This is a genomic window from Mesorhizobium sp. B2-4-2 (genome assembly GCF_006442845.1).
In the GTDB taxonomy this organism is placed as follows: Bacteria; Pseudomonadota; Alphaproteobacteria; order Rhizobiales; family Rhizobiaceae; genus Mesorhizobium.
In genome coordinates, this window is sequence record NZ_VFVM01000017.1 from 1 (window position 1) to 102,766 (window position 102,766).

General features: G+C 63.1%; 89 protein-coding genes. 42 read left to right on the plus strand and 47 right to left on the minus strand.

The genetic code is table 11. The annotated features are described in order from the left end of the window. Both FJ942_RS28720 and FJ942_RS26355 read left to right on the plus strand, forming a co-directional pair. The coding region (locus FJ942_RS28720) for a hypothetical protein (protein ID WP_210243351.1) at positions 1–306 on the plus strand (306 nt) is incomplete at its 5' end. Between the two features lie 212 nt (positions 307–518). Further along, a complete protein-coding gene (locus tag FJ942_RS26355; RefSeq protein WP_140899429.1) occupies positions 519–743 on the plus strand; it encodes a helix-turn-helix transcriptional regulator in 225 nt (74 codons plus the stop codon). Positions 744–796: 53 nt separating this feature from the next. Here the strand turns inward: FJ942_RS26355 and FJ942_RS26360 are convergent, their stop codons facing one another. From FJ942_RS26360 to FJ942_RS26385, 6 genes are all read right to left on the minus strand, one after another. Next, positions 797–1,651: a hypothetical protein gene (locus FJ942_RS26360; RefSeq protein ID WP_140899431.1), complete on the minus strand. Its 855-nt coding sequence runs from the start codon at positions 1,649–1,651 to the stop codon at positions 797–799. A gap of 156 nt (positions 1,652–1,807) precedes the next feature. Continuing rightward, the gene (locus FJ942_RS26365; protein ID WP_140899433.1) at positions 1,808–2,632 is read right to left on the minus strand and encodes a hypothetical protein; all 825 of its coding nucleotides are present in this window, start codon (positions 2,630–2,632) and stop codon (positions 1,808–1,810) included. Between the two features lie 246 nt (positions 2,633–2,878). Further along, entirely contained in the window at positions 2,879–4,090 is a 1,212-nt protein-coding gene (locus tag FJ942_RS26370; protein ID WP_140899435.1) for a GIY-YIG nuclease family protein, read from the minus strand. Between the two features lie 2 nt (positions 4,091–4,092). After that, positions 4,093–6,069 carry a DEAD/DEAH box helicase gene (locus FJ942_RS26375; RefSeq protein WP_140899437.1) on the minus strand — a complete coding sequence of 659 codons (1,977 nt, stop codon included), beginning with the start codon at positions 6,067–6,069 and terminating at the stop codon, positions 4,093–4,095. After that, positions 6,070–8,778, minus strand: a complete 2,709-nt coding sequence (locus FJ942_RS26380; RefSeq protein WP_140899438.1) for a DNA methyltransferase — start codon at positions 8,776–8,778, stop codon at positions 6,070–6,072. A 360-nt stretch (positions 8,779–9,138) separates the two neighbouring features. Further along, positions 9,139–10,344 carry an integrase arm-type DNA-binding domain-containing protein gene (locus tag FJ942_RS26385; protein ID WP_140899440.1) on the minus strand — a complete coding sequence of 402 codons (1,206 nt, stop codon included), beginning with the start codon at positions 10,342–10,344 and terminating at the stop codon, positions 9,139–9,141. 537 nt (positions 10,345–10,881) lie between these two features. On the opposite strand from FJ942_RS26385, the gene FJ942_RS26390 reads away from it, so the two are divergent. Beyond that, positions 10,882–11,262, plus strand: a complete 381-nt coding sequence (locus tag FJ942_RS26390; RefSeq protein ID WP_140899442.1) for a hypothetical protein — start codon at positions 10,882–10,884, stop codon at positions 11,260–11,262. Then, positions 11,259–14,057, plus strand: a complete 2,799-nt coding sequence (locus FJ942_RS26395) for an AAA family ATPase (protein ID WP_181170045.1) — start codon at positions 11,259–11,261, stop codon at positions 14,055–14,057. Before FJ942_RS26390 ends, FJ942_RS26395 begins: the two co-directional genes overlap by 4 nt. Before the next feature lie 177 nt (positions 14,058–14,234). Here the strand turns inward: FJ942_RS26395 and recQ are convergent, their stop codons facing one another. Next, a complete protein-coding gene (recQ, locus tag FJ942_RS26400) occupies positions 14,235–16,085 on the minus strand; it encodes a DNA helicase RecQ (RefSeq protein ID WP_140899446.1) in 1,851 nt (616 codons plus the stop codon). A 190-nt stretch (positions 16,086–16,275) separates the two neighbouring features. Here recQ and FJ942_RS26405 point away from each other — a divergent pair, with 190 nt between their 5' ends. Next, positions 16,276–17,697: a coniferyl aldehyde dehydrogenase gene (locus FJ942_RS26405; RefSeq protein WP_140670694.1), complete on the plus strand. Its 1,422-nt coding sequence runs from the start codon at positions 16,276–16,278 to the stop codon at positions 17,695–17,697. 215 nt (positions 17,698–17,912) lie between these two features. On the opposite strand, the gene FJ942_RS26410 is transcribed toward FJ942_RS26405, so the two are convergent. From FJ942_RS26410 to FJ942_RS26440, 7 genes are all read right to left on the minus strand, one after another. Then, positions 17,913–18,251 (minus strand): cupin domain-containing protein, encoded by a 339-nt coding sequence (locus FJ942_RS26410; RefSeq protein WP_140525007.1) that lies wholly within the window; start codon positions 18,249–18,251, stop codon positions 17,913–17,915. A 10-nt stretch (positions 18,252–18,261) separates the two neighbouring features. Further along, a complete protein-coding gene (gene kduD, locus FJ942_RS26415) occupies positions 18,262–19,026 on the minus strand; it encodes a 2-dehydro-3-deoxy-D-gluconate 5-dehydrogenase KduD (protein WP_140525006.1) in 765 nt (254 codons plus the stop codon). Beyond that, the gene (gene kduI / locus FJ942_RS26420) at positions 19,023–19,874 is read right to left on the minus strand and encodes a 5-dehydro-4-deoxy-D-glucuronate isomerase (RefSeq protein WP_140899448.1); all 852 of its coding nucleotides are present in this window, start codon (positions 19,872–19,874) and stop codon (positions 19,023–19,025) included. The genes kduD and kduI overlap by 4 nt, the downstream gene beginning before the upstream one ends. A 22-nt stretch (positions 19,875–19,896) precedes the next feature. After that, complete coding sequence (locus tag FJ942_RS26425) at positions 19,897–20,673, minus strand: FadR/GntR family transcriptional regulator (protein ID WP_140899450.1); 777 nt, start codon at positions 20,671–20,673, stop codon at positions 19,897–19,899. Between the two features lie 8 nt (positions 20,674–20,681). Next, entirely contained in the window at positions 20,682–21,962 is a 1,281-nt protein-coding gene (locus FJ942_RS26430; RefSeq protein WP_140560745.1) for a TRAP transporter large permease, read from the minus strand. Further along, positions 21,963–22,514: a TRAP transporter small permease gene (locus FJ942_RS26435; protein ID WP_140493500.1), complete on the minus strand. Its 552-nt coding sequence runs from the start codon at positions 22,512–22,514 to the stop codon at positions 21,963–21,965. 79 nt (positions 22,515–22,593) lie between these two features. Beyond that, positions 22,594–23,571 (minus strand): TRAP transporter substrate-binding protein, encoded by a 978-nt coding sequence (locus tag FJ942_RS26440; protein ID WP_140492983.1) that lies wholly within the window; start codon positions 23,569–23,571, stop codon positions 22,594–22,596. Between the two features lie 307 nt (positions 23,572–23,878). Here FJ942_RS26440 and FJ942_RS26445 point away from each other — a divergent pair, with 307 nt between their 5' ends. Next, positions 23,879–25,369, plus strand: a complete 1,491-nt coding sequence (locus tag FJ942_RS26445; protein WP_140899452.1) for a mannitol dehydrogenase family protein — start codon at positions 23,879–23,881, stop codon at positions 25,367–25,369. Positions 25,370–25,422: 53 nt separating this feature from the next. Here the strand turns inward: FJ942_RS26445 and FJ942_RS26450 are convergent, their stop codons facing one another. The 8 genes from FJ942_RS26450 to FJ942_RS26495 all read right to left on the minus strand — a co-directional run bounded on the left by FJ942_RS26450 (position 25,423) and on the right by FJ942_RS26495 (position 34,496). Then, positions 25,423–25,830 (minus strand): F0F1 ATP synthase subunit epsilon, encoded by a 408-nt coding sequence (locus FJ942_RS26450; RefSeq protein WP_140492977.1) that lies wholly within the window; start codon positions 25,828–25,830, stop codon positions 25,423–25,425. A 112-nt stretch (positions 25,831–25,942) separates the two neighbouring features. Then, a complete protein-coding gene (gene atpD, locus FJ942_RS26455; RefSeq protein WP_181165201.1) occupies positions 25,943–27,529 on the minus strand; it encodes a F0F1 ATP synthase subunit beta in 1,587 nt (528 codons plus the stop codon). 70 nt (positions 27,530–27,599) lie between these two features. Continuing rightward, positions 27,600–28,484 (minus strand): F0F1 ATP synthase subunit gamma, encoded by an 885-nt coding sequence (locus FJ942_RS26465; RefSeq protein ID WP_140492974.1) that lies wholly within the window; start codon positions 28,482–28,484, stop codon positions 27,600–27,602. Positions 28,485–28,530: 46 nt separating this feature from the next. After that, positions 28,531–30,060 (minus strand): F0F1 ATP synthase subunit alpha, encoded by a 1,530-nt coding sequence (gene atpA / locus FJ942_RS26470; protein WP_140899454.1) that lies wholly within the window; start codon positions 30,058–30,060, stop codon positions 28,531–28,533. Beyond that, a complete protein-coding gene (locus FJ942_RS26475; RefSeq protein ID WP_140492968.1) occupies positions 30,060–30,620 on the minus strand; it encodes a F0F1 ATP synthase subunit delta in 561 nt (186 codons plus the stop codon). Before FJ942_RS26475 ends, atpA begins: the two co-directional genes overlap by 1 nt. Positions 30,621–30,855: 235 nt before the next feature. Next, entirely contained in the window at positions 30,856–31,251 is a 396-nt protein-coding gene (locus tag FJ942_RS26480) for a DUF4345 family protein (protein WP_140880332.1), read from the minus strand. A gap of 95 nt (positions 31,252–31,346) precedes the next feature. Further along, a complete protein-coding gene (locus FJ942_RS26485) occupies positions 31,347–32,042 on the minus strand; it encodes an aspartate/glutamate racemase family protein (protein WP_140628116.1) in 696 nt (231 codons plus the stop codon). 270 nt (positions 32,043–32,312) lie between these two features. Next, positions 32,313–34,496 carry a primosomal protein N' gene (locus tag FJ942_RS26495; protein WP_140899456.1) on the minus strand — a complete coding sequence of 728 codons (2,184 nt, stop codon included), beginning with the start codon at positions 34,494–34,496 and terminating at the stop codon, positions 32,313–32,315. A gap of 90 nt (positions 34,497–34,586) precedes the next feature. Between FJ942_RS26495 and fsa the strand changes: the two genes are divergently transcribed. Further along, positions 34,587–35,243: a fructose-6-phosphate aldolase gene (gene fsa, locus FJ942_RS26500; protein WP_140518241.1), complete on the plus strand. Its 657-nt coding sequence runs from the start codon at positions 34,587–34,589 to the stop codon at positions 35,241–35,243. Positions 35,244–35,316: 73 nt separating this feature from the next. Here fsa and FJ942_RS26505 read toward each other — a convergent pair whose 3' ends face one another. The 3 genes from FJ942_RS26505 to leuS form a co-directional block, all read right to left on the minus strand. Continuing rightward, positions 35,317–37,878, minus strand: a complete 2,562-nt coding sequence (locus FJ942_RS26505; RefSeq protein WP_140899457.1) for a DNA translocase FtsK — start codon at positions 37,876–37,878, stop codon at positions 35,317–35,319. Between the two features lie 263 nt (positions 37,879–38,141). After that, on the minus strand, positions 38,142–38,720 hold the full coding sequence (gene lptE, locus FJ942_RS26510; protein ID WP_140518239.1) for an LPS assembly lipoprotein LptE: 579 nt from the start codon (positions 38,718–38,720) through the stop codon (positions 38,142–38,144). Continuing rightward, the gene (leuS, locus tag FJ942_RS26515) at positions 38,707–41,331 is read right to left on the minus strand and encodes a leucine--tRNA ligase (protein ID WP_140899458.1); all 2,625 of its coding nucleotides are present in this window, start codon (positions 41,329–41,331) and stop codon (positions 38,707–38,709) included. Before leuS ends, lptE begins: the two co-directional genes overlap by 14 nt. A 153-nt stretch (positions 41,332–41,484) precedes the next feature. Here leuS and FJ942_RS26520 point away from each other — a divergent pair, with 153 nt between their 5' ends. The 3 genes from FJ942_RS26520 to FJ942_RS26530 all read left to right on the plus strand — a co-directional run bounded on the left by FJ942_RS26520 (position 41,485) and on the right by FJ942_RS26530 (position 43,669). Next, the gene (locus tag FJ942_RS26520; protein ID WP_140524995.1) at positions 41,485–42,147 is read left to right on the plus strand and encodes a YggS family pyridoxal phosphate-dependent enzyme; all 663 of its coding nucleotides are present in this window, start codon (positions 41,485–41,487) and stop codon (positions 42,145–42,147) included. 100 nt (positions 42,148–42,247) lie between these two features. After that, positions 42,248–42,502 carry a type II toxin-antitoxin system Phd/YefM family antitoxin gene (locus FJ942_RS26525; protein ID WP_140492937.1) on the plus strand — a complete coding sequence of 85 codons (255 nt, stop codon included), beginning with the start codon at positions 42,248–42,250 and terminating at the stop codon, positions 42,500–42,502. A gap of 117 nt (positions 42,503–42,619) precedes the next feature. Next, positions 42,620–43,669, plus strand: a complete 1,050-nt coding sequence (locus tag FJ942_RS26530; protein WP_140492934.1) for an aldo/keto reductase — start codon at positions 42,620–42,622, stop codon at positions 43,667–43,669. A gap of 154 nt (positions 43,670–43,823) precedes the next feature. Here the strand turns inward: FJ942_RS26530 and FJ942_RS26535 are convergent, their stop codons facing one another. Then, positions 43,824–44,729 carry a LysR family transcriptional regulator gene (locus FJ942_RS26535; RefSeq protein WP_140899460.1) on the minus strand — a complete coding sequence of 302 codons (906 nt, stop codon included), beginning with the start codon at positions 44,727–44,729 and terminating at the stop codon, positions 43,824–43,826. A gap of 124 nt (positions 44,730–44,853) precedes the next feature. On the opposite strand from FJ942_RS26535, the gene FJ942_RS26540 reads away from it, so the two are divergent. Further along, positions 44,854–46,035, plus strand: a complete 1,182-nt coding sequence (locus FJ942_RS26540; RefSeq protein ID WP_140899462.1) for an MFS transporter — start codon at positions 44,854–44,856, stop codon at positions 46,033–46,035. A gap of 58 nt (positions 46,036–46,093) precedes the next feature. Further along, a complete protein-coding gene (locus FJ942_RS26545; protein ID WP_140816326.1) occupies positions 46,094–47,128 on the plus strand; it encodes an aldo/keto reductase in 1,035 nt (344 codons plus the stop codon). A 230-nt stretch (positions 47,129–47,358) separates the two neighbouring features. Here the strand turns inward: FJ942_RS26545 and FJ942_RS26550 are convergent, their stop codons facing one another. Next, entirely contained in the window at positions 47,359–47,631 is a 273-nt protein-coding gene (locus FJ942_RS26550; protein ID WP_140492921.1) for an usg protein, read from the minus strand. Between the two features lie 304 nt (positions 47,632–47,935). Here FJ942_RS26550 and acs point away from each other — a divergent pair, with 304 nt between their 5' ends. Together acs and FJ942_RS26560 are read left to right on the plus strand one after the other, a co-directional pair. Next, entirely contained in the window at positions 47,936–49,891 is a 1,956-nt protein-coding gene (gene acs / locus FJ942_RS26555; protein WP_140899464.1) for an acetate--CoA ligase, read from the plus strand. Positions 49,892–49,899: 8 nt separating this feature from the next. Then, complete coding sequence (locus tag FJ942_RS26560; protein ID WP_140899466.1) at positions 49,900–50,640, plus strand: MOSC domain-containing protein; 741 nt, start codon at positions 49,900–49,902, stop codon at positions 50,638–50,640. Here the strand turns inward: FJ942_RS26560 and FJ942_RS26565 are convergent, their stop codons facing one another. From FJ942_RS26565 to FJ942_RS26575, 3 genes are all read right to left on the minus strand, one after another. Then, complete coding sequence (locus FJ942_RS26565; RefSeq protein ID WP_140899468.1) at positions 50,641–51,903, minus strand: cyclopropane-fatty-acyl-phospholipid synthase family protein; 1,263 nt, start codon at positions 51,901–51,903, stop codon at positions 50,641–50,643. A gap of 366 nt (positions 51,904–52,269) precedes the next feature. Beyond that, the gene (locus tag FJ942_RS26570) at positions 52,270–53,748 is read right to left on the minus strand and encodes a TadE/TadG family type IV pilus assembly protein (protein WP_140580150.1); all 1,479 of its coding nucleotides are present in this window, start codon (positions 53,746–53,748) and stop codon (positions 52,270–52,272) included. A gap of 287 nt (positions 53,749–54,035) precedes the next feature. After that, a complete protein-coding gene (locus tag FJ942_RS26575; protein WP_140524987.1) occupies positions 54,036–54,905 on the minus strand; it encodes a transglutaminase family protein in 870 nt (289 codons plus the stop codon). A 181-nt stretch (positions 54,906–55,086) separates the two neighbouring features. Here FJ942_RS26575 and FJ942_RS26580 point away from each other — a divergent pair, with 181 nt between their 5' ends. Then, entirely contained in the window at positions 55,087–55,761 is a 675-nt protein-coding gene (locus tag FJ942_RS26580) for an HAD-IA family hydrolase (RefSeq protein WP_140662791.1), read from the plus strand. Between the two features lie 60 nt (positions 55,762–55,821). Here the strand turns inward: FJ942_RS26580 and FJ942_RS26585 are convergent, their stop codons facing one another. Then, the gene (locus FJ942_RS26585) at positions 55,822–56,040 is read right to left on the minus strand and encodes a DUF1674 domain-containing protein (protein ID WP_140518225.1); all 219 of its coding nucleotides are present in this window, start codon (positions 56,038–56,040) and stop codon (positions 55,822–55,824) included. A 118-nt stretch (positions 56,041–56,158) separates the two neighbouring features. On the opposite strand from FJ942_RS26585, the gene htpX reads away from it, so the two are divergent. The 4 genes from htpX (at position 56,159) to purH (ending at position 62,232) form a co-directional block, all read left to right on the plus strand. Further along, on the plus strand, positions 56,159–57,172 hold the full coding sequence (gene htpX / locus FJ942_RS26590) for a zinc metalloprotease HtpX (RefSeq protein ID WP_140739087.1): 1,014 nt from the start codon (positions 56,159–56,161) through the stop codon (positions 57,170–57,172). Then, complete coding sequence (locus FJ942_RS26595; protein WP_224704319.1) at positions 57,169–58,551, plus strand: RsmB/NOP family class I SAM-dependent RNA methyltransferase; 1,383 nt, start codon at positions 57,169–57,171, stop codon at positions 58,549–58,551. Before htpX ends, FJ942_RS26595 begins: the two co-directional genes overlap by 4 nt. Positions 58,552–58,800: 249 nt before the next feature. Then, positions 58,801–60,525: a heparinase II/III family protein gene (locus FJ942_RS26600; RefSeq protein WP_140518222.1), complete on the plus strand. Its 1,725-nt coding sequence runs from the start codon at positions 58,801–58,803 to the stop codon at positions 60,523–60,525. Positions 60,526–60,615: 90 nt separating this feature from the next. Then, entirely contained in the window at positions 60,616–62,232 is a 1,617-nt protein-coding gene (gene purH, locus FJ942_RS26605) for a bifunctional phosphoribosylaminoimidazolecarboxamide formyltransferase/IMP cyclohydrolase (protein ID WP_140518060.1), read from the plus strand. A 140-nt stretch (positions 62,233–62,372) separates the two neighbouring features. Here purH and FJ942_RS26610 read toward each other — a convergent pair whose 3' ends face one another. Both FJ942_RS26610 and FJ942_RS26615 read right to left on the minus strand, forming a co-directional pair. Beyond that, positions 62,373–63,749 (minus strand): MFS transporter, encoded by a 1,377-nt coding sequence (locus FJ942_RS26610; RefSeq protein WP_140899470.1) that lies wholly within the window; start codon positions 63,747–63,749, stop codon positions 62,373–62,375. A 280-nt stretch (positions 63,750–64,029) separates the two neighbouring features. Then, positions 64,030–68,862: an NAD-glutamate dehydrogenase gene (locus tag FJ942_RS26615; RefSeq protein WP_140899472.1), complete on the minus strand. Its 4,833-nt coding sequence runs from the start codon at positions 68,860–68,862 to the stop codon at positions 64,030–64,032. A gap of 135 nt (positions 68,863–68,997) precedes the next feature. Here FJ942_RS26615 and FJ942_RS26620 point away from each other — a divergent pair, with 135 nt between their 5' ends. Together FJ942_RS26620 and FJ942_RS26625 are read left to right on the plus strand one after the other, a co-directional pair. Then, on the plus strand, positions 68,998–69,561 hold the full coding sequence (locus FJ942_RS26620) for a peroxidase-related enzyme (protein ID WP_140899474.1): 564 nt from the start codon (positions 68,998–69,000) through the stop codon (positions 69,559–69,561). Positions 69,562–69,690: 129 nt separating this feature from the next. Next, positions 69,691–70,014: a YciI family protein gene (locus FJ942_RS26625; protein ID WP_140662781.1), complete on the plus strand. Its 324-nt coding sequence runs from the start codon at positions 69,691–69,693 to the stop codon at positions 70,012–70,014. A 3-nt stretch (positions 70,015–70,017) separates the two neighbouring features. On the opposite strand, the gene FJ942_RS26630 is transcribed toward FJ942_RS26625, so the two are convergent. After that, positions 70,018–70,629 carry a LysE family translocator gene (locus FJ942_RS26630; protein WP_140899498.1) on the minus strand — a complete coding sequence of 204 codons (612 nt, stop codon included), beginning with the start codon at positions 70,627–70,629 and terminating at the stop codon, positions 70,018–70,020. Between the two features lie 398 nt (positions 70,630–71,027). Between FJ942_RS26630 and FJ942_RS26635 the strand changes: the two genes are divergently transcribed. Next, positions 71,028–71,654, plus strand: coding sequence for a DUF1062 domain-containing protein (locus FJ942_RS26635; RefSeq protein WP_140899476.1), 627 nt, complete (start codon positions 71,028–71,030; stop codon positions 71,652–71,654). A 61-nt stretch (positions 71,655–71,715) separates the two neighbouring features. Here the strand turns inward: FJ942_RS26635 and typA are convergent, their stop codons facing one another. Next, entirely contained in the window at positions 71,716–73,545 is a 1,830-nt protein-coding gene (gene typA / locus FJ942_RS26640; protein ID WP_140492867.1) for a translational GTPase TypA, read from the minus strand. A 253-nt stretch (positions 73,546–73,798) separates the two neighbouring features. Between typA and FJ942_RS26645 the strand changes: the two genes are divergently transcribed. Then, entirely contained in the window at positions 73,799–74,026 is a 228-nt protein-coding gene (locus FJ942_RS26645) for a hypothetical protein (RefSeq protein WP_224681103.1), read from the plus strand. Positions 74,027–74,097: 71 nt separating this feature from the next. Here FJ942_RS26645 and FJ942_RS26650 read toward each other — a convergent pair whose 3' ends face one another. Continuing rightward, positions 74,098–75,381: an MFS transporter gene (locus FJ942_RS26650; RefSeq protein WP_140880322.1), complete on the minus strand. Its 1,284-nt coding sequence runs from the start codon at positions 75,379–75,381 to the stop codon at positions 74,098–74,100. Between the two features lie 73 nt (positions 75,382–75,454). On the opposite strand from FJ942_RS26650, the gene FJ942_RS26655 reads away from it, so the two are divergent. Together FJ942_RS26655 and FJ942_RS26660 are read left to right on the plus strand one after the other, a co-directional pair. After that, a complete protein-coding gene (locus FJ942_RS26655) occupies positions 75,455–76,072 on the plus strand; it encodes a TetR/AcrR family transcriptional regulator (protein WP_140670614.1) in 618 nt (205 codons plus the stop codon). Between the two features lie 44 nt (positions 76,073–76,116). After that, complete coding sequence (locus FJ942_RS26660) at positions 76,117–76,710, plus strand: hypothetical protein (protein WP_140554860.1); 594 nt, start codon at positions 76,117–76,119, stop codon at positions 76,708–76,710. Between the two features lie 115 nt (positions 76,711–76,825). On the opposite strand, the gene FJ942_RS26665 is transcribed toward FJ942_RS26660, so the two are convergent. Next, positions 76,826–76,993, minus strand: coding sequence for a hypothetical protein (locus FJ942_RS26665; RefSeq protein ID WP_140492852.1), 168 nt, complete (start codon positions 76,991–76,993; stop codon positions 76,826–76,828). Positions 76,994–77,301: 308 nt separating this feature from the next. Between FJ942_RS26665 and FJ942_RS26670 the strand changes: the two genes are divergently transcribed. Together FJ942_RS26670 and FJ942_RS26675 are read left to right on the plus strand one after the other, a co-directional pair. Beyond that, the gene (locus tag FJ942_RS26670) at positions 77,302–78,219 is read left to right on the plus strand and encodes an SMP-30/gluconolactonase/LRE family protein (RefSeq protein ID WP_140518068.1); all 918 of its coding nucleotides are present in this window, start codon (positions 77,302–77,304) and stop codon (positions 78,217–78,219) included. A 23-nt stretch (positions 78,220–78,242) separates the two neighbouring features. Continuing rightward, on the plus strand, positions 78,243–78,449 hold the full coding sequence (locus FJ942_RS26675; RefSeq protein WP_013892236.1) for a 4-oxalocrotonate tautomerase family protein: 207 nt from the start codon (positions 78,243–78,245) through the stop codon (positions 78,447–78,449). Between the two features lie 3 nt (positions 78,450–78,452). On the opposite strand, the gene FJ942_RS26680 is transcribed toward FJ942_RS26675, so the two are convergent. From FJ942_RS26680 to FJ942_RS26715, 8 genes are all read right to left on the minus strand, one after another. Then, positions 78,453–78,983, minus strand: a complete 531-nt coding sequence (locus tag FJ942_RS26680; RefSeq protein ID WP_140899478.1) for an NADPH-dependent FMN reductase — start codon at positions 78,981–78,983, stop codon at positions 78,453–78,455. Positions 78,984–79,013: 30 nt separating this feature from the next. Beyond that, positions 79,014–79,634, minus strand: a complete 621-nt coding sequence (locus FJ942_RS26685) for a pyridoxamine 5'-phosphate oxidase family protein (RefSeq protein ID WP_140899480.1) — start codon at positions 79,632–79,634, stop codon at positions 79,014–79,016. A gap of 24 nt (positions 79,635–79,658) precedes the next feature. Beyond that, positions 79,659–80,333, minus strand: a complete 675-nt coding sequence (locus tag FJ942_RS26690) for a septation protein A (protein ID WP_140492839.1) — start codon at positions 80,331–80,333, stop codon at positions 79,659–79,661. A 51-nt stretch (positions 80,334–80,384) separates the two neighbouring features. Then, positions 80,385–82,217 (minus strand): signal recognition particle-docking protein FtsY, encoded by a 1,833-nt coding sequence (ftsY, locus tag FJ942_RS26695; RefSeq protein ID WP_140899482.1) that lies wholly within the window; start codon positions 82,215–82,217, stop codon positions 80,385–80,387. A 12-nt stretch (positions 82,218–82,229) separates the two neighbouring features. Further along, complete coding sequence (gene mtaB, locus FJ942_RS26700) at positions 82,230–83,555, minus strand: tRNA (N(6)-L-threonylcarbamoyladenosine(37)-C(2))-methylthiotransferase MtaB (protein WP_140899484.1); 1,326 nt, start codon at positions 83,553–83,555, stop codon at positions 82,230–82,232. Continuing rightward, the gene (dapF, locus tag FJ942_RS26705) at positions 83,555–84,439 is read right to left on the minus strand and encodes a diaminopimelate epimerase (protein WP_140670620.1); all 885 of its coding nucleotides are present in this window, start codon (positions 84,437–84,439) and stop codon (positions 83,555–83,557) included. Before dapF ends, mtaB begins: the two co-directional genes overlap by 1 nt. 72 nt (positions 84,440–84,511) lie before the next feature. Then, entirely contained in the window at positions 84,512–84,673 is a 162-nt protein-coding gene (locus FJ942_RS26710) for a DUF1328 family protein (protein ID WP_140518074.1), read from the minus strand. Between the two features lie 89 nt (positions 84,674–84,762). After that, a complete protein-coding gene (locus FJ942_RS26715) occupies positions 84,763–85,782 on the minus strand; it encodes an MBL fold metallo-hydrolase (protein WP_140518075.1) in 1,020 nt (339 codons plus the stop codon). Between the two features lie 129 nt (positions 85,783–85,911). Between FJ942_RS26715 and FJ942_RS26720 the strand changes: the two genes are divergently transcribed. From FJ942_RS26720 to zapE, 3 genes are all read left to right on the plus strand, one after another. Further along, entirely contained in the window at positions 85,912–86,355 is a 444-nt protein-coding gene (locus FJ942_RS26720; protein WP_140492821.1) for a hypothetical protein, read from the plus strand. A 136-nt stretch (positions 86,356–86,491) separates the two neighbouring features. Then, positions 86,492–87,031, plus strand: a complete 540-nt coding sequence (locus FJ942_RS26725) for a protease inhibitor Inh/omp19 family protein (RefSeq protein WP_140492818.1) — start codon at positions 86,492–86,494, stop codon at positions 87,029–87,031. A gap of 27 nt (positions 87,032–87,058) precedes the next feature. Then, a complete protein-coding gene (gene zapE, locus FJ942_RS26730; RefSeq protein ID WP_140554855.1) occupies positions 87,059–88,258 on the plus strand; it encodes a cell division protein ZapE in 1,200 nt (399 codons plus the stop codon). Positions 88,259–88,315: 57 nt separating this feature from the next. Here the strand turns inward: zapE and FJ942_RS26735 are convergent, their stop codons facing one another. Next, positions 88,316–88,744, minus strand: a complete 429-nt coding sequence (locus FJ942_RS26735; RefSeq protein WP_140899486.1) for a GNAT family N-acetyltransferase — start codon at positions 88,742–88,744, stop codon at positions 88,316–88,318. 235 nt (positions 88,745–88,979) lie between these two features. On the opposite strand from FJ942_RS26735, the gene mdh reads away from it, so the two are divergent. The 12 genes from mdh to lpdA all read left to right on the plus strand — a co-directional run bounded on the left by mdh (position 88,980) and on the right by lpdA (position 100,895). After that, the gene (gene mdh, locus FJ942_RS26740) at positions 88,980–89,948 is read left to right on the plus strand and encodes a malate dehydrogenase (RefSeq protein WP_140492808.1); all 969 of its coding nucleotides are present in this window, start codon (positions 88,980–88,982) and stop codon (positions 89,946–89,948) included. Positions 89,949–89,978: 30 nt separating this feature from the next. Beyond that, entirely contained in the window at positions 89,979–91,172 is a 1,194-nt protein-coding gene (gene sucC / locus FJ942_RS26745; RefSeq protein WP_140492804.1) for an ADP-forming succinate--CoA ligase subunit beta, read from the plus strand. A gap of 4 nt (positions 91,173–91,176) precedes the next feature. Then, the gene (locus FJ942_RS26750) at positions 91,177–91,548 is read left to right on the plus strand and encodes a cupin domain-containing protein (protein WP_140518078.1); all 372 of its coding nucleotides are present in this window, start codon (positions 91,177–91,179) and stop codon (positions 91,546–91,548) included. Between the two features lie 4 nt (positions 91,549–91,552). Then, a complete protein-coding gene (locus tag FJ942_RS26755) occupies positions 91,553–92,050 on the plus strand; it encodes a DUF1579 family protein (RefSeq protein ID WP_140899488.1) in 498 nt (165 codons plus the stop codon). Positions 92,051–92,133: 83 nt separating this feature from the next. Continuing rightward, complete coding sequence (locus FJ942_RS26760; protein ID WP_140492797.1) at positions 92,134–92,439, plus strand: hypothetical protein; 306 nt, start codon at positions 92,134–92,136, stop codon at positions 92,437–92,439. Then, positions 92,366–92,782 (plus strand): PIN domain-containing protein, encoded by a 417-nt coding sequence (locus FJ942_RS26765; protein WP_140899490.1) that lies wholly within the window; start codon positions 92,366–92,368, stop codon positions 92,780–92,782. The genes FJ942_RS26760 and FJ942_RS26765 overlap by 74 nt, the downstream gene beginning before the upstream one ends. A 26-nt stretch (positions 92,783–92,808) precedes the next feature. Then, positions 92,809–93,711, plus strand: coding sequence for a succinate--CoA ligase subunit alpha (gene sucD, locus FJ942_RS26770; protein ID WP_140518080.1), 903 nt, complete (start codon positions 92,809–92,811; stop codon positions 93,709–93,711). A 138-nt stretch (positions 93,712–93,849) separates the two neighbouring features. After that, a complete protein-coding gene (locus FJ942_RS26775; RefSeq protein WP_140899492.1) occupies positions 93,850–96,834 on the plus strand; it encodes a 2-oxoglutarate dehydrogenase E1 component in 2,985 nt (994 codons plus the stop codon). 47 nt (positions 96,835–96,881) lie between these two features. Further along, entirely contained in the window at positions 96,882–98,168 is a 1,287-nt protein-coding gene (odhB, locus tag FJ942_RS26780) for a 2-oxoglutarate dehydrogenase complex dihydrolipoyllysine-residue succinyltransferase (protein ID WP_140899494.1), read from the plus strand. An 86-nt stretch (positions 98,169–98,254) separates the two neighbouring features. Further along, on the plus strand, positions 98,255–98,713 hold the full coding sequence (locus FJ942_RS26785) for a hypothetical protein (RefSeq protein ID WP_181167375.1): 459 nt from the start codon (positions 98,255–98,257) through the stop codon (positions 98,711–98,713). Further along, on the plus strand, positions 98,710–99,465 hold the full coding sequence (locus FJ942_RS26790; protein ID WP_140554849.1) for an SDR family oxidoreductase: 756 nt from the start codon (positions 98,710–98,712) through the stop codon (positions 99,463–99,465). The genes FJ942_RS26785 and FJ942_RS26790 overlap by 4 nt, the downstream gene beginning before the upstream one ends. A 26-nt stretch (positions 99,466–99,491) precedes the next feature. Continuing rightward, the gene (lpdA, locus tag FJ942_RS26795) at positions 99,492–100,895 is read left to right on the plus strand and encodes a dihydrolipoyl dehydrogenase (RefSeq protein WP_140899496.1); all 1,404 of its coding nucleotides are present in this window, start codon (positions 99,492–99,494) and stop codon (positions 100,893–100,895) included. A gap of 562 nt (positions 100,896–101,457) precedes the next feature. Here lpdA and FJ942_RS26805 read toward each other — a convergent pair. Next, entirely contained in the window at positions 101,458–102,525 is a 1,068-nt protein-coding gene (locus tag FJ942_RS26805; protein ID WP_140559275.1) for a TraB/GumN family protein, read from the minus strand. Between the last annotated feature and the right edge of the window lie 241 nt (positions 102,526–102,766).

Here is a 102,766-nt window from a genome sequence, read left to right on the forward strand (position 1 = left end):
AATCCTGCAATTCCAAAGCCACAATCGGCCCGGATCAAAAAGCCAAATCAATGGCTTGCGGATAGTTCACGGCCGACTTGCTATGGGACTGATATTCAGAGCAGCGAAAGCAATTTGTATGCGCTGCTCGGAATAGCCAGCCTGCTTCATTTCATTTTTAAGCTCGTCGATCGGCTGCTCTTTCGTAGAAGCCGGCTTGCTGCCGGGACCGCATTCCGAGTTCTTGAAAGCAGTCCAACGCCGGCCATTGAGCGTACCATCGGTTTTGGCGGCATTGAATTTATCAAGACATTCCGCAGCTGTTAGCGCATGGGCTTGCACCGAAACAGCTAGCAGAGCCAATCCCGCTAACGTCGCTAGTCGCGCGATGAACATAATAGCCCCCCAAAAATGGCGCACGGTCCGTCTACGCCGTGACGATGATGATATTGCCAGGCAATGGCGCACCTGCTCCCGCTGCGCCATTTACATACTATAGTTGATAAACTTGACCAGCAAATTCCGCAACGCAGTCCTTTATGGATATGCGCGTATTGATCGGGGAGAATTTTGCTCGCCTTCGGCGGGAAAAGGGCCTCACTCAGGAGGAGGTCGAGGCCCGGTCAGGCTTCAGCCAGCAGTATTTAAGCGGGCTAGAACGGGGAAAGCGAAACCCGACAGTGATTACGCTCTTCGAACTTGCAGAAGCGATCGGGGTCAGTCACCTTGATTTGCTGACACCTCATGACGCTTGCAAGGACTGATGCCTGCACCATGACTCCCGGCGCGCTGCAGCAGATGATGTCGTTGTCTGCGTCTAATTCGGCGGCGTCTGCCCGCCACACGACGACGCGATGTCATCAGCGGTTCTTTGGATGTGCGATCGCATCTCCGCTAGAATGACGGTCAACCGCGTCCCCAGTATCACCTTTTGTTCGGCATGCGCCTCGATAAAGAGAGCAGCAAGTTTTGGATCGAAGTCAGCGGTAAGAGTGTCTGGCGAAATTCGACCCATGTCGACGATGGCTCCGCCGCTACATCCACGAACGGCGATTGCGCTTACCTTTGCGCCCAGTTCATCTCGGGCATGCCTCGCGTTGTAGTCGACCAATATATGGTGGTTCTCCTTGGCAATCGCAGGAAGACAAGAGGCAGACCTTCCTACGCTTGTGTACGGGAGAAGGGATGGAATGACCCTTGTCCCATTGACTCTATTGATCTTGTTTTTCGAATTCGGGTAGCCGAGGCATGTGTATATCCTACCTTCACTTGACGCCACTGAAGCGCTTATTTCCGCTTCCGTAACGAACGTCGCACCTATGAGCTTCGGCACCAAGTCAGCGTTCAGTGGGGCTATTGAGAAATCCGCGTGATCTTTGCGCCGGTCTCCGCTCGGTGGCGTCGTGACAAGGGCCTCAAATTGCAGTGGTGCGAAGTGGTCTGCCCCAAGAAAGAGCGTAGTTGACTTGCTCCAATCGATGACATGGGCGGCAGTCAGCAAATAGTGTCCTTCGGGTAAATCGAGGAGCAAAGCCGATCCGATGTGAAATGGGTCGCCCCCATCAGACACGCCGTAGATTGGCTTCACGGCATTCCGGAAGCGCTTGCGGGCAGCATCCGAAGCTTCGTTCATTCGTTCGCGCGCTATTTCCTCAAGAGTCTTAACAACCATTTTTTTCTGCTCCGGCGCCGAGAGGCACATAGGAAAGTTTTGGAAGAACGCGCGTCCCAGGGGTAGGAATTTAGAACGCTCATTAATTCTGAGTATCGCACCATTTATCGGAACCGGAGCAGAGGGAGCCTCTTTCGGGCCGACGTTAGAGGGTTTCTATCGTGGCTGCGCAATCAATAGGTCGATCCCCATGTCGACCCGGGCAATCTCTCTGGCGACGGCAATATCGACGTTAGCCAGCTCCTCCTCTGGAGAACGGGGAGTGCCATCGGCAGTCGGGCGACGCCTGGCCCTCACTCGCTCCGCAACTAGCTCGTGTGCGTCACGCATAGCTGGGGATACGAGGTCAAGGATGTTTTCTCTCACTTCCCGCGCGGCGAATTGCAATTCACCGAATCGTTTCTCCTCAAACTTAGCACTCAGGGTGGTGGAAAGCTGATCGAATGAGAGGGCTTTGATCGGCTTCGGCTTAGAACAAAAATACCCGGTTGCCAGTCCACGCCGGTACGCGATGGTATGAATTTTGTCGTCGGGTAGTGGTCCAATTTCCGTAGGCGAAAAGAAGACAGATCGCCGAGCGACTGCTGCAGCGTTGTAAGCGCTATCAAAGGCTCGAACGTTTTCGAGCGTCGGGGCGGCATAAAATACGTTCGCGGGATAGCGTGACTCCAGCTCTATCAGCAGTTCATGCTGACGGGAGATATCCCTTCTCATCACTGCGATTCGAAAAAAGGGAACTCTAAGACCTGGACAGTTCCAATTTGCGATCTCAAAAGCAGTTCCGCGCCGCATCAGTTCAGGGAGTTTGTACTGTAAAAAAAGAGGTGTGGCTGGGAAGTTAATCCGGATATCGAACCCCCACGACCCCTCCTGAATCAGATTCGGGAAGACTGGCGCTCCCACTGGCGCAATGGGAGACGAGCGTATTAGGTTTTCGGTAAATGCGTATCCAAATGAAAATTCTGTATAGCCCACTTTCACAATTCGCCCCCTGCATTTCCTCTTTTTACGAGGCAGGATACTGAGTTGTCGACAACAAGCCTGCATAGTCGGTTAGTCCAAGCCGCCGCATCAGCCTCCACACATCGGACATCAGCTCAGCGGGAAACAACATTCCGCGCCGTGCGCGGACTCGATCAGCTCTGCGCGCACAGTTTCCTGCCATGCTGCTAAACCCTAGCTGGCTTCGGCTGAGGCCCTTTGGGTAAATTGTCGGCAGAGTCGCCGCTACGAGGCTTTCACCGGCAGGATGACACCCGCCTTCGAGTCATATCGGTAGTGGAGGATGCTCCCATCAAGCAGCATAGGAATCGCCTGCTCGATGACGGACAACGGAAGCAGAAACCATTCTTTCGGCTTAAAGGGCCTTCCGAACCGATCCATGATCTCTATGTTCAGCCGCACTTCCCCGAAGAAGCGATGCAGCAAGTTCTCGAACTTGTTCGCATTGAGATCGATCGCGTCATAGGTGCGGACGGGATGTACCGGTGCAAGCAGGAAAGTTGGATCGTCCTTCGCCATTCTGATCCGCTCTTCGAAAGGGCCCGTCGTAAACCCAATCTTGAACAAATGGCCGTCTAGTTTCACGATCTCAGGCGCAGCCGAAAGACTTCTCACAACGTAGATGCATCCGGTTACACGACCCTTCGGTGCTGCAACGCTTTCGGTCGCCGGCTCCGTCCCGAACAGCGGCCCCGCTTCGGGACTGGAAATGCGCCGTCCACTCGGATCTTTGTAGAGTTCGGTTGCCAATGACCGTAGAAGGTTTTCACCCTCCGTGCCGTTCTCGAAAATGAGACGCAAGCGCGCGTTCCGCTTTCCATTGCGGAAATGCGGATCGTTCACTTCCGCCACATAAACCATGATGCCGTTCAAGATGAAGAATTCGCCGGCATTGATTTCCTGTTCGTTCGCAAACTTTATGCTCTTGCGCTTGCCGGAAACAAGGTCGGCAACGCAGGCGTCGAACAGCGGCTTGAATATCTGAAAGTCCTTTGCCGGCTTTCTCTCCGATACCTTATCCGGGCGCGCGGCCCTCGGGCGCGCATGTCTGAGATGGAAAATATCCTCGCTGGCCGTGTTCAGCAGCTCGTCGTCCAGACCGAGTATTTCCTCAACGCTAGCGGGTTCGTACGCGGTTGCCGTTTCGTCGGCCAGGAGCCCATGACGGTCATGAGCCGTGAGCTGGGCGGCGATGTGTCGATTGTCCCGGTAGCCTTTGAGGCGCATCGACAACACGCGCTCCTTGACAGACGGCTTTCGATCGCTCGGCCCCTCGCCCGGGACATAACCGTACTGATCGATAAAGCGGTTCAGTTCCTCGAAATCGTGCGTAATGCGTGATGCATCCGAGCTCGCGGCCGATGTTGCGGGCTTCACGTCGAGCAAACCGTCATGGTCCTCCGAAGACAGTATCTGCTCAAGGGTCAGGCGCGTCATGGCTAACTCTCAGCACTGACTATCTTTGCCCGTTCGCGCTTCTTGGCTTGTAACCACGCGAGGGCCTCGGCCAGCCGCCGCTCGATCGGATTGGGACTGACTAGGCTCGGGGCAACGCCCTTTTCTTTCCTGAACGCCTGGATACGTGGCCAGCTCGACACCGCCTCCTGTTCCGTCATGGAAATCCTCGTCGATGCCACAGCGGCGTGGATTGTGCGCAGGACGTCTTCCGTCACCGACTTCGACAGAATTTCGTAGGCTTTCTGGAAGGGATTTATCGAATCGATCAGGTCCATGTCGAGCTGATCGATGTTGATGAGACGTTCCGCCATGCGGACGAATTTCGTGTCGCCGTGCTGCTCGATCTGAACGGAGGGGCTCTTGAAGACGCCGTTGGCGACAACTGCTTGACGGACTTCTTCCACCTCGTCCGGCGTGAGATCGGGATATTTGTGCTCGATCACCTTCGGGATGATAACTTGGTTGACGATTTCTGGCGAATAGTCCGGATTCATCCCCGCCCGTAAAACGTCGGTATCCTGGATGATCGCAGCGGTCAGGTCGTTGAGGTCGCTTTCGAGAATCTGGCGCGTGCGCTCCGAACTCGGCTCGGCGAAGCCCTTGATTGCGATAATGTTGTCATCTTGCGTATAGACGATATCAGTCTCCTTTCGCGAGCCGTCCAGCTCGTCGGCGTCGGCCTTGGTCCTGAACTTGAAATTGGGCGCCAGTACCTGCTCCATAAGCAGAGAACAGGCAATCGCCTTGAGCATGTTATTGACGGCATCGGTCACCCGCTCTTCGCTCGCGTCTGGTTCGGCGATGAGATTGGTAAATTGCGCGTGGGTCTTTCCAGGAGCGTCGCGCGTCGCGCGTCCGATGATCTGGATGACTTCGGTAAGCGAGCCGCGATATCCGACAGTCAGGGCGTGCTCGCACCAAATCCAATCGAAACCTTCCTTCGCCATCCCGAGCGCGATGATAATGTCAACGTCGTCGCGGCCCTCGATCTTGCGCAACGTCCGCATGACCCGCTCGCGTTCCGGCCCGTCATCGACGAGGTCGGCGATTTTCAGAATACGCCCGTCCGCCCGCTGCACGCTGTAAAGGCCCGTCTCGTTGTCCTTCTCCAGCACCGTCCCGAGATGATCGTGGATGCGGTCCACCTCGTCGTATTTGTCCGATGTGGATTCTGCGGACCGGACATGGGGTATATGAACGATCGTCTTCAGGTCCGAATTCAGGACCTGATTGATGGCCTCGATGTAACGACCGCGATAGAAATGATAACCGATCCCAAGCGTCTTGAGATACTGGTAGCCGTTTAGCTGTTCATAATAGGTGTATGTGACCCGGTTAAAGCGCCCCTCATCTTCGGGCTGCAAAACCGGCGCGGTGTCGCCCCGGAAATAAGACCCGGTCATTGCAACGATATGGGCCTTGTCATCCTGCATAAGCGCACGAACGACCTCGCCCAGTCGATTGTTCTCGTCGGCTGACACATGATGAAATTCATCTATGGCAAGCACGCTGTCAGCGAACGCGGGCGCGCCGAGCTGATCGAATGCAAATCGCAGGGTTGCATGCGTGCAGACAAGAATCTCGTCGTCCGATGCCATAAAGGCTTTGAAGGCGGCGACCTTCCCGGCGGCGCCTGCGGAATCGGTGAGATTCCATTTCGAATCGACGATCCAGTCCCGGAAAAATCCCATCTCTGTCAGCTTCGTCGACTTGAAGGAGGTGCCTATCGAACGCTCTGGTACGGCGACGATGACTTTGGACAGGCCCTGATTTTCGAGCTTATCCAGTCCAATAAACATCAGCGCGCGAGACTTGCCGGACGCTGGCGGCGCTTTCACCAACAGATACTGCGAATTGCGGGCGTCGAAGGCGCGCGCCTGCATGGCACGCATGCCGAGCGCATTGACCGATTGGCTCGCTCCGGTCTGGCCGTAGGTAACGGTAACGAAATCGGCCATTTATGGCGCTCCCGGCGCGAGTTCCTGCCGGCCGAGCCGCTTGATCGGCTGTGCCCTTTTCAATCCCGCCGCGTAGCGGTCGAACAAGGTCTCCAGCCGTTCACTGTCGGTTCGAAAAGGCCGGCCGATATATATGGTCTCGATCGTATCATCTAATGCGTTGTGAGCCTCCGATAGTTTGGACGGCATCGTCTCTCCGTCGTAAAGCCAGGCCAGTGTTTTGCCCGGATGGGCCTCGCGGGCAGCAAGAATTTCGATGGCGTGATCTTCCAGCGTAGACTTCTGAGCCTCAGACAAATCCGGAATTGGAAACGTGTTGTAGACGAGCGTATTCGAGTACCGTAGCCGGGTTTCATGCTGCCCGCCGACCGCCATGGCCCAAACTATATGAAGTCGGGACGAAAGCACGGACATCAAATATTCAGGTCCATCATATATCGCAAAAAGTAGGTCGGTAACGATTGCCTCAGAAGGCAGCATTGCTACAGGCAGGTATCGACGGCGCTCGGAAGAGACCTTTGGAATTGCGAGAAGATGATCGGATGCAACGTTTCTGTCACGAAACTGATGCGGTCGTCCGGCAAGCGCTTTCGTCCCCGCGTCGATGCTTTTCAGCCGCATTGCCTTTGATTGCGCAATTCGTGTTGCAACCGACGGTATCGACTCGGCTAGCGCCAAATTACCGTCGTCAATCCACAAGCACCACCGCTCCAGCCCTTTGATCAACTCATTGGAGCCGTAAGCTCGCCGCAGAAGAACGGCCGCTGCGGGGGATTGCTCTACGAGAGTCTCCTTCTCGGTGGGCGACATCAAGAGATGCCCCCCGTCCGCAGGCATATTCCCGAATTTCATTATGACCCGGTTTGACTTGGCATTGCTTATCGAACGGACAATTAGATTGTCGCGATCGAGGAGATATGGGCTGATATTTTTTACAACCCTGGAGATGTCTTCAGAATAGAGGGTCTTTCTCTCGGTGCTACGTTGTCTGATTCCAACGATAATGCACGTCACGCCGGCATTCTTTGCAGCGCTGTTTCTCCATTTGAACGATTGGTGGGCAAAACCAATCTCAAGGTCCAATTTCAGCACGAGGGGCCAGAGGAGGCCTACCTGCTCCCCCTGACAGATGGAATTTGTTGTAACAAGAGCACACTTCGCCGAAGTCTGAGAGCAATAGAATGCGCCCTTCGCAGTCCAGCAAGCGACATAGTCGAGCCGCTTATAAGACTTGATATGCGCAGAAAATATGTCCGCAATTTCGGACTTTTGCTCCGCAGTTTGCTTAGCGCGGCCGAGGTACGGTGGATTTCCAACGATATATGTCTCAGCATTCGGGAACGGCGGGCATACTTGCATCCAGTCCACGCGAGTTGCGTTCCCGTGAACTATGTTGCCGCTATCGCGCAACGGCAGCGCAGGCGGAGCCTTTCCGAATGTCGCCTTGAAAAGCTCGTTCATCTGGTATTCCGCAATCCAGAGTGAGAGCTTGGCGGTTTCCGAGGCAAAGTCGGTCAATTCAATACCGAAGAATTGCGCGAGCTTTACCTCCGTTATCGGCAGCGACCATTGCCGGGCAATTTCCTTTTGCCGCTCGAACACGCGCATTTCGAGTTTGCGCAATTCCTTGTAGGCGATGATGAGGAAATTGCCCGATCCGCATGCCGGGTCGAAAACGCGGATGTTATAAATGCGCTGGAGAAGCCTTTTGAGCTTCGCCTCACTGTCCTTCGCCGCTTCGAACTCCTCTTCCAATGAGCGCAGAAATAGTGGCTCCAACACCTTCATGATGTTGGGAACCGACGTGTAGTGCAGACCCATGTCCTCGCGTAGGCCGGGCTGCGCCACGGCCTGAATCATAGACCCGAAAATGTCGGGGTTGATCTCTTTCCAATAGAGCTCGCCGCACTCTTTGAGAAGTCGTCGCGCCCGCTTGGAGAACTTCGGCACCTGGGTCTTGTCGCGAAAAAGTCCGCCGTTCACATATGGAAAGAGCCTCGCATATTCCGGCAGGTGCTGGCGTTCCTCAGGTTTCGTATTCATCGCCTCGAACACCGCCCCAAGGACTGCGGTGGTGTCGGAGCCGTCTTCCTGGGTCAGGCTCATGACGGTGGACGTAAAAATGTCCTTTTCGAAAATCGAGGTGTCTTCAGCAAAGAAGCAGAACAGCAGGCGCGTCATGAACTGATTGAGATCATGAGTGTAATCGCGCTCGATCCAATCGCCGTTGGCGTCCAGGATCGCGTCATACAGCTTTGCTACCCGACCGGTCGCCTTGATGTCGGCAGGATTTTCGGCGGGCGCTTCGTACCGTTCGATATTCGCCAGCGGCAGAAAAAATAGGAACTGGTCGTTCAGTTTGCCAAAGCCGACATCGACATTTTGATCCGCTTTCAGATCGCGGCAATACACATCTTCCCCGTCCGTGGCCATCACAAAGCGGGGATGGTGTTTCTTGACCAGAGGATCTGTGAGCATCGCATCGACGGTTTTCGAAACTTGCCCCTTCGCGGCGACTCGGAAGAAAAGCCTGCTTTTCCAAAGCACATCGCCGGGCTGGCTGGCGTGGTTGCCGGAACCCTGCCTAAGCTTGGTTATGGTCGCCTTCGGAGCGTCGTAAATCTCGAGGAAGCGAAAGGCGAATTCCGCAGGGTCAAACGGCTGATCAACAAGGTCCTGAAGTTCGGATTCTATTTCAACGATGTTCATCGGCGCACGCTCAACTGTTGCAAGAGCTGTCGCTTTTTAGCGAGCGAAGGGGAGCTAGCTCCTTTTTTTCATCGTCGGCGAACACAGCGAGAGGCGGGCCATATTTTCTAATTAAGCCCGGCGCAACACGGCAAATGGCCATGAGCAATCCGAAGCCGTCCTCCGCATCTCGGGCCGAAATGTCGCGCATGATTCGCTTTCCAATGACGACCTATTCTAGCCAACATGGACGCTGATAACGCAAGGCCGGGCTGTGGCGAAGTTCGGATAATAGAGGAGAACGATTGAGCGGGCGATTTCACCCCTGGCGCCAGCCAGCATTCGCGCAACGTGCCTGCCTCTTCCAGCGTCCGGCCGATACTACGCCTTGTGGCTTTTCTGCAACCTCACGACGTTCGCCACCTTCGGCCCCGCGAGATAGTCAGACCAAGCCTGCATCAGCTTGCGGCGCTTCTCGATGGCGTCCGCCCGGCGATAAGCTCGCTCCACGGCATTGCCCACCTCATGGGCAAGAGCTGCCTCCGCCACCTCACGGGGAAACATCGTCCTATCGCCTGCCCAATCCCTGAAAGACGAGCGAAAGCCATGAACTGTTACGTCTACGTCCAATCGCCGGAGCAGCATTTCCATTGCGGATGTCGACAGTGGCTGGTCCTTTTTCTGCCCAGGGAAGACGTAGTCGGACACCCTCAGATCATGAAGAAGCTTGACGAGGTTCAACGCGCGGCTGGATAGCGGCACGCGGTGTTCCTTGCTGGCTTTCATCCGTTCGGCAGGAATCACCCAAAGGCCAACATTCAGATCAAGCTCGTCCCATTTTGCGCCGTAAACCTCCCCAGAGCGCGCAGCGGTCAGGACAAGGAACTCCAAAGCTCGCGCTGCCATTGCTTCTGCGGACCTCAGTCGCACGACGAATGCTGGAACCTCATGAAAGGGCATCGCGGCATGATGACCTCGGGTCAGCTTCCTCCTTGCCGGCAGCACATTCTTTAGATGACCGCGCCACAGGGCGGGATTTTCCCCTTCCCGCCAGCCCTTGGTCTTTGCGAAATCCAAGACACGCTCGATGCGCCCCCGGAGCCGAGAAGCTGTCTCCGGCTTAGTCGTCCAGATCGGCTTCAGCACCTGCAAGACCTCCTCGGTGCCAATCGTCGAGACCCTCTTTGCGCGGATAGGCTTACAGTACTCCTCAAGCGTCATTTTCCACTGCGCGCGATGCTTCTCATTCCGCCAAGAGGCCTCCATCGACGCCAAGAATTTATCCGCGCAGTCCCCGAAGGTCGGTTCGGCTTCCTTGGCTCGTTCGGCGATAGGGTCCCGCCCTTCCGCAACAGCTACGCGGCATTCGGCGGCTTTCGCTCTCGCTTTCGCCAATGACACCGCTGGGTAGGCGCCTAAGCCCATTTCCCGTCGCTTGCCGCCGGCAGGCGTCCACATGAAGAGCCACGACTTGGTGCCGACGGCAGACACGTTGAGATACAGACCGCCCCCGTCGCTATGCCGGCCGGGGTTCCACTTATCCGACTTAACCTTCACGTCCGTAAGTTTCTGAAGTGAGCGAGCCATTTCCCCACTTTCTTCCCCATTTCAAATCAGGGATAATAGCGAACGATGGTGAACGATGAAAGACGCATCGCCCGCTAAACCGTTGAAGAATCAAGGTCGGGTGAGACGCCTGCGAGCCATGGCGAACAATAGTACGGCGGACTCCCTCTCCGCCATTCCTATGCCACAACACACAAAAATATAGCTTGGCACAGAAAAGCCGATGCGCGCTAGGGCTGCAGTCGCTTGAGAAACGGGTCAAGAGACTCCGCTTGCTACCGAAGCGCGGCAGCCGGCTCTTCAACGTTGCCCAGGATGATCTATCGCATTCAATGCACAACTGATGTCCCGTCTTCGTCGATTGGGCCGTACGATGGAGCATCAATAACGGCCGATGACCGGATGCTTGAGCCAGCGCTCTATTTGAAGCTGCATTTTACTGGAAGGCACTTGCCGTGCTCTTGGCACATGGTTAAGCAAGCGTCATCCTGCCTTGTAATGTACGGAGCGTGGGGGAAGATTCTGCTCGATTTTGCCTATAAAGCGCTCAGACGTCGAATGAACGAACTCGCCGTCGCAGCTCGTAAAGATGTCGACGCCGCCTCTAAAGGTATACTGCTTTTCTATGCTGCTGAGTGCGGCTTGAAGGCAATATATATGTCCCGAAACAGCCTTCGTATGGCCAGTGACAAAAATTCTGCTGCCAAGAAGTCGGCAAGCGAATTTGGGCATAAGCTGGACGATCTCATTCGTGAGCTAAAGATCCGCCCGGATAGGCTTTCGCATACACCTGGCAGTATAACAATGAATACCGGTGAACCTCTTTCCGTGAATGAGGTTCACCAAGCATGGCGATACGGGGGAGTTATCTCCGAGCATGAGGCTGTGCTTGAATGGTTGGGACGGGCTATAGCTTACGTGACGGAGGAATTCAAATGACGGCGGACAACGATCCCATGCAGGTAGGCCCGCCGATTACTTGGATCGACGTGGCGCGCGCCTTATCAAGGCTCGATCCTACAAGCGATAGTTGGCTGTCTAAGCCGAAAGGGTTGTACAGAGTTCATGTCGATTGGGCCGGAGCCAACTTTGGAATCGACGCCAATCCCTCAACCCCAGAAGAGGTCAAAACCTGGTTGAAAGACGTTGTGCCAGGCCTCCTACTTAGTGACCATGGCAATGCCTTTCGCTTGGATGGACCTGAGGGACTTGAGAAACTCCCGATAGAATATGAAATCGGCGAAGGCCCGCTCGCGACTGTGCGAGTGAGCCTCGGCGCCATTGACGGAGACGTGGCTTTTGGCGCGCCATCGAGAAATGCTGCCACCGCGCCGCGCCCCGTCCCGGTGATAGCTTGCCACAGCGTTAAAGGGGGCACGGGACGCACAACGTCAGCCATCGCAATAGCATCAATCTGGCAGAGGCGCGCGGGGAAACCTATCCTTGTGGTCGACGCCGATATCGAAGCCCCTGGGTTGAGTTATCTTTTCGCCGAAACCAGAACCGAGGCGCGCGTATCGTTCGAAGATCTGATCACGCTTGCACACGCTTCGCCCGATCAAGATAAAACCTCGATCGCAAAATGGGTGGCAAATCGACTTCAGTCTCAACGGCTAGGTCAACTCGTTGTTCTTCCACTCCGCCGGGCGCTGGATGAACTAGCGAGTTCGACAGTTCGTGCCGAGCATTTAGCTTCGCCAGATAACCCGTATGCCTTGGCTGACATCATAGCTATTACCGCTAATGCTGCAGGATGTGCCGGAGCAGTGGTGGATTTGCGCGCGGGGCTGGTGCCAGTCTCACTCCAGCTGATGCTTGATCCAGATGTTCCACGGGTTTTGTGCACTTCGCTCTCAAGCCAATCCATCAATGCGACAGGCGCCCTTTTTTCGTTTATTTCCCGAGAGCTACGAAAGCTTGTCGTCAAGCAGACTCCACCGCTTCTGATAGTGAATCGAATTCCTACCATCTTCCGCGAGTATGGAACAGACGACAAAATATTGGACCCGATACTACGGCGGATTGAAACGAGTTTAATACCTGACGACGGAAAGGAAACCCCAGCAAATGTGCCGATCCTCAACGACGAAATTGCACTAACGCCTTTTATAATAACGAAAATCGGAGACATTCCTGACCTCCATGTACCGAGATCGCGCTGGGACGACTTCGCGGTTCAGCTTGAAACCTCCGGATTTGTTCGTCAGATGCAGTCGGCGGTTGACGAGTGGCTCGATCGTGCATTGCCGGCTAGCCAAGCAGAGGCTGATGCCAGCACAGAAGCCCCGCGGCCGCTCGCGATTGAAACACCTGAACAACGACGCGGAATGCTAAATCGATTTTCTAACGCAATGGAGTTCGCCGAATCCAAAAATGCAATAAGTGAGACACCATTGGTCACTGGCCCTTTGAGGGCTTTCGGACAGGAGGGGCAAACTCCGATTGTCGTAAGCGAAGGTGCTAAGGGCACAGGAAAGACCCTCACCGCTCGCTATTTTGTTGGCAAGGGGACATGGCGAAAAGCGATGGAGCAACTCGTGCAGGCGCCAACCCCATTTGATGCTCAACTCTTACCGGTTGTTAGTTCGACTGTAGGTGGTAGCGATTACCTACTTGAGGTTGACGGGCGGCGACGCGCTGCGAGCGCTGCTCTAGGCCTTGGAGAACCGCAAAAGTCCACCGACACTAAGGACGAGATTGCATCCGCAGTTGCTACTTCCCGTACGCAGCCAGAATGGACGAAGTTGTGGCTCGACATTATTGCGTGGGCTGCGGGCTTTGAGGTTCGCCAATTGGGAGCAGGAGAGCGCTTCCTATCGAAACTCCGAGAAACGAAAACGTCTGTCGTTGCGATTGTCGAAGGCATTGAGGAGATACGAGCCACCACGGCTGATAATAGTTTTGTTGCTATGTTGGGATCACTATTAGTCGATTTGCCAGCGCGCCTAAGGACTGAGCAGGGCCGGCCTCTAGGGTTGATAGTTTTCGCAAGACGCGACACGGTTGAAATTGGCGTACCGCAAAACGTAGGCCAATTCCGCCAACAATATAAGGATTTTGCGCTCACGTGGGACGAACCCGATGTGTTAGAGCTAGCCGCTTGGCTCGCCACAAAGTCGGGAGCGCTGAGCATCTGGGATGCATCGTTCAAGTCCCGCAGCCGGGTAGACCAAGAACAACTCCTAGAACGCCTTTGGGGTCGAAAACTTGGCCCTGATGATAGAGATGGAAAACGCACGCAAGAAGCATATACCGCAAACTGGGTGCTGGCTGTCCTGTCAGATTTGCAGGGTCGCCTTACAGCTCGTGATCTAGTTCGCTTTGTGAAAGAAGCGTCTTCGGTTCCGGTGACTCAACAAGAAGAGACACAGTACTCAGGGCGGCTTCTTTCGCCGTCGGCGTTACGGCGAGCAGTTGGCCCGACAAGCGACGCGAAGGTTTCCGAGATTCAGGAAGAAGTTCCCGAACTGAAAACTATATTTGCAAAAATAAGACAGCACACGAATGCCGTTAAAGCGCCTATAAGCCAAGAAAATATGCAACAAATGGATATAAGCCTTGATGAATTGATGCTTTTAAAGACGCATGGCGTTATATTGGATGAGTCTCCGCCCTATGAGGTTCCCGAACTATTTCGTATCGGCCTTGGGCTTACACACGGAGGCGCAAGGCGGAACGTCATTGGAATAATGCGCCGCGCTAAGGAGAGGACCAGCCTCAGGAATAATTTGTAAGATGGGCCGTAGTGGCCGGACTGGAGGCGTCGCGACGGATGACCGTCCGACGATCATCCTACTTCGGAGCATCATCCCAAAGACCCGCATACAGGCAAGGCCGTCGAATCGTCGTGCCCACCCGCCTATCGTGGAGACGAACCGCAGGCACGAACACCCATGCCCAATTTGGCGGTCTCAGGTTGAGCCATCGGTTTTGTGCGCCGCGATTGCGCCCAGAAAAATTTCCCCGAATTCCCTAAGCTTCGCCGCTCCCACGCCATTCACCTCGGCGAACGCGTCGAGGTCGCGCGGGCGGCGTTCGGCCATGTCGATCAGCGTGCGGTCGGAGAACACGACATAGGCCGGGACCTGCCGCTCCTTGGCCAGCCGCAGCCGCAGCGCCTTGAGCGCGCCCAGCAGCGATCCATCCACGCCCTCGGCGCTGGCGGCGGAGCCTTCCCCGGAACGCTTCCTGCCGCGCGCGAGAGGGTCCCGCGTCTCGACGCGATAATGGAACGCAACCTCGCCGCGCCCGAGGGCGCGGCCGCTTTCGGAAATGGCGAGGCCGCCATGGCCGTCCGGATCCGGCACAAGGAACCCGCCGGCGACCAGTTGCCGGATAAGCGACAGCCAGACCGTTTTCCTATGCGCCGCGCCGGCCCGGAAACTGGTCAGCGTTTGATGGCCTCTCGCCAGTACTTTCTCCGTCTCGTGGCCGAGCAGGATGTCGATGACATGGGCGGCGCCGAAGCGCTCGCCGGTCTGCGCGACGGCCGTCAGGATGATCCGCGCTTCCGTTCCGCCATCGGCGCGCGGCGCCTGGTCGAGGCAATTGTCGCAATTGCCGCAGGGCGCTGCCTGTTCGCCGAAATAGCCGAGCAGGATCTGGCGGCGGCACTGTACCGCCTCGCAATAGCCGATCAACGTATCGAGCCGGCGATGCCCGCGCCTCTTGTGTTCAGGTGATGATTCTTCGTCGTCGATGAACAGGCGCCGCATGCGGATGTCGCCGAGCCCGTAAAGCATATGCGCCTCGGCCGCCCGCCCGTCGCGGCCCGCGCGACCGATCTCCTGATAATAGGCTTCGAGGCTGCCCGGCAGGTCGGTGTGGAAGACATAGGCGACGTCGGGCTTGTCGATGCCCATGCCGAAGGCGATGGTCGCCACCATGACGACGCCGGAGAGCGTCATGAAGGCGTTCTGATTCGCCTCACGCGTCTCCTTGCTCATCCCGGCGTGATAGGCGAGCGCGGTGACGCCGTTCTTCTCGAGGAAGGCCGCCATCTCCTCGGTCTTCTTGCGTGACAGGCAGTAGACGATGCCGCTTTTGCCCGCGTGACGCTCGACGAAGCGCAGCAACTGGCGCTTGCTGTCCTGCTTGGCCTCGAGGGCAAGCTTGATGTTCGGCCGGTCGAAACCCAGCACCACGGTTTCGGCGCGCCCGGCAAACAGACGCGCTTCGATATCGGTGCGGGTAGCCTCGTCCGCCGTCGCCGTCAGCGCGATGATCGGCACTTGCGGGAAAATGGAGCGCAGCCGCGACAGATCCTCATATTCGCGCCGGAACGCCGGACCCCATTGCGAGATGCAATGCGCCTCGTCGATGGCGATCAGGCTGACGTCGAGCTTGGCCAGCGCCTCGAGCATCCGCTCGGTCATCAGCCGCTCCGGCGCGAGGTAGAGCAGGCGCGTCTGGCCAGAGGCGACACGGCGCCATGCCGCCACATTGGCCTCGCGCTCGATCGAGGAGTTGATCGTATCGGCTGACACGCCGGCAAGGCGCAACGCCGCGACCTGATCCTGCATCAGCGCCACCAGCGGCGAGACGACGATGGCAAGGCCGCCCAGGACCAGCGCCGGAACCTGGTAGCAGAGCGATTTCCCCGCACCCGTCGGCATGACGGCCAGCACATGGCGTCCGCCCAGCAGCGCGTCCATGATTTCGGCCTGGCCGGGACGAAAATCGTCGAAGCCGAACACGTCCTTCAACACGCGTTGCTTGGGGTCTGGTACATCCGGCGGAACGCTCGCCGTCGATATTGCCATCTCGCAATGGTCCCCTGGTTTGGCTGAGGCAACGTTCTTAAAGCGAAGATCGCCGGAACGCTATCCGCGATGCGCGGGGTGGCATGTCCACCGGCTCCAATTCGCGCCTTCCCCTGCGACATCAGCACCCCTGCTGGATTCGCTCACGCGCTGCGATGTAAGCTTGCCCGGCGCGATCAGGGAGGGAGCGATGCTGCAGACCAGACAGGACGCTCTCGGCGAGCGCTTCAAGCAGCAGCGCGCCGCATTCGAGGCGCAGCCCTTTCCGGGCCTCGATGTCCGCAAGGATCGCCTCGTCCGGCTGCTGGCGCTCACGGAAAAGCATGAGGCCGACATCTGCGCGGCAATCGACACCGACTTCGGCGGCCGCTCGGCTCATGAGACCCGCCTTGCCGAGCTGTTCGTGGTGCGGGCCGGCATCCGCCACGCGCTGTCTCACCTGAAAGGCTGGATGCGGGAACGCCGCGTCGCCACCACCTTGCCGTTTCTGCCGGGCAGGAACCGCCTCGTCCCGCAGCCGCTCGGTGTCGTCGGCATCGTATCGCCCTGGAATTACCCTTTCCAGCTCGCCGTCGCGCCGGTCACCGCGGCGCTCGCCGCCGGCAATCGCGTGCTGGTCAAACCCTCCGAATTGACGCCCGCCTTTTCAGCGCTGCTGGCGCGCCTGGCCGCCGAGCATTTCGCACCGGACGAACTCGGCATCATCACCGGCGACGCGGAGGTCGGCAAGGCTTTCGTGTCGATGCCTTTCGATCACCTGCTGTTCACCGGTTCGACGGCCGTCGGCCGCGAGGTCGCATTGGCCGCCGCGGCCAACCTCACTCCAGTCACGTTGGAACTCGGCGGCAAGTCGCCGGCAATCTTCGACCCCTCATGCGACCTCGATGCGGCGGCGGCCAGCGTCGCCTATGGCAAGCTCCTCAATGCCGGGCAGACCTGCATCGCGCCGGACTACCTGCTGGTGCCCAAGGGACAGTCAGGCATCGTGGCAGAGAAACTCGCGGCGGCTATGGCGAAGCTCTACCCCAGCCTGCGCGACAATCCGGACTATACCGCCATCGTCAGCGACCGGCATTATCAGCGCCTGCGGGCCATGATCGCGGAGGCCCGAGACGCCGGCGCCGATGTCATCGAAATCAACCCGGCCGGCGAGGCGTTCGGCGCCGCAGGCCGCAAATTGCCGCCGACCCTGGTCAGGAACGCCGATCCCGACCTGCGGCTGATGCGCGAAGAGATTTTCGGGCCGGTGCTGCCGATCCTCGAATATGCCGGGATCGACGACGCCATCGCCCATGTCAACCGGGCCGACCGGCCGCTGGCGCTCTACTGGTTCGGGCGAGACGGCGGCAACCGGCAACGCATCCTGCACGAGACCATCGCCGGCGGCGTCACCATCAACGATTGCATGCTGCATCTGGTGCAGGAGAACCAACCCTTCGGCGGCGTCGGCGCCAGCGGCATGGGCGCCTATCACGGGGAATGGGGCTTTCGCACCTTCAGCAAGGTGAAGCCGGTTTTCCTGCAGTCGCGCTTGAGCGCGGGGAGCCTTCTGCGTCCGCCCTATGGCAGGACCTTCGAACGGCTTTTCGGCCTGCTCAGGCACATCACTTGAACGCCGTGCACCGCCCGCCGGTGCTATTATATGGCGGTCCGCGTTAAGCCTATCTTCACCATGATTCGGCAGGCTCCATCTCCTGCGGCCACGTTTCGAGTACCGCGGCGCGCAAGCGCCCAGGCAACAGACCCGCGCCTCTCCGGAGGCGCGGGTTTTTCATTTGGAAACAGCGCGCCGAAACGAGCGTCCATCGCTCATCGCATGGCCGCCCCTCAGGCAAGGAAATCGGCCCGGTGCGGCGTAAAGCTGTCGACGAGCCGGCCCGCCTCGAGCGCCTTGACACCGTGCACCAGGCCGGACGGCACGATGAAGCTGCCGCCCGTCTCGAGGATTTCGGTCCGGCCGTCGATGGTCACTTCGAAGCGGCCCTCGGCGACGTAGCTTGCCTGTACATGCGGATGCGAATGCAGGGCGCCGACGCCGCCCTTGTCGAAGGCGAACTCGACCATCATCAGTTCATCCGTGTGCAGGAGAACGCGCCGCCTGTTGCCGTCCGGCGTCGCCGTCCAGGCGCCCGCGCCGGCCTGGGAGAAGATTTTCGTTTCGCTCATCGCAATATCCTCATCGCGCCAGCCAGCCGCCATCCACCGGCACCACTGCGCCATGCATATAGTCCGACGCCGGCGCCAGCAGGAAGGCCACCGCATCGCCAACATCTTCCGGCCGGCCCCAGCGGCCGGCCGGGATGCGCGCCAGGATCGAGGCGCTGCGGTCGGGATCGGCGCGCAGCGCCTGCGTATTGTTGGTTTCGATATAGCCCGGCGCGATGCCGTTGACGTTGATGCCTTTCGCTGCCCATTCGCAGGCGAGCAGCCGGGTGATGCCGAGCACGCCGTGCTTCGAGGCGGTGTAGGACGCGACGCGAATGCCGCCCTGGAAACTCAGCACCGAGGCGATGTTGACGATCTTGCCTTTGCGTCCGCCGGCAAGGACGCGCCTGGCAAAGCCTTGGCAGAGCAGAAAAGCCGTCTTCAGGTTGAGGTCGAGCACCTCGTCCCAATCGGCCTCAGAAAGGTCGATTGCATCGGCGCGCCGGATGATGCCGGCATTATTGACCAGCCCGTCGAGCGGCCCGCTTTCGTCCCACACGCGCTCCAGCATCGGACCTGCGGCAGATGTGTCGGCAAGGTCGGCCGCGACCGCCTCGAACCGCCCGCCCGCCGCGGCGATCCTTGCGGCCGTCTCATCCATCGAGGAACGGCCGACACCGACGACCGTGCCGCCGGCGCGCGCGATCGAGACGGCAATGCCCTGGCCGATGCCGGTGTTGGCGCCGGTGACGAGGATGCGCCGGCCGGTCAGGCTGAAGGCGGAAAGATCGCTCACCGCAGGTCTTCCATCGCAACCGGATCGACATCGGTGTAGTCGACGTTGTCGCCAGCCATCGCCCAGACAAAGGCATAGTTGGAGGTGCCGGCGCCTGAATGGATCGACCAGCCGGGCGACAGCACGGCCTCCTCGTTGCGTATGACGATGTGTCGGGTCTCGTCCGGCTCGCCCATGAAATGGAAGACGCGCGCCGCCTCCGGCAGGTCGAAATAGAGATAGGCCTCCATGCGCCGGTCGTGCACATGGCACGGCATGGTGTTCCAGATGGAGCCCGGCGCAAGTTGCGTCATCCCGACCACGAGCTGGCAGGTCCTGGCCCCGTCGGCATGGATGAACTGGAAGATGGAGCGTTCGTTGCAGGCCTCCTTGCTGCCGAGATCGAGACGCCTGGCATCACCGATGCGAATCAGCCGGCTGGGAAAGGTTTGATGCGCCGGCGCGCTGAGCAGATAGAACTTCGCGGGCGTCGCCTTGTCGACTGAGGCGAACGACACGTCCTGCGTGCCCATGCCGAGATAGAGCATGTCTCGCGCCTGCAGCTCATGGAGCTGGCCGCCGGCTTCGATCGTGCCGGCCCCGCCGATATTGACGGCGATCAACTCGCGGCGATCGAGAAAGCCGTTCGTTCCGGTCGGCTTGATTGCCTCCAGCCGAAGCGCCGCGCCGGCCGGCATCGCGCCGCCCACGATCATGCGGTCGTAATGTGTGTAGGTCAGGCTGACGCGGTCGGGCTGGAACAGGTCTTCGATGTGGAAATTGTGGCGCAACTCGTCGGTCCCCATGGCCGCAGCGGCGGCGGGGTCGATGGCGAAGCGCGATGTATAGTCGGTATGGTTCTGGCTCATTGCTGTCCTGACTTGAGATGGATCATTCGCCGCCGGCCGCCTTGACCGAGTCGGAATAATAGACCTGCCGCGCATGCAGGCGCTCGCGATAGCGCTGCTGGCTGGCCGAGAGATGCGTGCGCATCGCCTCGCGCGCCGCTTCGGCATCGCCGGATGTGATCGCGTTCAGGATCACCAGATGCTCGCGCTGCAGCCCACGCTGATAGCTGTCGGACTGCACAATCTCGGTCGACCAGGGCGAGGTCACGTCGCACGGAATGGCGCGCCGGCCGAGCACGTCGAGCATCTCGACATAGAACGGGTTGTTGGTGGCGCTGGCGATTGCGCGATGGAAGGCGAGGTCGGCCGGACCGGTCGGCTCGCTGGCGAGCAGCAGCCGTTCGAAGTCGAAGAAGGCTTCCTGGATCGCCGCTTCCTGGGCCGCGTTGCGGCGGATCGCGGCGAGCCCGGCCGATTCGATCTCGATGGCGAGCCGCACTTCGAGCACGTTGAGTGCGATCGAATCCTTGCTGCCCATATCGGCCGCGAGCGCGCCGAACATCGTCGAGATGTGCTCGGTGACGAAGACGCCGGCACCCTGCCGCGGCTCGACCAGGCCGTCGGCGGCGAGCTTGGCCAGGGCTTCGCGGATGACGGTGCGGCTGACGCCGAAGGTTTCGGTCAACTGGCCCTCGGTCGGCAGTTTGTGGCCGGGCAGGATCTCGCCTGCCTGAAGCTGCCTGCGAATTGCCGCGACGACGGTTTCCGACAGTTTGGGTTTTCTCTCGACCCTGAGGTCGGTTGCGCTATCCAATGCCATGTCGTCCTCTATTTGAACACGCTCGGCAACCAGAGCGAGATGGCCGGAATATACGTCACCAGCCCGAGAACCACGATACCGGCGCCATAGAACGGCCAGATCGAGCGCATCGCTTCCCAGACGGTGATCTTGCCGACGGCGCAGGCGACGAACTGCACCGTGCCGACCGGCGGCGTGTTCAGCCCGATGCCGAGATTGAGGATGGTGATGACGCCGAAATGCACGGGATCCACGCCATAATGCGTGACCAGCGGCAGGAAGATCGGCGTGCAGATGATGATCATCGGTCCCATGTCCATGAAGGTGCCGAGCACCAGCATCAGGACATTGAGCAGCAGCAGCACGACGAGCGGATCGGTGGAGATCGCATTCATGCCGGCGATCAGCAGCACCGGCACTTTGAGATAGGCCATCAGCCAGCTGAAAGAAGCCGCCGTACCGATGATCAACAGCACCATCGAAGTGGTGCGCACGGCGCCCTTGGTGGCGTGGACGAAATCGCTCCAGCCCATCGAACGGTAAACGAGGACGGTAACAAGCAAGGCGTAGAGAATGGCGATGCACGAACTCTCCGTCGCTGTGAAGATTCCGGAGCGGACGCCGCCGAAGATGATGCCGATCAGGAGCAGTCCCGGAATAGCGATGAGCGCCAGCTGCCCGACACGCGAAAAACCGGGGAAGGCCTCGACCGGGTAGCCGCGGCTGCGGGCGACGAAATAGGCGGTGACCATCAGCGAGGCGGCGAACAAAAGGCCCGGTAGTATGCCGGCGGTGAACAGGTCGGCGATCGAAATCTTGCCGCCCCCTGCGATCGAATAGATGATCATGTTCTGCGATGGCGGCAAAAGCAGCGCGATCAGCGCCGCCATCGAGGTGACGTTGACGGCATAGTCGGCGCCGTAGCCGCGTGCCTTCATCTGCGGGATCATCAGCCCGCCGACGGCCGCGGCCTCGGCCACGGCCGAGCCGGAAATGCCGCCGAACAGCGTGCCGGCGATGATGTTGACCTGACCGAGGCCGCCCCGGACATGGCCGACCAGGGAGCCGGCAAAGGAAACGATGCGCTGCGCGATGCCGCCGCGCACCATCAGATCGCCGGCATAGATGAAGAACGGGATCGCCATCAGGGAGAACGCGCTCATGCCCGATTTCATCTGCTGGAACACGACCAGGGGCGGCAGGCCGAGATAGAGCACGGTGGCAAAGGATGCCGCACCGAGGCAGAACGCGATCGGCGTGCCGCCGAACATCAGCAGCGTGAAGACGCCGAACAGGATCCAGAGCTCCATCTAGGCCTCCTGCACCGCCGGCATCTCCGGCACGTCCTCGAGATTGATGTCCTTGTCGATATCGACGCCCGACCAGCGCAGCGCGATGCGCTCGGCCGAGAACAGGCAGATCAGCACCCCGCCGGCGACCAGCGGCAGATAGTCGAAGCCACCCGGCAGCTCGAGCGCCGGGATGATGGTGTGCCAGGTCAGGCCGACAAGCTTGCAGCCGTACCAGACCATGCCGAATCCGAAGCCGAGCACGATCAGGTCGGACAGCGTGCGCAACGCTCCCTTGCTGCCTTTCGGCAGGACATAAAGCAGCACGTCGAACCCCATATGGTAGTTCTCCCGCACGCCGACGGCGGCGCCGAGGAAGATGAACCAGTTCATCAGCATGATGGCGCTGGTTTCGGTCCAGCTCGGCGACGAATTGAGCACGAAGCGGAAGAAGACCTGATAGGCGACGAGCGCGGTCATGGCGACCAAGCCGATGCCGGCCAGGTAGAGTGCCCCGTCGCAGATCCTCGAAAGCACGACGCTAAACCGTGGCGGCGCCGCGCTGCTTGTCATTGTCGCCATCTGATCCTCCCGATCGCCGGCCGGTCACGAAGGCGCGGGACGGCGTGCATTGCCCGCCCCGCGGCCGACTTCACTTGGTTGCCTGGACGCGGGCGGCGAGGTCCTTCAGCGCCGGCGTCGACAGGTATTTGTCGTAGACCGGCTTCATCGCGTCGATCAGCGGCTGCTTGTCGATCTCGCTGACCTTGACGCCTGCCTTTTCGACGATGTCGCGGGATTTCTTCTCCTGCGCGTCCCACAGTTCGCGCATCTTGACGACGCTGTCCTTGGCCGCCTGGCGCACGATCGCCTGGTCTTCCGGCGAGAGCTTGTCCCAGCTCGCCTTCGCCATCACCAGCACCTCCGGAACGATCTGGTGCTGGTCGAGCGTGTAGTGCTTGGCGACCTCATAGTGCTTGGCGGATTCGAAGCTCGGCCAGTTGTTTTCCGCGCCGTCGATGACGCCGGTCTCAAGTGCCGAATAGACTTCGCCATAAGCCATTGGCGTGGCGTTGGCGCCCAGTGCGTTGACCATGTCGACGAACACGTCCGACTGGATGACGCGGAATTTCATGCCCTTCAGATCGGCGATCGAGGCGATGTCCTTCTTGGTGTTGTAGAAGGAGCGCGCGCCGGAATCGTAGAAGGCCAGACCGACCAGGTCATGTGCCTCGAAAGCTTTCAGGATGTCGTCGCCGATCGGCCCGTCCATGACATGGCGCATATGTTCGACCGAGCGGAATATGTAGGGCAGCGACGGCACCGCGGTTTCCGGCACGATGCCGTTGAACGGCCCCATCGAGACACGGTTGAGGTCGATGACGCCGGTCTGGGTCTGCTCGATCGTGTCCTTCTCCTCGCCGAGCTGCGCCGAATGATAGACCTCGACCGAATAGCGGCCATCGGTGCGCTGCTTGATCAGCTCGCCCATGTATTTCACCGCCTCGACCGTCGGATAGCCGTCGGGGTGCGTGTCGGCCGACCGCAGCACGGTTTGCGCGTTGGCGATGCCGATCAGCAGCGAGCCGAACGCGAATGTAGCCGCCGTCAATTTCGAAAAATGCAACATGACTTCCTCCCTTTTCAAAAATCAAGGCGCCGGCTCAGAGCCGGTGCGGGCGAGCGAGCGTGGACGCACGTCGGCGCGAAACAGCAAATCCGCATCGGTCAGTGCCACGGTGATCCTCCCAAGAGGCGCTATCGGTAGGGTCGCAAGGAAATAATGTCAACATACAAAAAATGGATTGTTGTATGATGACTTTGGATCGGCAACCGGCCATTGTGTGGGACGGCAGTGGATGTTACGCCGCTGCCGTTTCTCCTTCGCCGACCTTACGGGGCGGCTCCCAAAGGCCAATCGGGGACTTCGCACAGCAATGAACAGGCGTCTTTCGAAGGATACGATCGCGACGTTGCCGGCCAGGATCGCCGTGCCGCGTTTTGATCGCGCATCGGTCACGCAAGGCATCGTGCATCTGGGGGTCGGCGCCTTTCATCGCGCCCACCAGGCAGCCTATGTCGACGATTGCCTGGCTGCCGGAGAGACGGATTGGGGCATCGTCGGCGTGTCGCTGCGCAGTGCCGAGACGCGCGATGCGCTGGCGCCGCAGGACGGGCTCTACACGCTGGCGATCCGCAGCGGGGGCGAGGAAAGTCTTCATGTCATCGGCTCCATCGGCGCGATGCTGGTGGCGCCGGAAGATCCCGCCGCCGTGCTGGCCGCGCTGACCGATCCGCGCACCCGCATCGTGACGCTGACCATCACCGAGAAAGCCTATCTGCGGGCCGCCGGCGGCGGGCTCGACGCAGCCCACCCTGATATCGCCCACGATCTGGCGAACCCGCATCTGCCGAAGACCGCGCACGGTTTTCTGGCCGAGGCGCTTGCACGCCGTCGCGCGGCCGGCGTGCAGCCCTTCACCGTGCTCTGCTGCGACAACCTGCCTGCCAACGGGGCGACCTTGCACAGGCTGCTGGTGGAATTCGCCACGCTGCGCGATGCCAGCCTCGGTGAGAAGGGCGCTACCAGGCTTGCCGGCCATATCGCCGACAAGGTCGCGTTTCCCTCGAGCATGGTCGATCGCATCGTGCCGGCCACGACCGATGCCGACCGGGCGCGGATCGCTCTCGAGCTCGGCGTCGACGACGCCTGGCCGGTCATGACCGAGCCGTTCCGCCAGTGGGTGGTCGAGGACAATTTTCCGGCAGGCCGCCCGGCCTGGGAAAAGTTCGGCGTCACCATGGTCGGGGATGTCAGGCCCTTCGAGGACATGAAGCTGAGACTGCTCAACGGTGCGCATTCGGCCATTGCCTATCTCGGCCTGCTCAGCGGACACGCCACCGTCGACCGCGCCTTCGCCGATCCGGCGATCAGGCGCTTTGTCGATGCGCTGTGGGCCGAGGCAATCCCGACGCTGCCCACCGATGCCGGCCTGGACACCGCGAGCTATACGGCAGAGCTTGCCCAGCGTTTCTCCAACACAGCACTTGCCCACCGCACCGCACAGATCGCCAATGACGGCAGCCAGAAACTGCCGCAGCGCATCATTGCCTCCGCGATCGAGCGCCTCCATTCAGGCGCCGCGCCCGGACATCTCATGCTGGCGGTTGCCGCCTGGATCGCCGCCTGCGAAGCACGCGGCAAATCCCTGCCCGACGGCCATTTCACCGATCCGCTCGACATGCCGATGACGGCGATCATTGACCGGAATCTGCCCGCTGCCGAAACCGTCGCGGCAGTGTTCGATCTCGCCGGCTTCGCGACGGGGGCGCCTGAGCGGCCAGGATTGATGGACCTTGCGGCCGTCCATCTCGAGCAGTTGCGCCGTGGCGGACCGGCTCAGGCCTTCGCGGCATTGGGCATTTAAAAACAAAAAAGCGAGGCAAGGCCCCGCTTTTCAGTCGAGTACTGGTGCCAGCCTCAAGCCGGCAGGATGGCGCCTTCCAGCGTGGTGAGCTGGCTGAGGAATTGTTCGGCCTTCGTGCGCGACCGGTCGTCCTTGGCGTCGGCGGCGTCTTCCCTGGCTTCCTGGATGCGGCGCGCGAGATCGGCGCGGTCGACATCCTTCACCGCGACAGCCGATTCCGCCAGCAGCGTGCAGCCGGCCGGAACGATGTCGGCGAACCCACCGAACACCACATAACGCTCTTCACCGCCCGAGGCGGCCTTCACCGTCACGACGCCTGGCTTGATGGTGGTCATGACCGGTGCGTGATGCGCCATGACGGTCATCTCGCCCTCGGCACCCGGAATGACGACGGCCTCGACCTCTGCGGAAACCAGCAGGCGCTCCGGCGAGACCAGTTCGAACTTGAAAGCTTCTGCCATGTCGATTTAGCGAGTAGGGAATAGTGAGTAGGGAAGTAGGGGAAAGGGCAATTGCGCCCGGTCACCTGCCTGCCATTCACTACCGACTACTGACTACTCCCTATTCCCTTGATTAAGCCGCTTCAGCCGCGAGACGCTGTGCCTTCTCGACCGCTTCCTCGATGCCGCCGACCATGTAGAAGGCGGCTTCCGGCAGGTGGTCGTAGTCGCCGTTGCAGAGGCCCTTGAAGCCCTTGATGGTGTCGGCGAGGTCGACCAGCTTGCCCGGCGCGCCGGTGAACACTTCGGCGACGAAGAAGGGCTGCGACAGGAAGCGCTCGATCTTGCGGGCGCGGGCCACCGTCTGCTTGTCCTCTTCCGACAGCTCGTCCATGCCCAGGATGGCGATGATGTCCTGCAGCGACTTGTAGCGTTGGAGGATCGACTGCACCTGGCGCGCGACGGCATAATGCTCTTCGCCGACCACCAGCGGGTCGAGCATGCGCGAGGTCGAGTCCAGCGGATCGACGGCCGGATAGATGCCCTTTTCGGCGATCGAGCGGTTGAGCGTCGTCGTCGCGTCGAGGTGGGCGAACGAGGTCGCCGGCGCCGGGTCGGTCAAGTCGTCGGCCGGCACGTAGATGGCCTGCACCGAGGTGATCGAGCCCTTGGTGGTGGTGGTGATGCGTTCCTGCAGGGCGCCCATGTCCGTGGCGAGCGTGGGCTGGTAGCCCACGGCCGACGGGATACGGCCGAGCAGCGCCGACACTTCCGAACCAGCCTGCGTGAAGCGGAAGATGTTGTCGACGAAGAACAGCACGTCCTGGCCCTGGTCGCGGAAATATTCGGCGACCGTCAGGCCGGTCAGGCCGACGCGGGCACGCGCGCCCGGCGGCTCGTTCATCTGGCCATAGACCAACGCCGCCTTGGAGCCTTCGCCGCCGCCCTTCTTGTTGACGCCGGATTCGATGAACTCGTGATAGAGGTCATTGCCCTCGCGGGTGCGCTCGCCGACGCCGGCGAACACCGAATAGCCGCCATGCGCCTTGGCGATGTTGTTGATCAGTTCCTGGATCAGCACCGTCTTGCCGACGCCGGCGCCGCCGAACAGGCCGATCTTGCCGCCCTTGGCGTAGGGCGCGAGCAGGTCGAGCACCTTGATGCCGGTGATCAGGATCTGTGCTTCCGTCGACTGTTCGATATAGGCCGGGGCCGGCTGGTGGATCGAGCGCAACTCGACCGCGTCGACCGGGCCTGCTTCGTCGACCGGCTCGCCGATGACGTTGATGATGCGGCCGAGCATGCCCGGACCGACCGGCACGGCGATCGGGCCGCCGGTGTCGCGTACTTCCTGGCCGCGCACCAGGCCTTCGGTGGAATCCATGGCGATGCAGCGCACGGTGTTTTCACCCAGATGCTGGGCAACTTCGAGAACCAGGCGGTTGCCGACATTGGTGGTCTCGAGCGCATTCAGGATCGGCGGCAGGTGATCGCCGAACTGCACGTCGACCACGGCGCCGATGACCTGCCGGACCTTGCCGACGATGCCGGTGGCCTTGCTGGCCACGGCCGGGGTTTTTACCGCGGCGGCCCTGGTCGGCGCTGCCGCTTTCTTGGCCGGAGCCGCCTTCGCTGCTGCGGCCGGAGCCTTTGCCGGTGCCGCCTTGGCCGGGGCTGCCGCCTTGGGAGCCGCCGTCTTGGGGGTCGCTGCTTTCGCCATCGTCTTTACCCTTTTCGTCCTTTGTTTCTCGCGCGGTCGGATCGAGGTCGTTGACCCCGGGAAACCGCGCCTAGAGCGCCTCGGCGCCCGAAATGATTTCGATCAGTTCCTTGGTGATCTGCGCCTGGCGCTGGCGGTTGTAGGTGATCGACAGCTTGTTGATCATCTCGCCGGCGTTGCGCGTGGCGTTGTCCATCGCACTCATCTTGGCGCCCATTTCGCCAGCCGCGTTTTCGAGCAGCGCGCGGAAAATCTGCACCGCGATGTTGCGCGGAATGAGCTCGGACAGGATTTCACCCGGCTCGGGTTCGTATTCGTAGACGGCGCTGGCGCCGTCAGCAGCCTCGGCCGGAGCGGACGAAGCAGCGGCCGGAATGATCTGCTGCGCGGTCGGAACCTGGCTGATCACCGACTTGAACTGCGAATAGAACAGCGTGCAGATGTCGAAGCCGCCCTCATTGAACAGGTGAATGACCTTGCGGGCGATCGTGTCGGCATTGACGAAGCCGAGCGTCTTGACCTCGCGCAGGTCGATCCGGTCGAGGATCATCGATGCATAGTCGCGGCGCAGGATATCGAAACCCTTCTTGCCGACGCAGATGATCTTGACCTGCTTGCCGTCGGCCAGGAGCCTGCGGATGTGGTCGCGGGCAAGACGGGCGATCTGAGAATTGAAGCCGCCGCACAGGCCGCGCTCGGCCGTGCAGACAACGAGCAGGTGCACGTCGTCCTTTCCGGTGCCGGTCATCAGCGCCGGGGCATCGCCACCGCCGCCGATCGCCTGGGTGATGTTGGCCAGCACGGAACCCATGCGCTCCGAATAGGGGCGCGCCGCTTCCGCGGCCTCCTGTGCACGGCGCAGCTTCGCCGCGGCGACCATCTGCATCGCCTTGGTGATCTTCTGCGTCGCCTTGACCGAGGCGATACGGTTACGAAGGTCTTTTAATGAAGGCATGCTTCAAACCTGATCCCGTCTTGTCTCATCCGGACTGGCGCTTCGCTCAGGCGAAGGTCTTGGCGAAAGCGTCGATCTCGGCCTTCAGCTTGCCGCGCAGATCGTCCGACAGCGCCTTTTCCTTGCGGATGGCGTCGAGGACGTCCTTGCCAGCCGAACGCATGTGGCTGAGCAGACCATGCTCGAACTTGCCGACCTGGTTGACCGGCAGCTTGTCGAGATAGCCGTTGACGCCGGCGAAGATCACCGCGACCTGCTCTTCCGTCTTCAGCGGCGAGAACTGCGGCTGCTTCAGGAGCTCGGTCAGGCGCGAACCGCGGTTGAGCAGGCGCTGCGTGGCGGCATCGAGATCCGAGCCGAACTGCGCGAAGGCCGCCATTTCGCGGTACTGCGCGAGCTCGCCCTTGATCGAGCCGGCGACCTGCTTCATCGCCTTGATCTGCGCCGAGGAGCCGACGCGCGACACCGACAGGCCGACATTGACGGCTGGACGGATGCCCTGGAAGAACAGGTTGGTTTCGAGGAAGATCTGGCCGTCGGTGATCGAGATCACGTTGGTCGGGATATAGGCCGACACGTCGTTGGCCTGGGTTTCGATGACCGGCAGCGCCGTCAGCGAACCGTTGCCCATGTCGTCATTGAGCTTGGCGGCGCGCTCGAGCAGGCGCGAGTGCAGGTAGAAGACGTCGCCCGGATAGGCTTCGCGGCCCGGCGGGCGGCGCAAGAGCAGCGACATCTGGCGATAGGCGACGGCCTGCTTCGACAGATCGTCGTAGCTGATCAGCGCATGCATGCCGTTGTCGCGGAAATACTCGCCCATGGTGCAGCCGGCGAACGGCGCCAGGAACTGCATCGGCGCCGGATCGGAAGCGGTGGCGGCGACGATGATCGAATATTCGAGCGCGCCGCGCTCTTCCAGCACCTTGACGAACTGCGCCACGGTCGAGCGCTTCTGGCCGACGGCGACGTAGACGCAGTAGAGCTTTTCCTTCTCGGGGCCGTTGTCGTGCACCGACTTCTGGTTGAGCATCGTGTCGAGGATGATGGCGGTCTTGCCGGTCTGGCGATCGCCGATGACCAGCTCGCGCTGGCCGCGGCCGACCGGGATCAGCGCGTCGATGGCCTTGAGGCCCGTCGACATCGGCTCATGCACCGACTTGCGCGGAATGATGCCGGGCGCCTTGACGTCGACGCGCTTGCGTTCGATCGCCTTGATCGGGCCCTTGCCGTCGATCGGGTTGCCGAGCGCGTCGACGACGCGGCCGAGCAGGCCCGGACCGACCGGAACGTCGACGATCGCGCCGGTGCGCTTGACGGTGTCGCCTTCCTTGATGTCGCGGTCGGCGCCGAAGATGACGACGCCGACATTGTCGGCTTCGAGATTGAGCGCCATGCCGCGGATGCCGCCGGGGAATTCGACCATCTCGCCGGCCTGGACATTGTCGAGGCCGTAGACGCGGGCGATACCGTCACCGACGGACAGCACCTGTCCGACTTCGGAGACCTCGGCCTCCTTGCCGAAATTCTTGATCTGGTCTTTCAGAATTGCGGAAATTTCCGCGGCGCGGATGTCCATCAGCCGACCTCTTTCAGTGCAAGCTTGAGCGAATTGAGTTTGGTTTTGAGCGACGTATCGATCTGGCGCGAGCCCATCCTGACCACCAGCCCGCCGAGCAGCGACGGATCGACGGTGACGGAGATGGAAACGTCCTTGCCGGCAACGCTCTTCAGCGCCGCCTTGAGTTCAGTCTGCTGGGCAGCGCTCAATTGGTGAGCCGATGTTACCTCGGCGGTCGTCTCGCCACGATGCTCGGCGGCGATCTGGCGGAATGCCCTGATCATGCCGGGCACGGCGAACAGCCGGCGGTTCTTGGCGACGACGCGCAGGAAATTGCCGGTCAGGCCGGTGATCCCGGCCTTGTCGGCGATCGCCGCGATGGCCTTGGCCTGGTCCTCGCTGGAGAACACCGGGCTGTTGATCAGCCGGGTCAAGTCGGCGCTGCCCGCGAGCATCGCCTCGAAACTGTTGAGGTCGGCTTCGACCTTGGCGACGGAATTCGCCTGCGATGCCAGTTCGAACAGCGAACCCGCATAGCGTTCTGCGACACCTGAGATTGGCGATGACGATTGGGCCACGGACCGTCTTTTCTCTTGTCTGACAGGCCGCAGATTGTTGGCGCGAGCGAAAACTCTGGCTAAATCTTTGACCTTACTGCATTTTTTCAAGCACGGAGGCGCGGCTTCCGCTATCCCCGGCCGAAAGTCGATTGCCGTCTAGCACAGGCCTTTTAAGACCGCAATGCGTCGTTCCGCATGGTTTTCAGGCACTATTGTCGCATCCGGGGACGAAGTCCCTGGATTGCCTGCGGATTCAGGGCAGGAAGCCGAAGGCAAAGGCGAGCGGCAACGCCGCCAGCGCCAGTTCCACGACGATGGAAACCCAGTTGAAGGGCGTGTTGGCGCCATCCGACATCATCGACAGCAACCGGCCGAAGGCGGTGAACAGCCAGGAGAAGCCGAGCGCCATGTAGATCAGCGGCTGCGCCAGCAGGATGCAGCACAGGCCGACGCCGAGGTAGAAGCCCGACATGCGGCCGCGCCCTTCGGCGATCGCCGCCGCCTTCTCCGGCTTGACCTGCAAGCGCAGAATGCGGAAGGCAAGCCCCGGCGCCAGGAAAAGCACCAGGCCGAGCAGCACCGTGACGACGGCGCTCGACCAGGCCAGCCATTCGCCCTGGCTCACCGGCCATGGAAACGTAAAATCCATAATGTCCCCTCGTAAATGCCGCTCTGAAATCGCGGGCATTCTAGCGGAGGAAAAGCCGCGCGCCAGATGGCGGCCGGCACTTTAGGCCAAACGCATCAGGAGAGCGCGAAGGCGACCGCCGCTTCAGCATGGATGCGCGTCGTGTCGAAGACCGGAATGTCGAAATCCTGCTGGCCGATCAACATCGTGATTTCGGTGCAGCCCATGATCACGCTGTCGACATTTTCATCGCGCCGCAGGCGGTTGATCTCGGCGATATAGGCGGTTTTCGATGGCTCGGTGACGATGCCCTGGCAGAGCTCGTCATAGATGATGCGATGGACCATGTCGCGTCCTGCCTGGTCCGGCACGATCGGCTGCAATCCATATGTGTCGGCAAGCCGGCGCTTGTAGAAATCCTGCTCCATGGTGAACCGCGTTGCGAGCAGCGCCGGGCGCCGCATGCCGGCCGCCTTGACAGCGGCTGCGGTGGCGTCGGCGATGTGGGTCAGCGGGACCGATACCGAGGCCTGCACCTGGTCGGCGAGCTTGTGCATGGTGTTGGTACACAAAAGCAGGCCTTCCGCGCCAGCTGACTCGAGCTTGCGCGCGGCATCGACCAGAAGCGCGCCGGCGCCGTCCCAGTCCCCGTGATGCTGCAGCTCGGCGATCTCGGCGAAGTCGAAGGACCACAGCAGCAATTTCGCCGAATGCAGCCCGCCGAGACGCTGCCTCACGAGATCGTTGAGCAGGCGATAATAGATCGCCGTCGATTCCCAGCTCATGCCGCCCAGAAGGCCAAGGGTTTTCAAAACGGTTTCCTTTCCTTGCAGCGACTTATGATACAGTCCAAGGCGATGTTGAGGGCTACTCGATGAAAACAAAATCCAGCAGCAAAGCACGCAGCGAACTGTGCGCCGTGGTCGCTGAAGCCAGCAAAGGCAGCCCGACAACAATCACCAAGCGGGGACGCCCCGTGGCCATAGTGATATCGATCGAGGACGCCCGTCGACTCTATCCTGAAGAGTTTAGGCAACGAACTGAAGGACACGACCAGCAATCCGCGCGAAAGCTGAGCGACCTTACAAAAAGCTCTGCGGATCAATGTCGACCTGCACCCGGACCGAGCCGCGCTGCTTCGGCCCGTTGGCGAGCATGGTCCGGATAAACCCTTGCATGTCGGCGCGGCGCTCGCCCTGGATCAGCAGGCGGAAACGGTGACGGCCGCCGAGCAGCGACAGCGGCGCTTCGGCCGGCCCGAGCACGAACAGGTCGGATGCCTCGGGCGCGGCACGGCGCAGGCCGCGTGCATGGCCCTCGGCTTCCGCCCGCGTCACCGCGCTGACGATGACGCCGGCGAGCCGGCCGAAGGGTGGCAGAGCCGCCCGCTCGCGCTCGGAAATCTCGCGCTCGTAGAACGCATCGGCATCGCCGGAGACGATCGCCCGCATCACCGGATGGTCGGGCTGGAAGGTCTGCAGCAGGCCGAGACTCTTCTTGCCGGTGCGCCCGGCGCGGCCGGTCACCTGGCTGAGCAGCTGGAAGGTGCGTTCGGCGGCGCGCGGATCGCCATTGGCAAGGCCGAGATCGGCATCGACGACACCAACCAAGGTCATGTTCGGGAAATTGTGACCCTTGGCGACGAGTTGCGTGCCGATGACGATGTCGGCCTCGCCATTGGCGATGGCTTCCAGCTCCAGCCGCAGCCGCCGCACGCCGCCCATCAGATCCGACGACAAAACGATGGTGCGCGCATCCGGGAAATGGGTGACGACTTCCTCGGCGATGCGCTCGACGCCCGGCCCGCAGGCGACCAGATGATCGAGCGTGCCGCATTCCGGACAGGCTTCCGGACGGCGCTCATTGTGCCCGCAATGGTGGCAGACGAGCTGGCCGCGAAAGCGGTGCTCGACCAGCCAGGCCGAGCAGACCGGGCAACCGAAGCGGTGACCGCAGACGCGGCACAGCGTCAGCGGCGCATAGCCGCGCCGGTTGAGGAACAAAAGCGATTGTTCCTGCCTCTCCAGCGTCCGTCGCATATGGTCGAGCAGCACCGGCGACAGGAAGCCGCCGCGCGCCGGCGGCGCGCGCCGCATGTCGATCGCTTTCAGGTCGGGAAGTGCCGCCTCTGCGAAGCGGGCGGACAGCACCGCCCTGGCGTAGCGGCCCTGGCTGGCATTGACGCGGCTCTCGACCGATGGCGTCGCCGATGCCAGCACCACCGGGAATCCGCCTATATGGCCGCGCACGACAGCCATGTCGCGGGCATTGTAGAAGACGCGGTCTTCCTGCTTGTAGGCGGGGTCGTGCTCCTCGTCGACGACGATCAGGCCAAGCTCCTTGAACGGCAGGAACAGCGCCGAGCGTGCGCCGGCCACGACCCGCACGCCGCCTTCCGCCACCTGCCGCCAGACGCGTTCGCGCATCCTCGGCGGCAGGTCGGAGTGCCATTCGGCGGGCTTGGCGCCAAAACGCTGCTGGAACCGTTCGAGGAAAGCATGGGTCAATGCGATTTCGGGCAGCAGGATCAGCACCTGCTTGCCCCGGTCGAGTGCCGCCGCCACCGCCTCGAAATAAACCTCCGTCTTGCCCGAACCGGTGACGCCGTCGAGCAGTGCGACGTTGAAGCCGCCGCCCGCGACATTGGCGCGCAGCAGCCGTGCGGCGTCGTTCTGGTCGGGCATCAATTCCGGCGCGGCGTAGGCTGGGTCAGGCTTCGCCACCACGGGCCGCGGCGGGATCATCACCGTTTCGAACACGCCTTGCGCCTTCAGCCCCTCGATTACCGTCGACGACACGCCGGCCGCATGGGCAAGGCCGGATCGCGTCCAGGCCAGTCCGCCGTCGGCCGTCTCCAGCACGCGGGCCCGCGCATCCGTCATCCGGTCCGGAACGGCCGCGGTTCGCTGCAATCCCTCGATCCACGGTTCCGGATCGAAAGCCTCCGGCGCCCTCAGCAGCATGCGCGCCACCATGCCCGGCGCAGAGAGCGTGTATTGCGCCACCCAGTCGACGAAACGACGCATCGCCCGGTCGATCGGCGGGCAGTCGAAGACCTGTTCGATCGCGCGCAGCTTTTTCGCGTCGACCGTTTCGACCGCGCCGTCCCAGACGATGCCGGCGACTTGGCGAGGCCCGAGCGGCACGCGCACGATCGAGCCCGGCACCACCCGCATGCCGGCTGGCACGGCATAGGTGTAGGGGCGTTCGGCCGGCATCGGCACCAGCACCGGTGCGGCTGCGACAAAGGGCGAATCTTCGATCATGAGGCGTGACCTTGCCCCGACTTTGCTCTAGATCAAAGGGCAACGCTGAACGTGCCTTCCCAAGCACGACGAAATCGTCAGGAGACCGCCATGAAATTTTTTGCCGACACAGCCGACATCAAGGAAATCCGCGAACTGATCGATCTGGGGCTGCTCGATGGCGTCACCACCAACCCGTCGCTGATTCTCAAATCAGGCGGCAAGATCTCCGAGGTCACCAAGCAGATCTGCGACATCGTCGAAGGCCCGGTTTCGGCCGAGGTCGTGGCCACCGAATACAAGCAGATGATGGCGGAGGCCGAGGTGCTGGCCAAGATCGCGCCGAATGTCGCCATCAAGGTGCCGTTGACGCTGGATGGATTGAAGGCCTGCAAGACGATCCGCACCCAGATGAACCGCATGGTCAATGTCACGCTCTGCTTCTCGGCCAACCAGGCGCTGCTCGCCGCCAAGGCAGGCGCCTCCTTCATCTCGCCCTTCGTCGGCCGGATCGACGATACCGGCTCGGACGGCATGGAAGTGATCCAGGAGATCCGTCAGATCTACGACAATTACGATTTCCAGACCGAGATTCTGACGGCTTCCGTGCGCACCGTGAACCACGTCAAGCAGGCGGCGCTCATCGGCGCCGATATCGTCACCGCGCCGCCCGCGACACTGAAGGCGCTGGTCAACCACCCGCTGACTGACAAGGGTCTTGCCGCCTTCCTCGCCGACTGGGCCAAGACCGGCCAGAAAATCGGCTGAGCGAGCTTATATCCGACACGAAAAAAGGCCGGGCAACCGGCCTTTTTTCGTGCGCTGCGGATCAAGAGGCCGGTCAGTCCGTGCCGTCATCCTCAGCTGCGGTTACCGGCGGGCGCCGGCCCATGATGATCTCGCGCTTGCCGACATGGTTTGGTGCACCGACCAGACCCTCCTTCTCCATGCGCTCGACCAGGGACGCGGCGCGGTTGTAGCCGATGCCGAGGCGACGCTGAATGTAGGACGTCGAACACTTCTTGTCGCGCAACACCACCTTGACCGCCTCGTCATAGCTGGTATCGCCGTCCTCCGCCGCAACGGCGCCCTTGTCGAAGACCGCGCCCTCATCGCCTTCGTCTTCTTCTTCATCCTCGTCGGCCGTCACGGTTTCCAGGTATTCGGGGCGACCCTGCGCCTTCAGATGCGCCACGACATGCTCGACCTCCACGTCGGAGACGAAGGGGCCGTGCACGCGGGCGATGCGCCCGCCGCCCATCATGTGCAGCATGTCGCCCTGGCCGAGCAGCTGCTCGGCGCCCTGCTCGCCAAGGATGGTGCGGCTGTCGATCTTGGAGGTGACCTGGAAAGAAATCCGGGTCGGGAAGTTGGCCTTGATCGTGCCCGTGATGACATCGACCGAGGGGCGCTGCGTCGCCATGATCAGGTGGATGCCGGCCGCGCGCGCCATCTGCGCCAGGCGCTGGATGGCGCCTTCGATCTCCTTGCCGGCGACCATCATCAGGTCGGCCATCTCGTCGACGATGACGACGATGTAGGGCATTGGCGCGAGGTCGATTTCCTGCTGCTCGAAGAGCGGCTCGCCGGTGCCTTTTTCGAAGCCCGCCTGCACTGTCATGACGACCGTCTCGCCGTTCTCGCGGGCAGCGGCGGCGCGTTGATTGTAGCCGTCGATATTGCGCACGCCGAGCCGCGCCATCTTGCGATACCGGTCCTCCATCTCCCGCACCGCCCATTTGAGCGCGGTGACGGCCTTTTTTGGATCGGTGACGACCGGGGTCAGAAGATGCGGGATGCCGTCATAGACGGAGAGTTCGAGCATCTTGGGATCGACCATGATCAGCCGGCATTCCTCCGGCTTCAGCCGGTAGAGCAGCGACAGGATCATCGTGTTGATGGCAACCGACTTGCCGGAACCGGTGGTGCCGGCAACGAGCAAGTGGGGCATCTTTGCCAGTTCGGCGATGACAGGCTCACCGCCGATCGTCTTGCCGAGGCAGAGCGCCAGCTTGCAGCCGGTCTTGCGGAAGCCCTCCGATTCGATCAGCTCGCGGAAATAGACGGTTTCGCGCGCCTCGTTCGGAAGCTCGATGCCGATGACGTTGCGGCCCGGCACGACGGCGACGCGCGCCGAGATCGCCGACATGGAGCGGGCGATGTCGTCGGCGAGACCGATGACGCGGGAGGATTTCACGCCCGGCGCCGGCTCGAATTCATAGAGGGTGACGACCGGACCGGGGCGAACATGGATGATCTCGCCGCGCACGCCGAAATCCTCGAGCACGCTTTCCAGAAGATCGGCATTCTGCTCGAGCCGCTCCTGCGACATGTAGAAGCCTTGTCCCTCCGGCGGCTGCTGCAACAGTTCTTCCGAGGGGAGTTCGTACGTCTCGCCGGTCGCGGTCGGCACGATCCTGCCGACCAGTGGTGCTCGCGACGATGCGCGCGCGGCCGGAGCCGGTACGGCTTGCTCCAAACTTTGCGTGACCAGTGCCGGAACGGCATTGCTTGCGACGGCGGGAATTGCGGCCGGAGCCCGGGCTTGCTGCGGCACGCGGTTCGCCACCGGCTGAACCGCGGCCTGGTTGGAGTTGGCCGGACGGACATCCGGCGCGGCGGACGGAGCTGGCGACCCGGGAAGGCATTCGATGACACGGAACAACGCGGTCGGATCGGCCGTTGGCGCGGGGCGGTTGTCGGTCCGCTCGGTGATCACAGGCGCGGTCGTGCGTGCAACCGAAACGGCCCGAGGCGCGGGTGACGGGCCTTCGACCAAATAGGGCGCCATGACCTCGAAAAAGACGTGATCCGACAGATAGGGCCAGCGCACATTTTCGCGCGCCGTCGTCTTGACCGGGGCTGTCGCTGCTTGGGCGGACGCTGCCGGTGCGGACGCCCGCGCCGCCGCAGTCATCCTGTGGCCCGCAGGCGTAGCGGCGGCCCGCGCCTTTTCGCCGGCATGCCCTGACGGAACGGGGGCCGGGGCCGGTTGCACCACCGCTCTGTTGCCGACGGGCGGCCTGGCGGCGCCCGAAGAAAGGTTTCGGCTTGGTATCGGCGCCGATGAAGACGTCCCAGCCGCGGTGGATTGGCCAGGTGCCTGCGGTGCTGGTGATTCGCTTTGCTCGACGGCAATCGCCTCGTCCCGCGGACGGCGCGTGCTGGCTTCATAGTCCGGCGTGCGCGTAAACCGCACATTGGGCGCCAGGAAGAAATAGTCTTGCCAGGCAGGGCTTTCGTTGCCGCCGAGATCGACAGGGGATGGGGAAGGGCCGGCTCCTGCTGCTCTTGCCCGCTGGCTGTCCGCCTTGTTGTCCACACCCGTGAAACGCTTCACCCCGGGGTCATCGGGCGACGCTGCCTTCAATGAACTGACCCGAGGAAAACGCTTGGATTCCATGCTCAAGACTCACGCTGAAATGTCTGCTGAGCAATAGAGAGCGAGTGGTTAACAGTTGCTTCCCGTCGGCCCCCCAAGAGCGGCGAAGCGTGACTTTCACAGCGGTGTCGGACGATCGGATCCGTGCGGCCGATCGTCATCCCACGATCGTCAACACACCCGCGCGCTTCGGCTAAAGGCGAACGGAGAACCGGCTCCGGAGCCGTGGCAAAGGCGGCCTTCAGGCACCAGATTGTTATGCCACCATGAAACGGAGAGCGGCGCTAACCGGCCGTCTTGCCGTGCCGTGCGAGATCCTGGGCGATGGACAGTTGCAGCGCGTTGGCAAGCTCGCGCGCGGCGCGGTTCTCGGCATCGATCTGTGCCCGGTACGCGGCGAATTCCTGGCGCGGCCTGTCGAAGGACGAAGTGATCGCCCGCTTGCCGGTCGCGATCACCGCCCCGGTTTTGGCATCGGTCAGCCTGTAGCCGGCGGTCAGCGTCACCGAACCGGCGGTCGGCTCGTCCTGGTCGGTTCCGACCTGCACGAGCGCCGAGGATTCAACGGCTTCGGTCACGCCGAGGTCGAGCGAGTAGGCCGGCGATGCCGGTTCGCCGGCGCCGCGCCCAAATCCGAAGATCAAATTGTTGCGCACCTGCTGGCCGTAACGCGTCCTGACCGGTTTGATGGCGATCGACGCCAGTTCGGCATTGGCGCTCGAGCCGGTCGACAGCGGCGCGCTCGAGTAGAGCGGCCGCACCTGGCAGGCCGAAACGAGCGCAAGCGAGCCGACAAGGCCGGCAAGCGCGGCACGGCGCAGCAAACGGCTCAGCTCTGTCTTTTCCCGATCAGGCAACGACATTGACGATCCTCTGCGGCACGATGATCACCTTGCGCGGAGCCGTGCCTTCGAGCGCCTTCTGCACGAAGTCGAGAGCGAGCACGGCTTTTTCGACCGCACCTTGGTCCGCGTCGCGGGCAATTGTCAAATCCCCGCGCTTCTTGCCGTTGACCTGGACCGGGTAGGTGACCTCATTGTCGACGACCAGCGCCGGGTCGAAGATCGGCCACGGCCGTTCTGCGACCAGATCGGCACCGCCGAGCGCCTCCCAGCATTCCTCGGCCAGATGCGGCATGATCGGCGCGATCAGGTGCACGAGCACCTCCACGGCCTCCCGGCAGGCGCCTTTGAGCGCGGTATCGGCCTTGCCTTCGGCCACCTCATTGAGCGGCGTGGTCAGCACGTTGGCGAGTTCGTAGATGCGGGCGATGGCGCGGTTGAATGCGAGTTTCTCGATGTCTTCGCCGACCGCTTTCAGGATCTTGTGCGTGGCCTTGGAAACCGCCCCGGCTTCACCGCCACCGCCCGCTATGGGTGCGATGCCGGCCAGCGATTCGGCCGCGGTCGAGACCAGGCGCCAGATGCGCTGCATGAAGCGATGCGCGCCGGCGGCGCCATCGTCGGTCCATTCGACGTCGCGTTCGGGCGGCGAATCCGACAGCATGAACCAGCGCGCGGTGTCGGCGCCGTAGCCGTCGGTGATGTCTTCCGGGCTGACCGTGTTCTTCTTCGACTTCGACATCTTTTCCAGGGAGCCGATCTCCGCCGTCTCGCCCGTGGCGATCTCGACGGCGCGGCGCTTGCCGTCGACGTCCTCCAGCCGCACCTCGGTCGGCGCCAGCCAGCGCCCGTTCGATGCCGATCCCACGCGATAGGTCTCGTGCACCACCATGCCTTGCGTGAACAGGCCCTTGAACGGCTCGGCCAGGTCGAGATGGCCGGTCTCGCGCATGGCCCGGGTGAAGAAGCGCGAATAGAGCAGATGCAGGATCGCGTGCTCGATGCCGCCGATATACTGGTCGACGGCCAGCCACTCGTTCGCCGCCTTCGGGTCGGTCGGCTCATTCGCCCAGGGCGCGGTGAAGCGGGCGAAATACCAGGACGAATCGACGAACGTGTCCATCGTGTCGGTTTCGCGCCGCGCATCCTTGCCGCATTGCGGGCATTTGACATGCCGCCAGGTCGGGTGGCGGTCCAGCGGGTTGCCTGGGCGGTCGAACTCGACATCGTCGGGCAGCTTCACCGGCAGGTCTGCCTTCGGCACCGGCACCACGCCGCAATCCTCGCAATGGATCATCGGGATCGGACAGCCCCAGTAGCGCTGGCGCGAAATGCCCCAGTCGCGCAGGCGGAAGTTGACCTTGCGCTCGGCCATCGGCCGGTTGCCGATCGTCTTCTGCTCCAGCAGCTTCGCCACCTCGTCGAACGCCCGCTCTGGCTTCATGCCATCGAGGAAGCGCGAATTGATCATCACGCCGTCGTCGACATAGGCTTCGTCGATGACCTGGAAGGTCTTGGGATCAGCACCTTCCGGCATCACCACCGGGATCACCGGCAGGCCGTATTTGTTGGCGAAATCGAGGTCGCGCTGGTCGCCGGACGGGCAGCCGAAGATGGCGCCGGTGCCGTAGTCCATCAGCACGAAATTGGCGACGTAGACCGGCAGCGTCCAGTTCTCGTCGAACGGATGCACGACGCGGATGCCGGTGTCGAAGCCCTTCTTCTCGGCCGTCTCCAGCGCCGCCACCGAAGTGCCCATATGGCGGACTTCGTCAATAAAGCTCGCCAGCGCCGGATTGGTCTCGGCGGCCTTCCGGGCCAGCGGATGGTCGGCGGCGACCGCCATGAAGGAGGCGCCGAAGATGGTGTCGGGCCTCGTCGTATAAACTTCCAGCTCCTGCTCGCCGGCGACGGGAGCCGCCAGCGGCCAGCGGATCAGCAGGCCTTCCGAACGGCCGATCCAATTGTGCTGCATCAGCTTGACCTTCTCGGGCCATTCGTCGAGGCGATCGAGCGAATCCAGGAGATCCTGCGCAAAGTCGGTTATCCTGAAGAACCATTGCGTCAGCTCGCGCTGTTCGACCAGCGCGCCCGAGCGCCAGCCGCGCCCGTCGATGACCTGCTCGTTGGCGAGCACCGTCATGTCCTCCGGATCCCAATTGACCTTCGAGGATTTGCGCGTCACCAGGCCCTTCTCGACAAAGTCGAGGAACAGCATCTGCTGGCGGTGGTAGTAGTCGACATCGCAAGTCGCGAATTCGCGCGCCCAGTCCAGCGACAGGCCCATGACCTTGAGCTGTTCGCGCATGGTGGCGATGTTCTGGTAGGTCCATTCCTTGGGATGGACCTTGTTCTGCATCGCCGCGTTCTCGGCCGGCATGCCGAAGGCGTCCCAGCCCATCGGATGCAGCACGTTGAAACCCTTGGCCCGCTTGTAGCGCGCCACCACATCGCCCATCGTATAGTTGCGCGTATGCCCGATATGGATGCGTCCCGATGGATAGGGGAACATCTCCAGCACGTAGTATTTCGGGCGCGGATCATCGTTGTGCGCCTCGAACAGCTTCCTGTCGGCCCAGGCCTTCTGCCATTTGGGCTCTGACGCGCGCGGATTGTATCGTTCGGTTGCCATGGGACGTTTTTCACTTAAAAAGCATGCGGACTGCGGGCGACAGCTCGGCAGTCCATTGGATGTGGTCCGGGTGTTCACCATGGTTTGGCAAACCCGTCAACCATATGGGTATCGCGTCTGGAAAAAACGCGGTCAAAACAGCGGGATTTGGACATGGACGATGCCGTTCAGCAGTTTTTCGCGGTCAAGGCGCAGATCGCCGCCGCCGAGCGCGAAGCCCGGCGCGACGCTGGCGCGGTGACGCTGGTCGCCGTTTCCAAGACCTTTGACGCCGCCGACATCAGGCCCGTCATCGAGGCAGGCCAGCGCGTCTTCGGCGAGAACCGGGTGCAGGAAGCGCAGGGCAAGTGGCCGGCGCTGAAAGAGGCTTTCCCCGATGTCGAACTGCATCTGATCGGACCGCTGCAATCGAACAAGGCCAGGGAAGCCGTGGCGCTGTTCGACGTCATCGAGACGGTCGATCGCGAGAAGATCGCCGCCGAACTCGCCAAGGAGATCGCCCGGCAAGGCCGGGCGCCAAAGCTCTACGTCCAGGTCAACACCGGCTCCGAGCCGCAGAAGGCCGGCATCGAGCCGCGCGACGCCGTGACCTTCGTCGCCCGCTGCCGCGATGTCCACGGCCTCGCCATCGAAGGCCTGATGTGCATTCCGCCGGCGGACGAGAACCCCGGCCCGCATTTCGCCCTGCTGGAAAAATTGGCGCGGGAGGCAGGCGTCGCCAAACTGTCGATGGGCATGTCCGGCGATTACGAGACGGCCATCGCCTTCGGCGCCACCAGTGTCAGGGTCGGTTCGGCGATCTTCGGCAGTCGATAAAACCGTCCGCCCTGGGTTGGCCCTGTCGTCTGTGAGTTCTAAGCCTGTGATACACAGACGGACTGAACACATCTTGCGAGTCAAGCGAGGAGTAGTCTTCTTGAGCTGGCAGCTGCGGGACGCAAGAAACAACCTCTCGAAGCTGGTAAGACAGTCGCGCGAAAAAGGGCCGCAAACCATTACGGTGCGAGGGCAGCCATCTGCCGTGGTGCTAGCGGTTGAGGACTACGAACGGTGGGTTGGCGCAAAGCCCTCCCTTGCGCAATATCTTCTCTCCGTCCTCGTCTGGGATGACGAATTTGTCGAGGAGGTCAATCGCCGCCCGAACACAATGATCCGAGCGGTCCATCTCTGACAAGTTTCTGTCACCGGCAAGATGGTCCAGTTCTACCGGCTGATTACGCCAGCGCTGGAAACGAAACGTACCGTTCCTATTTGATCTGTGTCATCACAAATCTCTGGAGCTTTCGCCATGCATTACAACCAGCTTGGAAATACGGGGATGTTCGTCTCCGAACTCTGCCTCGGCACCATGACCTTCGGTGCAGCCGGCCAGAATGCCCAATGGGGCCTGATCGCCAGTCTCGACCAGAAAGGCGTCAACGAGATCGTCGGCCGCTCGCTCGCCGCCGGGGTCAATTTCTTCGACACGGCCGATGTCTATTCCTTCGGCGAATCCGAGCGCCTGCTCGGCCAGTCGCTCAGGGATCTCGGCGTTGACAGGTCGAGCGTGGTCGTCGCCACCAAGGTTCACGGCGCCATGGGCGAGGGCCCGAACCAGCGCGGCTCCTCGCGCGGCCACATCATGGACTCGGTCGATGCCAGCCTGGAACGGCTGCAGCTCGATCACATCGATCTCTATCAGTTGCACGGAACCGACGCGGTGACGCCGATCGATGAGACGCTCAGGGCACTGGACGATCTCGTCGCCAGCGGCAAGGTCCGCTATGTCGGCGTATCCAACTGGCAGGCCTGGCGCATCGCCAAGGCGCTTGGCATAGCCGACCGCAAGGGCTTTGCCCGCTTCGAGACCATCCAGTCCTATTACTCGATCGCCGGTCGTGATCTCGAGCGCGAGATCGTGCCGCTGATCAACGAGGAGAAGCTCGGTCTTATGGTCTGGTCGCCGATGGCCGGCGGACTGCTGTCCGGCAAATACGGCCCTGGTGCGCCCGGCAATGGCGAGGGCCGCCGCGCCTCCTTCAACTTCCCACCGGTCAACGAGGACCGCGCCTGGGCGGCGGTCGCGGTCATGCGCGAGATCGCCAAAAAGCATGACGTCAGCGTCGCTACCGTGGCACTAGGCTATGTCCTGGCCAAGCCCTTCGTGATGAGCGTGATCATCGGCGCCAGCCGCATGGATCAGCTCGAACAGAACCTTGCCGCCACGAACCTCAAACTTGATACCGATGATCTCGCCAGACTGGACGAGGTGAGCGCGCTGCCGGCCGAATATCCCGGCTGGATGCTGGAGCGGCAGGCGGCCGGCCGGCGGCCGGCGCCGTTCGTGCCGAAGGCCTGATCGCTTTTCGAGCTTGCTTCGAAGCCGCGTGCCTTAGGTACGCGGCTTCTCAGTTAGAGCAATTCCAAGAAAAGTGTGTGCGGTTTTCTGTCCAGAATTGCGTCAAAACAAAGAGTTAGAGCGGTTCGCCGTTTCCACGAAACGGTGAACTGCTCTAGAGGCGAACGGCCTCCGAGAGAAAATCGAGAAAAGCCCGCACCCGCGCAGGCAGATGCTTGCCCTGGCCGACATAGACGGCATGGGTGGCCTCCTCGTCGCCTGGGTTGAATTCCTCCAGCAACGGGACGAATGCCCCGGCGTCGATGTCCGGCTGGACATGCCAGCGCGCCAGCCTAGCGATTCCGCCTCCCGCCAGCGCGATCCGCCGCATCGCCTCGCCGTCGGTCAGCGTTGCGTTTCCGACAACCGGGACGATGACCGGCGCACCTGCCGCATCGACAAAAGGCCAGCCGTCTATATGCCGCGCAAAGCCGAAGGCCAGCATATTGTGACGCCCGAGATCGGCCAGCGTGCGCGGCGTCCCACGCGCTTCGACATAGGAGGGTGCCGCGACCAGCACCATCCGGCTCTGCCCCAGTTTGCGCGCTACCAGCCGTGACTCGCGCAAGGGCCCGGCGCGTATCGCCACATCGGCGCGCTCCTCCAGAAGGTCGATCACGCTGTCTGTCAGCACGGCGTCGACGGAAATCTCGGGATAACGCTCCAGAAACCGAGGCAGCAGCGACATCAGCCGGTGGTGGCCGAACGGCACGTAGCTGTTGACCCTCAACCGGCCGCGCGGCGCCGCCCCGGCGGCCGCCTCGCGCTCGGCCGCGTCCATGTCGGCGAGGATGCGCATGCCGCTGTCGTAGAAAGCAGTGCCTTCCGGCGTCAGTTGCAGCTTGCGCGTCGAGCGGGTGACCAGCCGCGCGCCGAGCCTGGTCTCCAGCCGCGCGATCAATTTGCTCACCGCGGACGGGGTCATGCGCAAGGCACGTGCCGCCGCCGAAAAGCTGCCCGCCTCGACGACGCGCACAAACACTTCGATCTCGCCGGAACGATTGATGTCGGATCTCGCCATCTGTGAATCTATTTCACAGAAAGTATGCCTGGAGCAAGTCTGGTTCACATCGCATGGCCACACGATCTTCCCGGTCGGGGCGCGGCCTGGACAGGGCGCCCGTCACCGCCGAAGTGGAAACATCATGCCTCTCGCTCTCTATGCTCTCGCCGCCGGCGCCTTCGGCATCGGCGTCACCGAATTCGTCATCATGGGCCTGCTCATCGACGTCAGCAAAGATCTCGGCGTCTCGATCTCGGCCGCCGGCCAACTGATTTCCGGCTATGCGCTGGGCGTCGTCATCGGAGCACCTCTGCTGACGATCGCCACCGGCAACTGGCCGCGCAAGACGGTGCTTCTGGCGCTGATGGCGATCTTCACCATTGGCAACCTGGCCTGTGCGCTGGCGCCTGATTATTGGACATTGATGGGCGCGCGCGTCATCACCGCCTTTGCCCATGGCACCTTCTTCGGCGTCGGCTCGGTGGTCGCCACCGGACTCGTCGCTCCCAACAAGAAGGCGTCGGCGATCGCGCTCATGTTCACCGGCCTGACCATCGCCAACATTCTCGGCGTTCCCTTCGGCACCTGGCTGGGCCAGGCTTTCGGCTGGCGCGCCACCTTCTGGGCGGTGACCGCGGTCGGTCTCGCGGCCTTTGCCGTCATCCTGGCATTGGTGCCGCGCAATCGGACAGCTCCCGAGAAGAGCGACCTGCGCGCCGATCTCGCCGTGCTGCGCCGTACGCCCGTCCTGCTCGGCTTCGCCATCACCGTGCTCGGCTATGCCGGCGTCTTCGCCGTCTTCACCTACATCGCCCCGTTGCTGACAGAGATCAGCGGCTTCCAGGAAGCGGCCGTTTCGCCGATCCTGCTCGTCTTCGGCGGCGGCCTCATCGCCGGCAATATCGCCGGCGGCAAGATCGCCGACCGCTGGCTGGTGCCGGCGGTGCTCGGCAGCCTCGTGGTGCTCGCCCTGGTTCTGGCGACCATGAGCTTTGCTATCCACAGCCAGGTGTTGGCCGTGATCTATGTCGGCCTGCTGGGCGCCGCCGCCTTCGCCACCGTGGCGCCTTTGCAGATGTGGGTGCTGGAAAAGGCCCAAGGTGCTGGCCAGAGCCTCGCCTCGTCCTTCAACATCGCCGCCTTCAACCTCGGCAACGCCGCCGGCGCCTGGCTCGGCGGCGCGGTCATTGCCCAAGGTCTTGGCTTGGGTTCGCTCACCTGGATCGCCGCCCTGCTGCCGGTCGCGGCACTCGCCGTGGCGGGACTGGCCCTGCGTCTCGACCGCGGCACCGCGCTCGGCGCGCCCGTCTGCGTCCGGTCGTGAAGCTCGCCGGCAAAGCCGGATCGATTCGACTTCTTTCAAAATCACAAGGAGCAAGAAAATGGACTATCGAAATCTTGGCGCATCGGGCCTGAAGGTGCCGGTGCTCTCGTTCGGAGCGGGAACCTTCGGCGGTTCCGGCCCGCTGTTCGGCGCATGGGGCAACAGCGACGCCAGGGAAGCGCGGAGCCTGATCGACATCTGCCTCGAGGCCGGCGTCAATCTGTTCGACACCGCCGATGTCTATTCGAACGGCGCCTCGGAAGAGGTGCTCGGCGAGGCGATCAAGGGCCGGCGCGATGCCGTGCTGATCTCGACCAAGACCTCGCTGCCGATGGGCGACGGGCCGGCCGACTATGGTTCCTCGCGTTCGCGGCTGATCAAGGCCGTCGACGCCGCGCTGAAGCGGCTCGGCACCGATTACATCGACCTGTTGCAACTGCACGCCTTCGATGCCGGCACGCCGATCGAGGAAGTGCTATCGACGCTGGACGGCCTCGTGCGCGCCGGCAAATTGCGCTATGTCGGGGTCTCCAATTTCTCCGGCTGGCAGGTGATGAAATCGCTCGGGCTGGCCGACAGGCACGGCTATCCGCGCTATGTCGCGCATCAGGTCTACTATTCGCTGGTCGGCCGCGACTATGAATGGGAGCTGATGCCGCTCGGCCTCGACCAGGGCGTCGGCGCGCTGGTCTGGAGCCCGCTCGGCTGGGGCCGCCTGACCGGCAAGATCCGTCGCGGCCAGCCATTGCCCGACAAAAGCCGGCTGCACGACACCGCGAGCTTCGGACCGCCGGTCGAGGACGAGCATCTCTACCGGGTCATGGAGGCCCTCGATGCGGTGGCGCAGGAGACAGGCAGGACCGTGCCGCAGATCGCCATCAACTGGCTGTTGCAGCGCCCGACCGTGTCGTCCGTCATCATCGGCGCCCGCAACGAGGAGCAGTTGCGCCAGAATCTCGGCGCCGTCGGCTGGACGTTGACGCCGGAGCAGATCGGGAAGCTCGATGCGGCAAGCGAGGTCACCGCGCCCTACCCTTATTTTCCCTACCGCCGCCAGGAGGCCTTCGCCCGGCTGAGCCCGCCGGCGGTTTGAGCGTGTCCGACCGCTAGAGCCGAAGATTAGCGGGGCGGCGCCCGCCTCTGTCCTGCCGGACATCTCCCCCACGGGGGGAGATTGGATGTCACCTCGGCTTTCGCCAATTTCCAACGTGAAGGGATGGCGCTGTTAGCAAAGCTGCCGATCTCCCCCCACGTGGGGGAGATGTCCGGCAGGACAGAGGGGGCGCCGTAGAGTGCCGACCTTACGGCCTCGGACAGCGGCCCCTAATGCAGCACGAACTCGCCGTCGACCTTGCGCCACTCGTTGGGCGCGATGAGCTTCTGGTGCGTGTAGCTGACCGAATGCAGCGGCCCCTCGAGCTTGGTCTTCCAGAACTCGATGAAGCGGATCAGCACCGGAAACTTCGGCGCGATGTCGTAGTCCTGCCATATGAAGCTCTGCAACAGATGCGGATGGTCTGGGAAATGATAAAGGATATTGGCCGTAGTCAGGCCATAGCCCCGCAGCATCAGGTCCATTTCAAGCTGGTCGCGCATTTTTGCTCCCCGGGTTGATTCTCCTTCCTCCCAACAATGGATTGTGCGCGCGGTTGCTTAACCGTCTATTGATTTTTTCTTGATCGAAACCGGCTTTAGCACGCGAAAACATGAAGTTAGCAGCGGTCCGGTGCAAGTGCTGACAGCAGCCGCGGACCCATGTGCGGCATCCCGCCGCGCAAACCCAACGTCTAATGTTGCCGTCATCGCGGAACTGTTAATAATGCGCGCGAATTCGCGGCCGCGTCGCCGCGATCCCGCTGGCGGTTCAAGCCGGCGTTAGTTTCGGGAGGAAAAGCAGGAAATGTCCGAGGTTCATGTCCACCGCGTTCAGCCGGCCTGGAAGAAGAATGCGCTGATCGACAACGACACCTATCTCAAATGGTACGCCGACAGCGTGAAGAATCCGGACAGGTTCTGGAGCAAGCACGGCAAGCGCATCGACTGGTTCAAACCCTTCTCCAAGGTCAGGAACGCCTCCTTCGACGGCAAGGTCTCCATCAAATGGTTCGAGGACGGCCAGACCAATGTTTCCTACAACTGCATCGACCGCCACCTGAAGAAGCGCGGCGACCAGACCGCCATCATCTGGGAAGGCGACAACCCCTACGACGACCGCAAGATCACCTACAATGAGCTCTATGCGCATGTCTGCCGCTTCGCCAACGTGCTGAAGAAGCACGGCGTCAAGAAGGGCGACCGCGTCACCCTCTATATGCCCATGATCCCGGAAGCGGCCTATGCGATGCTCGCCTGCACGCGTATCGGCGCCATCCACTCGGTCGTCTTCGGCGGCTTTTCGCCCGACGCGCTCGCCGGCCGCATCGACGATTGCAAGTCGACCATTGTCATCACCGCTGACGAGGGCCTGCGCGGCGGCAAGCCGATCCCGTTGAAGGAGAACACCGACAAGGCAATCGAGATCGCGGCAAAAGCCGGTGCCAGGGTCGAAAAGGTAGTGGTGGTCCGCCGCACCGGCGGCAAGATCGGCTGGGCGCCGGGCCGCGACGTCTGGTACCACGAAGAGGCCGCGACCGTTAAGGCTGAGTGCAAGCCGGAGAAGATGAAGGCGGAGGATCCGCTGTTCATCCTCTATACATCGGGTTCGACCGGCAAGCCGAAAGGCGTGCTGCACACCACGGCGGGTTATCTCGTCTACGTCTCGATGACGCACCAATATGTCTTCGACTATCATGATGGCGACATCTACTGGTGCACCGCCGATGTCGGCTGGGTCACCGGCCACAGCTACATCGTCTACGGGCCGCTCGCCAACGGCGCCACCACGCTGATGTTCGAGGGCGTGCCCAACTACCCCTCGCAGTCGCGCTTCTGGGAAGTCATCGACAAGCATCAGGTCAACATCTTCTACACCGCGCCGACGGCGCTGCGCGCCCTGATGGGCGCCGGCGACAATCATGTGAAAAAGGCGTCGCGCAAATCGCTGCGCGTGCTGGGCTCGGTCGGCGAACCGATCAATCCGGAGGCCTGGGAGTGGTATTTCAACGTCGTCGGCAACGCCAAGGTGCCGATCGTCGACACCTGGTGGCAGACCGAGACCGGCGGCATCATGATCACGCCGTTGCCGGGCGCCACCGACCTCAAGGCCGGCTCGGCCACGCGGCCCTTCTTCGGTGTCAAGCCGCAACTGGTCGACGGCGAGGGCAAGGTGCTTGAAGGAGCCGCCGACGGCAATCTGTGCATCACCGAGTCCTGGCCCGGCCAGATGCGCACCGTCTATGGCGATCACGACCGCTTCGTGCAGACCTATTTTTCGACTTACAAGGGCAAGTACTTCACCGGCGACGGCTGCCGCCGCGATGCCGACGGCTATTACTGGATCACCGGCCGCGTCGACGACGTCATCAACGTCTCCGGCCACCGCATGGGCACGGCCGAGGTCGAATCCGCATTGGTCAGCCACGACAAGGTTTCGGAAGCCGCCGTCGTCGGTTATCCCCACGACATCAAAGGCCAGGGCATCTACTGCTACGTCACGCTGATGGCCGGCGAGACGCCGAGCGAGGACTTGCGCAAGGAGCTCCTCGCCCATGTCCGCAAGGAGATCGGCGCCATTGCCACGCCCGACAAGATCCAGTTCGCACCCGGCCTGCCCAAGACCCGCTCGGGCAAGATCATGCGGCGCATCCTGCGCAAGATTGCCGAGGACGATTTCGGCGCCCTTGGCGATACCTCGACGCTCGCCGATCCGGCCGTCGTCGACGACCTCGTCGCCAACCGCCAGAACAAGAAAGGCTGACACCGGCCATGGCCGCGATAGGCAGGGTTGCCGAACTCTGGCGCTATCCGGCGAGTTCGCTCGCCGGCGAACGCCTGGAGACGATCGCGGTCGGCACCGAGAGCATCGAGGGCGACCGCATGTTCGGCCTGGTCGATGCCTCCGACAATGAGATCGCCCGTCCCGATCGCGAGCCGAAGTGGCACAAGGTGCCGCGCATCCGCACCCGGCTGACTGGCGACCGCAGGCTCGAGATCGCGATTCCCGGCGCAGATTGGCTGGCGGCGCCCGGCGCCGAAAGCGACCGTGCCGTTTCCGACTATCTAGGCTTTCCGGCCTCGATCCGTCCGTTCGGCCTGGAGAACGCTCCGCCGGCCTATTCCGGCCCGTTGACCGAGGCGCGCTACCGCAAGGCGCCGATCCATCTGTTGACCACCGCCTCCCTGGCGCGCCTGAAGGCGCTGCATCCGCAAGGCACTCCCGACCCGCGCCGCTTCCGTCCCAACATCGTCATCGACATGGCGGCGGTCGAAGGCTCTTTCCCCGAAACCGAATGGATCGGCAGGAAGCTCGCCGTCGGCGACCTGCTGTTGACCATTTCCGAGCCGTGCCGCCGCTGCGGCTTCACCATCATCGCCCAGGACGGTTTCGACGACGACCCGGCGATCCTGCGCAATCTGGTGCGTCATAACGCGCACAATCTCGGCGTCTACTGCACCGTCGACCGCGCGGCCAGCGTCAAGGTCGGCGACGGGATGCGATTCGCCTGACTACCTGTAAAGATCCGCCCGCGTCGGCGGCAAACCGCTCGGGCCCCGCGTCCGCTTGGTGGCGACCGTCTGGAAAATCTGCGCCGAGGCACGATCGAAGGCGATCGAACAGCCGGTCAGGTAAAGCAGCCACAGCCGCGCCTTGGCTTCTCCCACTTCGGCGATGGCCTCGTCGAAGCGCGCATGCAGGCGCTCTGCCCACAGCCGGCAGGTGCGGGCGTAGTGCTCGCGCAGATTCTCGACGTCGTGGACGAGGAAGCCATGTGCTTCCAGATTGCCGCACGTCATGCCGATCGTGTCGATCTCGCCACCCGGGAAGATGTATTTGATCAGCGCCTTGTATTCCGAGCCCTTGCGCAAGGTCTTCTTCATGCTGCCCTTGCTGCGCCTGGTGATGGCATGATGCAGATAGATGCCGCCCGGCTTGAGCAGGCGATGGACGGTCGAGAAGTAGGCGGCGTGGTTGGCCAGCCCCAGATGCTCGAACATGCCGATCGAGGATATCTTGTCGAAACTTCCGGTGAGCTCGGCATAGGATTTTATCTCGATTGTGATCCGGTCCTCCAGCCCCTCGGCCCGAATGCGTTCGCGGGCGAGTCCGGTCTGGGCCTCCGACAACGAGACGCCATGGCCGACGACGCCATGATGCTTCGCCGCATGGATCAGCATCGCGCCCCAGCCGCAGCCGATATCGAGCAGGCGGTCGCCGGGCTTCAGCCGGAGCTTGCGGCAGATATGCTCGAGCTTGTCGGCCTGGGCCTGGTCGATGTCATTGGCGAAATCCTTGAAATACCCGCAGCTGTAGACCATGCGCTCGTCGAGGAAGAGCCGGTAGAAGACGTTCGATATGTCGTAATGATGCTGGATCGCCTGCTTGTTGGAGCCGCTGACAAAGGGATTTTGCCCGGCGAGGTCGGCGCGTTGCGTCATCTGCCTTCGCGAGAACAGCACGGCCGGCAGGTCGCGCATGATCGCGAGCTTCGGCAGCGCCTTGAACCGCAGCTTGCCTTGTGAAGGCAGCGCATAGAGGTCAAACAGCGACCCCTCCTCCACATCGACCGCCTTGGAAATCCACATCTCGACCAGCGTCGAGAAATTTGGCCGGCGGGCCAGTTGCCAGACGATGTCCTGGTCGTTGATGGCAAGCACCGGGCCGCCGGCCGGACCGATGCGCTCGCCGGTCCAAAGCCTGACGGCAAAGCCCGGCTTCAACGCCTGGACGACCGTGCGAACGATGCGTGCTGCTCTTTCGGTAGCGTCCATGCCGTCCCCCACTGCATTCGGTAGGCCGATCTTGTCCGCTTGAACCCCTGGCCGCAACCCGATTGCACGAAAGGACGCGGCCAAGCCGGAAAAACGACTTTTTCCATCCGGCGTCTTGTCTTTTGCTGCAACGCACCCCATCATCAGTGCGTGTTCAACAAACTGAAAGGAGGTGATCCGATGTCGAGTGATTTCGTTTTCCAGAACGTGGCCTCAGCGGATTGCACTTTCGGGAAGCAGTCTTCCCGTTAAGGCGCGAGATGCGCGGCGGGCGACCCCTCGGGTTGCCGCCAGGAGCCGCGCCATGGACGGAAACACGGAAGGCCGCCGGCTTCGAAAGAAGCGGCGGCCTTTTCCTTGTGCGGCCTACTGCGTCAGCGCGACCTTTTCGGTGTTGCGGATGATTTCCTGAAAGGCGGCGTCGAGTTCCACCCCGGTCGACACCTCGAAATAATGTTTTTGAGCGGCGGAGGCATCTTTCGACGAACAGTCCTTCAGCACCGCCTTTGCCTGATCCCGCTCGGTTGCCGACATGTCCTTGTTGTTCAGGTCGAAGCCGATGGTGAAAATCTCGATGCCGTCATTTTTCATGTTGCCGCACAGCGTTTCGGCGTTGCCGCGCGCAAGATTGCCCTGGCTGTTGTAGCGGCCCCCGGCACCGGCGAAGGCGGTATTGAACTGGCCATCGGTCATCAGGATCGCGACCTTGGCGATCTTCTTCGCGTTGACGTCCGAGGCGCCGTTGCCGAGGCCGGCATTCTTGATCGCAGCGCGCCATTGCGGCGACAGCATATAGTAGGTCCACTGAATGGCGATCGCGCCGGCGGTATAACCGTCAGCCTGGAAGTCGTCGATCGAATCAAGCAATGCGCCGGAATCGGCGGTCAGCGGGATCACTTCCGCATCGGGGCACTTGTTCATTCCGCCGCCATCGAGATGATCATCCCGGTTGACCAGGGCGTAGTACTTCTTGCCGTTCTTGTCCGTGCGAACCGTATCTGGGCCGTCGGCAGTCAAATCCGCATCGCCGTTTTTGTCCTTGCGCTCCGTGGCGCAATTATCGGGGCGTGGCATCGCCGCGCCAACAATGGAAATGTAGTCGCTGAAGGACGGCAGAAGAGTTTTGCCCGTCTTGGCGACGAGAAGCGAACTGCCGGCCACGGGTGGCAGCTCAGAGCTCGCCGGCTTCTCGGCATAGACGTTTTCGGCCAGCTTGCCGGCGTTCACGCCGGAGGCGTAAGGCACAATCGCGACGCGGATGCGGGGGTTCTTCGGATCCTGGTTCCGGAGCATCGTCCGAACGGCGTTTTTCGCTGCTGCTTTCAGATCGCCGATCTTGTCGACCTTGCCCCGCTTCGCCATCGAGCCTGTTATGTCGAGCATCATGGCCACCTCGATCTGCTTGTCCGAATAGAGCGCTGTCGTCGAGGCGGGAACGCGCTGCATGTCGCGCGTGCCGAACAGCGGGAAATAGAAGGCGACGTCGGCATGGGCCTCCGCCTGCACCGTCCTGGCGGTCCTGTCGACCGTCAGCCTGTCGAGCACGATCTGGTTGGCCTGCAGGATGCCGGCCGTGCTGTTGGCGTCGAGGAAGGCCTGCACCGATTTGTTGGCATCGGCCTCCTTGATGACGCCGGTCGTCAGGTCCCGCGCCGTCGACGTCACCGCGGCGTCGACCACGCTCTGCAGGCTCGATTTGGCGTTGTAGAGCTGGGTGATGTTGACGGCGAAGCCGACGCCCAGCACCAAGACCGAGGCGGCGAATCCGAACAGGATGGCGAAATTCCCGCCGCGGTGCCTGGCAAAGTCGCCGGCCGCGTCCACAAGACCCCCGAAAATCCGCATCGTTCTCTCTCCGCTCGCCCCGGCCTCGTCGCCGGGCGGATCGATGCAGGATTCCGGCCGGGCGCGGCCAGCGGCCGCGCACCAGGGACTAGACTCTTGTTTTTACTTCGCTTTCAAGGATGGAAAGGTGAATGGCCGGTAAACGCCAATGCTGCGTTCGCGCGGCATTTACGAAGCGCTTACCAAGATCCTGCATGTCGCGGCACAGGGCGCGCGGCCGTGTCCCGCCGCGGCACAGCGGCACCTGTGCCAGAGCGAGGCAGTATGGGGATGCATGGAAACCCGGATCAGGCCAGCATCTGCGCGGTGACCGTCCTGTCGATGGCGTGGTAGGGCGGGTTGAACAGATTGTTCTCCTGTTCGTAGGTCCATACCTTGAACAGGCTGAGCCGGTGCGGCCCGAAACTGTGCAGCAACGGCACGTCGGTGGCATCGCGTCCGCGCGCGATGACGATGCGGCCGATCCTCGGAACATTGTGGCGGGGGTCGAACGTGTACCACTTGCCGTCGAGAAACACTTCCATCCAGGCCGAGAAATCCATCGGCGCCGGATCGGCCGGCACGCCGATGTCGCCGAGATAGCCATTCACATAGCGTGCCGGAATGTTCATGCAGCGGCAGAGCGTGATCGCCAGATGGGCGAAGTCTCGGCAGACGCCGACCTGCTCCTCATGCGCCTGCGCCGCGGTGCGGGTCGAGCGGGCATAGCCATAGCCGAAGGACAGCCGGTTGTGGACGTAATCGACGATCGCCTGCACCCTCGCCCAGCCGGACGGCAAACGGCCGAAAAGCTCCCAGGCGAGCTGGCTCAGGTGATCGGTCTCGCAATAGCGGCTGCCCAGCAGATAAAACAGCACCTCGTCGGGCAGCTCTGCCACCGGCACCTCGCGTGCCAGCGTGTTGACCTCGTCCGTCTCGCCGCTGTCCTCGACCACGGCATCGTAGAGGATGCGAAAAGTGCCGGCGGGTGCGGTAAAGCGGCGGCACGAATTGCCATGCAAATCGCTGTAGAGCCTGGTCGGAACCGCGGGCGACGTCAGCATGCGCGTCTGCCGCTTGATGTCGGCCTGCCTGTCCCTGTGGATCTCGAGCATTGAAATCACCGGCGTGGCTCCAGCGCATTCAATGGCCATTTCGTAGCCGAGCCGAATCAGCATCGCGTCCCCCTTCGATGGTCGTGGAAAAGCAGCGAAGTTGAAACGCCGGAGGCGGATCGCGGTTCCCTGACTTGCGGAAAAGGGGACTGGCCGAAAAGGTGGCCACGCGGCTTCCAATGCCGGCGCCGGGACGTTACCATCGGCGCTCCCTCGAAAGACCTCCCCGAAATCAAGGAAAATCATGTACGCAGGCAGAAAATTCGCCGCCTTCCTCTTCGACATGGACGGCACGCTCATCAATTCCATTGCCTCGGCCGAACGGGTGTGGAGCGACTGGGCGCGGCGGCAAGGGCTCGACGTCGCCGCCTTCCTGCCGACGATCCATGGCGTGCGGGCGATCGAGACGATCGCCGGTCTGGCGCTCCCGGGCGTCGATCCGGCGCATGAGGCCGACCTCTTGCTCAAGGCCGAAGCCGCCGATCTGGAGGGCATTGTTCAGATCGCCAGCGCCGCCGCGTTTCTCAACGCGCTCCCGCCGGGGCGCTGGGCGATCGTAACCTCGGCACCGCGCGAACTGGCGCTCTTGCGCATGAAGGCCGCCGGCATCCCCGTCCCTGCCGTGCTGATCGCGGCGGAAGATGTTTCACGCGGCAAGCCGGCGCCCGACTGCTTTCAGCTCGGCGCGACGCGGCTCGGTGTCGATGCGCGCGATTGCCTCGTGTTCGAGGATGCCCCGGCGGGCATCACGGCGGCCGAGGCGGCGGGCGCAGCGGTCATGGTCATAAACGCCACCCACCGGCATCCCCTGGCGACGCGGCATGCCGCGATCGCTGGCTACGACGCCATCGGCGTCACCGTCGACGAGCGCGGCTGGATCGCGCTCCAGCCGCAGCCAGCGGCGGCAGCGGCCTTCTAGGCTCTGGCGACAATCAAACACCCGATTGCCAGCAAATTAGCTGTTTGCTGGGCCGGCATATTAGAAATCGCTGGTCAGGCCCTTGATCTCCCAGTCGCCGTAGCGGCCGGGCTCCTTGCCGCCGCGGCCGCCGACTTCCTTCGGCACCGCGGCTTCCTTGCGGCGGTAGTCCTCGCGCCGCGCCGCGGCCTCTTCAAGCGCGCGGCGGGCGGCGGGCGTCAGCGTCTTCAGCCGCGCTTCGTCATCAGTGGCAGGTGTTTTACTGGTCTCGTCGTTCATGCGATATTCCGGCGGATTGAAACAGGCCGATTGAAACGGGTACCGGCGTTTCCCATCATATAGCGATGAGCCCACGAGGATCGACCCTCTTACATCACGACCAGGACGGGAGCAGACGATGAACACACTTCGCACCGCCATGCTTCTTGCCGCGATGACCGCGCTGTTCATGGGCGTCGGCTTCCTGATCGGCGGCACGGGCGGCATGATGATCGCCTTCCTGATCGCCGCCGCCACCAATCTGTTCAGCTATTGGAACGCCGACAAGATGGTGCTGTCGATGAACCGCGCCGTCGAGGTCGACGAGAAGAACGCGCCCGAATATTACGCCATCGTGCAGGCACTGGCCAAGCAGGCAGGCCTGCCGATGCCCAGGACCTACCTGATCGACAATCCGCAGCCCAACGCCTTCGCCACCGGCCGCAACCCTCAGAACGCGGCTGTCGCCGCTTCCACCGGCCTTTTGCAACGGCTGACGCATGAGGAAGTGGCCGCGGTGATGGCGCACGAGCTCGCCCACGTCCAGCACCGCGACACCTTGACCATGACGATTGTCGCCACCTTCGCCGGCGCCATCTCGATGCTTGGCAATTTCGCCTTCTTCCTCGGCGGCAACCGCGACAACAACAGCCCGTTCGGTTTTGTCAGCGTGCTGGCGGCGATGATCGTGGCGCCCTTTGCGGCGATGATCGTGCAGATGGCGGTCAGCCGCACCCGCGAATACGAGGCCGACCGGCGTGGCGCTGAAATCTGTGGACACCCGCTGTGGCTGGCCTCGGCGCTTGACAAGATCGCCCGGGGCGCCGAACGCATACCCAATCCGGATGCCGAGCGTAACCCGGCGATGGCTCATCTCTTCATCATCAACCCGCTGCACGGCGAGCGCATGGACAGTCTGTTCTCCACCCACCCGAGCACCGAGAACCGCATCGCCGCGCTGCAAGCGATGGCGCAGCGCATGGACGGTGGTGTATCGCGGTCCCCGCAGCGCCAGGCGCCAGTGCCGCCGCAGGCCGACGAGCCGCAATCGGCAGGACCGTGGGGCAAGCCGGCCGCGCCGGAACCGCCGGCAGAGCCCAAATCCAATCCATGGGGTCGCAATCCGACCGGGCCCAAGGGCCCGTGGTCGTGAGCGTGGCGGGCAGAGCACCTCGACACACAGGTGGTCAGGAAGACAAAAAGGACGGCGAGTTCGTTGCCGGCCTTGCCGCCCGCAAGGCGGCGGCGCGCCTGCTGGCAGCCGTCATCGATGCGAGGACGCCGCTCGACGGCCTGACCGACCATGAAAACGGCCATCCGCAATACAAGGCGCTAGACCTGCGCGATCGCGGTCTTGTGCGCGCCATTCTGGTCACCGCGCTGCGCTATCGCATGACCATTGCCGGGTTGCTGGCGCGGCGTCTGGAAAAACCGCTGCCGGCCAATGCCACCGCGCTGTCGCATATTTTGCATGTGGCGGCCGCGCAGATCCTGTTCCTCGACATTCCAGACAGCGCCGCGGTCGACCTCGCCGTCACCCATGCCAAGTCCGATCCCCGCACATTGCGCTTTGCCGGCCTGGTCAACGGTGTGCTGCGCACGCTCGCGCGGATCAAGGAGGCTGAACTTCCAGAGGCCCTTGCTACCACCGACGAAGCGCCGAAATGGTTTTCCGACCGTTTGAAGGCCGCCTATGGCGTGGACGAGGCCGGACGGATACTCGCCGCCCACCGCCAGGAGGCCCCGGTCGATTTCTCGGTCAAGGCCGATCCGGAGCACTGGGCCGAAAGGCTCGGCGGCATTGCCCTGCCGACCGGCACGATTCGGGTGGAGAAGCTTGCCGGCCCGGTCACCGAACTGCCTGGCTTCGCCGAAGGCGCCTGGTGGGTCCAGGATGCCGCAGCCGGCCTGCCTGCCCGGTTGCTCGGTGATGTCGGCGGGCTTCGCGTCGCCGATCTCTGCGCCGCGCCCGGCGGCAAGACCGCCCAATTGATCGTGGCCGGCGCACGCGTCACCGCGATCGACACCTCGAAGAACCGGCTGGCGCGGCTGGCGCAGAATCTCGAACGCCTCCGCCTGTCGGCGGATATCGTGCAGGCCGACCTCCTCCAGTACGAGCCGGACGAGCTGTTCGACGCCGTCCTCCTCGACGCGCCCTGCTCCTCGACCGGCACAGTGCGGCGGCATCCCGACGTGCCATGGACCAAGACTGTGGCTGATGTCGAGAAGCTCGCCGATCTCCAGCGCCGGCTGCTCGCGCGCGCCGTCACCCTGGTTAAGCCGGGCGGAAGGATCGTCTTTTCGAACTGTTCGCTCGACCCACTCGAAGGCGAGGAGCTTTATCGTGGCTTCCTCGCCGCGACGCCTGGCGTCGTTGCCGACCCGCTTCGCGCCGGCGAGATCATCGGCATCGATCCCTTCCTGACGCAGGAAGGCACGCTGCGCACCACACCTGCCGACCTCGATCTCGGCTCGCCGCAACGTTCCGGTCTCGACGGCTTTTTCGCCGCGCGCATGCGTCGCGCCGGCTAAGGCAAGTCCACGAAAGCTGCGTGACGATTCTCCGTCCGGAATTGCGTGGAACAAGGATCTGGAGCGGAGTATGGATGCCCATCGGGCGCTGAACCGCTCAGGGGTTTAAGCATAGGAAGTTGCTGACTTTTTTGGGGAGCATCCGCGGCCAAGCCAGGCGCAGCGTCACCGCTCGCGGGAATTCGCCTTCGCATGAATCGTTGAATCAGATAAGCTTGCCCTTGGGATAGAGGACGATCAGGAGGGGTTTTGGCACTTGCTGCCGGCAACACGACGCGTCTGTGGGCGCTTGTCGCGAAGGAGTTTTGGCGCAAAACGCGCCGGCGCCTGCGTGCCGGACCGGTTTATCGCTGGCGCTATTCCGGCCGCACGCCCGAACGGGTGCTGATCGCGCCGCCGGACCTGCGGCTGGCCGACCCGCAGATCGCGCTTGAGATCTACTATGGCCGCTATCCCTTGTCGGGACATATGGTCGAGACCGGCGGCAAGTCGCCCTTCCAGATCAGCGTTCCCAATTACGGCTGGCAGAAGACGCTGCATGGCTTTCGCTGGCTGCGTCACATGCGCGCCGCCGGCACCGAGCTTGCCGCCGCCAATGCGCGTGCGCTGGTGTCCGACTGGATCGCCACGCATGGAAACAACATTTCCGGCATTGCCTGGGAGCCCGGCACGGCCGCCAAGCGCATTATCGCCTGGCTGCAGCATTCCTCGATCGTGCTGCAAGGCGCTGAATTCCCGTTCTACCGCGCCTTCCTGAAATCGCTGGCCGTCCAGATCCGCTACCTCAGGTCGATGGCGCGCGAAATGCCTGACGGCAAGGACAGGCTGCGCGCCCGCATCGCCCTCGCCTTCGCCGCCCTGTCGCTGCCGGCGCCCGCATCGGCGCTGCGCGGCGCCACCCGCAACCTCGCCGAGGAACTGGACCGCCAGATCCTTCCTGATGGCGGCCACATCTCGCGCAACCCAATGGCGGTGCTGGAAATCCTCGCCGACCTTTTGCCGCTGCGGCAGACCTACGCCAACCAGGCGGAAGCGCCGCCACAGGCCCTGATCGGCGCCATCGACAGGATGCTGCCGGCGCTGCGCTTCTTCCGCCACCAGGACGGCAGCCTCGCCCGCTTCAACGGCATGGGCGCCACCATCCATGACCGCATCGCCAGCATCCTGCGCCACGACGACACCGCCGGCTCGCCGCTGCTGCATGCACCGCATTCGGGCTATGAGCGGCTGTCCATGGGTGGCGTCACCGTCATCGCCGACACCGGCCTGCCGCCGCCCGTCCACGTCTCCAATGCCGCCCATGCCAGCTGCCTTGCGTTCGAGCTGTCGTCGGGCCGCCAGCATTACATCGTCAATGCCGGCATCGACACCTATGGCGCCGCCGAATTCCGGCCCCTGGCCCGCGCCACCGCCGCGCATTCGACCGCCACCATCAACGACACCTCGTCGGCGCGGTTCAGCCATTCGCTGCGCATCAACGATCTTCTGGGGTCGCCTTTGATCGGCGGCCCGCAGCATGTGCAGTGCAAGCGTATCGACCAGAAGGGCGTTCAAGGCTTCATCGCCCGCCATGACGGCTATATCCAGCGCTTCGGTTTCCTGCACGAGCGCGAGCTGAAACTGTCCTCGAACGGCAATGTGCTGACCGGCAGGGACCGCTTCCAGCGTCCTGGAGGTGCGGCGATCCGCAACAATGGCCGCGATTTCGTCACCGTGCGCTTCCACGTCCATCCCGACATCAACCTTTTGCAGGACGAGCATGACCGCCTGGTGCTGACCGCCGAGCAGGCCGACAGCTGGGTGTTCACCTGCACCGAGATGGTGCCGGAGGTCGAGGAATCGATCTACTTCGCCGGTCTCGGCGGCCCGCGCCGAAGCCGGCAGATCGTGCTTGCCTTCAAGCCGTCCGACATCGCCGAAGTCCACTGGCAGCTCACCCGCACCTCTATCGCCGGCTATCCCGAAAACAACTGACCGCGCCTGCGCTGACCGAGCTTGCGCCTTGATTTCCTGATCTCATATGATACGGCGCGGGCCTGCCCCTCCAGCCGTGAAAGCACGCCCATGGCCGTCGCCGCCAAGAACATTCCCGCTCCCGACCTCGTTCCCGTGCGTCGCGCGCTGCTCTCCGTCTTCGACAAGACCGGCCTCATCGATCTCGCCAGGGCGCTCGCCGCTTCCGGCGTCGAGCTGGTGTCGACCGGCGGCACGGCAAAAGCGATCGCCGATGCCGGCCTGGCGGTTCGCGACGTCTCCGAGCTCACCGGCTTTCCCGAGATCATGGATGGACGCGTCAAGACCCTGCACCCGTCGGTGCATGGCGCCCTGCTCGGCGTGCGCGATGATCCCGATCACGCCGCGGCGATGCACAAATATGGCATCGAGCCGATCGACCTGGTCGTCTCCAATCTCTATCCGTTCGAGGAAGTCCGCCGCTCCGGCGCCGACTACGCGGCGATCGTCGAGAACATTGACATTGGCGGCCCGGCGATGATCCGCGCCTCCGCCAAGAACCACGCCTATGTCGCCATCGTCACCGATCCCGGCGACTATGCCTCCGTTCTCAATGCGCTGGAGATGAATATCGGCTCGCTTTCGCTGGATTTCCGCAAGAAGCTCGCGGCCAAGGCTTTTGCCCGCACCGCCAGCTACGACGCGGCAATCTCGGGCTGGTTCGCCGAGGCGCTGGAGATCGAGCACCCGACCTGGCGCGCCTTCGGCGGCAGGCTGGAAACCGTGATGCGCTATGGCGAGAACCCGCACCAGGGCGCCGGCTTCTATGTCAATGGCGACAAGCGGCCGGGCGTGGCCACCGCGCGCCAGCTCCAGGGCAAGCAGCTTTCCTACAACAACATCAACGATACCGACGCCGCCTTCGAGCTGGCCGGCGAGTTCGACCCGGCGCGCTCGGCCGCCGTCGCCATCATCAAGCATGCCAACCCGTGCGGCGTCGCCGAGGGTTCGACGCTGAAGGCCGCCTACGCCAGGGCGCTGGCCTGCGATCCGGTCTCGGCCTATGGCGGCATTGTCGCTGTGAATCGCATCCTGGACGCCGAGGCGGCCGAAGAGATCGTGAAGACCTTCACCGAGGTCATTATCGCGCCCGGCGCCACCGACGAGGCGGCAGCGATCGTGGCCGCGAAGAAGAACCTGCGCCTGCTGGTCGCGGGCGGCCTGCCGGATCCGCGCGCGATCGGCACAACCGTCAAATCCGTCGCCGGCGGCCTGCTGGTGCAGGGCAGGGACAACGCCGTCGTCGACGACCTCGAACTGAAGGTGGTGACGAAACGGGCGCCGACGCCGGCCGAACTGGCCGACCTGAAATTCGCCTTCCGCGTCGCCAAGCACGTCAAGTCGAACGCCATCGTCTACGCAAGGGACAGCGCCACGGTAGGCATCGGCGCCGGGCAGATGAGCCGCGTCGATTCCTCGCGCATCGCTGCCCGCAAGGCACTCGACGCTGCGGAAGCGGCGGGCTGGGCCGAGCCGCTGACCAAGGGCTCTGTCGTCGCCTCCGACGCCTTCTTCCCCTTCGCCGACGGCCTGCTGTCGGCCATCGAGGCCGGCGCCACGGCGGTGATCCAGCCCGGCGGCTCGATGCGCGACGACGATGTGGTTGCCGCCGCCGACGAGCATGGCATCGCCATGGTGTTCACGGGCGTGAGACACTTCAGACATTGAGCGCCTCACCCTCCCCCTTGTGGGGAGGGTCGGCGAGCGATGTTTGCGAAGCAAAGCTCGTGAGACGGGGTGGGGCCAGCGCCGTCCCCCACCCCGCTCCGCTTCGCGGATCGACCCTCCCCACAAGGGGGAAGGGTAAATCACTCCGCCGCCCGGTCCGCCGGATACGGCGTCCTGATCAGGATCGCCATGCCTATGGCCAGGAACAGGATGATAACCGCCATGCCGAGCCGCGCCGAATCGCTCACCGCCGTGATGGTCGCCACCAGGAACGGCGCCAGGAAACTGGTCGCGCGCCCGGCCAGCGCATAGATGCCGAAATAGCGGCCGGATTCCGACGCCGTGACGCTGCGCGCCATATAGGACCGCGATGACGCCTGCACCGGCCCGAAGGCGAGCCCGATCAGCAATCCATAGAGGATGTAGGCCTTTTCCGCGGCGGTGCCGAACAGGCCCCCGGAATCGGTGGTCGAGAGCTGGATAAGCCCGAGCAGCGTGAAGCCGGGGCCGGTCGAGACGACGCCGATGGTGGCGATCGAAAGCATGACCAGCGCGATCATCACCACCGCCTTGGAGCCGAGCGCGGTGTCGAGCCGCGCGGCGATCCAGCAGCCGAAGATGGCGACGACGTTGAGGATGATGCCGAACATGCCGATTTCGGTGATCGACCAGTGGAACATGCCGGCAGCGAACGTGCCGCCGAGCGCCAGCAGCGCGTTGACGCCGTCCTGATAGATCATGCGGGCGACGAGGAAGCGGAAGATGCCGCCGCGCCTGCGCACCTCGACCAAGGTCGACTTCAGCTCCGACAGGCCTTCGCGCACCGCAGGCTTGATCGGGATGCCTTTGATGGCATCGGGAGTGAAGAGGAACATCGGCAGGATGAACAGGAAATACCAGCCGGCCGACAGCGGCCCGGTGGCGCGGGCATCCTCGCCGAGCTTCGGGTCCAGCCCGAACAGCGGGTCGAGGCCGATGATGGTCTTGCCGGTCTCCTGCGATCCGGCCAGGAACAGCACGACGAAGATCAGCGCGATCATACCGCCGAGATAGCCAAGCCCCCAGGCCATGTTGGAGATGCGGCCGATCTCGCTCTTCGGCACCAGGCGCGGCATCATGGAATCGTTGAAGACGGTGGAGAATTCAGCCGCCACCGAGGCCAGCGAGAACAATGCCACGATCAGGAACAGGTTCGAGCCGGGCGCGGCGAGCCACAGCAGCGCCAGGCTGGCGATCTTGATCGCCGCGAAGAAGGCGATCCACGGCTTGCGCGGCCCGGTCTGGTCGGCGATCGAACCGAGGATCGGCGACAGCACGGCGATGACCAGTCCGGCCGCGGCGATGCCGTAGCCCCAGACGGCCTGGCCGGTGGTCGGATCGCTGGCCATGCGCGAAACGAAATAGGGGCCGAAGATGAAGGTGGTGACGACCGTGAAGAAGGGCTGCGCCGCCCAGTCGAACAACATCCACCCCCAGATGCCGCGCCCGGACGCCCGCTGCACTGCTACTTCGGCCATGTCCCCTCCGGTCGCCTTCGTTTCGTTGGGCGGTTCACCCCATGTCTGCATGTTTTCCGCTGGTCATGCAAACGAACACGCGTCGCGCCGCCCCTCATTGCCGTGCCGGGCATTTCTCTCCGTATAGAACGGGGAGAAAGACGCTCATTCGCGACTTTCGCCACCGGCCAACTCCGTAGAAGGGTGCCGGCGGTACGGCAAGCTCCCTTCTCCCCGTCCTATACGGGGAGAAGGTGCCGGCAGGCGGATGAGGGGCGCCGCCGACCTACCAAGCTATGGCTCACATCCCTGTCAGATCGCTCATCAGGCCCGATGCCACCGACAGCCGCGACACGGTGATGTCGCCGCCCTCGGTCAGCGCCTGCAGCCGTTCGCGGGTGCGGCCGATCCTCTCCCCGCCGGCCTCCAGCCACGCCGCCACCGGGTCGGCTGCCCCGGCGTGGTTCACGAGTGCCGCCACCGCGATGCCGCGCCGCGCGGTCCCGATCGTGTCGGTGGCGCGCGACAGGGCGAGCTGGTCGTAATAGTCCGCCGGCGTGATGGAGCGGGCCGCCTCCTCGACGCGCGGGATACGGAAGGCGTCGCTGACCGCGAAGAAGGCCTTCGCCGCGGCGACGATGTCGGCGCCTGCCGTTCGCGCCGTCAGCGCGATGTCGGGGATCAGCTCCGCCACATCGGCCAGCGCCAGCTGCGCTGCCAGCCTGTCCGGCGCCCCGGCCTTGAACAGTCCATGCCGCTTCTCGTCGATCCGTTCGCGCGAATAATCGGGGAGCAGCGAAACGAGTTTCGGCTCCAGCGCCTTGCGGGCCTCCTGCAATTCGGCGATGCGCTGGGCAAGCGGCGCCGTGCCGGCGTGGTTTTTCAAGTACCAGCCGCTGGTCACGTAGATCAGCCGGCTGACCGCCTGGTAAAGATCGAGCTGCATCTGGCCGTCGATCTGATTGTCGAGCGCGTCGATCTCGCGGTAAAGCGCCGGCAAGGCAAAGCCGTCGCGCACCACGGCAAAGGTGCGCACCACGTCGGCGGCGGTGCGCCCCGTCGCTTCCCGCAACCGGTTGACGAAGGAGGGACCGCCGCGGTTGACCAGCTCATTGGCGACGACGCGGGCGATGATCTCGCGGCGCAGGCGATGGCCGTGGATCTCGGCGGCATATTTCTTCGCCATCCGGTCGGGGAAATAACCCATCAGGTCGCGGTCGAAATGCGGCTCGTCAGGCACGTCGCTTGCGACGATGTCGGAAAACAGCACGATCTTGGCATAGGCGAGCAGCACGCCGAGCTCGGCCCTGGTCAGCGGCTCGCCGCGCGCCTCGCGCTCGGCAAGGGCCGCCGGCGAGGGCAGCGTCTCGACCGTGCGGTCGAGCAGGCCGCGTGCTTCCAGCGCCGACATGAAGCGGGCCTGGTGGGCGATGTCGGCGAGGCCGCGCTTGCGGGCGATGGAGAGCGCCAGCGTCTGCTGGTAGTTGTTGGACAGGACCAGCTCGCCGACCTCGCCGGTCATCTCGGCGAGAAGCTTGTCGCGCGCCGGGCGGGTCAACGACCCTTTGCGCATGGCGGACGCCAGCGCGATCTTGATATTGACCTCGACGTCGGAACAGTTGACCCCGCCCGAATTGTCGATGGCGTCGGAATTGCAACGCCCGCCATTCATGCCGAATTCGATGCGCGCGCGCTGCGTCACGCCGAGATTGGCGCCCTCGCCGATCACCTTGGCGCGCACGTCGAGCGCGGTGATGCGGACGGCGTCGTTGGCGCGATCACCGACCTCGGCATTGGTCTCGGTCGAGGCCCGCAAATACGTGCCGATGCCGCCGAACCACAAGAGGTCGACGGGCGCCTTGAGGATGGCGCTCATGATCTCGACCGGCGTGGCGGTCGTCTTGTTGAGGCCGATCGCAGCAGCAGCAGCGGCCGGCAAGGTGATCGATTTCTGGCCGCGCGAGACGATGACGCCGCCCTCGGAGAGCTTGCTCTTGTCGTAGTCCTGCCAGCTCGAACGGGGAAGAGCGAACATGCGCTGGCGCTCGGCCATCGATGCCGCCATGTCGGGATCGGGATCGATGAAGATGTCGCGGTGGTCGAAGGCGGCTATCAGCCTTGTCTTCGGCGACAACAGCATGCCGTTGCCGAACACGTCGCCCGACATGTCGCCCACCCCGACGACGGAGAAGGGCGTGGTCTGGATGTCGCGGTTCATCTCGCGGAAATGTCGCTTGACCGCCTCCCACGCGCCCTTGGCGGTGATGCCCATCTTCTTGTGGTCATAGCCGGCCGAACCGCCGCTGGCGAAGGCATCGTCAAGCCAGAAGCCATGGCTTTCGCTGATGGCGTTGGCGGTGTCGGAGAAAGTTGCCGTGCCCTTGTCGGCGGCAACGACGAAATAGGGGTCGTCCTGGTCGCGCCTGACAACGCCGGCCGGCGGGATGACGCCGTCGAGGCCGATATTGTCGGTGATCGACAAAAGGCTGGAAACGAAGTTCTTGTAGGCCGAGGTACCAGCTTCGAAGATGGCGTCGCGGCCGGCGCTCATCGGCAGCTTCTTCGGATAGAATCCGCCCTTGGCACCGACCGGCACGATGACCGCGTTCTTGACCTGCTGTGCCTTGACCAGGCCGAGCACCTCGGTGCGGTAATCCTGGGCGCGGTCCGACCAGCGCAGGCCGCCGCGCGCCACCGGACCGAAGCGCAGATGCACGCCCTCGACCTCAGAGCCGTAGACGAAGATTTCCCGCCACGGTCGCGGCTCGGGCAATCCGTCGACCGAACGCGAATCGAGTTTGATCGCCAGCGACTGGCCCTTGGCTTTCGTATCGGCAACGAAATGATTGGTGCGCAGCGAGGCTTCGATGAGATTGAGGTAGCGGCGGATGATGGCGTCGTCGTCGATGTTGGGAACGTCTTCCAGCGCGTCCCTGATCTTGGCCTTGAGATGCTTTGCTGCCACCACGCCTTCCGTCTCGGCTGTCGGGCCGAGCCGGGCGATGAACAGCGCGTGCAGGCCGCGTGCGATCTCGGGATAGCGGTTGAGAGCCGCGGCGATGAAATCCTGGCTCTGCGGAATTCCGGCCTGCTGCAAATACCGCCCATAGGCGCGCAGGATGGTGATTTCGCCCGACCACAGGCCGGCGGTCTGGGCAAGGCCGTTGTACCCGTCATTGTCGACGTCGCCGCGCCACACCGACAGGAACGCGTCCTCGAACAGCGCGCCGCCATTGCTGAGGTCGATCGGCTTTCCGTAGCTGTTCTCCAGCTCCATGTCGTGAATGAAGACGGTGCCGGGCTGATCACTATTGATCATGCCGGGCTGGTCACTATTCCCGGCCTTGTCGTCGCCGACCTCGAAGGTGCGCTCGCTGATGACGCGGAAGCCGATGTTTTCCAGCACCGGCACGCGCCGCGACAGCGCCACCGGGCTGCCATGGTGATAGATTTTCAGCGCCGCCTGGTGCGGCTTCTGCTCGGCATGGCGATAGTAATCGATGGCGATCGGATTGCTGGCGCTGATCCTGGCGATACGCCCGGCATCGATCAGCGCCACACCGGCGCTGAAGGAGTCCCGGTAGCTTTCCGGAAATCGTGCCGCGATCCTCTTCAGCGCCGGGTCGCTGCCGCTGGTTTCCGCCGCCTCGGAAAGGGCGTCCTCCCAGGTGCGCACGATGTCGCGGATCGCCGCCTCGATCGTTGCCTGTTCGACCTTCGGCGTCTTGCCGCCGGAGCGGCCGATGATGAAATGCACGCGCGCCAGCCCGCCTTCCGGGAAGGCCGGGTAGTAGGCCGACAGCCGGCCTTCGAACACCGTTTTGAGGTAGGTGCCGACCTTCTCGCGCACGACGCTGTCGTAACGGTCGCGCGGTACGAAGACGAGGATGGAGACGAAGCGGTCGAACTGGTCGGCGCGCACAAGTGCCCGCACGCGCGGCCTCTCGACGAGGCCCAGAATGGCCGCGGCATGCTTCCTCAGGATCGGCACCGGTACCTGGAACAGCTCGTCGCGCGGATAGCTCTCCAGCACGTTGATCAGCGCCTTGCCGGAGTGGTCGTGCCGGTCGAAACCGGATTTGGCGATGACGGTTTCGGCCTTCGACCTGAGATAGGGGATCTTCATCACCGAGCGCGTGTAGGCGGTCGACGTGAACAGGCCGACAATGCGCAGTTCGCCCGCCAGAGCGCCCTTGGCGGTGTAGGTCTTGATGCCGATATAATCGAGATAGATGCGCCGGTGCACGGAAGACTTGGCATTGGCCTTGGTGACGATCAGCGGCTCCGGCCCATGCAGGAAGGCTCGAATCTCCGGCGTTGTCGTCACCGCTTCGGTGCCGCGCCGCAGCACCAGCACGTCCAGGTCGGACAATATGCCCAGGCCAGGCTTGTCGGCACGCTCCAGCGTGCCGCTTTCCTCGCCGCCGACATATGTGAATTCGCGCATGCCGAGGAAAGTGAAATTGTCGTCGCGCAGCCACTCCAGGAAGGCGATCGCCTCGGCCACGCTCTTCTTGTCCAAGGGTACCGCCGAATAGCGGAATTCCGAGATCGCCTGGTCGAGGCGGGCCAGCATCGGCTTCCAGTCGCTGACGGCTGAATGGACCTGGCCGAGTATCTTGCGCAGCCGCTCTGCCAAGCCGTTCGCCTGCTCCGGGGTCAGCCGGGGAATATGGACATGGATGACGCTCAGCCGGTCGTGGCTGCCGTCGTCCCTGGCGAAATTGCCGTCGCCGAGAATTTCCTCGACGCCGTCCTTGCCATGGCGGACGGTGATGACGGGATGGGTGACCAGGGTCGGCTCGCCGGCACTCTCGGTGATCTCGCCGAGTATGGAATCGAACAGGAAAGGCATATTGTCGTTGACGACGGTGACGATCGTGACGGGTCGGCCCTCGCGAACGACGCCGGAATCGGTGTCGACGGCGACGGCGCACGCGCCCTTCTTGTGACCGGCGACCGCGCGGCCGGCGAGATCCGCGGCGCGTTCGAGGTCGGCCACCTCATAGGCGGCAATGTCTTCCGCCGGCGCGCGGGCGAGCAGGTAGTCGGCGAGCCTGGCTGGCCTTTCCTGCGTCTTCGGCATCGCCGTGGCTTTCTTCTTCGACCTACTCGCCGATTTCACGCTGGCCATGACGCTTCTTTCCTCCCGTCGTATGCTTTTGCGGACTATGTAGCAGATGACCGCTATTTGGCGACAAAGGTTTGACGGCGTGCCAAGAATTATCGCAATTCGGCGGCAGCCGGCGACAAACGAGGAGGAATGCCCATGACCGACAGGATCACCGCGCTCGATCTCGCCGCCGCTGAGCTGAGCGATGCGACCAGGACCTATTTCACCAAATGCGAGGAGAAGCTCGGCCTGGTCCCCAACGTGTTGCGCGCCTATGCCTTCGACGACAAGAAGCTGCGTGCCTTCACCGACATGTACAATGATCTGATGCTGGGTGATTCAGGCCTGTCGAAGCTGGAGCGCGAGATGATCGCGGTCGCTGTCTCCTCCATCAACCATTGCTACTACTGCTTGACGGCGCATGGCGCCGCCGTGCGGCAGCTGTCGGGCGACCCTTCGCTCGGCGAGATGATGGTAATGAATTTCCGCGCCGCCGATCTTTCATCGAAGCAGGTCGCGATGCTGGAATTCGCGGTCAAGCTGACAGAGGAGCCGGCCAAGATCGTCGAAGCCGACCGCGCGGCCCTGCGTATGGCCGGCTTCACCGATCGCGACATTTGGGACATCGCCTCCACGGCCGCCTTCTTCAACATGTCGAACCGGGTGGCGGCGGCAATCGATATGCGCCCGAACCCCGAGTACCACGCCATGGCAAGGTGACGATCAGGGCCTGACTCGGCAGTATATTAGCTATCGCTCATTCTCATTGCTTGTATGTCGGTTTGGTCCGATGATCGCCGGGCGGCATGACCGCATGCCGGTTCGATGCCGCCGACAAGGGAGGAGAACATGGCGAAATTTCTCTATGTCTATCACGGCTCCGGCAAGATGCCGACCGAGGAGGCCGAACGCAAAGCCGCGATGGATGCCTGGAACGGCTGGTACGGCAAGCTCGGCTCGGCCGTGATCGATGGCGGCAATCCGGTCGGCATGTCGAAGACGGTGCTGCCCGACGGCAAGGTCGAGAACAATGGCGGCAGCAACCCGACCGCCGGCTACACGATCGTGGAAGCCAGGGACATCGACGATGCCGTCGCCAAGGCCAGGGATTGCCCGATCCTGATGAACCCGGCCTTCAGCGTCGAGATCGCGCCGATCGTCGAAATGATGTGACAGTCACGAGCGCGCCGCGATCGCCGCGGCTGCACCGGCCATGGTGGTGGCGCTGACGCGGTTGGCAATTCTCATGGCGCGCTTGCTCTTCAGGAGCTTGCGCGCCTGGGCGGCGGCAAGCACCCAGGCAAGGTCGATGATAACAAGCACCACCGCCATGGTCGCCGTCAGCTCGATCCAGCCAACCACCGTCACCGAAGCAAGGTCGATGATGGTCGGCAGCAAGGCCAGGTAGAACATCATGATCTTGGGGTTGCCGAGCGTCACGGCCATGCCGGCGAAGAACAGTTTGCCGGGCGAGTCCTCGCGCGGCATCTCGCCTTCTTTCGCTTCGACAGGGGTCCACATCTTCCAGGCGAGGTAAGCGAGATAGGCGACGCCGACCCATTTGACGATGACGAAAGCGAAATGGAAAGTCTGCGCCACCACCGCCAGCCCGAACACCGCCAGGGACAGCCAGATGCCCTCGCCGATCCACATGGCGAGTAGGAACGGGAACACGTCGCGAAATCCCTTGGCGATGACGCGGGCGACGAGTGCCGCGATCGAAGGACCCGGCGAACCGGCGGCCACGAAGAGCGCGGCGGCGAAGATCAGGAGCGAGGTGAGGTGCATGGCGAGGATCTCGGCTTGAAAACCTTCAATGCCAGACATTAGCAATGCCAGACATTAGCGCAAGCGATCGAGCTTCGGTAGCATCAACATGCTTGCCGGCCCGGCATCTCGCGGCTAGATAGATCGCCGCGAAACAATTTCGAGCTTCACTTTGCCTACGTAACCGCCGGTCTCGTCAACTCCCCCGACACAATGCATGGCGCCGCCACAACGGTGCTTTTTCCATTTCATGTGTTCCTCTGGGCGGCGGTTCGAGACCGGTTTGGCACTGCTGAACCGCTGTCGCATGCGCCGCGACGCCTGATCCCAAGAACCGCAGCCTACCGCCACGCCGCGCCCGCCTGGGCATCTCGACATTGCCGACCTGATGAACTTCCCGACGGGAAGGGCTTATCGGCATGTCTTCTATTCTGCGCATCCGCTGGACGGTCGCGCCTCAAACCGCACCACGTCCCCTGATCACCTGCAATCGCTGCGGCGACATCAAAGCCTATCGCAGCAACGGAAAGTTCCGCGTCAACGCCAACGGCAAGCGCATTGACGTCTGGCTGATCTATCGTTGTATCAACTGCGACAATTCCTGGAATTTCAGCATTTTCGAGCGCCGCAACCGCCGCGACATCGAGCCGGCGCTGCTGCGGGCGCTGGAGAGCAACGATGCAGCACTTGCCCGGCGCCATGCATTCGATGTGACCGCACTGCGCGGCCAGGTGGGGCGTGTCGAGGAGTTTCCCGACGTCGACGTGCACAAGACGGCGCTTGGCGGGACAAGCGAAGCTGCAAGCGTGCTGGAGCTCCGGCTCGGGCTCGAAATGCCGATATCGCTGCGGCTCGATCGTTTGCTCGCCAACGAACTCGGCATCTCACGTTCGCGGCTTCAAGCCCTGGAGGAGAAAGGCCTGTTGGTTGTCGATTGCGACGGGGCCAAGGCTTTGCGCAAGCCGGCACGCGACGGGACGACGGTCCGCGTCGATCTGGCCGGCGAACCCGACCGGCAGGCCATCATATCTGCCGCCAGGGGATGAACGGCAGAGGGGCGAAGCACCTGGTGCTCCGCCCCTCCCGGATACGATCAGAAAGCAGAAATTACGCGGCGCCGACGGCCTTGGACGATTTCTCGAAGCGCTTGCGCTCGTTGGGATCCAGATAAAGCTTGCGCAGGCGGATGGTCTTCGGTGTCACCTCGACCAGCTCGTCGTCCTGGATCCAGGCCAGCGCGCGCTCCAACGTCATGCGGATCGGCGGTGTCAGCTTGACCGCCTCGTCCTTGCCGGCGGCGCGGATGTTGGTCAGCTTCTTGCCCTTCAGCACGTTCACTTCCAGGTCGTTGTCGCGGGAGTGGATGCCGATGATCATGCCCTGATAGACCTTGACGCCCGGATCGATGACCATCGGGCCACGATCCTCCAGGTTCCACATGGCGTAGGCGACGGACTCGCCCTGCTCGTTGGAGATCAGCACGCCGTTGGTGCGGCCGGGCAGTTCGCCCTTATAGGGCTCATAGGCATGGAACAGCCGGTTCATCACGGCGGTGCCGCGCGTGTCGGTCAAGAGTTCCGACTGGTAGCCGATCAGGCCGCGCGTCGGCGCGTGGAAGACGAGGCGCTGGCGGTTGCCGCCGGAGGGGCGCAATTCGACCATCTCGGCCTTGCGCTCGGACATTTTCTGCACGACGACGCCGGCATGCTCCTCGTCGACGTCGATGACGACTTCCTCGACCGGCTCCAGCAATTCGCCGTTCTCGCCCTTCTGCATGACGACGCGCGGCCGCGACACGGCGATTTCAAAGCCCTCGCGGCGCATGGTCTCGATCAGCACGGCAAGCTGCAATTCGCCACGGCCCGACACGAAGAAGGAATCCTTGTCAGGCGATTCCTCGATCTTGAGCGCGACATTGCCCTCGGCTTCACGCAGCAGGCGGTCGCGGATGACGCGGCTGGTCACCTTGTCGCCTTCCGTGCCGGCCAGCGGCGAATCGTTGACGAGGAAAGACATGGTCACGGTCGGCGGATCGATCGGCTGCGCGTGCAGCGGCTCGCTCACGCTCAGGTCGCAGAACGTGTCGGCGACGGTACCTTTGGACAGGCCGGCAATGGCGACGATGTCGCCCGCCTGCGCTTCCTCGATCGGCTGGCGCTCGAGGCCGCGGAAGGCCAGTATCTTGGAGATGCGGCCGGTTTCGATCTGGGTGCCGTCATGATGCAGCACCTTGACCGCCTGGTTGGCCTTCAGCGTTCCGCTCTCGATGCGGCCGGTGATGATACGGCCGAGGAACGGATTGGCTTCCAGGATAGTGCCGATCATGCGGAACGGGCCGGGATGCACGGTCGGCGCGGGCACATGCTTGAGGACGAGGTCGAACAGCGGCGACAGGCCCTGGTCCTTGGGACCTTCCGGATTTTCCGAGACCCAGCCGTCGCGCCCCGAACCATAAAGGATCGGGAAGTCGAGCTGCTCGTCGGTGGCGTCGAGCGCGGCAAACAGGTCGAACACCTCGTTGACCACCTCGACATGGCGGGCGTCCGGCCGGTCGATCTTGTTGATGACGACGATGGGCTTCAAGCCGACCTTGAGCGCCTTGCCGACGACGAACTTGGTCTGCGGCATCGGGCCTTCGGCGGCGTCGACCAGCACGATCGCCGAATCCACCATCGACAGGATGCGCTCGACCTCGCCGCCGAAATCGGCGTGGCCGGGGGTGTCGACGATGTTGACGCGGGTACCCTTCCAGTCGACCGAGGTCGCCTTGGCCAGGATGGTGATGCCGCGTTCCTTTTCGAGGTCGTTGGAATCCATGGCGCGTTCGGCGACGCGCTGATTGTCGCGGAAGGCGCCGGATTGTTTCAGAAGCTGGTCGACAAGGGTGGTCTTTCCATGGTCGACGTGCGCGATGATCGCGATATTGCGGAGGTTCATGATCTGGTCTCGGGAGCGTTGCAGGCAGCAGGCCAAAAGGCGCCGCCTCTTTCGTGTTGCGCGGCTCATACAGGGTTTTTCGCATTTGCGAAAGAGGAAGCGCGACACCAAATAATCATCAAATCTTAAGCATCGCCATGTGAAATGGTTTTGTTAACCAAGGCGGGAACCTTTTGCGGGCCCGGGCAGTTCGAACACCATGACCAACGCAGTCGTCAAATTTCGGCCGATTCTCGCAACTGCGGCTCTCGCCGTGCTGCTGGCTGCCGGCGCCGCTCAATCCGCGGCGACGCTCAAGGAAGCGCGGCCCGCTCTGCCGAGCGATATCCCGAGCGCCGAACAGGTCTTTGCGGATGCGCCCGATGGGGTCGATCCGGTGGTGACGGGGCCGGTCAGCGCGGCCTTCAAGCAAAGGCAGCAAAGCGCCAACTGCGATAGCGCGGTTTGGCCCAACGTTCCGTTAGTCTGCTATCCCGACTGATCGGCTGCGCGCCGTTGGCGAAGCTGCCGATCTCCCCCTTATTGAAAGATCGCCCCTCGTCCGAAGGCGCACTACGCCGCCTGCGGCTCCGGGTCGAACGCCGGCCGGCTGGTGTTGATCAGGAGCGAGATACAGGCGGCGGCAATCGCGGTCATGCCGGCGATCAGGAAGGCCAGTTCGTAATTGCCTTGCAGTTCGCGCATGGTGCCGCCGAAGAAGGCGGCGGTTGCCGCGCCCACCTGATGGCCCGCGACGATCCAGCCGAACACGATCGGGCCGCTGCGGTCGCCGAAGGCTTCATTGGCGAGCCGCAGCGTCGGCGGCACGGTGGCGATCCAGTCGAGACCGTAAAGCACGGCGAAGATGATCAGACTGGTCGCCGAAAAGCCGGAATAGGGCAGATAGATCAGCGAAAGGCCGCGGATCGCATAATAGACGCCGAGCAGCTTGCGCGGATCGAAACGGTCGGTGAGCCAGCCCGACAGCGTGGTGCCGATCAGGTCGAAAATGCCCATCATCGACAACAGGCCAGCCGCCTGCACCTCGTTGATGCCCATATCGCCGCAAAATGCGATGAGATGCGTGCCGACCAGCCCGTTGGTGGTGAAACCGCAGACGAAGAAGGTGGCGAACAGGTACCAGAAGACGCGCGTGCCGGCGGCGCGGCGCAGCGTGGTCAGCGTGTGGGTCAGGAAATTGCCTTGTGCCGCCGGCGGTACCGGCGGCACGTCGTCGGCTTCCGCGCCATAGCGCACCATGCCGATCGATGCCGGGCGTTCCGGCACCAGCAGCAGCACCAGCGGCACCAGACAGGCCGTTGCGACGGAGATGGCGGTGACGACCGGCTTCCAGCCGCCTGATTGCGCCAGCGAGGCCAGCAGCGGCAGGAAGACCAGCAGACCGGTGGCGCTGGAGGCCGACATCAAGCCCATGACGAGACCGCGGTTGGTCTTGAACCAGCGGTTGACGATGGTGGCGCCGAGCACGGTGGCGACCGCGCCGGAGCCGACGCCGGAAAACACGCCCCAGGTGATCAGCAGATGCCATGGCTTGGTCATCAGCAGGCTGAGCGCGGTGGAGGCCGACATCACGACAAGCGCGGCAAGCAGCGTGCGCCGCAGCCCGATCCGCTCCATCAGCGCAGCGGCAAACGGTCCGGTCAGGCCGTAGAGGAAGATGCCGACCGCGGCAGCCAGCGACACCACGTCGCGCCGCCAGCCAAAACTTTCCTCCAGCGGCAGCATCATGACGGCTGGCGCGGAGCGCAGGCCGGCCGCGATCAGCAGGCAGAGAAAGATGACGGCGACCACGACGAAAGCGTAGCGCTGGCCAAACGGACGGGATTGAGCTAGCATGTTACTGACCGGTACGTTGCAGGGTGGAACATGTATACGTACCGATCGGTAACAGTGTCAACCGAGACCGCGAATGCCACCAGACAATAAAATTGAACCGTCCATCAGCAGCGCTCACGCGTCGGCTCCGCCAAAGGCGGCGGAAAAGATACTCGGCGTGGCGCGCGACCTGTTCTACAGGCGAGGCATCAGGGCAATCGGCGTCGACGAGATCGTCAGGCGCGCCGGGGTCACGAAGCCCAGCCTCTATCGCAGCTTCCCCTCCAAGGACGAATTGGCCGCCTCTTATCTGCGCCGATACGACCTCGAATTCTGGGAACGCTTCGACGAGGCGGTGAACGCCCATCCCGGCGATCCGCGCGCGCAAATCCGAGCCTTCCTGACCCGCGTCGGCAAGCGCACGCAGAAGCCTGACTATCGCGGCTGCGGCATGACCAATGCGGCCGTAGAATATCCCGAGCGCGGCCATCCGGCGCGCGTGGTGAGCGAGGACAACAAGCAGGAACTGCGCCGCCGCCTGCGCGCCATGGCCGCCGCAATGAATGCCGCCGACGCCGACACGCTGGGCGACGGTCTGCTGCTTCTGATCGAAGGCGCCTATATCAGCGGCCAGTTGTTCGGCGCCGGCGGCCCGGCGGCGTCGGTGGCGATCAACGCCGATCTGCTGATCGAGGCGAGCTTGAAGAAATAGTGTTTGGCGATAGGCTGCTGCGACCTTCAACGGAGATGTCCGCGATGCGCAGCCTGGTTCTTCCGCTCGTTCTCGCCAGCGTCTGCCAGGCAGCGCATGCCGGCGAGATATCGAGCGCCTACACCGATCTCGACTGGAAGAACGACTGCGTCACCTATGCGCAAGCCGGGGACGGCGATGGCGACTGGGCCGACCTCGCCTGTTCGGGCTATCGTGGCTATCCGGTGCTGATCGCCTATGACGATGCGCGCGAATCGCTGTTTTATGGTTTCCCGCCCGGCGGCGACATGACATCGGTCTGGGAAAGTTTCTCCGGCTTCAATTCCTCAGGCGCCAGGATCGAGTGGCGCATCGAGACCGACGGCGACAAGGCGGTGCCGTTCGCGGTCATTCACCGCCGCTCCATCAGCAATCCGGAAGACGAAAAGAAACCCACCGACGTGCTGCTTGTCTCCAAGGTCGCGCAAATGGATGCGCGCGACGGCTGCACGGTCGCACTGGTGCTGGCTACAGGAAATCCTGCCGCCAACGATCAGGCGCGCAAGCTTGCCGACGAGAAAGCACGGTCCTTCGCCTGCGGCAAGGACCGGCGCACCGTCATCGGCGAGGTGCCGGCTTTCGGGCGCGTCGACAATTGAAGGACAAGCGTTCGCCGCTCGCCGACGCGTCAAATGCTTCTGTTTTCACGCGCCCTCGTCATCACCGTTGAGGAACAGCAATGTCTCGGAGCGCGCGAATTTGCTTGTTGGGGGCTCAGCCGTAGATCTGCTTGTGGACCTGATAAAGCATTTCCGAGCGGTCGGCGCGCATGTCGGCCAGATCGCGGCTGGAGAAGCTGTCGATTTCAGCGACGAGGCGGTTGTAGTTCTTGCGCTTGGCGATGCTGCTGCGGGCGCGGGTCAAGAGGCTGTCGAGGATCATAGCGAGTTTCCTTCTGGGCCGCATTTGGCGGCCGGTTTCTTCCTCCCTTGATCGATACGGAGCATGACATAGGAATAGTGCATCGCAAAAAGAAGATGTTGCAATGCACCATTGCGCTATGTGCATAGCCGGTTAATGGCGCCTGAACGCCACCCCCGGCGCCGGCGCATTGCCCTTCCGTGATGGGAATGCCGGTTCCTGTCGTTTTGTCTTACAAATTGCGGAAATGTCATCGCCGCCGACCTTGCCATATCGATCTCCTGCTGGCTTGATCGCCGCCGGATTGCCAACGTTACCGGGAGGAAAGAATGGCCGCCGCCGACTACGAAATTCTCGATCCGCGTTTTGCGCGGCTGTTCAACGGCAATGCGCAAGTGGATAAGCTCTTCACCGGCTGCCGATGGGCGGAAGGGCCGGCCTGGTTCGCCGCCGGCCGCTATGTCGTCTGGTCCGACATCCCGAACAACCGCATGATGCGTTACGACGAGACCGACGGCAGCGTCAGCGTGTTTCGGCAGCCATGCGGCAATTCCAACGGCAACACCGTCGACCGGCAGGGCCGGCTGGTGACCTGCGAGCATTCGGGGCGCCGCGTGAGCCGCACCGAGTTCGACGGTTCGGTCACCACCATCGCCGCCAAATGGAAGGGCAAGCGGCTGAATTCGCCCAATGACGTGGTGGTCAAGTCGGACGGCTCGATCTGGTTCACCGATCCAACCTACGGCATCGACACCGATTACGAGGGCGACAGGGCCGAGAGCGAGATCGGCGCCTGCCATGTCTACCGGGTCGATCCCGGTACCGGCGATGTCGAGGCTGTCATCACCGACATGGTCAGGCCGAACGGGCTGGCTTTCTCGCTCGACGAGAGCAAGCTCTATGTCGTCGACACCGGCCGCACGCATGGCGCGCAGAACCCGGCGCATATGCGGGTATTCAATGTCGGCGAGGGCGGCAAGAAGGTCTCGGGTGAAAAAGTCTTCGCCGACTGCACCGCAGGCCTGTTCGACGGCTTCAGGCTCGATGATGCCGGGCGCATCTGGACCAGCGCCGCCGATGGCATCCATTGCTACGATCCGGACGGAACGCTGATCGGCAAGGTCAAGGTGCCCGAGGTGACGGCCAATTGCGTGTTCGGCGGCGCCAAGCTGAACTGTCTCTACATCGCCGGCACCACTTCGCTCTACATGGTCCGGCTGATGGTGAACGGCGCCAAGACCTACTGAGCTGAATTAAAGGGGAGGACGTCATGCCATTCGTCAACATCCGCATCGTCAAGGAAGTGATCGCCGCCGATCCGGCCGGCAAGAAAGCCGACATCGCCAAAAAAGTCACGGCGGCGATCATGGACGCCACCGGGCTCGGCAATGACGATGTCTGGGTGGTCTTCGAGGAGGTCAACGCCCGCGACTGGTATGTCGGCAAGACCGATGTCGAGACGCTGAGAAAAGGGTAGGCGCTAACGCGCGCGAATGAAATCCGCGAAAGCGGACAACGCATCGCGCATTGCCAACGCGTTCGCCTGCTCCCCCAGGACGGCCTCCACCTCAGCTGGCTTCTTGCCGAGCAGCCCGATCTCCAGCCCGCCGTCATGAAGCGCGAAGGACATGGTGCGCATGATCTCCGCCAATGCGGCGCGGGCATAGAGCGAGCGCGGCGAGGCGTGCACCAGCATGGCCGGCTTGTCGACGGCGGCATCGCGCGAGACCAGCCAGTCGAGCGCATTCTTCAGGCCGCCCGGCACGCCATGCGCATATTCCGGGCATGAGATGATGACGCCGTCGGCGGCGGCGACGGCATCGATCAGCCTGGACGCTTCGGACGGCGTCCGCTCACCCTCGTCGTCGGGGTTGAAGATCGGCAGCAGGCCGAGTCCTTCATGGATGGCGACGCGGCAGCCCTCTGGCGCGTTCCACGCCAGTGCCGCGACCAGGCCCGAATTGGTGGAGGCCGCCCGCAGGCTGCCGGAAATGGCAAGGAGGTTCAGCAAGGCGACGCTCGGACGAATCTTCCGCGCAGGCTACCACATCGTCTGCTTGTATTCGTCGTCCAGCCAGCGGTCGGTCGCCTCGGCCGAATCGGCGAGCGCCAGCTGGTCGCGCAGGATCTGGCCGAGCGTCGGCAGCGTGGCGCGATCGTGCCAGCTCTCCGGCTTCCAAAGCTCGGAGCGCATGAAGGCCTTGGCGCAATGCATGTAGGCGGCCTTGACGGCGACCACGACGACGCTCTGCGGCTCCTTGCCGTCGACGGCCAGCCGTTCGCGCAAACCCCCGTCGACGGTGATGCGGGCGTCGCCGTTGACGCGCAGCGTCTCGTTCATGCCGGGAATGAGGAACAGCAGCCCGACCGACGGGTTGAGCAGGATGTTCTCCAGCGTATCCAGCCGGTTGTTGCCGGGCCGGTCGGGGATGGCGATGGTCCTGTCGTCAAGCACGGCGGCGAATCCTGGCTTGTCGCCTTTGGGCGTCACATCGGCATTGCCTTCGCCGTCGGAGGAGCCGATCAGCACGAAGGGGCTCTTGCCGATGAAGGAGCGGCAATGGCCGTCCAGCGCCTTCAATTCCTTGCGGATCGAACCATCCGTCGGACGCGGCGTCTTGTAGATCGTCCGCAGCTCTTCGTGCGTGGTAACGAATTCCATGGCACTCCCCCCAATTTGCAGGCCTTACTTGCCGGCCTTCTCTTCGCCGCCGGTCTTGTCGTCCAGCGAATGGCGCAGGATCAGCGGCATCTGGCTGAAGGTGAACAGAAGCGTGATCGGCATGATGCCCCAGACCTTGAAGGTAACCCAGGCATCGGTCGAAAAATTCCGCCACACCACCTCGTTGACGAGGGCCAGGAACAGGAAGAACAGACCCCAGCGGAAGGTGAGTTTTCTCCAGCCCTCGGCATCGAGCCTGAAGGCGGAATCGAAGACGTAGCCAAGCAGAGATCTGCCGAAGAACAACCCTCCGAGCAGCACGCCGCCGAACAGCGTGTTGACGATGGTCGGCTTCATCTTGATGAAGATGTCGTCCTGCAGGTAGAGCGTCAACGCGCCGAAGATGAAGACGACGACGCCCGACACCATCGGCATGATCGGCAGGGTGCGGGTGAGTAGCCACGACGCGACCAGCGCGATCGCGGTGGCGGCCATGAACAGGCCGGTGGCGACGAAGATCGGGCCGCCGAATTCAGCCAGCGCCGGGAATTTCTGCGTCAGCCATTCGCCTCGCGCATTGGCGAAAAAGAACACCAGCAGCGGCCCTAGCTCGAGAACGAGCTTGAGCAGCGGGTTGACGCCTTCCTTCTTCTCTTTCTGCGGGTCGGACGGATCGCGTTCGAGAATGGGTGGGTTCATATCTTCCTTCTTACGCACGATCCGGTTGAAGCAACTTCCGGGATCATGCCGTTACGCAACGCCAGCGATCGCCCTGGCGAATTCGCTTGCCGAGAACGGTTCGAGGTCGTCGACCTGTTCGCCGACGCCGATGAAATAGACCGGCAATCTGTGTTTTGCCGCGATCGCCACCAGAATACCGCCACGCGCCGTGCCGTCCAGCTTGGTCATCACCAGGCCGTTGACGCCGGCGATGTTGCGGAAGATCTCCACCTGGTTGAGCGCGTTCTGGCCGGTGGTGGCGTCGACCGTCTGCAGCACGGTGTGCGGCGCTTCCGGATCGAGCTTGCCCAGCACGCGCACGATCTTCTCGAGCTCCGCCATCAGCTCGGCCTTGTTTTGCAATCGGCCGGCGGTGTCGATGATCAGCACGTCGGAACCCGCTTCCTTCGCCTTCTCGAAGGCATCGTAGGCGAGGCCGGCGGCATCGGCGCCGAGCTTGGAGGCGATGACCGGCGATTTCGTCCGCTCGCCCCAGATCTTGAGCTGCTCGATAGCGGCGGCGCGGAACGTGTCGCCGGCGGCCAGCATCACCGACAGGCCGCCATCGGTCAGTTTGGCCGCCAGCTTGCCGATGGTCGTGGTCTTGCCGGTGCCGTTGACGCCGACCACCAGGATGACATGCGGTTTGTGGCTGAGGTCGAGTTCCAGCGGCAGGGCGACGGGGGTCAGCACCTTCTCGACCTCCTGCGCCATCACGGTGCGGACCTCGGCGTCGGAGACATCCTTGCCGTATCGGCTGGCGGCCAGCGAATCGGTGACGCGCAAGGCGGTCTCCAGCCCGAGATCGGCGCGGATCAGCACGTCCTCCAGGTCCTGCAGCGTGTCGTCGTCGAGCTTGCGCTTGGTGAAGACGCCAGCAATGTTGCCCGACAATTCGCGCGAGGAACGGGCAAGCCCGTCCCGCATGCGCTGGAACCAGGAGCGCCGCGGCGCCGGCTCCGGCGCCTTCTGCGGCTCGGCCTTCTGCTCCACTTTTCTGGCGACCGTCACCTTGACGGGAGCGGGCGTGGGCTTCGGCGGCGCGGGAACTGCCTCAGGTTCCGGCGCGATCTCGGCGCGCACAGGCTGCGGCTCGATCGGCGCAGGCTGGCGAATTGGCGGCGAGATTTCGGCGGCGGTTTCGGCACTGGGTGCCAGGTTCTCGACAGGCTGGCGCCCCTCACCCTTACCCTCTCCCCATGAAGGACGGAGAGAGGGAGGCGTTGGCGATGGAACTTCTTCCTTCTCCCCGTCACTATACGGGGAGAAGGCGCCGGCAGGCGGATGAGGGGGGGCGCCGGCCTGTGACGGCTGCGCCGAAGACGGTGTCGTAGGAATCTCGATTGGCGCCGGTGTCTCGACCGGAACTTCGGCGGGCGTCGGTACTTCGGCGGGTGCCGGTTCCGGCAGCTGCTCCGGGCGCGACGGGACAATTTCCGGCTCGGCGGGCGCTGGCGGCGGTACCTCCTGCGGCCGCGGTTCGGGCGCAGGCTCCGGAATGGCCGGAGGTGTCGGAACTTCCTCAGGTGCCGGCGGCTCCGGGCGCTCGGGCGTCGGTGCCGGTTCCTCCTCCGGCCGCGGCTCCGGCAGCGGTTCCGGCTCGGGCGGAACAGTCGGCTCCGGCACCGGCGGAATGGCCGGGGCAGGCTCGGGTGTCGGCTCCTCGGGCGGCGCGGGCTCGACGGGAGGCTGAGCCTGGGTCTCCTCCCGCTTCAGGAATTCCGGAACGGCCTGCTCGGCCGCCGGCTTCAGCGTGTCGAGCTGATCCCATTTGATCGGCGGCAGCGGGGCGGTCTCGTCGACGCGCTCCTCGACGACCTCCTTCTTGCCGAACGAAAATATCTTCTTGAAGAACCCGGCCATCTCTTGCGTTTCTCAGGCGGCGCGGGCGGCAAGCGGGGCCGCGATCAGCCGGGCGCCGTCATGACCGGTGACTGTTGCTTCGACGATCTCGCCCGGCGCGCCGGTGGCGAGCGCGGCGGGCGTAAACCCTTCGGTGCGGCCGAGCCCATCGCGCTCGATCAGGATCGACTGGCGCGTTCCGGAGAGCGACGACAGATGGCGGCGATATGCCGTCTCGCCGGCGGCGCGCAGGCGGGCTGCCCGCTGCTTGATCACTTCGCGGCGGACCTGCGGCATGCGCGCGGCGGGTGTGCCTTCGCGCGGCGAAAACGGAAAGACGTGCAGGTGGGTCAGCCCGCATTCCTCGACGATCTTTGCCGAATTTTCGAACATCGCCTCCGTCTCGGTCGGGAAGCCGGCGATGATGTCGGCGCCGAAGACGACGTCGGGGCGCAGCTTGCGCACGTCTTCGCAGAAGCGGATCGACTGATCGCGCAGATGCCGACGCTTCATGCGCTTCAAAATCATGTCGTCGCCCGATTGCAGCGACAGATGCAGATGCGGCATCAGCCGCGGCTCGGTGGCGATGGCGTCGAGCAAATCGTCGTCGGCCTCGATGGAATCGATGGAGGAGAGGCGCAGGCGCTTCACGTCCGGCACCTGGCGCAGGATCGTCTTCACCAGCCTGCCGAGTTTCGGCGCACCCGGCAGGTCGGCGCCGAAACTGGTCATGTCGACGCCGGTCAGCACGATCTCGGCATAGCCGTTGCCGGTGAGCCGCTTGACCTGTTCGACCACGGCGCCCATCGGCACCGAGCGTGAATTGCCGCGGCCATAGGGGATGATGCAGAAGGTGCAGCGGTGGTCGCAGCCATTCTGCACCTGCACGAAGGCGCGTGCCCTGCCCTCGATGGCATCGACCATATGGCCGGCGGTCTCGCGTACGGAGAAGATGTCGTTGACGCGCGCCTTCTCGCTGTCGTTGACGCCGAAATCCGGCAGCGCGCGATAGGAATTGGCCTTCAGCTTCTCCTCATTGCCAAGGACGAGATCGACCTCGTCCATGGCCGCGAAATTCTGCGGCTCGGTCTGCGCCGCGCAGCCGGTGACGATGATGCGAGCTTCGGGGTTGTCGCGGCGCGCCTTGCGGATCGCCTGTTTGGCCTGGCGGACCGCTTCGCCGGTGACGGCGCAGGTGTTGAAGATGACGGCGCCGCCAGCCAGCCCACCGAGGCCCGCAGTTTCGGCCTCGCGCCGCATCACCTCGGATTCATAAGTGTTCAGCCGGCAGCCGAAGGTCACCAGTTCGATGCGATTGGGGCCCTTCCCCACATCGCCATCCTTGAAAGGAGCGGGCATCAGGCCGCGCTTTCGGTGTCGCGCGCCCAGGCGCCGCTCGAGGGATCGAAGCTGCCGGAAAACTCCCATTCGGCCGCACCGGTCAGGATGACATGGTCGTTTTCAAGCCATTCGACGTGCAGCGAGCCGCCGCCGGGGGTCAGTAGATTGACGCTGCGCCCGGTGCGCCGGGTGCGGGCCGCAGCCACGACGGCGGCGCAGGATGCCGTGCCGCAAGCCTTGGTCAGGCCGGCGCCGCGTTCCCAGGTGCGGATGATCATGCTGTCGGGCGAGGTCACCTGCGCGATGGTGATGTTGGCGCGCTCGGGGAAGATCGGATGGCTTTCGAGCAGCGGTCCGAAGCGGTCGAGTTCGTAGGACCAGACGTCGCGGTCGACCCAGAAGATGGCATGCGGATTGCCCATGGAGACGACCGAGGGCGAATGCAGCACCGGGGCGTCGATCGGGCCGACCTGCAATTCGATCATGCGGGTATCGCGAAACTCCTCAGCGAGCGGAATGTCCCGCCAGCCGAAGCGCGGCGTGCCCATGTCGACCGAGATCGAGCCGTCGGCATGTTCCTGCGCGTTGAGGATTCCGGCGACGGTCTCGAAGGTGAATGTCTTTTGTCCGGTCTCGGCCGCCAGCGCCTGGACGACGCAGCGCATGCCGTTGCCGCAGGCCTGCGCGCCCGAGCCGTCCGAATTCAATATGTCGATGAAATAGGCCGTACCCGGCGTCCGCGCCTCATGGATCGCCATGATCTGGTCGAACCGCGTCGAGGCATCGGCGTTGAGCGCGACCGCAGCTGTCGGCGTCACCCGGTCGGCACGGCCGCGCATGTCGGCAACGATGATCTCGTTGCCGATGCCGTTCATCTTGGCGAAAGGGGCGGTGCCTGCCATTTCTTCCGGTCATTCCGTACTGTTTGCCGCTATATGGCGGAAAAGGGCGGGAATTACCAGTGCATCGCGCCTTCAGGTGACGGCGAAGACGCCGAGCACGATCAGCAGGAATATGATCAGCACGATACCGATCAGGATGCGCGCGCCGGTGGCGGCCGCACCTGCTAATGCCGGCATGCCGAGCAGGCTCGCAGCGGCGGCGATAATCAGGAGAATGATGATCCATTTAAGCATGGAAATGCCTCGCAAAGCGATAGAAATCGAAGCCCCTTCAACAAACGCGCCGGTGGCGCTCGGGTTCCGCCGGCCGCGGCCGGCCCCGGTCAAAGCGCCGCTTCCTGCGGCACGTCCCAGACCTCACCTGGCCGCAAGGCGCGAAAACGTTCGCGCGGCAGGCCCTCGGCCTCCAGCGCCTCGTCGAGCTTGCGTGCCGGCTCGTCGATCGGTTCGTCGGTGAGCTGGAACGTGCCCCAATGGCAGCCGGCCGCATAGGCGGCGTTGCACAATGTCATGCCTTGCACCGCCTCCTCCGGGTTTTGATGCTGCGAGGCCATGAACCAGCGCGGCTCATAGGCGCCGATCGGCAGGATGGCGAAGCGGAAGCCGCCGTGCTTGTGAGCCATGAGCCGGTAGTTGATGCCGTCATGGAAGCCGGTATCGCCCGCGAAATAGATCCGGCCGGCCGGCGTCTCGATGACGAAGCCGGCCCATAGCGCCATGCGCCGGTCGCGTGTGCCGCGCGCCGACCAGTGATGCGCCGGCTCGACATGGACGGCCACGCCATCGCCGATGTCGACCCTGTCGCCCCAGTCATGCGCCGAGAGCCGCATGCCGGGAACCGCCCCGCCAATCAGGACGTCATTGCCGAACGGGGTCACCACCAGCGGGTCGTGCCTGGCCTTGAGCTGCTTCAGCGTCGCGATGTCGAGATGGTCGTAGTGATTGTGGCTGACCAGCACGAGATCGATCGGCGGCAGGTCGGCCAGGGCGATGCCCGGCGCGTTGACGCGTTTCGGCCCGACGAAGGAGAACGGCGAGGCCCGCAGCGACCATACCGGATCGGTGAGGATGTTCAGGCCCGCGGTCTGGACCAGCAGCGTGGAATGACCGACCATGGTCACGGTCAGGCCGGCGCCCTCGACACGTGCAGGCGGCTTTGCCTGCGGAAAGGGGCTCGGATTGGTGGCCGGCCATTTCGAGCGTTGGCCATTGAACTGCCATTTCAGCAGATCGGCGAAACGCGCCGGCGGCTGGCCGCCGGGATTGAAGAACAAGGTTCCGTCGAAATGATCGCTGGGCGGGCCGTTATAGTAGCGATTGGCGGCTTTCGGTCTCGCAGCCAATTTGCGGCTCCAGCGAATTTCGTCTTGACAGACATAGCCCTTGTGCCGGCTGGCGCAAGCGTTTGCCGGCCGAATGCCAACGGCCCGGGCGGCCGGCTTGAGTAGGATCGGATTGGGGAGGACGATGCCATGGCGATGAAGCGGACCAGGACACCATGGATGAAGGCCGGGGATTTCGGCCGCTCGCTGGCGCGCGGCATCGGCGTCAACCTGCTGGTGAGCGACATGGCGGCCATGGAAGCCTTCTGCCGCGACGTGCTCGGCGCCGATATCATCTATGCCGACGAGGATTTCGCGGCGATCGAGCTGCTGGGCTCGGTGTTCATGCTGCACGCCGACCATTCCTATCTCGACAATGCCATGACAGGGACGATCGCCGGCGCCGAGACACGCGGCGCCGGCATCGAACTGCGCCTTTACGGCGCCAATCCGGATGCGGTCGAGGCCGCCGCGCGCGATCACGGCCACATCGTGCTGGCCGGAGCGATCGACAAGCCGCACGGCCTGCGCGAGAGCTATGTCGTCGGACCGGACGGCTATATATTCGTGCCGAGCGCTCCGCTGGCCGGATGATAGCGACAAATTTGCAACAATTCTTGGCGCAAACCCTATTTTAACCATATCGGGTTGAAATTTCGCCACCTTCTCCATCTTGGTGGAGGGCGACATTGTGCGGACGGCAGCCCCGCCGGATCCGACGGAGGTTGAAATGACTTTTTCGAAAACAGCCCTGGTGGCCGTATCGCTGGCGGCGCTCGTTGCGAGCGGCTGCTCAACCTCACGGTTTTCCTCGATGGACGACCAGCAGCCGGCGCCGCTGCAGCCGGCGCCGTCCGGTCAGGTGACGGCCAACCAGTTGCCGCCCCCGGCCTCCCCCGGCACCACGGATCCTTCGCAATTCCCGACCGCCCCGCAGAACAGCCAGGTCGCCTCCTTGCCGCCGGACGGTTCGGCGCCGGCGGGTGCGCCGGACCTGACCGCGGCCAGTGTCGCCGGCGTATGGAACGCCAGCGTTTCCGGCCAGAGCTGCAAGGTGGCGACGCCGCAGACCAAATTCGGCGCCGGTTTCCGCGCCGGACCGCTGCATTGCCCGGCGCCGATCGACGGCATCAAGTCATGGAACGTCGCCGGCAAGCAGTTGACGCTTTACGATGAGAATGGCGGCACGCTGGCACGGCTCTATTCCTCGGGCGGCTCGAAATTCGACGGCCAGACTTCCAATGGCCTGCCGATCTCGCTTACAAGGTAAGCCAATCCCTCGACAACGACGTGACCTATGCATCTGCGTGACGGCCTCCAGACCCATGTGACCGTCAGGCAGCGTTACGACCATCTGGTCGACACCGGTGCCATCGAGCGCGATCCGGCGCAGGAGCGGATCGTCACCGCTCTCGACCGGCTGGTATCAGAGATTTCGGTGAAGCGGCTGGCGCACAAATCGAGCGCGCTTGGCTGGCTCTTCGCCCGAAGGCGCGAGACGCACGAGGCGGTCAAGGGCCTCTACATCCATGGCGGCGTCGGCCGCGGCAAGACCATGTTGATGGACTTGTTCTTCGAGCTGCTGCCGGTGCGGCGCAAGCGCCGCGTGCATTTCAACGACTTCATGGCCGAGGTGCAGGACCGCATCCAGAAGCACCGGCAGGAGCGCAAGGACGGCACGGTGAGGGAAGACGATCCGATTCCGCCGGTGGCGCGGGCGCTTGCCGAACAGGCCTGGGTACTGTGTTTCGACGAGTTCTCGGTCACCGACATCGCCGATGCGATGATCCTGTCCCGGCTGTTTTCGGCGCTGTTCGCCAGCGGCGTGGTGCTGGTGGCGACGTCGAACGTAGCGCCGGAGAACCTCTATCGCGACGGGCTGAACCGTCAGCTTTTCCTGCCCTTCATCGGCATATTGGAACGGCATGCGCAGGTGCTCTCGCTCGATGCCGACAAGGACTATCGGCTGGAGAAGCTTGCCCGTACGCCAGTCTATGTGACGCCCGCCGATGCGGCGGCCGATGAGGCGCTGGACGCGGCTTGGCAAACGATGACGCGCGGCGCGCCGACGGCCGAGGCGTCGCTTGCCGTCAAGGGCCGGCAGCTGGCCGTTCCGCGCGCCGCCGGCGACGCGGCGCGTTTTTCCTTCGCCGATCTGTGCGAGAAGCCGCTCGGCGCGCGCGACTATTTGGCCCTTGCCGACCGCTTCTCGACCATCTTTGTCGACCGCATTCCGGTGCTGGGTGAAGGCCGGCGCAACGAGGCCAAGCGCTTCATCCTGCTGGTCGACACGCTCTACGACCATCACGTCAGGCTGGTGGTAAGCGCGGAAGCGCCGCCGCAGCAACTCTATGTGGCCAAGCGCGGCGTCGAGGTGTTCGAGTTCGAACGCACGGCTTCGCGGCTGATCGAGATGCAGAGCCGCGACTGGCTGGAGGATTGGGCGGAGCGGCGGAAGGCGAAGGCGACGCCGACCGAAGCGCAGGCGCAAGCCTAGAACCAGCCGACGGGGGGCCTTCAAAGGCTGATCCGTACGGCTCCTGCTATGAGAGCCCTACAAGTCGTATACATACATCACAAAATCTTCCGCTGGACCGTGCGGTTCCTTCCGCGACTCGTAAAGCGCGCGGGCGGCACGGTTGTCCGGCTCGGTGCCGACCCAGGCTTCTTCGCAGCCATTCTCCCTGCCGATCGCAAACATCGCGTCGAGCATCTTTCGCGCGATGCCCTGGCGCTGGAAGGCCGGCGATACGCCGAGTTCATCGATGTAGAGCTCCGTCATTTTGTCGGGATGACGGTGGATGACCGCGGCGCATTGACCGACGGTCACGCCGTCGGCGAGCGCCACGACCATGAAATGGCCGGGCTCCCTGAGATAGGCTGCCAATCGATCCGGCCTGACCGGTTCGTCGAACACATCGTCGGCGACCCGCATCACAAGGGCGTCATCGCCGGCTTCAAGTCTTACGATCTCCGTCTTCATCGTGTAAATTCTCTTCAGTCGAGTTCAAAACTTTTACGTTTACGTAAATCCCGGTTACTCTAACCGATTGAAAACGCTCGCTCCAAAATAATCGTTTGAATTTAGGCGGCGCCGGGGCTATTGGGTGCGGCGAAATCTCGCGGGATCCCCGCAGCATTCCGGTCTCTTCCTCGACGCCGTCATCAGATCGTCAGCGATTTGAGCGACATCACGAACAAAGGGAAACTATCCTGACATGGCACGCAACAAGATAGCGCTTATCGGCTCTGGCATGATCGGCGGCACGCTCGCTCACATGATCGGCCTCAAGGACCTCGGCGACGTGGTTCTGTTCGATATTGCCGAAGGCATCCCGCAGGGCAAGGGGCTCGATATTGCGCAATCGTCGCCGGTCGACGGGTTCGATTCCAGGCTGACCGGCGTCAACGACTATGCCGGGATCGAAGGGGCGGACGTCTGCATCGTCACCGCCGGCGTGCCGCGCAAGCCGGGCATGAGCCGCGACGATCTGCTCGGCATCAACCTCAAGGTCATGGAACAGGTCGGCGCCGGCCTGAAGAAGTACGCGCCGAAGGCCTTCGTCATCTGCATCACCAATCCGCTGGATGCGATGGTCTGGGCGCTGCAGAAGTTTTCCGGCCTGCCCAACACCCATGTCGTGGGCATGGCCGGCGTGCTTGACAGCGCTCGCTTCCGCTATTTCCTGGCCGAGGAGTTCAAGGTCTCGGTCGAGGACGTCACCGCCTTCGTGCTCGGCGGCCATGGCGATTCCATGGTGCCGATGATCCGCTATTCGACGGTTGCAGGCATTCCTCTGCCCGATCTCGTCAAGATGGGCTGGACCTCGAAGGAGAAGCTCGACCAAATCGTGCAGCGCACCCGCGACGGCGGCGCCGAGATCGTCGGCCTGTTGAAGACCGGCTCGGCCTATTATGCGCCGGCCGCATCGGCGATCTCGATGGCCGAAGCCTATCTCAAGGACAAGAAGCGTGTGCTGCCTTGCGCGGCCCATCTTTCCGGCCAGTATGGCGTGAAGAACACCTATGTCGGCGTTCCCGTGGTGATCGGCGCCGGTGGCGTCGAGCGCGTCATCGAGATCGAGCTTTCCAAGCCAGAGCAGAAGATGTTCGATAGCTCGGTAGCGGCGGTGCAGGGCCTGACCGAGGCCTGCGTCAAGATCGCGCCGCAACTCGCCTCGAAGTGAACCCCAGCAGCTGATCCGGAGACGATCCAGATGAACATCCATGAATATCAGGGCAAGGCGCTGCTGAAGGGCTTTGGCGCGCCGGTGGCCCAAGGCGTGCCGGTGTTCAAGGCGGATGAGGCGGAAGCCGCCGCCAAGGCGCTGCCCGGCCCGCTCTATGTGGTGAAGAGCCAGATCCATGCCGGCGGCCGCGGCAAGGGCAAGTTCAAGGAGCTCGGGCCCGACGCCAAGGGCGGCGTGCGGCTGGCCAAGTCGGTCGCCGACGTCGTCGCCAACGCCAACGAGATGCTCGGCCACACGCTCGTGACCAAGCAGACCGGCCCGGCCGGCAAGCAGGTCAACCGGCTCTATATCGAGGATGGCGCCGATATCGAGCGCGAGCTCTATCTGTCTGTTCTGGTCGACCGTTCGGTCGGCCGCATCGCCTTCGTCGTCTCGACCGAAGGCGGCATGGACATCGAGGCGGTCGCCCACGACACGCCGGAAAAGATCATCACCGTCGCCATCGATCCGGAAAAGGGCGTTACCGCGGATGACGTGAAGAAACTCAATGGCGCGCTGAAGCTCGACGGCGATGCTGCCAGGGACGGCGGCACGCTGTTCCCGATCCTCTACAAGGCCTTCGTCGAGAAGGACATGAGCCTGCTCGAGGTCAATCCCCTGATCGTCATGAAGAACGGCCGGCTGCGCGTCCTCGACGCCAAGGTGTCGTTCGACAACAACGCGCTGTTTCGCCATCCGGATGTGCTCGAGCTGCGCGACACCACCGAAGAGGACGAGAAGGAGATCGAGGCGTCGAAATACGACCTCGCCTATGTCGCGCTCGACGGCAATATCGGCTGCATGGTCAATGGCGCCGGCCTCGCCATGGCGACGATGGACATCATCAAGCTCTACGGCGCCGAGCCGGCCAACTTTCTCGATGTCGGCGGCGGCGCGTCGAAAGAAAAGGTGACGGCGGCCTTCAAGATCATCACCAGGGATCCGGCGGTCAAGGGCATCCTGATCAACATCTTCGGCGGTATCATGAAATGCGACATCATCGCCGAGGGCGTTATCGCCGCGGTCAAGGAAGTGGGCCTGAAAGTGCCGCTGGTCGTGCGCCTTGAAGGCACCAATGCCGAACTCGGCAAGAAGATCATCAACGACAGCGGCCTCAACGTCGTGTCGGCCGACGATCTTGACGACGCGGCCAAGAAGATCGTGGCGGCGGTGAAGGGCTGATCAAGTGCCTCCGCGCAAGATAAATCTCGTCGAGGCGGCGGATGCGAAGATCGCGGAGGTCTTCGATCCGCATATCGCCGGCGACGTCAATGACAGCCAGGCGAAGGTCGCCAAGTTCGGCGCGGTTTTCGACTGGCACGCCCATGACAACGAAGACGAAGCCTTCCTCGTGCTGCGCGGTCGCATCGCCATCGATTTCCGCGACGGTCCGGTCGAACTCGGCGAAGGCGACTTCATCGTCGTGCCGCGCGGCGTCGAACACCGGCCGCGTTCGCTGACACCGGAACCTGTGGTGCTGATGTTCGAACCGGCAACGACGCTCAACACCGGCAATGCCAAGAGCGCTCTCACCGTCACCGACCTGAAGCGGCTGTGAACCCATGAACGCTGCGCCTTTCTCCTCGCTCTCGGCCGATCACCAGCGCCTGCAGGCTCTGGTCGGCGCGTGGCGCGGCGAGGAAGAGGTCGCGGACACACAATGGGCCGATGGGGGCTCAGCGACTTCGGAAGTACTGGCAGAGGCACAGTTCGGCGGCCTGTTCGTAGTGCAACGCTATCGCCAGCGCCGCGACGGGACGATTTCGTTCGGCACGCACAGCGTGTTCGGCTTCGACCGGCAAAACAGCCTTGTCACCATGCATCAGTTCGATTCGATGGGCTTTGTGCCGGCCTCGCCGGCCTCCGGCACGTGGGAGGGCAACACACTGACGCTGTTGCGCTCGTCGCCGCGCGGGGCCGCACGCGTGACCTACGCTTTCGACGGCAGCGACAGCTATCGCATGCGACTGCAATTCCAGCCCGTCGGCAGCGACGGCTGGCAAGACATGATGAGCGGCCTTTACCGGCGCGTCCCGCCTTCCGTTTTGGGGGATGGCTGAGCGATGGAAATCCTGGGCAAAGCGGTTGAAGAAAGACACATAATCACACATATATTGGCTGTGTGTTTATGTGGAGACGAGCGATGAAGAACGTCACCCTGGCCATGGACGAGGCACTGCTTGAGAAGGCGCGAGGCCTTGCCGGACGTCGCAAGACGACGCTCAACGCCCTCATTCGTTCACTGCTTGCGCATGAAGTCGAGCAGGAAGATCGGATTGCCTGGGCCAAGGCGGGAATGAAGCGGCTTATGGACGAGGCTGCGAAACGGAGCGACAGCGCCGACACCCCCTACAAGTGGGATCGAAGGGACGCCTATGCCGACCGGGAAGATCGACTGCTTTCTCGACACGAACGTCCTGATCTACGCGGCTTCGGAGAAGAATCGTGACCCACGTCGCGCGCCAATCGCAGAAGACCTGGTATCGAGCACTGTCTTTGGCGTGTCGGGGCAAACCTTGGCCGAATTCACAGCGGTGGCGCGAGGAAAATCCCTTCTGGGGGATGATCTGCTCGACCAATGGCTGGTCCTCCTCGGCACTTGTCCGCTGGTGCCTGTCGACGAAAGCTATGTTCGCGCAGGACTGGACCTCGCCCGCCGCTACGGAATTCACTACTACGAGGCCGCGCTTCTTGCCGCAGCCGGATATCTCGGCGCGCCGATTTTCTACACCGAAGATCTCAACCACAACCAGGTTTATGGCTCGGTGCGAGCCGTCAATCCTTTCTTGTAATCGCTGAATTCAGAGGCGTTCTCACCATGTCCATTCTCGTCGACAAGAACACAAAGGTGCTCGTGCAGGGCCTGACCGGCAAGACCGGCACCTTCCACACCGAACAGGCGCTGGCCTATCACGGGACCAAGATGGTCGGCGGCATCCATCCCAAGAAGGGCGGCGAAACCTGGACCGGCGCCAAGGGCGAGAACCTGCCGATCTTCGCCACCGTCGCCGAGGGCAAGGCCAAGACCGGCGCCAACGCTTCCGTCGTCTATGTGCCGCCGGCGGGTGCTGCCGAAGCCATCATCGAGGCCATCGAGGCCGAAATCCCGCTCATCGTCTGCATCACCGAAGGCATTCCCGTCATGGACATGATCAAGGTCAAGGCGCGGCTCGACCGTTCGACGTCGCGGCTGATCGGCCCGAACTGTCCCGGCGTGCTCACCCCCGACGAATGCAAGATCGGCATCATGCCCGGGAACATCTTCCGCAAGGGTTCGGTCGGCGTTGTTTCGCGCTCGGGAACGCTTACCTATGAAGCCGTGTTCCAGACCACCAATGTCGGCCTCGGCCAGACCACCGCCGTCGGCATCGGTGGCGATCCCGTCAAAGGCACCGAATTCATCGACGTGCTCGAAATGTTCCTCGCCGACGACGAGACCAAGTCGATCATCATGATCGGCGAGATCGGCGGCTCGGCCGAGGAAGACGCCGCGCAGTTTCTCAAGGACGAGGCCAAACGCGGCCGCCGCAAGCCGATGGCGGGCTTCATCGCCGGACGCACGGCGCCGGCCGGCCGCACCATGGGCCATGCGGGCGCGGTCATCTCGGGCGGCAAGGGCGGCGCCGAGGACAAGATCGCGGCAATGGAATCGGCCGGGATAAAAGTTTCGCCATCGCCGGCCCGGCTGGGCACGACGCTGGTCGAGGCAATTAAGGGCTAGTGAGTAGTCAATAGTGAGTAGTGAAAAGGGAAGAACGGGTGAGTAGCAGCTGAACGGGAAAGTCTTAATTTTTCCTACTCCTTACTGACTACTCACTATTCCCCTCGAAAGGAGACGGAGCCAGGCTCCGCAGACAAAATGGCACGACAAGATCAGGCCAACGACCAATTTTCGCTCACCTCTTTCCTCTATGGCGGCAATGCCGATTATATCGACGCGCTCTATGCGGCGTATGAGGACGATCCAGCCTCGGTCAATCCCGAATGGCAGGAGTTCTTCGCCGGCCTGAAGGACGATGCCGGGGATGTCCGCAAGAACGCCAAGGGCGCCTCGTGGGCCAAGCCCTCCTGGCCTCTGCAGGCCAATGGCGAGCTGGTATCGGCGCTCGACGGCAATTGGGGCCTGGTCGAAAAGCACATCGAAAAGAAGGTCAAGGAGAAGGCTGCCGCCAACGGTGCCGCCCCTTCCGACGCCGACGTGCACCAGGCGACGCGCGATTCCGTGCGCGCCATCATGATGATCCGCGCCTATCGCATGCGCGGCCATCTGCACGCCAATCTCGACCCGCTCGGCATCGCCACGCTCGAGGACTATAACGAGCTGTCGCCGGAGAATTACGGCTTTACCGAAGCCGACTACGACCGGCCGATCTTCCTCGACAATGTGCTCGGGCTCGAATTCGGCACCATCCGCCAGATGCTCGACATCCTGACCCGCACCTATTGCTCGACGCTGGGCGTCGAGTTCATGCATATCTCCGATCCGGAAGAGAAAGCGTGGATCCAGGCGCGCATCGAGGGCGCCGACAAGGAGATCTCCTTCACCGCGACCGGCAAGAAGGCGATCCTACAGAAGCTGATCGAGGCCGAGGGCTTCGAGCAGTTCGCCGACGTCAAGTTCAAGGGCACCAAGCGCTTCGGCCTCGACGGCGGCGAAGCGCTGATCCCGGCGCTGGAGCAGATCGTCAAGCGCGGCGGTCAGCTCGGGCTGAAGGAGATCGTGCTCGGCATGGCGCACCGCGGCCGCCTCAACGTGCTCTCCCAGGTGATGGCCAAGCCGCATCGCGCCATCTTCCATGAATTCAAGGGCGGCTCGGCCGCACCCGACGAGGTCGAGGGCTCGGGCGACGTCAAATACCATCTTGGCGCCTCGTCGGACCGCGAGTTCGACGGCAACAAGGTGCATCTGTCGCTGACCGCCAATCCCTCGCATCTTGAAATCGTCGACCCGGTGGTGATGGGCAAGGCGCGCGCCAAGCAGGATTATCTGTTCGGCCGTGGCCGCGAGGAGATCGTGCCGCTGGAAGAGCGGGCCAAGGTGCTGCCGCTTTTGCTGCATGGCGACGCCGCCTTTGCCGGCCAGGGCGTCATTGCCGAAATCCTCGGCCTGTCCGGCCTGCGCGGCCACCGCGTTGCCGGCACGCTGCATTTCATCATCAACAACCAGATCGGCTTCACCACCAATCCGCGCTTCTCGCGCTCGTCGCCCTACCCGTCCGACGTCGCCAAGATGATCGAGGCGCCGATCTTCCACGTCAACGGCGACGATCCGGAGGCCGTGGTGCACGCCGCCAAGGTGGCGATCGAATTCCGCATGAAGTTCCACAAGCCTGTCGTGGTCGACATGTTCTGCTACCGCCGCTTCGGCCACAATGAGGGCGACGAGCCGGCCTTCACGCAGCCGATCATGTACCGCAACATCCGCAACCATAAGACAACGGTGCAGATCTATGCCGACCGGCTGATCGCCGAAGGCCACTTGACGCAGGCCGAGTTCGACAAGCTCAAGGCCGACTGGCGGGAGCATCTGGAATCCGAGTGGGAAGTCGGCCAGCATTACAAGCCCAACAAGGCCGATTGGCTGGATGGCGCCTGGTCGGGCCTGCGTACGGCCGACAACCAGGATGAACAGCGGCGCGGCAAGACCGCGGTGCCGGCCAAGACACTGAAGGAGATCGGCAAGAAGCTGACCGAGGTGCCGAAGAATTTCGAGGCGCACAAGACGATCATCCGCTTCCTCGAAAACCGCCGCCAGGCCATCGAATCCGGCGAAGGCATCGACTGGTCGACGGCCGAGGCGCTGGCTTTTGGCGCCATCCTGCTCGACGGCAACCCGATCCGCCTCTCCGGGCAGGATTCGGAGCGGGGTACCTTCTCGCAGCGCCATTCCGTGCTCTACGACCAGCGCGACGAGACCCGCTACATCCCGCTCAACAATCTGTCGGCGGCGCAGGCCGGCTATGAGGTCATCAACTCAATGCTGTCCGAAGAAGCCGTGCTCGGCTTCGAATATGGCTACAGCCTGGCCGAGCCTAAGGCGCTGACGTTGTGGGAAGCGCAGTTCGGCGACTTCGCCAACGGCGCCCAGGTGGTGTTCGACCAGTTCATATCCAGCGGAGAGCGCAAGTGGCTCCGGATGTCGGGCCTCGTCTGCCTGCTGCCGCATGGCTATGAAGGCCAGGGACCGGAACATTCGTCTGCCCGGCTCGAGCGTTTCCTGCAGCTCTGCGCCGAGGACAACATGCAAGTGGCCAACTGCACGACGCCGGCCAACTACTTCCATATATTGCGCCGGCAGTTGAAGCGCGACTTCCGCAAGCCGCTGATCCTGATGACGCCGAAGTCGCTGCTGCGCCACAAGCGGGCGGTGTCGACGCTGCCGGAAATGTCGGGCGAAAGCTCGTTCCACCGGCTGCTGTGGGACGATGCCCAGCTCTTGCCCAACCAGGCCATCAAGCTGACCAAGGATTCCAAGATCCGCCGTGTCGTGCTGTGCTCGGGCAAGGTCTATTACGACCTCTACGAGGAGCGTGAGAAGCGTGGCATCAACGACATCTATCTGCTGCGCGTCGAACAGCTCTACCCGTTCCCGGCCAAGGCGTTGATCACCGAATTGTCGCGCTTCCGCAATGCCGAAATGGTGTGGTGCCAGGAGGAACCCAAGAACATGGGCGCCTGGTCGTTCATCGACCCGTATCTGGAATGGGTGCTGGCGCATATCGACGCCAAGCACCAGCGGGTGCGCTACACCGGCCGGCCGGCATCCGCCTCGCCGGCGACCGGGCTTATGTCCAAGCATCTCGCCCAGCTCGCCGCCTTGCTCGAAGACGCGCTCGGCGAGTAGGCAGAGTTGAGCGAATAGAACAGACAGACAACAAACGGACAGGCACAATGGCTACCGAAATCCGCGTTCCCACTCTCGGCGAATCCGTCACCGAGGCAACCATCGGCAAATGGTTCAAGAAGGTGGGCGATGCCATTGCCGCCGACGAGCCGCTGGTCGAGCTCGAAACCGACAAGGTGACGGTCGAGGTTCCCTCGCCGGGCGCTGGAACCTTGGGCGAGATCGCGGCCAAGGAAGGCGAGACGGTCGGGGTCGGCGCGCTTCTGGGCTCCATTTCGGCCGGCGGCGCCGCCGCACCAGTCACCAAGCCGCAAGCCGTGGCGCAGGCATCGAGCCCCGATGCGGCGCAGACCACCAAGCAGGCCGCCGCCGAGACCGCCAAGGTCGCAGGCGACGCCGGTCCGGTCGAGCCGCGCACCATGCCGCCGGCACCGGCAGCGGCGAAACTGATCGCCGAGAACAATCTGTCGGTCGACCAGCTTTCCGGCTCCGGCAAGCGCGGCCAGGTGCTGAAGGGCGACGTGCTCGACGCCATCTCCAAGGGTGCGCCGTCGCAGCCGGCCGAGACGCCGAAGGCGGCCCCGGCCCCGGCAGCGCCGGTTGCTGCCCGTGCGCCGTCCTCAGGCGACGACGCGGCTCGCGAGGAGCGCGTGCGCATGACCAAGCTGCGCCAGACCATCGCGCGCCGGCTCAAGGAAGCGCAGTCGACCGCCGCCATGCTCACCACCTTCAACGAGGTGGACATGTCAGCGGTGATGGCGCTCAGGACCAAGTACAAGGACGTGTTCGAGAAGAAGCACGGCGTGAAGCTCGGCTTCATGGGCTTCTTCACCAAGGCCGTCACCCATGCCTTGAAGGAAATCCCCTCGGTCAACGCCGAGATCGACGCCACCGATATCATCTTCAAGAACTACGCCCATATCGGCGTCGCCGTCGGCACCGAGAAGGGTCTGGTCGTTCCGGTGGTGCGCGATGCCGACCAGATGTCTATCGCCGAGATCGAGAAGGAGATCGGCCGGCTCGGCATCGCCGCGCGCGACGGCAAGCTGTCGGTCGCCGACATGCAGGGCGGCACGTTCACGATTTCCAATGGCGGCGTCTACGGGTCGCTGATGTCCACGCCGATCCTCAACGCGCCGCAGTCGGGTATTCTGGGCATGCACAAGATCCAGGACCGGCCCGTGGTGGTCGGCGGCCAGATCGTGATCCGGCCGATGATGTATCTGGCGCTGAGCTACGATCACCGCATCGTCGACGGCAAGGAAGCGGTGACCTTCCTGGTGCGCGTCAAGGAAAGCCTGGAGGATCCGGAACGGCTGGTGCTTGATCTGTGAGGCGGTCGGATGGCGGCTCGCGGTCGGAGTAGCCAATAATGGCCCTGTTCCCTGGGCCTGCCAGACCGATAGCGCTGGCGGCCGGTATGGCATTCGCCGCTGTCCACGCTAATGCCGCATGCCCGGCCGAACTCGCCGTCTACGGCGATGCCCAGAGCGGCAGTGAGATCAATTTTACGCCGACCGGCACGTCGGCGACCGTCACCAACACGTTCCGCTTGATCCTCGACAACGATGTGGTGCTGAACGGCATCGTCCAATGGAACGAAGGTGTTTCGCGGCCGAACGGGGCGCTGATGTACAAATGCCCGGGAGGCGACGTTACCGGCACCGAGCTTGCCGCCTGCACCTTGTGGAGCGGCGTCATCTATACGTCGGATGAAAAGGGCAGCATCGGCCTGTTGCCGGCCGAAGGCGTCGAAGCACCGAAGACGCTGATCCTGCCCGATCTCGGTCCGGTGTTGCATCAATCCACCGCCCATGGCGGCAGCGGATTTTCGAAAGTGCCGTCGGATGTGTTCGCCTTGAAGGGGTGCCAGGAATGAGCGGGACGCAAAAGGTGCTGCTGGTCACCGGCGGCAGCCGCGGCATCGGCGCCGCGATCTGCCGGCTCGGGTCGAAGGCTGGCTATCGCGTAGCGGTCAACTACACCTCCCACCAGACCGCCGCCGAGGCACTGGTCGGCGAAATCAAGGCCGCAGGCGGCGAGGCCTTTGCGGTCAGGGGCGATGTCGGCGTCGAATCCGATATCGTTGCCATGTTTGAAGCCGTCGACCGCGGCTATGGCCGGCTCGATGCTTTCGTCAACAATGCCGGCATCGTCGACGTCAAGGCGCGGGTCGATGAGATGGATGTTTCACGGCTGGAGCGCATGATGCGCATCAATGTCGTGGGGTCGTTCCTCTGCGCCCGCGAAGCGGTGAAGCGGATGTCGAGCCGTCACGGTGGGTCGGGTGGATCCATCGTCAACATCTCGTCGGCTGCGGCAGTTCTGGGCTCGCCGGGCGAATATGTCGACTACGCCGCGTCCAAGGGCGCGATCGACACCTTCACCATGGGGCTCGCCCGCGAGGTGGCGCTGGAAGGCATCCGCGTCAATGCGGTGCGGCCGGGCATCATCGATACCGAAATCCATGCCTCGGGTGGACAGCCGGACCGGATAGAACGCTTCCGCGATCTTCTGCCGATGAAAAGAGCCGGCACCGCGGATGAAGTCGCGGGCGCGGTTCTCTACCTGTTGTCCGATGCCGCGTCCTATACGACCGGCGCGATCCTGAATGTCAGCGGCGGCCGCTGAGCGCCCCAAGAAAAAGGGAAACAAACATGGCTTATGACGTCGTAATCATCGGCTCGGGACCGGGCGGCTATGTCTGCGCCATCAAGGCGGCGCAGCTCGGGCTGAAGGTCGCGGTGGTCGAGAAGAACCCGACCTTCGGCGGCACCTGCCTCAACATCGGCTGCATTCCGTCCAAGGCGTTGCTGCATGCCTCCGAGATGTTCGCCGAAGCCGGCCACTCCTTCGACACACTGGGTGTCGAAGTGACACCGAAGCTCAATTTGAAGAAGATGATGGCGCACAAGGACGCCACGGTGACGGCGAACGTCAACGGCGTCGCCTTCCTGTTCAAGAAGAACAAGATCGATAGTTTTCGCGGCATCGGCACGGTGGTCGCGGCGGGCAAGGTGTCGGTGACGAGCGAGGACGGCAAGGTCGAGGAAATCGAGACGAAGAACATCGTCATCGCCACCGGCTCGGATGTCGCCGGCATTCCTGGCGTCACGGTCGACTTCGACGAAAAAGTCATCGTGTCCTCGACCGGCGCGCTGTCGCTGGACAAGGTGCCCGGCCATCTCGTCGTGGTCGGCGGCGGCGTCATCGGGCTCGAGCTCGGCTCGGTCTGGGCGCGGCTCGGCGCCAAGGTCACCGTGGTCGAATTCCTCGACACCATCCTCGGCGGTATGGACGGTGAGGTCTCCAAGCAATTCCAGCGGCTGCTCTCCAAGCAGGGCTTCGAATTCAGGCTCGGCGCCAAGGTCACCGGCGTCGCCAAGGCCAAGAAGGGCGCCAGCGTCACTTTCGAGCCTGTGAAAGGCGGCGCGGCCGAGACGATCGAGGCCGACATGGTGCTGATCGCCACCGGCCGCCGCGCTTTCGCCGACAGCCTGGGCCTGAAGGAAGCGGGCGTCGAGGTCGATGAGCGCGGCCGGGTCAAGACCGACGCGCACCTCAGGACCAACGTACCAGGCATCTATGCCATCGGCGATGTCATCGCCGGGCCGATGCTGGCGCACAAGGCCGAGGATGAGGGCGTGGCAGTGGCCGAGACCATTGCCGGCCAGGCCGGCCATATGAACTATGACGTCATTCCGAGCGTCGTCTACACCAGCCCGGAGATCGCTTCGGTCGGCAAGACCGAGGAAGAATTGAAGAAGGCCGGCATCGACTACAAGGTCGGGAAATTCCCGTTCACCGCCAATGGCCGGGCGCGCGCCATGCTGCACACCGACGGCTTCGTCAAGATCCTGGCCGACAAGGCCACCGACCGCGTGCTCGGCGTTCACATCGTCGGCTTCGGCGCCGGCGAGATGATCCACGAGGCGGCGGTGCTGATGGAATTCGGCGGCTCGTCGGAAGATCTCGCCCGCACCTGTCATGCCCATCCGACCATGTCGGAAGCAGTGAAGGAAGCGGCATTGGCGACGTTCTTCAAGCCGATCCATATTTAGAACGATCCAGGAAAACCGTGAAACGGTTTTCCCGGGCAAGCGCGTAACGCTTCCCTTGAGGGAATTGCCTCCTTGCCTGCCCCAAACAGAACGGCCCACCGGAAGGCGGGCCGTTCTTCGTTGAAAGCCGTGGCCCGATTACTGGGCCGGTGCGGGAGCTGGGGCCGGCGCAGGAGCCGGTGTCGCCGGTGCAGGGGCCGGCGCGGGTGCTGGGGCAGGGGCAGGGGCAGGAGCCGGTTCGGCGGGCTTCATCGGCTCCGCGGGCGCTGGCGCCGGGGCCGGTGTGCTTGCGGCGGGCGGTTCGGTCGCCGGATGCTCACCACTTCTTCCGAAAACATAATACGCGACAATCGCCAGAATAACGACGACCAATGCAATCAGCCAAGGGCTGCCGCCGCCACCTGATCTGGGCGTGTCGTTTGATGGATTCGCCATAAAAGTGTCCTCCGTGGATGAAAATGATCAATCAACAGCCATCAACGCGCAACCGTTGATGGGGTTTCACGCTAGGGAAGGAAAGCGCCGAAAACGCGGCGCCTGATTCCTCCGCTGCCCACGCGACTCAATCGACAGCGGTGACAGTATAGCCGGCTTTGCGGAAATCCTCGACCAGGCCCTCGGGACCGGGCAGATGCAGCGCGCCGACGGCGATGAAGGCACTGCCTTTGGCGAGGAATGGTCCGGCATGATCGACCATCGCCTTGTTGCGGCTGGTGATCATGGTCTGCTCGAACGCCGCGTAGCCTGTCGCGTCGCCCGTCTCGCCGGGCAGCACGGCGCGAAACAGCGGCCAGAACATGCCGGTCTCGCCGCGCTGGTAGAGCACGATCATGGTTTCGTTGACGTCGTTCATCTTGTCGCCGAGCTTCAGTGTGTCGACCAGTCCCTTCATGTGGAACGCCATCGGCAGCGAAGCCATGGCGCGCAGCTGGTCGGCGACGGTCTCCAGCCCTTCGACGGATTTTCCGGAGGCCTTGGCATCCTCGGCAAGCTTGACGTCGAGCACCGGCGCGCCGCCGGCCTTGCGGGCGAGCTCGCAGGCTGGAAGCGCCACCATGGCCGACAGCATCCACGGCTTCATCTTGGCGACGGTTGCCGGCGGGATGCCGCGTTCGTCGAGCGCCTTGTCGACCGCCGCGGCGTCGTCGGGCGACAGCAGCGACGACAGCGTGGTGCTGTCGGTGAACATCATCAGCTCCGGCTGCTTGAGCAGGGCCGCCATCATCTTCTGCTGGTCGAGCACTTCGGTGGTCTCGATGACGATGGTGCCGGCGCCGTCATAGGCCTTCTGCGCGGCCGGCGGCAGCGCGGTGACGCGCGGGTCGGTCATATGCATGGTGCCGAACAGGAAGGACGGCTGTTCGCCCGTCTTCTCCAGCTTCCACAGCAGGCCCTTGCCGTTCGGCGTTGCGGCGGCTTCCGCCTCGATCTTGCGGTAGGTGGACGGGTCACTTTTCTGCAACGCCGACAGCATGTCGGCGCCAGTGCAGGACGGGATTTCGGCATGCGCCTTGCCCGCCGCGAACAACAGGACGGCGAGCAGAGACAGGAAGAACAGCACATGGAACGCCAGGAGCAGCTTCAGCGAGAAGAGCGCAGCGCGGTCGGCGATGACGATGACCCGTTTCATGGTCCTTTCCTAAGCTGGAAAAACGGCAAAACGGTTAACCCGGAGAACGAAATTGTCTTCGGTTCAATCAGTTTTGACTATCGCTCGAATTACTGAACGGCTTGCGGTTGGTTGAGCCGCCCACCCCTCATCATCCCGTGGCGAAGTCCGGAAGCCTCGCGCAACCCCAATACTTCACGCCCTCGGGTGAGCCGATTCATAGATCTCCAACAGCCTCGCCGTATCGACGCCGGTGTAGATC

Bases quoted from the DNA above. Each gene is read 5' to 3' on its own strand.
- FJ942_RS26355 (WP_140899429.1), top strand. From the start codon at position 519: ATGGATATGCGCGTATTGATCGGGGAGAATTTTGCTCGCCTTCGGCGG.
- FJ942_RS26360 (WP_140899431.1), bottom strand. From the start codon at position 1,651: ATGGTTGTTAAGACTCTTGAGGAAATAGCGCGCGAACGAATGAACGAA.
- FJ942_RS26370 (WP_140899435.1), bottom strand. From the start codon at position 4,090: ATGACGCGCCTGACCCTTGAGCAGATACTGTCTTCGGAGGACCATGAC.
- FJ942_RS26375 (WP_140899437.1), bottom strand. From the start codon at position 6,069: ATGGCCGATTTCGTTACCGTTACCTACGGCCAGACCGGAGCGAGCCAA.
- FJ942_RS26380 (WP_140899438.1), bottom strand. From the start codon at position 8,778: ATGAACATCGTTGAAATAGAATCCGAACTTCAGGACCTTGTTGATCAG.
- FJ942_RS26385 (WP_140899440.1), bottom strand. From the start codon at position 10,344: ATGGCTCGCTCACTTCAGAAACTTACGGACGTGAAGGTTAAGTCGGAT.
- FJ942_RS26390 (WP_140899442.1), top strand. From the start codon at position 10,882: ATGAACGAACTCGCCGTCGCAGCTCGTAAAGATGTCGACGCCGCCTCT.
- FJ942_RS26395 (WP_181170045.1), top strand. From the start codon at position 11,259: ATGACGGCGGACAACGATCCCATGCAGGTAGGCCCGCCGATTACTTGG.
- recQ (WP_140899446.1), bottom strand. From the start codon at position 16,085: ATGGCAATATCGACGGCGAGCGTTCCGCCGGATGTACCAGACCCCAAG.
- FJ942_RS26405 (WP_140670694.1), top strand. From the start codon at position 16,276: ATGCTGCAGACCAGACAGGACGCTCTCGGCGAGCGCTTCAAGCAGCAG.
- FJ942_RS26410 (WP_140525007.1), bottom strand. From the start codon at position 18,251: ATGAGCGAAACGAAAATCTTCTCCCAGGCCGGCGCGGGCGCCTGGACG.
- kduI (WP_140899448.1), bottom strand. From the start codon at position 19,874: ATGAGCCAGAACCATACCGACTATACATCGCGCTTCGCCATCGACCCC.
- FJ942_RS26425 (WP_140899450.1), bottom strand. From the start codon at position 20,673: ATGGCATTGGATAGCGCAACCGACCTCAGGGTCGAGAGAAAACCCAAA.
- FJ942_RS26430 (WP_140560745.1), bottom strand. From the start codon at position 21,962: ATGGAGCTCTGGATCCTGTTCGGCGTCTTCACGCTGCTGATGTTCGGC.
- FJ942_RS26435 (WP_140493500.1), bottom strand. From the start codon at position 22,514: ATGACAAGCAGCGCGGCGCCGCCACGGTTTAGCGTCGTGCTTTCGAGG.
- FJ942_RS26440 (WP_140492983.1), bottom strand. From the start codon at position 23,571: ATGTTGCATTTTTCGAAATTGACGGCGGCTACATTCGCGTTCGGCTCG.
- FJ942_RS26445 (WP_140899452.1), top strand. From the start codon at position 23,879: ATGAACAGGCGTCTTTCGAAGGATACGATCGCGACGTTGCCGGCCAGG.
- FJ942_RS26450 (WP_140492977.1), bottom strand. From the start codon at position 25,830: ATGGCAGAAGCTTTCAAGTTCGAACTGGTCTCGCCGGAGCGCCTGCTG.
- atpD (WP_181165201.1), bottom strand. From the start codon at position 27,529: ATGGCGAAAGCAGCGACCCCCAAGACGGCGGCTCCCAAGGCGGCAGCC.
- FJ942_RS26465 (WP_140492974.1), bottom strand. From the start codon at position 28,484: ATGCCTTCATTAAAAGACCTTCGTAACCGTATCGCCTCGGTCAAGGCG.
- atpA (WP_140899454.1), bottom strand. From the start codon at position 30,060: ATGGACATCCGCGCCGCGGAAATTTCCGCAATTCTGAAAGACCAGATC.
- FJ942_RS26480 (WP_140880332.1), bottom strand. From the start codon at position 31,251: ATGGATTTTACGTTTCCATGGCCGGTGAGCCAGGGCGAATGGCTGGCC.
- FJ942_RS26495 (WP_140899456.1), bottom strand. From the start codon at position 34,496: ATGATCGAAGATTCGCCCTTTGTCGCAGCCGCACCGGTGCTGGTGCCG.
- fsa (WP_140518241.1), top strand. From the start codon at position 34,587: ATGAAATTTTTTGCCGACACAGCCGACATCAAGGAAATCCGCGAACTG.
- FJ942_RS26505 (WP_140899457.1), bottom strand. From the start codon at position 37,878: ATGGAATCCAAGCGTTTTCCTCGGGTCAGTTCATTGAAGGCAGCGTCG.
- lptE (WP_140518239.1), bottom strand. From the start codon at position 38,720: ATGTCGTTGCCTGATCGGGAAAAGACAGAGCTGAGCCGTTTGCTGCGC.
- leuS (WP_140899458.1), bottom strand. From the start codon at position 41,331: ATGGCAACCGAACGATACAATCCGCGCGCGTCAGAGCCCAAATGGCAG.
- FJ942_RS26520 (WP_140524995.1), top strand. From the start codon at position 41,485: ATGGACGATGCCGTTCAGCAGTTTTTCGCGGTCAAGGCGCAGATCGCC.
- FJ942_RS26530 (WP_140492934.1), top strand. From the start codon at position 42,620: ATGCATTACAACCAGCTTGGAAATACGGGGATGTTCGTCTCCGAACTC.
- FJ942_RS26535 (WP_140899460.1), bottom strand. From the start codon at position 44,729: ATGGCGAGATCCGACATCAATCGTTCCGGCGAGATCGAAGTGTTTGTG.
- FJ942_RS26540 (WP_140899462.1), top strand. From the start codon at position 44,854: ATGCCTCTCGCTCTCTATGCTCTCGCCGCCGGCGCCTTCGGCATCGGC.
- FJ942_RS26545 (WP_140816326.1), top strand. From the start codon at position 46,094: ATGGACTATCGAAATCTTGGCGCATCGGGCCTGAAGGTGCCGGTGCTC.
- FJ942_RS26550 (WP_140492921.1), bottom strand. From the start codon at position 47,631: ATGCGCGACCAGCTTGAAATGGACCTGATGCTGCGGGGCTATGGCCTG.
- acs (WP_140899464.1), top strand. From the start codon at position 47,936: ATGTCCGAGGTTCATGTCCACCGCGTTCAGCCGGCCTGGAAGAAGAAT.
- FJ942_RS26560 (WP_140899466.1), top strand. From the start codon at position 49,900: ATGGCCGCGATAGGCAGGGTTGCCGAACTCTGGCGCTATCCGGCGAGT.
- FJ942_RS26565 (WP_140899468.1), bottom strand. From the start codon at position 51,903: ATGGACGCTACCGAAAGAGCAGCACGCATCGTTCGCACGGTCGTCCAG.
- FJ942_RS26570 (WP_140580150.1), bottom strand. From the start codon at position 53,748: ATGCGGATTTTCGGGGGTCTTGTGGACGCGGCCGGCGACTTTGCCAGG.
- FJ942_RS26575 (WP_140524987.1), bottom strand. From the start codon at position 54,905: ATGCTGATTCGGCTCGGCTACGAAATGGCCATTGAATGCGCTGGAGCC.
- FJ942_RS26580 (WP_140662791.1), top strand. From the start codon at position 55,087: ATGTACGCAGGCAGAAAATTCGCCGCCTTCCTCTTCGACATGGACGGC.
- FJ942_RS26585 (WP_140518225.1), bottom strand. From the start codon at position 56,040: ATGAACGACGAGACCAGTAAAACACCTGCCACTGATGACGAAGCGCGG.
- htpX (WP_140739087.1), top strand. From the start codon at position 56,159: ATGAACACACTTCGCACCGCCATGCTTCTTGCCGCGATGACCGCGCTG.
- purH (WP_140518060.1), top strand. From the start codon at position 60,616: ATGGCCGTCGCCGCCAAGAACATTCCCGCTCCCGACCTCGTTCCCGTG.
- FJ942_RS26610 (WP_140899470.1), bottom strand. From the start codon at position 63,749: ATGGCCGAAGTAGCAGTGCAGCGGGCGTCCGGGCGCGGCATCTGGGGG.
- FJ942_RS26615 (WP_140899472.1), bottom strand. From the start codon at position 68,862: ATGGCCAGCGTGAAATCGGCGAGTAGGTCGAAGAAGAAAGCCACGGCG.
- FJ942_RS26620 (WP_140899474.1), top strand. From the start codon at position 68,998: ATGACCGACAGGATCACCGCGCTCGATCTCGCCGCCGCTGAGCTGAGC.
- FJ942_RS26625 (WP_140662781.1), top strand. From the start codon at position 69,691: ATGGCGAAATTTCTCTATGTCTATCACGGCTCCGGCAAGATGCCGACC.
- FJ942_RS26630 (WP_140899498.1), bottom strand. From the start codon at position 70,629: ATGCACCTCACCTCGCTCCTGATCTTCGCCGCCGCGCTCTTCGTGGCC.
- FJ942_RS26635 (WP_140899476.1), top strand. From the start codon at position 71,028: ATGTCTTCTATTCTGCGCATCCGCTGGACGGTCGCGCCTCAAACCGCA.
- typA (WP_140492867.1), bottom strand. From the start codon at position 73,545: ATGAACCTCCGCAATATCGCGATCATCGCGCACGTCGACCATGGAAAG.
- FJ942_RS26650 (WP_140880322.1), bottom strand. From the start codon at position 75,381: ATGCTAGCTCAATCCCGTCCGTTTGGCCAGCGCTACGCTTTCGTCGTG.
- FJ942_RS26655 (WP_140670614.1), top strand. From the start codon at position 75,455: ATGCCACCAGACAATAAAATTGAACCGTCCATCAGCAGCGCTCACGCG.
- FJ942_RS26660 (WP_140554860.1), top strand. From the start codon at position 76,117: ATGCGCAGCCTGGTTCTTCCGCTCGTTCTCGCCAGCGTCTGCCAGGCA.
- FJ942_RS26665 (WP_140492852.1), bottom strand. From the start codon at position 76,993: ATGATCCTCGACAGCCTCTTGACCCGCGCCCGCAGCAGCATCGCCAAG.
- FJ942_RS26670 (WP_140518068.1), top strand. From the start codon at position 77,302: ATGGCCGCCGCCGACTACGAAATTCTCGATCCGCGTTTTGCGCGGCTG.
- FJ942_RS26675 (WP_013892236.1), top strand. From the start codon at position 78,243: ATGCCATTCGTCAACATCCGCATCGTCAAGGAAGTGATCGCCGCCGAT.
- FJ942_RS26685 (WP_140899480.1), bottom strand. From the start codon at position 79,634: ATGGAATTCGTTACCACGCACGAAGAGCTGCGGACGATCTACAAGACG.
- FJ942_RS26690 (WP_140492839.1), bottom strand. From the start codon at position 80,333: ATGAACCCACCCATTCTCGAACGCGATCCGTCCGACCCGCAGAAAGAG.
- ftsY (WP_140899482.1), bottom strand. From the start codon at position 82,217: ATGGCCGGGTTCTTCAAGAAGATATTTTCGTTCGGCAAGAAGGAGGTC.
- mtaB (WP_140899484.1), bottom strand. From the start codon at position 83,555: ATGCCCGCTCCTTTCAAGGATGGCGATGTGGGGAAGGGCCCCAATCGC.
- dapF (WP_140670620.1), bottom strand. From the start codon at position 84,439: ATGGCAGGCACCGCCCCTTTCGCCAAGATGAACGGCATCGGCAACGAG.
- FJ942_RS26710 (WP_140518074.1), bottom strand. From the start codon at position 84,673: ATGCTTAAATGGATCATCATTCTCCTGATTATCGCCGCCGCTGCGAGC.
- FJ942_RS26720 (WP_140492821.1), top strand. From the start codon at position 85,912: ATGGCGATGAAGCGGACCAGGACACCATGGATGAAGGCCGGGGATTTC.
- FJ942_RS26725 (WP_140492818.1), top strand. From the start codon at position 86,492: ATGACTTTTTCGAAAACAGCCCTGGTGGCCGTATCGCTGGCGGCGCTC.
- zapE (WP_140554855.1), top strand. From the start codon at position 87,059: ATGCATCTGCGTGACGGCCTCCAGACCCATGTGACCGTCAGGCAGCGT.
- FJ942_RS26735 (WP_140899486.1), bottom strand. From the start codon at position 88,744: ATGAAGACGGAGATCGTAAGACTTGAAGCCGGCGATGACGCCCTTGTG.
- mdh (WP_140492808.1), top strand. From the start codon at position 88,980: ATGGCACGCAACAAGATAGCGCTTATCGGCTCTGGCATGATCGGCGGC.
- sucC (WP_140492804.1), top strand. From the start codon at position 89,979: ATGAACATCCATGAATATCAGGGCAAGGCGCTGCTGAAGGGCTTTGGC.
- FJ942_RS26755 (WP_140899488.1), top strand. From the start codon at position 91,553: ATGAACGCTGCGCCTTTCTCCTCGCTCTCGGCCGATCACCAGCGCCTG.
- FJ942_RS26760 (WP_140492797.1), top strand. From the start codon at position 92,134: ATGAAGAACGTCACCCTGGCCATGGACGAGGCACTGCTTGAGAAGGCG.
- FJ942_RS26765 (WP_140899490.1), top strand. From the start codon at position 92,366: ATGCCGACCGGGAAGATCGACTGCTTTCTCGACACGAACGTCCTGATC.
- sucD (WP_140518080.1), top strand. From the start codon at position 92,809: ATGTCCATTCTCGTCGACAAGAACACAAAGGTGCTCGTGCAGGGCCTG.
- FJ942_RS26775 (WP_140899492.1), top strand. From the start codon at position 93,850: ATGGCACGACAAGATCAGGCCAACGACCAATTTTCGCTCACCTCTTTC.
- odhB (WP_140899494.1), top strand. From the start codon at position 96,882: ATGGCTACCGAAATCCGCGTTCCCACTCTCGGCGAATCCGTCACCGAG.
- FJ942_RS26785 (WP_181167375.1), top strand. From the start codon at position 98,255: ATGGCATTCGCCGCTGTCCACGCTAATGCCGCATGCCCGGCCGAACTC.
- FJ942_RS26790 (WP_140554849.1), top strand. From the start codon at position 98,710: ATGAGCGGGACGCAAAAGGTGCTGCTGGTCACCGGCGGCAGCCGCGGC.
- lpdA (WP_140899496.1), top strand. From the start codon at position 99,492: ATGGCTTATGACGTCGTAATCATCGGCTCGGGACCGGGCGGCTATGTC.
- FJ942_RS26805 (WP_140559275.1), bottom strand. From the start codon at position 102,525: ATGAAACGGGTCATCGTCATCGCCGACCGCGCTGCGCTCTTCTCGCTG.